Below are 104,321 nucleotides of genomic sequence, written 5' to 3'. Positions count from 1 at the left end.
CCCCTTCTACCCCCCCCCCCCCCCCCCCCCTCCCCCCCCCCCCCCCCCCCCCCGGCGCGCGCCCCCCCCCCCCCCCCCCCCCCCCCCGCCCCGCTGGTCACACCCGACTGGTCAGAAGGTGAGTTTCCAGCTGTTGATGGTGCCCGTGTCCTGCGCGGCCGTGTCCTGGACGCGGAGCTTCCAGGTGCCGTTGGCCGTCTCGGAGGACGCGTTCACCGTGTAGGTGGTGTTGACGTTGTCCGCGGAGTCCGAGGAGCTCGCGGCCTTCAGGCGGTAGGCGGTGCCGTCGGGTGCGATGAGGTCGATGACCAGGTCACCGCGGTAGGTGTGGGTGATGTCGACACCGACCTGGAGGGCCGAGGGGGCGCTGCCGCTGCGGCCGCTGACCGCGATGGAGGACTCGACCGCCGAGCCGTTGTCCGGGATGGCGACGGCGGTGCTGCTGGAGTAGGTCGTCCCCGTGGTCGTACCGCCGCTGACGGCCGCCACGGTCTTGGCCGCGTCCGCCAGACCGGCGCCGCAGCCGCCCGAGCAGGCGCCCGGCAGGGCACGGGCGTTGTTCTTGATGGCCGTCTCGATCTGCGCCGGGGTCAGCGCCGAGTTGGCCGACTTCACCAGCGCGATCAGACCCGCGATGTGCGGGGTGGCCATGCTGGTGCCCTGGTAGTAGGCGTACGACTCCGTGGACGCCGTCTTGGTGCCGGAGTTGAGCGTGGACAGGATGCCGTTGGCGGTGCCGGTGCTGGTCTGACCGCCGGGCGCCGAGATGTCCACGAGGGAGCCGTAGTTGGAGTAGGAGGCCTTGGCGCCGGTGCGGTTGGTCGCCGCGACCGAGATCACGTTGTTGCAGTTGCCCGGCGAGTGGGCCGACACGTTCTCGTTGTCGTTGCCCGCGGCGACGGCGATGGTCGTACCGCGGTTCACGGCGGCGGTGATGGCGCTCTGGGTCGCGCTGGTGCACGCCCCGTCGCCGCCCAGGCTCATGTTGATGACCTTGGCCACGTTGGTGTTGGCGGGCACGCCGGAGACGGTGCCGCCGGACGCCCAGGTGATGGCGTCGATGATGTCGGAGTCGTAGCCACCGCACTTGCCGAGCACGCGCACCGGGGAGATCTTCGCGCCGTACGCGATGCCCGCGACGCCCTTGCTGTTGTTCGTGACCGCGGCGATGGTGCCGGCGACGTGCGTGCCGTGCCAGGAGGAGTTGCTGGCCGGGATGCCGGAGCCGCACTCGTTGGCCGCGTAATAGTCGCCCGGGTCGGCCGGGTTGCTGTCGCGGCCGTCGCCGTCCACGGAGACGGCCGTGTCGGCGATGAAGTCGTAGCCGGCGACGATGTTCGCGGCGAGGTCGGTGTGGGCGACGTAGCCGGTGTCGATGACGGCGACGGTGACGCCGGTGCCGGTCGAGGTGCTCCAGGCGCCCGGCACGTTCATGCCGGCCGTGGCCTCGAACAGGTCCCACTGCTTGGCGTACTCGGTGTCGTTCGGGTCGGCCTTCGCGGTGTTCAGGCGGTCCGGTACGACGTAGGCGACCTGCGGGTCGGCCCTGAACTCGGCGACGACGTCGGCGACATCGGCCTTGGTGAGGTCGGCGCCCAGGTCGACCAGGGCGGCACCGGTGCCGAGGCGGCGCTGGAAGTCGAGGTCCTCGCCGGCCTCCTTGCCCTTGGCCACGGCGTCGGCCTCGGCTGCCTTGTTCGACTTGGCCTCGGCGGCGCCGGACGTGTAGCCGACGATGAGGCGCTCGGCCGGGGTGCCGGGGGCGGCCTCGGTCAGCGCGGCCGGGACGGCGGACTCCTGGGAGGTGGGCTCCTGGGCGACGGCGACCGTGGTGGTGGCGGCCGTCAGCAGGGCGGCGGAGACCGCGGCCGCGGATATCAGCTTCCGTCTGGAAGATCTCGGGGAGCTTGAGGGGCTGGAGGACAGGGAGGTGCGCAAGGGCTTGCCTTTCGTGGCCGCACTCGGGGCAGCGCGGAGTGGCGGTCGAATCGCTTCGTCGCTGAAGCGGCGGGGGGTGAAGCCGAGTGAGGATGATGCGAAGGGCACAGAGGCGCGCGGGGGCCGGCCAAGCGCGGGGCCGGCCCGTTCGGGGTTGCCTGTGGGGCGGCTGTGGTCGAACGATAGGGACAGGGGAGGTCCTGGGGATACAGGGGAAACCCTCGATCCGGCCGGAAACTCACCCTCGACACCGGTCCGTTGACCGGAAACGGTCTGCTTTACGCCGGTTGGCGGCCCCGTGAACGCCCCGGGCCGTTTTCCCGTACTGGACGGGAGCACACCGTCGCACCGCACACGAGCAGTTCGTTCCCGTTCCGGCCGAGGAGACGTTCCGGATGCCCCGGACCACCGCACACCGCACCGCCGCCCTGGCGGCCTCCGTCACGAGCTCACTGCTGCTGGGCGTGTGGGCGGCGGCGCCCGCTCAGGCGCACGGCGCACCGACGGATCCGGTCAGCCGGGTCTTCGCCTGCTCCCCCGACGGGGGCAGCCCGTCCCGGTCGGCGGCCTGCCGGGCGGCCGTCACCGCCAACGGGGCCTCCTTCACGGCCTGGGACAACCTGCGCGTCGCGAACGTGAACGGCCGCGACCGGCAGAAGATCCCCGACGGAGAGCTGTGCAGCGGCGGCCTGCCCGCCTACAAGGGCCTCGACCTGGCCCGCTCCGACTGGCCCTCGACCCAGCTGACCCCCGGCGCGACGCTGACCATGCGGTACGTCTCGACGATCCCGCACACCGGGACCTTCCGGCTCTATCTGACGAAGCCCGGCTACGACCCGACGAAGCCGCTGACCTGGGACGACCTGCCGGAGCAGCCGTTCGCGGAGGTGACGGACCCGGCGCTGACCGACGGCGCGTACCGGATCAGGGCGAAGCTGCCGGCCGACCGGACGGGACGGCAGGTGCTGTACACGGTCTGGCAGAACAGCAGCACACCGGACACGTACTACTCGTGCTCGGACGTCGTCTTCCCGGCGGCGAAGAGCGCGGGGGCGGCCGGGGCGGGCTCGGCGTCGGCCACGGCGGACAGCGGCCGGGAGCCTACGAGCTCTGGTCCCTCCCCCACCCCGAGCCCCGTCGAGAAGCGCACCGCACCGGCCGGTCCGTCCACCGCGGCGAGCCGTTCGGCCGGTACCGACGCCGAGGCCGGCGCCGCGCCCGACAGCACCCCGGTGGCCGCCACCGGGGGCTCCGACTCCAGCCCCTCCGCGCCGATGCTGGCGGGCGGCGCCGCCGCGGTGCTGGTGCTCACCGGGGGCGCCGCCCTGGCGCTGCGTCTGCGTCGACGCTGAACTCCTTTACGGCGCGGGTCAGTTGACGAAGACCGGCGCGTCCCCGTCCGTCACCGGGGCGTACTTCGCGGTGAAGTAGCCGTTGGCGAAGCAGAGCGAGGAGCCGGACGTCCTCGTGAACTGCTGGTTGGTGAAGTTGATGCTGTTGTCGGCGTTGTCGGCGGTGCCGACCAGGCTGGGTGCCTGGTAGACGCAGTTGATGCTGCCCAGCAGCGTGCGCAGCACGACCGTGGTCTGGATGGTGGAGCCGCTCGCCGGGGTGACCGTGACGCTGCCGTCGGAGTTCACGGAGGTGGTGTACGGCAGGTTGTTGACCGTGATGCTGGTGACGCCGAGCACGCCGACGACATTGGCGGTGCAGCCGGCGAAGGTGTGGGCGTCGAGCGACTCGGTGGCGGTGCCGGGCGCGGCCGGGTTGTCGGTGACGGTGGCGGTGAACTGCGAGGACGTGCAGGAGATGCCGCTGGTGCCGGTCGCGCTGGAGTAGAGGGTCGCGGTGGTGCCGGTGGCAAGCGGCGCGGTGAGGACGTCGCCGACCGCGACGGCGGTGCCTCCGAGGCCGCCGGTGGTGAGGACGGTGCCGTCGGCCGCCGAGGCGGGCGAGACCGCGGGGAGGACGAGGGCGGCGACTGCGGCGGTGAGGGTGAGGAGGGATCGCGTACGCATGCGGGTGCCTCTTTCTGAGGGGGGTGGGGGGCGGATTGCTCCGCGACCGGCACGGCCACTGGGGGGAAGAGGCCGTGCCGGTGTCTTGGAGGGGCGCACTCGGGCCGTACTCGGTTTGCACTCGGGGTGCGAGCGGGTCGTACTCGAGTCCGCACTCGGGCAGCGAAGTGCCCGTACTGGACAGAACGTCCGGGAAGCGGCTGGATCCGGCGCCACGGATCTGGGGGAGCCAGGGAGAGTTGTAGACCTGAGGGTCAGTCAACGTCAAGGTTTTGTGCGGGAGTTGGCCTTGCGCGCCACAGGTGGCACACAATCAACACTCTTTTCCCGCAACGTTCTTGACCCTGGAATGTAACCGCCGGTAACTTCCTCGACGGCTACTGACGCGTAACGAGAAAGCCCTTGCAGTCACCGGGAGTTGCGAGGAGACGTGCGCCCAGTTCCGCTGTCCGCGCCAGGGCAACGTGCGCCACTGAACCCCCATCGCATTGACTATGCCCACGGGAGCAGAACATGGCCTCGTCCTCACCAGCAGTACCCGAAGTCTCCGAAGCCCCCGCGAGACGCGGGCTGGTTCGGGCCCGGCGGGCCGCGATCATGGCGGTGCCGGCCGCGGCGGTCGTCGCGGGCCTCGCGATCCTCACGGCCGAGGGGGCGCTGGGTGTGCAGTTCGCCATCTCCGGCATGCCCTTCACGGTCACCGCGACCGAGCTCGACGGCACCGGCTTCGAACAGTTCGGCGGCCTCGACCAGATGGCGCCGGGCAGCCCCAACGAGGGCGACACCGGCGGCCAGGTGCTGGTCATCACGTCCGCGATCAAGAACGCGACGCTCACGAAGCTGTGCCAGAGCGTCGACCTGGGCGGCACCAACCTGCTGATCACCGCGGGCGGCGGGAAGGACAAGGTCGAGGCGACCGACCTGACCACCGACTCGACCGAGCTGTCCGGCGACGCCGCCTTCGACGACATCGAGATCGGCAACGACGCCGGCACGCTCACCCGGGCCGGCGTGAAGGGCCCGAGCGGAGTGTTCAGCCAGCAGGCCAGGACCGTGCACATCGGGAACCTGCGGCAGACCAACTACGCCACCACCGCAGGGGTGTTCAAGCTGCCGGGCCTGAAGCTCGGTTTCAGCAGCAAGGGCTGCTGATGTCCGAGGGGCCACAGCAGGGAGTGCGGCCCGCCTTCCGGCGCTGGCGGGCCGCCCGTCCGTTCTGGGGCGGGCTGCTGCTCACCCTGGGCGGTGCGGAGATCCTGCTCACCGAGAAGGCGTCGCTGAAGGTCATCCTGCACTCCGGCGCGCAGGCTCTGGCGGGCTACCTCCTGCCGACCCTGATGCTGGTGCTGGGACTGCTGATCCTCTTCAACCCCGTACAGCGGCTCTTCTACTCGATCACCGGTGTCCTGCTGTCCCTGGGCACCTGGGTCACCTCCAACCTGGGCGGCTTCTTCATCGGCATCCTGCTGGGGGTCGTCGGCAGCTGCCTGGCCTTCGGCTGGCTTCCCGACCAGGAGCCGCGCCGGAGCCGACGGCAGCGGCGCAGGGAGACCCGCGAGGCGAAGGCGCTTCGGCAGGCCGCGTAGGAACCGGGCCGGACCGGGTGGCCGGGTCACCGTCCGGCCACCTGCCCTGCCCTGCCTCGCCCTGCCTCGCCCTGCCGCACATGCAGCACATGCAGCACATGCAGCACATGCAGCACATGCGGCACATGCAGACCCGGCCGACCGGGCGACGGGCGACGGGATGTTCCGGTCGCGATGTACGGACTGCCGGCGCAAGCCGTAATGGCATAGTCCCATGACACCGGACCATCACGATGTGGCACCGACAGCTCACTGCGAGCGGTCGATCACTTGACTACCGGCGGTCACACACGGTTGGCTCCGAGCCAGTGAAGGTTCAACAGGTCGACGCACATTCCGCGATCCGGCCTCTCCTTCGCGTTCCACTTGCTCGGCCGCACAGCGAGGTGCCACCTCCATGAACACTCCTCCCCCACCTCAGGTTTCCTCCGGATCCGTTCGTGGGGCCGCCGCGGTCGCCGCGGTCTGTCTGCTCCTCGTCGGCTGTTCCGGTTCCGGCGGTGCGCGGCTGGACTCGGGCGCGGACGCGGCGGGCAGTTCCGGTTCCGGCGGGCTCAAGGTCGCCCTGATCACCCACGGCGGCAAGGGGGACGACTTCTGGCAGCTGGTGCAGAAGGGCGCCCGGGCCGCGGCCGCCAAGGACGGCATCGAGCTGACGTACGCGAACGACTCCGATCCGGCCGGGCAGGCGGAGCTGGTGCGGGACGCGATCCGCGACAAGGTCGACGGCATCGCGGTGACCCTGGCCAAGCCGCAGGCGATGAAGAGCCCGGTCGCCGAGGCGCGGGCGGCAGGCATACCCGTGGTCGGTCTCAACTCCGGTATCGACTCCTGGCGGTCGGCCGGTCTCCTGCAGTACTTCGGCCAGGACGAGAGCGTCGCGGGCCGGGCCGTCGGGGAGAAGCTGGACGGCCTCAAGGCCGGACACGCCTTGTGTGTCATCCACGAGCGGGGCAATGTCGCCCTGGAGGCACGCTGCGCCGGCGTGAAGAAGGCGTTCGGCGGCGAGACCGAGATGCTCTACGTCGAGGGCACCGACATGGACGCGGTGAACGCCGCCATCACGGCCAGGCTGCGGCAGGACTCCACCATCGACGAAGTCGTCACGCTGGGCGCGCAGTGCGCGCTCGCCGCCGTCAAGTCGGTGAAGGCGGCGGGCAGCGGCGCCGGGGTCGCCACCTTCGACCTCGACAAGGACCTGGTCAAGGCCGTGCGGAACGGGAACGTGCAGTTCGCGGTGGACCAACAGCCGTACCTGCAGGGCTACCTCGCCGTGGACTCCCTCTGGCTGTACAAGACGAACGGCAACGTGAGCGGGGGCGGCGTGGCGCCCGTGCTGACCGGTCCGGCGTTCGTCACCAAGTCGAACGTCGCCTCGGTCGCGCAGTTCGCGGCGGCCGGCACCCGCTGACCGGCCGCCCGCAGGCCCTGTGCCCCCTCCCCCGTTCCCGCCGATCGCCCAAGGACGGCCATGTCTCGACGGACAGGTGCCCGGCGCCACCGCCTCGGTTCCATACGTCTCTCCCTCATCCTCCTGGCGCTGGTCCCGAGCGTCACCCTCGCCGCCGTGTGGGGGCTGACGACGACGCAGATGTTCTCGGAGGGCCTGCGGCTGCGCTCGCAGACGGAGCTGAGCCGGTCGACCGGCGCCATGGGCACCGACGCGACCCTCGCGCTGCAACAGGAGCGCGGGCTGTCGGCGGCCTGGCTCGCCTCGGAGCCCGGTTCCCGGGCCGCGCTGGACCGGGCGCGCAAGGAGACGGACGCGGCGGTCGCGAAGCTCGTCGGCCGTTCGGACCAGGTCCAGCGGGCCCCCGCCCGGATCGCGGACCGGCTGTACTCGGTCGTCGGATCGGTGGGCAGCCTGGAGTACTACCGGAGCCAGATCGACGATCCCCGTGACATCACCGCCGAGCAGGCGCTGGACCAGTACACCTCGATCATCGACGACCAGATCCACGCCTTCCAGGAACTCTCCCAGGTCGACGACGGCGATCTCACCTCGCAGGCCGGTCCGCTGGTCGCGTTGGAGCACGGGGCCGAGCTGGTGTCCCAGGAGGACGCGCTGCTCACGCTGGCCTGGCCGGCCGGGTACGTCGACGAGAAGACGTGGACCCGGTTCGGCGAGATGGTGGGCACCCGGCGCTGGATCGTCCAGGACCAGATCGTCCCCGCGCTGCGCGGCAGCGCGAAGACACAGACCGAGCGGATCCTGCGGAGCGCGGAGTGGCACACCCTGCAGGCCATCGAGGACAAGGTCCTCGCGGCCCGGCCGACCGGCGACTCCCGCAGGGTCGACCTGCCCGACGATGTGCGCAAGCAGTGGACCATCGCGCTGCAGAAGGTCTCCGACCAGTACGGCGTCCTGATCGGGCAGCAGACGTCCGGGCTGCTCGCCCGCAGCGCCGACAAGGCCGACGACCTGCTCCTGACGGCGGCCTCCCTCAGCGCGGGCGGACTGGTCGCCCTGCTGCTGTGCGCCGGCATGTCCTGGCGGATCACCCGCTCGCTGTCCCGGCGGCTGCGCGGCCTCAGGCAGGCCACGCTCGGTCTGGCCGAGGAACGGCTGCCCGACGTGGTGCGGCGGCTGGACAAGGGCGAGACGGTCGACGTGGACCTGGCGGCGCCCCCGCTGGACTACGGCGCGGACGAACTCGGTCAGGTGGCCCAGGCGTTCAACACCGCGCAGCGCACGGCGGTGGTGACCGCGGTCGAGCTCGCCGACACCCGGCGCGGCTTCCAGAAGGTGATCCTGGGCATCGCCCGGCAGAGCCAGAACCTGGTCAACCTCCAGCTCAGCCAGCTCGACGCGCTGGAACGCGAGCACCAGGACCCCGACGTCCTCAAGGGCCTGTACGAACTGGACTCCATCGCGAGCCAGTTGCGCCGCTACGAGGAGAACCTCGTCATCATCAGCGGCGAGCAGCCGCGGCGCAGCTGGACCGAACCGGTGGCGCTGATGGACATCCTGCGCAGCGCGGTCGGCGAGGTCGCCGAGTACCGGCGGGTGGAGGTGCACACCGACGAGGACGTGTGCCTCGCCCCGCCCGCGGTGGCGGACGTGATCCATCTGCTCGCCGAGCTCATCGACAACGCCACCGTGTACTCGCCCGCGCCCAGCCCCGTCGGGGTGCGGGCCGCGATGGTGGCGAAGGGGCTGGCCGTCGAGGTCGAGGACCGGGGCCTGGGCATGTCCGAGGACGACTACGACTCCCTCAACGCCCAGTTGGCGGGGCCGTCGAAGTTCGACGTGGTGGCGCTGGCGGACGACCTGAGGCTCGGCATGTTCGTGATCTCCCGGCTCGCCCACCGGCACGGCATCGCCGTCACGCTGCGCCCCTCGCCGTACGGCGGGACGACGGCGATCGTGCTGGTCCCGCACGACGTCGTGGTGCGGGCCGCCGACGCGGGGACGGACGGAGCGGCGGACGCGAAGGACGTACGGGAGGTGCCGGATCCGCAGGGCGCCGAGGCGGTGAAGGCCGGGCCGGCCGCCCGCACGGTCCGGCCCCTGCCCGCCGCACGGACCTCCCCCGCACCCGCCGCGGCCCGCGCCGCCGGGCCCGACGGACTCGCCCCGCTGCCCCGCCGGGTGCCGCAGACCAACCTCGTCGAAGAACTCCGCGAGGACTCCCCGCCCGCCGTCGAGGACGACCTCGACGACTTCACCGCCGAGCGAGCCGCCTCCTCGCTCGCCGGATTCCAGCGCGGCACCTTCCGGGCGCGGGACGAGCCCGAATCCCCCGAAGACGACGAAAAACCCGAAGGCGAAGACACGCATACGGCCTACGAGGAGCAGGCACCATACGACGAGCAGGCGCCCCACGGCGAAGACGCCCCGGCCGTGCCGAAGGCCCCCTCCCCGGACCCGGCCGGCATCCCGACTTCCCACACCGACCGCTCATGAAGGACACCGCCATGACACGCCCCACCCCCGCCACGGACACCCAGCTGGACCAGTTGCTCACCGGACTCGTGGACCGGGTCGCCGACGTGAACCACGCCGTGGTGCTCTCCGAGGACGGACTGGTCGTCAGCAGGTCCACCGGGTTCGTGCGCGACGACGCCGAACGGCTGGCGGCGACCGCGTCCGGGCTGATGAGCCTCAGCAAGGGCGTCAGCATGGACTTCCGGGGCGGCCCGGTGCGCCAGGCGCTCATCGAGATGGCCAACAGCTACCTGATACTGAGCTCGGCCGGACCCGGCGCCCACCTCGTCGTGCTGACCGGCCCGAAGGCGGACGTCGGTGTGGTGGCGTACCAGATGAACATGCTGGTGAAGAAGATCGGCGAGCACCTCAGCGCGGCGCCGCGGGCTCATGTGGGTCCAACGACCGCCACCGGCGAGTGAGGTGAGCGGAAGTGACGCGGCGGGGCGGCTGGTGCGGCCCTTCGCCCTGACCGGCGGACGAACCCGGCCCAGCCGCGCCGACTTCACCCTCATCACGACGGTGACCGCGGTGGACCCGCCGCCGGAGCGGGCCCCTCGGCCGCAGCCCGAGCAGGCGCGGATCCTGCGCCGGTGCGCGCGGCCGCTCGCGGTGGCGGAGCTGGCGGCGCTGCTGGACCTTCCGGTGAGCGTGGTCGTCATCATGCTCTGCGATCTGCTGGAGGCCGGCCTGATCACGGCCCGTCCGCCGCATCCCGTCACGCGCAACCCGGAACTGGACCTGGACCTGCTGCAGAAAGTGAGGGACGGCCTTGGCCGGCTCTGATCCCGCCACCCGGGCGGCACCCGAGGCGCTCGTCGCACCCGTCGCCCCCGCCGCGCCCGACACCGTCAAGATACTGATCGCCGGCGGGTTCGGCGTCGGCAAGACCACGATGGTCGGTTCGGTCAGCGAGATCGTCCCGCTGCGCACCGAGGAACCGCTGACCGTGGCGGGCCTGGGCGTCGACGACCTCGTCGGCATCGAGAAGAAGGCGGCCACGACCGTGGCCCTGGACTTCGGCCGGATCACCATCAACGACCGGCTGGTGCTGTATCTCTTCGGCACCCCGGGGCAGCAGCGGTTCTGGTTCATGTGGAACGACCTGGCCGTCGGCGCGCTGGGGGCCGTGGTCCTGATCGACGTGCGCAGGCCGGAGGCGAGCTTCGCGGCCGTCGACTTCTTCGAGCGGCGGGGCATCCCGTTCGTCGTCGGCGTCAACGGCTTCCACGGGCGGCATCCGTATCCGGCCGAGGAGATCCGCGAGTCCCTGGCGCTGCCGGAGCACGTCCCGGTGCTGCTGTGCGACGCGCGGGAGCGCGAGTCGAGCCGGGACGTGCTGATCGCCCTGCTGGACCGACTGATCGCCGAGGCGGGCGGGGGCGGCGGCGATCGGCTCACTCGTCCGGGCCGTTGAGCGCCTTGTTCGAGGGTGCGATCAGGCGGGCCGTGAGGTCCGGGTCGGGCATCTGAGGGTCGAAGGGGAACAGGGGCCGGCGGATGCGGCGGTGACCGAGACGGGTCAGCTCCTGGTCGACGCCGCCCGGCGTGAGCGCCATCTTCCAGTCGGCGGCCATCGCGAACAGCTCGGGCTCCAGGTAGCCGATCTTCACGATCACGATGTCGGCCGCCCTCGGGTCCAGCTCCAGGTCGGTGAAGTCGTGTTCGTGGTGGTACGGCTTGCGCAGCCGGGTAAGGATCACGTGCACGCTCCCCACCCGCAGCACGACCTCGGCCTCCGCGTCCCGGTCGCCGTGCCGGACCGCGTGCACCACGCCGGTGAGGGTGAGCGGGCCGGCGTGGCGGTCGTCGACCTCGGCGCCCGCTTTGACCGTGACCGTCGCGCCGACGCCGGCCGCCACCGCCGTGTCGACGGCGCCCGGCCCCGGCAGCGAGGCGTAGATGACCGTGGGGCCGGACGGGTCCTTGAACTCCGGGCGTTCCAGGACCCGTTGGAGGCCCCAGGTGACGTCCCCGGCGCCGCCCGCCGTCGGGTTGTCGCCGGTGTCGCTGACGAAGTAGGGGCGGGCGGTGGAGGCGAGGGCGGCGTCGAGGCACTCGTCCAGCGTGGCCGTCGGCGCGACGAAGTCGAAGTCGTGGCGGGCCTTCCAGAAGCCGGCGGCGAGCTGCTCCGCACCGGCGGTGACGGCGTCCGGCGAGGATCCCGTGACGACCACCGCGGCCCGGTTGCGCGGCTCGTCCGCCCAGGCGTAGCCGACCCAGATCGCCGCGTCCGTCACGCCGTTCGTCGCCGCCACCTCGTCCACGGCCGCGTACACGCTCTTCGCGGGTTCGATGCGGGTCGAGGTCTGCTCTCCCGCCAGCAGCACCGGCACCGGGATCCAGGCCTTGACCGGGCGGGGCGCGCCGCTCGCCAGCAGGTCCACGAGGTTCTGGGCAGCGCGCTCCCTGGTGTCCATGGCGTCCTCGTGCGGGGCCATCCGATAGCAGGTGATCAGGTCGCTCTGGTGGACGAGTTCGCGCGAGACGTTGCCGTGCAGGTCCATGGAGGTGGACACGAGGACGTGCGGGCCGACCACTTCCCGGATGCGGTACAGGAGTTCGGCCTCGGCGTCGTCCAGTCCCTCGACCGTCATCGCGCCGTGGATGTCGTACCAGAGGCCGTCGATCGGGCCCAGCTCGCTGAGGTTGTTGAGGAGTTCGGCGGCCAGCTCGGCGTACGCGGCTCCCGTCACCGCACCACCGGGCAGAGCCTTGCCGACCAGGGCGCCGCGCCAGTCGGCGGCGGTGCGCAGGGGCTGCCCGGGGGCGAGGAAGGGGTAGCGCGTCAGGACGTCCGCGCCGCGCCGCGGGTGGAAGGCGGGGGCTCCGGTGCGTGCGGGCGAGAAGGTCGAGGACTCGATGCCGAGTCCGGCGACGGCGATGACGGGACGGGATTCCGGCACGGGTGCTCCAGACGTCGGTGGAAGGTCAAGGGTGTCTGTCCCGGGCTCGGCTGTGGTTGCCGGGAGATGAGGAGTGGTTGCCACCAGGTGAAAGGTGGCCGCAGCCCCTGGCCCAGGAATGGTTGCCGCCACGGAAAGGTGGGCGGCAATCCCCGGCTCAGCTGTGGTTGCCGCCAGGTGAAAGGTGGCCGGCGCCGACCGGTGAGAGGTGCGCGCCCGTGACCGCCTCCAGCGCGTGCGCCAGCGCCAGCTGCAGCGCGAACTGCCCCGCGCCGACCAGGCCGGCGTCGGCGCCGAGGCCGGCCCGCTCGATGACCAGGTGCTCGGTGACGAGGGGATGGCAGCCCTCGTAGAGCTGGCTGCGGACGGCGGCGACGAAGGGCTCCAGGGTGGAAAGGATGCCGCCGAGGTACACGGCGTCCGGGTTGAAGAAGTTGACGTTCGCGGCGAGCACCTGGCCGAGGTAGCGGCCGGCCTGGCGGACCGCGCGGGTCGCCTCGGGGTCGGCGTCGCGGGCGAGCCGTACGACGTCCTCGGTGGACGTCACGTCGAGGCCGCGCTCGCGCAGGATGCGCACGAGCGCGGCGCCGGAGGCGACGGTCTCCAGGCAGCCGGTGTTGCCGCAGGAGCAGGGCGTGTCGTGGGCGGCCTCGACGCGGACATGGGTGATCTCGCCGGCGGCGCCGGTGCCGCCCCGGTAGAGGCGGCCGTCGGCGATGACGCCGGCGCCGATGCCCGAGCCCGCCTTGACCATGATCGACTGGCGTTGCCCGGCGGGCCGGACGCTGTGCTCGCCGACGGCCATGCAGTTGGCGTCGTTCTCGATGGCCACCGGCACCCCGAACCGCTCCTCCAGCCGGTCCCGGACGGGGAACCTGTTCCAGCCGGGCATCCGCGCGGGCAGCGTCACCAGGCCCTGCTCCACGTCGACCGGGCCCGGCAGGCACAGGCCGACGCCCCTGAGCAGCTGCCGCCCGTGCCGGTCGGCGAGGCCCTCGAGGGTGTCGGTCAGTCCGGGCAGCGCCGCCTCGGGGCCGTCGGCCGTCGGGAACGGCACGGTGGAGACGTCCGTGAGGCCGCCGCCGGGGTGGACGACGCCCACGTGGGCGTGTCTGCCGCCGAGTTCGGCCGCCACGGCGTATCCGTCGCTGCCGCCGAGCCGCAGCACCTTGCGCGGACGTCCGCCGGTCGAGGACAGCGTGCCCTCCTCGGCGACCAGCCCGTGGGACATCAACTGCCCCACCGCGAACGACACCGTGGAGGGCGCGGCGCCGAGGAGCGCGGCGAGTTCCGTGCGCGTGGTCGCCTGTCCGGAGGCGAGGAGTTCAAGGACGCGCTCGGTCAGCGAGGAGACGCCCACGACACCTCTCCGCCGCGGCGCACTTTTTTCAGTCATGGACGAAGTTACTCCCGTCATCGGCGGCCGCGGCCCCGAGCCTAGGCCAGTGAATACCCTCCCGTGTTTTTCCAGAACAGCAGAAACAGGCTTTTTACAGCGGTGCGTCTGTTTCTTCCAACACAGGGGTCGTTCACTGGCTGCACCCCGCTTCTGTGGCCGCACCCCCGCTTCTGTTCCCTGAGGAGAGTCATGTCCCCTGCTCGCACGAGGCTCGTCGCCGGTGCCTCCGCCTTCCTGGCGGGCACCTTGCTACTCGCGGGCTGTTCCGGGGCGAGCGGCTCGTCGTCGACGTCGCACGACTCGATCGACTACGCGCTGCCCGCGAACTTCACGCCGAACTGGATCCTGCCGATCGGCACGGCGGCCCACCTGAACACCAACAACATCTCCATCGCGAACACGCTGTGGGAACCGCTCGTCGCGTACGACGGCTCGACCGGCAAGATCGCCTGGAACAAGGCGGGCTCGGTCGCCACGGCCGCCGACTTCGCCGCCGACGGCAGAAGCGTCCGCATCACCCTCGGCGACCGGCACTGGAGCGACGGGAAGCCGATCACCTCCCGGGACGTCCAGTTCTGGTTCGACCTCATCAAGGCGAACAAGGCGCAGTGGGCGGGCTACAACCCGGGCAAGGCCCCGGACAACTGGACGTCCTTCAAGACCGAGGACGACCGTCACTTCACGATCACTTTCGACAAGTCGTACAACCCCCAGTGGATGCTGGCGAACGAGCTGAGCCAGATCACGCCGCTGCCGCAGCATGTCTGGGACAAGGGCGGCGACGCCGAGCAGGTGTGGGCGTTTCTCAACAACGCGGCGAAGAACATCGCCGGTTACCAGAAGAACGCCCTGTGGAAGACCATCAGCGGCCCCTACGGGGTCAAGTCCTTCTCGACCGCCGGCAAGGTGGTGCTCACCGCCAACTCGAAGTACGACGGTGGCGAGAAGCCGGCCATCCCGACGGTGAACCTGCTGCCGTTCACCACGGCGGACGCCGAGAAGAACGCCCTGCGCTCGGGCAGCGTCGACTACGGCTACATCGAGGCGACCGATCTCGACCAGAAGGACAGCTTCACCGCGCAGGGCTACACCGTGAAGCCGTGGTCGGGCTGGGCGATCACCTACATGCCGTACAACTTCGACAACCCGGCGATGGGCGCGGTGTTCAGGCAGCTCTACGCCCGGCAGGCGGTGCAGCGGTCGATCGACCAGACCACGTTGGCGAAGGTCGTCTTCAACGGGACGGCGGTGCCCGGCTACGGGCCGATACCGCAGGGGCAGGCGTCGGACTTCGTGTCGTCCGTGCAGAAGGGCAATCCGTATCCGTTCTCGACATCGGCGGCGCGGAAGCTGCTGACCGACCACGGCTGGAGAGAGCAGGGCGGCGTGATGACGTGCACGAGCCCCGGCAGTGGCGCGTCCCAGTGCGGTGACGGCGTCGCCAAGGGCACCAAGTTCGCGATGCAGGTGCTGTCGCAGTCCGGGTCGACCGTCACGGACAACATGATGAGCGCGATCCAGTCCTCGCTCGCGAAGACCGGCGTCACGTTCTCCATCAAGACCGCGCCCGTGAACTCGGTGCTGTCGCAGACCCCGCCGTGCACCTCCGATCAGTCGATCTGCAAGTGGCAGCTGTCCTTCTTCGGTACGGCGGGCAGTTGGTACTTCAACGCCTTCCCGACCGGTGACTCGTTGTTCCAGTCCAAGGGCGGCTCGAACTTCGGCAGCTACTCGAACCCCGAGGTCGACAAGCTCATCTCCGCGTCCACGACGTCGAGTTCGAACGAGGCGATCCAGGGCTACAGTGCGGCCCTCGCGAAGGACCTGCCGGTGATCTGGCTGCCGGAGCCCGTCTACCAGATCTCGGTCGTCAAGAACGCCCTCGGCGGCTTCTCCCAGGACTCGCTCGCCAACTTCCACCCGGCGCAGTGGAAGTGGACGAGCTGAGGCCCTCGTATGGACACTCTCCTCTACCTCACCCGGCGGATCCTCCAGGCCCTGGCCGTGATCCTGATCGTCACGATCGTCGTCTTCTGTCTGCTGCACGCGCTGCCCGGGGGTCCCGCACGCGGGATCCTCGGCCCGCAGGCGACAGCCGAGCAGATCGCCGCGTTCAACCACGAACAGGGCCTGGACCGCCCGCTGCCCATCCAGTACGTCTACTACCTCAACACCCTCCTGCACGGCGACCTCGGCACGTCGTACACGCTCAACGAGGCGGTCTTGCGGCTCATCGAGCAACGTCTGCCGAAAACCCTGGTGCTGACCGTGCTGTCCGCGCTCGCAGGGCTGCTGCTGGCGGTCCCGCTCGGCATGTGGCAGGCGGTGCGCCGCAACAAGCCGGCCGACTACGTCATCACCACGCTGAGCTTCGTGGCGTACTCGACGCCCGTGTACTTCCTGGGTTTGGTCCTGGTGCTGCTCTTCACCCAGACGCTGCGCTGGTTCCCCTCCCAGGCACCCCAGGGGGACACCCTGGCGCAGGTGTTCGCGGATCCGGCGGCCCTGGTGCTGCCGGTCGTCACGGGGGCCGCGTCCATGATCGCCGTGTTCAGCCGGTACATGCGGGCCGCGATCCTGGAGAACCTCTCCGAGGACTACGTCCGCACCGCGCGGGCCGGCGGCTCACGGCGGGGCGCGATCCTCTTCCGGCACGTCTTGCGCAACTCCCTCACTCCGGTCGTGGCGATGCTCGGCTACTACGTGCCTGTGCTGTTCGGCGGCGCGCTCGTGGTCGAGCAGCTCTTCAACTACCCCGGCATGGGGCTGCTGTTCTGGTCCGCCGCGCAGTCCTCCGACTATCCGGTGCTGCTCGGCTGTGTTCTGGTCATCTCCGTCGCGACGGTCGTGGGCACGTTGCTTGCGGATGTCGTGCAGCGGGTTGTCGATCCGCGTGTGAAGGAGGGCCGGGTGTGAGTGCTGCGCCAGAAGGCCGTGTGAAAACCGCGGGCCGGTGGGGGCTGGTCGCGCCCCGCGGCGGAGCCGCAAATCGACACCGCCCCGCGCCCCCAGCAGCGCGCTTCGCGCGCAACAGGTTGGCGGTGGCCGGAGCCCTGGTCGTCGTGCTGTTCCTGCTGTTCTGCTTCCTGGGCCCGCTCCTGTACTCCACCGACCAGACCCACACCGACCTCACCCAGGTGAACCTCCCGCCCGGCGCGGCCCATTGGCTGGGCACCGACGCCGTGGGCCACGACGAGCTCGGGCGGCTCATGTACGGCGGGAAGATCTCGCTCCTCGTGGGGCTGGCCGCCGGGCTGCTCGCGACGGTCATCGGCACGCTGTGGGGCGCGGTCGCGGGATACGCGGGCGGCTGGGTGGACGCCGTGATGATGCGGGTGGTGGACGCCGGGATCGCGATCCCCGCACTGTTCATCCTGCTGGTGGTCTCCGCGATCAGCTCGCCGGGCCCGCTCGGGCTGGTCGTCATCCTCGGCCTGGTGTCGTGGCTGGTGCCGTCCCGGCTGGTGCGGGCGGAGACGCTCACGCTCAAGAACCGGGACTACGTGCTGACCCTGCGCGCGACCGGCGGCACCCACGGGCGGGCGATCGTCCGGCACATCCTGCCGAACTCGGTGTCGACGATCGTGGTCGCGGCCACCTTCCAGGTCGCCGACGCGATCCTGCTCGTCGCGTACGTGTCGTATCTCGGCCTGGGCGTCCAGCCGCCGTCGACGGACTGGGGCGGCATGCTGTCGGCCGGTCTGACGGCCGCGTACTCCGGGCGCTGGTGGCTGATCGTTCCGCCGGGCCTCGCGATCATCCTCGTCGTGTGCGCGTTCAACGCGATCGGCGACGGGCTGCGGGACGCCTTCGACGTGAGGGGACGCGGATGAACATCCTGGAGATGGAGAACCTCGGGGTCACGTTCACGACGGACACGGGTGACGTGCCCGCCGTACGGGAAGTGTCCCTGCACGTCCGGCCCGGCGAGACGCTCGCCCTGGTCGGCGAGTCCGGGTCCGGAAAGTCCACCGTCGCGCTCGCCGCGATGGGGCTGCTGCCGGGCAACGCGCGAGCGTCGGGGCTGGTGACGGTCGACGGCGCGGACGTGGTGGCGGCCGGCGAGGCGGAGCTGGCCCGGTTGCGCGGCCGGACCGCGTCGATGGTGTTCCAGGAACCGGCCACCGCGCTGGATCCGCTGACCCGGATCGGCAGACAGATAGCGGAAGTCGTACGCAATCACCGTCCCGTCTCCCGCGCGGAAGCCGCCCGTGAGGCGGTCGAGCTGCTGCGCCGGGTCGGCATTCCCGAGCCGGAGCGACGGGCGTCCGCGTTCCCGTTCCAGCTGTCGGGCGGGCAGCGGCAGCGGGTCGTCATCGCCATGGCGATCGCCAACTCGCCGAGCCTGCTGATCGCGGACGAGCCGACGACCGCGCTGGACGTCACCGTGCAGGCCGAGATCCTGGACCTGCTGCGGGAGTTGGCGGTCGGCTCGGGAACCGGCGTGCTGCTGGTCACGCACAACATGGGTGTGGTCGCCGACTTCGCCGACCGGGTGGCCGTGATGCTGCGGGGCGAGGTCGTTGAGACGGGGCCGGTGGAGGAGGTGCTGCTGCGGCCGACGCACGAGTACACCCGGCGGCTGCTGGCAGCCGTACCGCGGCTGAGGCTCAGCGGTGAGGGCCCGCTCCCTCCAGGGCCCTCCGAGGAAGCCGCCGTGGTCCGACTCCGTGATGTCTCCGTGCGGTTCGGGCGGGGTCGCCGAGCCGTACGGGCCCTTGAGGGTGTGTCGCTCGACGTCCACCCCGGTGAGACCGTCGGGCTGGTGGGCGAGTCCGGGTCCGGGAAGTCGACGGCGGCGCGGGTGGCGCTGGGACTGGTCGCGCCGGACGGCGGCTCGGTGTCGCTGTTCGGCACCGACCTGACCGGGGCCCGGGGCCGGACGCGCCGGGCCCTGCTGGCCGGGTGCGGTGTGGTGCTCCAGGATCCGGTGGCCTCGCTGGACGCGCGGATGAGCGTGGCGGAGTGTGTCGCCGAACCGCTGCGGATGCACCGGCGGGGCGTGTCGGCGGCCGAGCGGCGGGATCGGATCGCGGAGATGATCGAACTCGTGCGGCTGCCACGGGAGTTGGCCAGGCGCGGGCCCCGTGAGCTGTCCGGCGGTCAGCGGCAGCGGGTGAGTCTCGCGCGGGCGCTGGTGCTGCGGCCGCGACTGCTGGTGGCGGACGAACCGACGAGCGCGCTCGACGTGAGTGTGCAGCGGACGGTCCTGGAGGTGATCGCCGAGTTGCAGCGGGAGCTGGGGTTCGCCTGCCTGTTCGTGTCGCACGACCTGGCCGTGGTGCAGGAGTTCGCCCAACGGGTCGTCGTCATGCGGGCCGGGCGGATCGAGGAGCAGGGGCCCACCATGACCACACTGCTGCGTCCGGAGACGGAGTACACGCGCCGGCTCATCGCCGCCGTGCCGGTGCCGGATCCGGTGGCGCAACGGCGTCGCCGTGCGGCGGACCGGACGGGGGCCACCGCGTGACATGCATGGTCGCGGGTGTCGACATCGGCGGCACGACGACCCAGGTCGCCCTGTGCGACGAGGACTTGAACGCCGTCGACCGCCTGGAGCTGCCCACCCCGGCGGCCGAGGGCGGAGCCGCGATGGTCGGGACCGCGCTGGACGGCGTACGAGTGCTGCTCGGCCGTACGCCCGGACGGCTGCTCGGCGTCGGGGTCGGCGCAGCGGGGCTCGTGGACGCGCGGGCCGGGCGGATCCTCGTGGCGAGCGACTCCTTCCGGGGCTGGGCGGGGTTCGCAGTGACAGCGGCCGTCGAGGAGGCGCTGGGCGTGCCCGCGTTCCTGGACAACGACGTCAACGCGTTCCTGCGCGGCGAGGCGGCGGCCGGTGCGGCCGCGGGCCAGCCGCACGTCCTCGGGATGATGCTCGGCACCGGGGTGGGCGGGGCGCTGTGGCTGGACGGGGCGCTGTACGACGGCCCGCACGGGGCGGCGGGCGAGATCGGGCACGTCCCGGGCTTCGGCGACCTGCCCTGCACGTGCGGCGGCCGAGGACACCTGGAGACCCTGGCGTCCGGCCGCTCGATCGCCGCGCGCTACGGCGAGCGCACCGGGCGGACCGTCACCGCCCGCGCGGTCGCCGAGGCCGCGGTCCGGGGCGATGCGCACGCGCTCTTTGTGTACGAGAGCGCGGGTGCCGCCGTGGCGCGGGCGATCCTCGTCACCGCGGGCCTGCTGGACGTCACGACCTTCGTGATCGGCGGGGGCGTCACCGGCGCGTGGCCGCTCGTCGAGCCGGCCATCGAGCGGACGCTCACCGCCGAACCCCCGGTCAGCGGGCACCCGGTGCGGGTGCTGCCCGCCCTGCTCGGCGGGGACGCGGTGGCGATCGGGGCGGCGGCGCGGGTGCTGGCGGAGATCCGGTGAACACGACCGCGTGATTGACGGCGCGGGTGCCCTCCGACAAGGAGGGCACCCGCGCCGCTTCGTCAGCTGTCGTGTCCGAGGTGCCGGACGACGGCGGGTGGCCTCAGTTGAGGCCGACCGACTTGAGCCAGGCCTGGGCGACGTCGAGCGGGTCCTTCTTCTCCAGCTGGACCTGGGAGTCCATGTCGAGGAGCGCCTTGGTGTCCAGCTTGGCCGAGACCTCGTTGAGGGCGGCCACGCCGTCCTGGGAGAGGCCGGACTTGTAGACCAGCGGGGTCACGTTCGCGAAGCCGAAGAGGTTCTTCGGGTCCTGGAGGACGACGAACTTCTCCTTGGTGATGGTCGGGTCCGTGGTGAAGATGTCCGCGGCCTGCACGGTGTTCTTCGTCAGCGCCGCCTGGGTCAGCGGGCCGCCCGCGTCGAGCGCCTTGAACGACTTGAACTCCAGGCCGTACTCGGACTTCAGGCCGAGCAGGCCCTGCTGCCGGGTCTGGAACTCGGGCGAGCCACCGATGACCAGCTCGGGAGCGATGTCCTTGAGGTCCGCGAGGGTGGACTGGGCGGTCAGGCTGTGCTTCTTCGCGGTGGCCGCGTTGATGCTGACGGAGTCCTTGTCCTCGGCGGGCGCCGAGTCCAGCAGCGTCAGCTTCGAGTCGAGCTTGGCCTTCGCGGCCGCGTTCACCGCCTCGGCCGTCTTCTGCTCCGCCTTCGGGTCCAGGTAGGCCAGCAGCGAGCCGTTGTACTCCGGCAGGACGGTGATGGAGCCGTTCTTCAGCAGACCGTAAGTGGTCTCGCGGCTGCCGATGTTGGGCTTGTAGGTGACCTTGACGCCCTTGGCCTTCAGGGCCTCGCCGTAGATGTCGGCGAGCAGGATGCTCTCGGCGAAGTTGTTGGAGCCGACGACGACGGTGCCCCCGTCCGCCTTGTCCCCGGAGAGCGGGTCGGACGTGTCGTCGGAGGAGGAGCATCCCGCGAGCAGGGCCGCGGCGGCGGCGAGCGCGACGGCGGCCACGCCGGGATGCGTCCTGAAGGACCTGCTGTGTGCGGTTGTAGAAGTCACGATTCCCGTTCCGGACTCAGGGTGGTTGCTCGGAGATGGTTACTCGGAAGCCTTTCCACTGATCCAATCCAGCGAGTTCTTGATCAGTCAAGAGAAGCCCGATCACCAATTGGCGTCAATGAGTTGCCGATTGTGAAGGAGGGATGAACGGGCCGACACGGAACCCACCGAAGCGGAGCGGGTTGTAATGGATTCTTGAATCAGGGTGGCGCGAACCGGTGTCCGAAGAGGCTGTAGTCTCGCGGAAGTTGGCGCCGGCCACAGTGGCGTGCGGGGGCCGCACAGGTGTTGTCCCGCCTCGATAACCGGGGGCGTCACACCAGTTTGGTGCCCTTGGCGCACCGGTCCGCAAGCGATCACAATCGGTCACGAAGGAGGCCTGGTGTCCACGAACGAGCCCCGGGGTGGCGTTCGGGGATTCGCCGACCGCTGGCCGTTCCGCCGCAAACTCAACGTCCTGGTCGGCGTGCCGCTGGCCGTGCTCGCCGCGCTGCTCGCCTACCTCATCGCCGACCAGGTGGACCAGGCACGGAACGCGAACTCCGCGGCCCGGCTGGTCCGGGACAGCGCGCACGTCGCCGAGTTGGTGGACCGGGTGGAGACCGAGCACCAGCAGGCCATCCTGCTGTCCGTGCGGCACGAGGCCGCGCCCGCGGGGGCCCGCCCCTCCGACGCCGACTACCGCAAGGCGCAGGCCGCGGTCGACGCCCAGGTGGAGAAGGTGCGCGACACCTTCGGCGACCGGCTGCCGGACACCGAGGCCCAGGCGCTGCGCGAGATCAACGGCCTGAGCAGTCTGCGCGACACCGTCGAGCAGGGATATCTGCCCGCCGACAACATCGACCCGGCCTACACCAACGCCTCCACGGGCCTGATCGACGGCCTCGGCCTGGACCACAACAGGGGCCTCGCCGGCACCTTCACCGGCAACCTGCTGGACTCCCTACTGCGCGCCGACGCCGCCCACAGCGCCTTCGAGACGGCCGTCTTCTCCGCGCGCACCGGCGACAGCAACGCCCTGATCGAGTTCATCGGCGCGGTCGGCTTCGAGAACGAGTACACCCACCAGGCCGACCGCTTCGCCCGGTTCGCGACCGAGGCCCAGGCGGACGAGCTGGGCGGGATCGAGCACAACTCCTCGCAGGCGACGATCGGCCGGCACTACGCCGAGCTGCAGATCGACCCCGGCAACCTCCAGGCCGGTACGCCCACACAGATCCGCGAGGCCTTCACCGACGCGCTCGGCTCCTACCGCGACTACCGGCTGCAGTCCGAGACCCGGCTGAAGATCACCGCGTCCCTCATCGACCAGATCGCCGACCGCGCCGACAGCGCATCCAGCGAGGCCGCCTGGCGCGCGGTCCTGCTGCTCGGCCTCGCGCTGTTCCTCTTCGCCGTGTGGATCGCCTTCGCGGTGCTGGTGCGTCGCTCGGTGGTACGGCCCGTGCAGGCACTCACCGGTGCCGCCCGCGAGGTCGCCGACGTCGCCGGCCGCGAACTCGCCCGCGTCGCCGACGAGGACACCGAGGACGACGGGCCGATCCGGCTGCGCGAGATCCCGGTCACCGCGCAGGACGAGATCGGCGACCTCGCCGACGCCTTCAACCACGTGCAGACCACCGCGTCCGCGCTGCTGGAACGCCAGGTGCTCAGCCGCCGCAACGTCGCCGAGATGTTCGGCAACGTCGGCCGCCGCGTCAGCAACCTGACCGCGCGGCAGCTGGCGCTGATCGACGCGGTCGAGCGGGGCGAGACCGACCCCGCGCTCCTCGAGCGGCTCTACAGCATCGACCACATCGCCGTCCGCCTGCGCCGCAACGCCGACAGCCTGATGCTCCTCGCCGGCATCCGCGAGACCGTCCTCGACTCCGGCCCGCTCGCCCTCACCAACGTCGTACGGGCCGCACTCGGTCAGATCGAGGGCTTCCAGCGGGTGCAGCTGCGCGCCGGAACCGAGGTCATGGTCCAGCCCGACATCATCGGCGACCTCACGCTGATGGTGGCCGAACTCGTCGAGAACGCCGTGTCGTTCTCCCCCGCCGGCAGCCCCGTCGAGGTGACCGTCCGCGACGGCGCCCAGGGCGCGCTGGTCCTCGTCGCCGACCACGGCCTCGGCATGAGCGCCGAGCGGCTCGAAGAGGAGAACGCCCGCCTCGTCCGCCGCGAACGCCTCGACCTCGTCCCGACCAAGGTGCTCGGCCTGTTCGTGGTGGGCACACTGGCGCGCCGCTGGGAGGTGGACGTGACCCTGTCCCGTACACCGGGCGGCGGCGTGACCGCCGAGGTGTCCATTCCGTCGTCCCTGCTGCTGACGATGAGCCCGGTGGCGATCGCCGCGGGGGCCTCCGGCGGTTCGGCGGGCGGTGCGGTTGCCTCCGGCGGTTCGGCGGGCGGTGCGGGGAGGGCGTTGGCCTCGGGGTCCCCTTCTGGGGTGGAGGCCGAGTCGGGTTCGGGCTCCGGTTCCGCTTCGGGCCCGGCCTCGGGTCCCGGTCGGATGCCGGCAGCAGGGTCGGCCTCCGAGGCCGGTCGCGCGGGCTCCGCCGACGCGGGGGCGGGCGCCGACTCCACGGCGAACGAGCCCGTACGCACCACCCGCGCAAGCTCCCCGACCAGCACCGCCTCGGCCGACGCCGATCCCGCTCCGCTCCCCCGCAGGGTGCCCCGGCGTGACACCGCCCCGACGGACAAGTCAGCGACGTCGGATCCGAACGGCACATCCGCCGCCCCCGGCCCGGACGGCACCTCGACCGCCCCCGGCCCGGACGGCACCTCGACCATCCTCGCCCCGGACGGCGAGTCGGCCTCCCCCGACAGCGAGTCCGCCGCCCCCGGCCCGAACGGCGAGGCCTCCGCCGGCTCCCGGTCCGGCGAAGCCCCCTTCATCCCCAGGGCCCGCACCGGCGAGGCCGCGCCGTCCGCTCAGGCCCGCACCAGCGCGACCGTACCGGCCGCGCCTGCACCGAGCGGGGCCCCCACGCCCGCCACCGACGACGGCCCCGGCGCCCGCCCCCTGCGTCGTCGTGTCCGGGGCGCCACCCTCCGTACGACCTTCGGGACCGACCCCGACCAGCAGGCCGCCCGCCGTGCAGCGCCCCGTACCGTCGACGCGGAGGCCGTCCGTGACGCGCTCGACGAGTTCGAGGCGGCCGTGGAGCGTGCCCACCGCGACAGCGGAAACGACACCGCAGCCACCACCCCCGATCCCCTGACCGCATCCAATCCCTCGCACCACCAGAACGACTCCCCGGAAGGAGCGGAGCAGTGAGCACGTCGACAGGTGACACTCCGACGGGAGGCACCACGCCGGCCGAACTGCAGGCCGCGGCAGCCGACTTCACGTGGCTGTTGAATCGTTTCGCGACGGAGACGGCGGGCGTCGTCGACGCCATCGCCGTCTCCTCCGACGGTCTGCTCATCGCCGTGTCCGAGTTGCGTGAGCCCGCCGACTCCGAGCGCCTCGCGGCGATCGTCTCCGGCATCACCAGCCTGGCCGCCGGCGCCTCCGGCAACTACGGCCTGGGCGGCCTCAACAAGGTCATCATCGACCTGGAGGGCGGCCACGTCCTGGTCTCCGCGGTCGGCAGCGGCGCCGTCCTCGGTGTCGTCACCGACAAGGAGGCCAAGCTCGGCAACATCGCCTACGAGATGACGCTGTTCGCCAACCGGGCGGGCAGCGCGCTCAGTCCCCAGCTGGTGCTCGAACTGAAGAACAGCGTCGGCGCCTCGTCGAAGCGCTGACCGGGCGCCCGCCCGGCCGAGGAGGAAGAACCACCCATGGCGGACGGCCGCACTCCCCGCAGTGCCGGCGAGGACGGCGGCACGCCCCCGGGCCACGACCCGGTCGGCCCCGTCCCCGCCGTACGGCCGTTCCTGGTCACCGCCGGCCGGGTGGCACCCAGCGCCAACGGCCGGACGATGCCCGTCGAGACCCAGGTGGTGGCCACCGCCGAGGGGCTCGCCGGGCTCGACCGGCTCTCCTTCGAACAGCACGACATCGTCGCCGCCTGCCGTCGGCCGCAGTCCATCGCGGAGATCGCGGCCAGGCTGCGGCTGCACCTGAACGTGGTCCGGATCCTCTCCGAGGACCTGCGCGCGGCGGGGCAGTTGACGGTGCATGTGCCCGACTCCGGCGTCACCCACGACGCGTCCGTCCTGCGAAGGGTTATCGATGGCCTGCGGGCCATCCCCGACTCCCGAGGGGTACTCCGTGACACCGACTGAACCGGCCACCAGCGGCCCGGCCGCCCCCGCGGCCGCCGTACGACCGCCGCTGCCGGTCAAGATGGTGATCGCGGGCGGCTTCGGGGTGGGCAAGACCACCGCCGTCGGCTCGATCTCCGAGATCGCGCCGCTGACCACCGAGGCCGCGATCACCGAGGTCGCGGCGGGCGTCGACGACCTCAGCCACACCCCGCGCAAGACCACCACCACGGTCGCGATGGACTTCGGCTGCATCACCATCGACCCGACCCTGAAGCTCTACCTGTTCGGCACGCCCGGGCAGGAGCGGTTCGGGTTCATGTGGGACGACCTCGTCGAGGGCGCGATCGGCGGGCTCGTCATCGTGGACACCCGCCGCCTCGACGACTGCTACGCGGCCGTCGACTACTTCGAGCACAAGCAGATCCCGTTCGCGGTGGCCGTCAACGCCTTCGACGGGCGCGTCGAGCACACGATGGACGAGGTCCGCTGGGCGCTCGACGTCAACGAGCGCGTCCCGGTCGTGGTGTTCGACGCCCGCGAGCGCGGCTCGGTGCGCGACGCGCTGCTCGTCGTACTGGAGCAGGCGCTGGCGCGCACCGAGGGCTGACACGTGACAGGCCCGGGGCGGATCTGCCGGCCGCCCCGGGCCCTCGGTCAGCCGCTTCTCCGTACCCCGCGTGACACGGCTGTCCGGTGCACCGCCCAGAACACCGCGAGCGTCACCAGCGCCAGCCCGGCGACCAGTGTGGCGCCGCCCACGACCTTCTCGTAGTTGCGTTGGTAGAGGCCGTCGACGATGTACCGGCCGAGGCCGCCGAGCGAGACGTACGCGGCGATGGTGGCCGTGGAGACGATCTGGATGGCCGCGGAGCGCAGGCCGCTGAGGATCAGCGGGAGCGCCGCCGGCAGTTCGACCTGGAACAGCACCTGGGCCTCGCTCATGCCCATGCCCCGCGCGGCGTCCACCGGAGACGGGTCGACGGAGCGCATCGCCTCGTAGGTGGTGACCAGGATCGGCGGGACGGCGAGGACGACCAACGGGATCATCACGTTCACCAGGCCGAAGCCCAGCAGCAGGGTCATCAGCACCAGCAGGCCGAAGGTGGGCAGGGCGCGCCCGGCGGTGGCGATCAGGGAGAGGGCGTTGCCGCCGCGCCCGGTGTGACCGGTGATCAGGCCGACCGGCAGCCCGATCGCGGCGGCGAGGGCGAGCGCCTCCAGGGTGTACTGGATGTGTTCGCCGACGCGCGCGGGGATGCCGTCGTAGCCGGTCCAGTGGGCGCTGTCGCTGAAGAAGGCGTTGATGAAGTTGATCAGGTTCACCGGGCTGCGTCCTCCAGGGCGAGGGCGGCCGGGTCGGGCCGGTCGGCCTTCGGTTTCGTGTGCGCCCGGCGCGGCATCCACGGCGTCAGCAGGAGGCGCAGGACCACCAGGAGGCCGTCGGCGAGGATCGCCAGGACGGCCATGGTGAGCACGGCGTTCACGGCGAGTTCGGGCCGGTTGTAGATGTTGGCGTCGTTGAGCAGGTTGCCGAGGGCGCCCTGGTTCCCGATGAGGGTGCCGACGCTGACGAGGCTGATGCTCGACACGGTCGCCACGCGCAGCCCCGCGATGATGGCGGGCACCGCGATCGGCAACTGGACCTGGACATAACGGCGTACGGGTCCGAAGCCCATGGCGGTCGCGGCGGCGAGGGTCTCCTGCGGGACCGAGCGGACGCCGTCGACGATCGAGGGGACCAGGACCACGAGGCTGTAGACGGTGAGCGGGATCATCACCGTGAGCTCGGTCTGGCCGGTGTAGTCGATGAGGAGCACGAAGAAGGCCAGCGACGGGATGGCGTACAGCACGGTCGTGATCCACAGCACCGGCGGGTACAGCCAGCGGAAGCGCACGCAGAGCTGGGCGAGCGGCAGCGAGATCACCAGTCCGGCCAGCACCGGCAGCAGGGCCTCGCGCAGGTGCAGGCCGATGAGGCCGAGCCAGCTGTGCTGGAGGTCGCTGGGGATGTCGAAGAAGCCACTCATTCGGCGACCCGTGCGACCGGTGCGGCCTTGGTGACCGTGGCGGCCTTGCCGTCCGTACGGCCTTCCGCGTGGGCGCCGCGGATCGCCTCGCCGATGGTCTGCTGGGAGACCACTCCGGCCGCGCGGCCCTCGCCGTCCACGGCGACGGCCCAGCCGGTGGGCGAGAGCACCGCGCAGTCGAGCGCGGCCCGCAGCGAGTCGGTGCCGGCGACGAACGGCCGCCCGTACGGCAGGAGTTCCTCCGGCTTGATGTCACCGGCGGTCAGGTCGCCGGGTTCGCTCCAGCCGAGGGGCCTGCCGTCCAGGTCGGTGACGAGGAGATAGGGAGCCTCGGCGGTGTCGCGGGCGGCGATCTGTTCCGCGGTGGCGTCGATCGCGACGATCGGTGCGGTCACCAGGCCCAGTCCCGCGGAGGGGAAGAAGGACAGCCGGCGGATGCCGCGGTCGGCGCCGAGGAAGTCCTCGACGAAGGCGTCGGCGGGGCTGGACAGCAGCTCGGCGGGCGGGGCGAACTGGGCGAGTTTGCCGCCGGTGCGCATCACGGCGACCATCGTGCCGATCTTGACGGCCTCGTCGATGTCATGGGTGACGAAGACGATGGTCTTGCCCAACTCCTCCTGGATCCACAGGAGTTCGTCCTGCAGACCCTTGCGGACGACGGGGTCGACGGCGGAGAACGGCTCGTCCATGAGCAGCACCGGCGGGTCCGCGGCGAGCGCCCGGGCCACGCCGACGCGCTGCTGCTGTCCGCCGGACAGCTGGTAGGGGTACCGCTTGGCGAGGGCGGCGTCGAGGCCGACCCGCTCCATCAACTCACGTGCCCGGGTACGGGCCTTGTCCTTGCCCCAGCCGAGCATGCGGGGCACGGTGGCGATGTTGTCGATGATCGTGCGGTGCTGGAAGAGCCCGGCGTTCTGGATGACGTAACCCATGGACCGGCGCAGTGTGTTGACGGGCTGCTGCAGGATGTCCTTGCCGTCGAGGAGGATAGTGCCCTCGCTGGGCTCGACCATCCGGTTGATCATGCGCAGGGTCGTGGTCTTGCCGCAGCCCGAGGGTCCGACGAGGACGGTGATCGAGCGGTCCGGTATCTCCAGGGAGAGCCGGTCGACCGCCACCGTGCCGTCCGGGTACCGCTTGGTGACTGACTCTATCCGTATCAAAGCGCCGAATACCCCTCGGACTTGGCAGAATCTGCCCGTTTTCGGTCACGGTCGTACAGGCCGTTGCGGGAAGAGTCTAGACCTCGCGTGTTGCGCGCCCTCGTCGGGCAAGTGGCCGGTTTCCCGGGGCCCGGGCCTTGGCGTCGGGCCTCACCGCACTGTGCGCGAGCTGTGAGTCCGCTGATTCTCACCGTTCCTAAACACTGAGCGGGAATGAGTCCTGTTGCCAGGACTGCTGCTCGGTGGCGCTGCCCCGAACGGTGCTGGGCAGGCTGGTCCCCCGCTTTCGCTCCACCACCGGTGACACGCATCTGGTGCGCGGTCCGGGCGGGTGGGGGCGGGTTTCCTCACGCCGCCGGGTGTCCGGTCGGGCCTGGACGGTCCGATGCCCACCACGATCACTCTGGTCGTCGTGGGGCGGTGTCGTCCGTCGCCGGATCGGATGCCCGAGGGCGCGTCGCCCGACCGCGATGCTCGCCGCATCGTGCCGGGAAATCTTGCGAGTCGGTGTGGTCAGTGGTTTCTGCCAGTGCTGGGCACCCCAGCGGCTGGTGTAGGCCGGGTCGACCGCGACGACCGCCACTCCCTGTTCGGCGGCCATCGACACCAGCCGGGCCCTGAGCTTCGCGGTCGGGAAACGGGACAGCAGCCGCCTGAAGCGTTTGTTGCGGCCGTGCTCCTCGCGGCTGGTGCCGTCGGTGAAGTCGAGGTCCTCGATCGCGATCGCGGCGGCCCCGCACCGGCGGGTGTGGTGCAGCAGCCGGGTCAGCGCGTGCCGGATCTGCGCGTCCCGGTGCTCGGTACTGCCGGTCAGGTCGTAGAAGAAGCGGCGCGGCTCGCCGACCGGGTTGCCGTGCACGTCCAGGTGCCAGGCGGCCAGGTGGTCGTCGTTCATGTCCACCCCCACCACACCCCGGGCCAACGCAGCCTGAAGCGGCAGCACCGGGGCGGCGGCGCGCTGCCAGGACGCGGTCACATACCAGCGGCCCCGGAGCACGTCGTGGTGGATGCGGTAGGCCACCGCCCGGTTGGCGGTGACCCGGTCACGCCACTCCTGACCGCGATGCCGAAACCCGACGGTCGCATCCAGCAGATACCGGCCGTGCGGCGCGTTGGCCAGGTGGGCCAGCGGGGCAGGAAGTTTGACCGAGACCTGTCCGGTGTCGGTGACGCGGATCGTCTCGTTGCCGAACCGCTTGCCCGACTCCCCGTCCGCGGCCAGAAACATCCGCTCCGCCTGCCATCGCTCCCGCCACACCTGCTCGTCCAGCCCGGCCGCCGCCAGGTGGTGGCGGGCGTGGGCGAGGTGCTTGCCGCCGCGCACCACGCGCACCCGGCCCGCCACCCAGTCGGCCTCCACCGCCACAAGACGGTCCTTCAAGGTGTGCAGGCGGCGGGATTTGGCATGCCACTCGCCGCGCGAGGCATACCCGCGCGCCAGGCCTTCGCGCTTGTCGGCCTTGGCGCCCAGCGGCCGGGCCAGCCGCGCCTCGACCGACGCGATCTGTCCCCGCAACCAGGTCAGATGCGCCACCTGCCCGCGCCGGGCCAGCGCCCACTGGTCATGGGTGGCCTTGGTGATACTGCCCGCCCAGCGCGCCGACGACCTCCCCGTCAGCTCCCGCTTGCGCACCGCCCACCCGGCAGCATCATGCGCCAGCCCCTGCCGGGACCGTACGGCGAGATCCGCCGCGGCCAGCGAACCCAGGAACACCCCGACCTCGGCCAGCACCACCGCATCAGCCTCAGACACCCGCAGCCGGTCCCGCACTGCCACCCCGGCCGGACCGGGCACCACGAACGACGCCGCCAACTCCCGCAGCCCACCCACCCCTTCACCCCCACCCGGCCGAAGACCCCCATCACCGCAGTCAACGAGCCGCCCCCGCAAAGGTCACCCATTCGACCCACGAACTCCCGTTCCCTTCGGAACCAGTCCCACCCCGAGGTGTTCGGGGTGGGGCAGGGGCCGTTGACGGGGCCCCGCGTCGCCACAACTCCCACGCACGGGCCCGGATGTTGCGGCAGCCGTTGCGGTCTGCGTGATCAACGAATCCAGTTCCGGCATGCGAACCAGGCCTGGGAGACCCGGTTCGCCTTGTCGATATGGCCGCATTCGGCGCAGGTGCGGGAGGTGTACGCCGGATCGACGTACACCACAGTTCGAAGTGGATCACCTGCGGGCAAGCTGCACTACATCGTCGTCAGTGACAGCGGTCAGGGCAGCGGCACCAGCTCCGCGATCTCCGCGTGGGTCAAGGCGAACGGCACGGCTGTGAGCGACTACAGCGGCGTGTACCGCCTGGACACCTCCGACGTCGGCTGACGCCGGCCCCGCGACGCCCCGCCCATCCTCCCGATGTGGCGGGGCGTCGCGTCGGTACGGCAGCCCGGCAGCCCGTCCGGCAGCTCCGCCGTCCGCGGCGGGACATCGAGGCCCATGCCCACCTGCGCCGCCGCGGCCGCCGCCGCTGAACGAACTGCGGTGCGGCCCCCATGAGGCGGTCACCGGCCCGCAGCCGTCCCTCAGAACGCCCCGGCCGTCACGCGGCGGCCGAACCCTCCCCCGCGACGGGGAGCCCCGGCGTCCGCAGAACCCGCCGCTCGGCGTCCACGGCGAACACCTCGCAACCCGGCTGCCCGGCGGCCCATTCGACACCCTCGGCGCCCATCGCGAAGGCGGCCGTGGCGACCGAGTCCGCCTCGGTGAGGGTCGGGGCGACGACGGTCAGGCTGAGCAGTCCGGTCGCCGGACGCCCGGTGCGCCCGTCGATGATGTGGTCGCCGCGCTCGTAGCGGGCGGAGGTCGCGACCGCCCCGTCTGTGAGCTCCAGCACCGTGCACAGCTTGTCGGCGTGCTCCGGGTGCCGTACGCCCACGCGCCAGGGGCCGCCGGCGGCGACCACGTCACCGCCGGCGTTGAGGCAGAAGCGCCTGGCCCCGGCCGCCGTCAGCACCTCGGCCGCCCGCTGCACCGACCAGCCCTTGACCACCGCGCACGGGTCGAGACCGCGCCCCGGCAGCCGTACGTCGAAGGCGCCGCCGGTGGCGATCCGGTAGTGCTCGCACAGGTCGAGGACCTCCCGCAGGTCGGTGCTCAGGTCACCCGGCGCCAGCTCGCCCCGGTCGAGACGGGACACCTCGCTGTCGGCCTTGAACGGGCTGAACCGCTCGTCGACCTCGCGCAGCCAGGCGAAGACCGCGTCCGCGGCCGACTCGGGATTGCCCACGTCGTCGATGCGCAGCGAGACCGGGAAACCCATGACGTGTTCGACGCGGTGCATGGTGGTCAGCCCTTCGCGTCGATCGCGGCCTGGAGGGACTCCTTGTATCCCTCGGTGGTGATCGTCGCACCGGACACCGTGTCGATGTCCGAGCTCTGCGCCTCCAACGTCTCCGCGATCAGCTTTGGCACGGCAGCCGTCGTCTGCGGATGGTTCGGCTGCTGGAGCATCTTCACGGCCGTGATCTCGTCGCCGTCGAAGGTCACCTCGACCTGCACGGGGCCCTTCTCCGTCTTGACGGTCGTACCAGAGACGACCTTGGCGGAGGATCCCGCGGACCCGGACGAGGAGGACGCGGAAGGCGCGGGCGCGGCGACCTGGACGGTGGACGTGTCGGCCGACGGTTCGTAGAGCCACACGGGGACCAGGCCCGCGATGCTCAGGACGACAACAGGTATGGCTCGCTTCACGGTGACTTCCTCATCCCGCCAGGCTGAATCGCTCGAAGTGGATCTGCGGCTTGGGCACGTTCAGCTCCCGCAGACTGCCCAGCACCGCGTTCATCATGGGCGGCGGCCCGCACAGGAAGACGTCCCGGTCGGCGATGTCCGGGACCAGCCGGGCCAGCTCGCCCGGCGCCAGCTTGTCCGGGACGGGCGGGCCGGTCACCAGGTGCAGCTCGCAGCCTTTGGCGTCGGCGAGTTCGCGCAGTTCGTCGTAGAGGACCGCGTCCCGGTCGGTGGCGACCCGGTAGATGACGACGGCGTGGCCGTGCAGCTCCTCGAGCAGGGCGCGGATGGGGGTGACACCAACGCCGCCGGCGATGAGGACGGCCTCGGGGCGGGTGCGGTGCATCGCGGTGAAGGCGCCGTAGGGGCCCTCGGCGAAGACGCGGGTGCCGATCTTCACATGGCGCAGGGAGGCGCTGCCGGCGCCCGCCGCCTTGGCGGTCAGGCGCAGGGTGCGGCCGTCGGGCGCGGCCGACAGGGAGAAGGGGTTGGCCTGCCACCAGCGGTCCGGGGTCAGGAAGCGCCACAGGAAGAACTGGCCGGCCCGGGCGGGCATCCGGTCGAGGTCGCGGCCGGTCATGTAGACCGACACGACGTTGTCGGACTCGGGGACGACGGCCGTGACGCGCAGCTGGTGGCGCCGGTTCCGCCACAGCGGGAGCACCAGGCGGCCGACGAACACCGAGGTGAGCGCGACGCCCCACACGCCGTACCAGTACGTCGTGGCGGCGGACGACGAGGTGAAGGTCGTACCGACCGCGACCTGGTGGGTGAAGGCCAGCAGCACGGCGACGTAGGTGTACAGGTGGATGAAGTGCCAGGTCTCGTACGCGAGGCGGCGCCGGGCGTAACGGCCGGAGACGGCCCCCACCACGATGATGATCGACAGGGCGACGACCGCGCGGAGCACGCCCTCGACGGTCTCGGCCAGGTCGACCAGCTGGCTGACCGGGTCCATGTCGGACGACTCGGCGTAGCCGAAGCTGATGAAGACGGCGTGGCCGAGCAACGTGAAGAGGATGCCGAAGCCGGTCCAGCGGTGCCAGGAGGTCAGCCGGTCCATGCCGATGCGGCGGTCGAGCCAGGGCAGCCGGGCCACCAGGATCAGCTGGAAGGCCATCAGGAGCGCGCCGTACAGACCGGCCAGCCGGCCCAGCACGATGAGGGCGTTCGACGCGAATCCCGCCTGGGTGAAGAAGAAGGTCACCACGGCCACGTTCGCGGCGAGCACGGCGTACAGGCCCGTGCGGGCCACCACCCTGGGGCGTATCGCCGTGGGGGGCGCAGGGGGTGATTGGACGGTCGTCACGGACAGAGCTCCTTGATCCGGGTCCTGGGTAACCGAGCTTCCCCGGCGTCAGCTGTCGATTTACTGTCGTAGGACTTTCAAGTGGTTATCGATGTGGCGCCGGGGGCGGCCCACCTCTGACCCGGGCGGTGGCGTGACGCACTATGTGCGGGTGGACAAAGTACGACTCCTCGTTGTGGACGACGACCCGCCGATCGCCGATCTCGTGGCGACGGTCGCCCGCTACGAGGGCTGGGACGCGGTCACCGCGAACTCCGGTGAGGAGGCGCTGAGCCGCGCCGCGGAGTTCCGTCCGGACATCGTGGTGCTCGATCTGATGCTGCCCGACATCGACGGTTTCGGCGTGCTGGACCGGCTGCGGCGCTCGGGGACGATGGTGCCCGTGGTGTTCCTCACGGCCCGGGACGCGGTGGCCGACCGCGTGGCGGGGCTGACCCGGGGCGGTGACGACTACCTGGTCAAGCCGTTCGCGGTGGAGGAGCTGATGGCCCGGCTGCGGACGGTGCTGCGGCGCAGCGCCGGCCCCGGCTTCCAGCGGTCCGTCCTCCAGGTGGCGGACCTGACGATGGACGAGGACACCCGCGAGGTGCGGCGCGGCGAGCGGCTGCTGACGCTCACGCCGACCGAGTACGAGGTGCTGCGCTACCTGATGCGCAAGTCGCCGACCGTGATGACCAAGGCGCAGATCCTGGACCACGTGTGGGAGTACGGCTTCGGGGGCCGCTCGAACGTCGTGGAGCTGGTGGTCAGCCGGCTGCGCCGCAAGCTCGACGGCCCCGACGAGGCCGCAGCCGGCAGGCAGCCCCTGCTCCACACCGTCCGGGGCTTCGGCTACGTGGTCCGGCAGGCCACGGAGTGAGCGGCCTCCTGCGCGGTCTGCGCCGGACCTACCGCAGGCTGCGCCTGGGCACCCGGCTGGCGCTGGGCCTCGGTGCGCTGTCCCTGGTGGTGTTCGCCGTCGTGGGCTACGCCCTGACGATGTACATGCGCGACTACCTGGACAGCCAGCTGGGCTACCAGCTCAAAGTCGTCCAGACCGTGCAGTCCAAGGACGCGGCGGCCAACGGCACGGTGACGCAGAAGCCGTACTGGGGCTGGTTCGCCGCGGTGTACGACGTGTCGGGCAACTCGGCCGTCCTGCGCCGGCCCGCCGACATCCCGGACGACACCCGCCCGCTCACCGCACTCGCCGAACGCATGGCGCACTCCGACACCGAACTGCTGCACACTGCGAAGATCGACGGGAAGGGGGTCTACCGGTTGCGGGCCTGCGAGGTCGAGCCCGGGGTGGTGCTGATCAGCGCCGCGCCCATGGCGGACATCGAGGACACCGTGGACCGGCTGATCACCGTGCAGGTGATCGCGTTCGCCCTCGCGGTGGGGGCGCTGGTGGTGCTGGGCAGGAAGCTGCTGCGGCGCGGCCTGCAGCCCCTGAGCGACATGGCCTCCACCGCGCACGGCATCACCTCGCACGACCTGACCGAGTCGGCGGCCCGGCTGCCGCTGCGCGCCGACGGCCGGGACGGTGGTCCCGAGGTGGACGAGCTGCGCACGGCGTTCAACACGATGCTGGAGCACATCGACGACTCCCTCGCGGTCCGCGCGGAGGCCGAACAGCGGCTGCGCCGCTTCGTCGCGGACGCCTCGCACGAGCTGCGCACCCCGCTGATGTCCGTACGGGGCTACGCGGACCTCTTCCAGTACGCCGCCGCCAACGCCCCCGAGGAACGCGACAAGCACCTGGCCCGGCTGCGCGCCGAGGCCGCCCGGATGGGCTTCCTCCTCGACGACCTGCTGCTGCTCGCCCGCCTGGACGCGGCCGAGGTGGAGACCCCGCTGCGGATCACGGAGGCAAACCTGGTGGAGCTGGTCGACCAGGCGGCCGACGCGTTCCGCGCGAGCCACCCGGACCATCCGCTGACGGTGGCGGCCGGCCCCGGGACGCTGACGCTGCGCCTGGATCCGCAGCGCATCCGGCAGGTCCTGGACAACCTGCTCACCAACGCGGCCGCGCACACCCCGGCGGGCACCGACGTGACCGTCACGGTCTCCGTCGAGCCCGGCCGGACGCTGGTGCGGGTCGCGGACGCGGGCCCCGGCATCCCGCCCGCCGACCGCGCCCGCGTCTTCGACCGCTTCTACCGCGTCGACAAGGCCCGCAGCCGTGACCGCGGCGGCAGCGGCCTGGGCCTCGCGGTGGCCCGCTCCCTGGTCGCGGCGCACGGCGGCACGGTCGAGCTGAGCAGCGAGCCCGGGGCGACGGTGTTCACCCTCGCGCTTCCACTGAGCCCGGCGAGTCTTACGAAGCCGTGACGTGCCGGGCGCGGCCGGGTCGTGCGGGCCGCCGACGGCCCTAGCGTGACCGCATGCGTGTACTGGTCACCGGCGGTGCCGGATTCATCGGGTCCCATGTCGTCGAGGCCCTGCGGGCCCACGGGCACGAGCCCCTCGTGTACGACGTCCGGGCCGACCCGGCATCGGACGTGCGCAACCCTTCGGCGGTCCGCCAAGCCCTCACCGGCGTCGACGCCGTGTGCCATCAGGCGGCGATGGTCGGCCTGGGCGTCGACTTCTCCGACGCGGCGGAGTACGTCTCCCGCAACGACCTCGGCACGGCCGTGCTGCTCACCGCGATGGCCGACGCGGGCGTACGGCGGCTGGTCCTCGCCGGGTCGATGGTCGTGTACGGCGAGGGCCGCTACACCTGCGCCCGGCACGGGGTGGTGCGGCCCGGCCCGCGCTCCGTCCCCGACCTGGACGCGGGACGCTTCGAGCCCCGCTGCCCTCAGTGCGGGGCCGAACTGTCGCCCGGCCTGGTCGGCGAGGACGCCCCGGTCGACCCGCGCAACGTCTACGCGACGACCAAGCTCGCCCAGGAGCACCTGTCGGCGGCGTGGGCGCGGTCCACCGGCGGCTTGGCGGTGTCGCTGCGCTACCACAACGTGTACGGGCCCGGCATGCCCCGCGACACCCCCTACGCGGGCGTCGCCTCCTTCTTCCGCTCGTCACTCGCCCGCGGCGAGGCCCCGCGGGTCTACGAGGACGGCCGCCAGCGGCGGGACTTCGTGCACGTACGGGACGTGGCGGCGGCCAACGTGGCCGCGCTGGAGGCTCCGGCGCGCAAGGGCGCGCTGACCGCGTACAACACCGGCAGCGGCGAGCCGCACACGGTGGGCGAGATGGCCAGGACGCTGGCTTCCGCGTACGGCGGCCCGGAACCGGTGGTCACCGGGGAGTACCGGCTGGGGGACGTACGGCACATCACGGCGGACTCGGCGCGGCTGCGCGCGGAGTCGGGGTGGAAGGCGGAGGTGGGGTTCGCGGAAGGGATGCGGGAGTTCGCGCGGGCGGGGATGCGCCAGGACGTGTCCGGCTGATCACGTCTCGGCGCTGAATCGACCCTTCACAAAAACTGACAATTCATACTTTTCGGGTGCCTGGACGGGATCTACGCTCGTATACAGATGGCGGGCGGATGGCCGGCCAGTCGACCACCGCCGCCTGTACCGAGCGGAGGCGGAGATGAGAGCGTCGATACGGCGGTCCGTGATCTTCACGAGCGCGGCCGCTCTTGTGATGGCTGTCTGTGGAACGACGGGCACTGCTCGATCCGCGGTCCCGGCCGAGCCGGGCGATGGTGAGCTCCAGTTCGGCTATGTCCTGCCGGAGACGGGACAGCTGGCCTTCCTCGGCCCCCCGCAGATCGAGTCGTTGAAGTTCGCGATAAAGACGATGAACGACGCGGGCGGGGTACTGGGCAAGCCGGTGCCGAAGGTGGTCTCCGGTGACGAGTCGGGCTCGGAGGCCGTGGCCGCGCAGTCGGCCGACCGGGTCCTGGCGGCGGGGGTGGACGCGATCATCGGAGCCGCGGCCTCGGCCATGTCGCTGTCGTTCATCGACCGGGTGACCGGAGCGGGCGTCGTGCAGTGTTCGGGATCGAACACCGCTCCTACCTTCACCGACTACGAGGACGACGGTTTCTACTTCCGTACCGCCCCGAGCGACGCGTTGCAGGGGCCTGTCCTGGCGGATGTCGTCCGCGGGGACGGCCACAAGCGGGTGGCCCTCGTCGGACGGGCGGACGACTACGGGCGCGGCCTGCTGGAGGCCACCAAGAAGTCACTCGAGGACCGCGGTGCGACGGTGACGGTCGCCGAGACGTACGACCCGAAGGCGGCCAACTTCGACCAGGTCGTACAGAAGGTGAAGAACTCCGGGCCGGACGCCGCCGTCGTGATCGCGTTCGAGGAAGGCACCCAGATCCTGCAGGCCATGATCGAGGCCGGGCTCGGGCCCGACCGGATCGGCGTCTACGGCGCCGACGGACTGCGCAGCGAGGAACTGCCCTCGCTGGTCGCACCGGGCCGGCCTCAGACGCTCGCCGGGATGAAGGGGACCGCGCCGGCATCGGCGTCGAACGAGGAGTACGTGAAGGATCTGAGGAAGTTCGCACCGAAGCTGAAGGAGCTGCAATACGCACCGCAGGTGTTCGACTGCGCGACGACCATCGCGCTCGCCGCCGAGAAGGCGGAGTCCGACGACCCGGCCGACTTCGTGGAGGAGATGAACGGGATCACCAAGGACGGCGACAAGTGCACCACGTTCGCGGCCTGCAAGGAGCTGCTCGCCGACGGCAAGGACATCGACTACGACGGTGTGAGCGGTCCGCTCGAGTTCACCGACGACGGCGAACCCGGGCAGGCGACGATCGAGGTGTTCGCCTACGACGAAAAGGGACAGTTGCAGACCCTGCGTACGGTGGTCAGCAAGCCCCAGGAGTGACCAGGAGTGACCGGAAGGAGCGACGGGGACGGGAGTCAACGGACGCGGGCGAGCGAGCCGAGGTAGAGCTCGATCACCTTCTCGTCGTGCAGCAGGGCCGCACCCGTGCCGGTGTACGCGTTGCGGCCCTGGTCGAGGACGTAGCCGCGGTCGCAGATCTGCAGGCACCTGCGGGCGTTCTGCTCGACCATGAGGATGGCGACGCCCGCGCTGTTGATCAGTCTGCACCGGTCGAAGACGTGGTCCTGGTGGAGCGGTGACAGGCCGGCCGACGGCTCGTCGAGCAGCATCAGCTGCGGCTCCATCATCAGCGCGCGCGCCATCGCGAGCATCTGGCGTTCGCCGCCGGACATCGCGCCGGCCTTCTGCCTGCGGCGGTCGGCCAGCAGGGGGAAGAGTTCCTCCACCGCCGTGGCCCGCCGCGCGTAGGCCTTGGGCCGCAGATAGACGCCCATCCGCAGATTCTCCTCGACGGTCAGCTCGGGGAACACGTTCTGCAACTGCGGTACGTAGCCCACGCCCCGCCGGACCAGCTCGTGCGCCGGCCGGTTGGTGACCTCCTCGCCGCGCAGCCGCACGGTCCCGCCGCGCACCCGCAGAAGCCCGAAGACGGCCTTGACGAGCGTCGACTTGCCGGCGCCGTTGGGGCCGATCACGCCGACCACCTCGCCCGGGCGCACCTCGATGCTGCATCCGCGCAGTACGTCGACACCGGGGACGTATCCGGCGACGATGCCGTCGGCCGCCAGCACCGGTTCCTGCTCCGCTGCGGACATCACTGTTCCCCCTTCTCGGTCGCCTCGGGTTCGTCGTGCCGTTTGCCCAGGTAGGCGTCCACGACAGCGGCGTTCCGGCCGATCGTGTGCGGTGGGCCCTCGGCCACCAGGCGGCCGTCGGCCATGACGGCCACCCAGTCGCTGATGCCCATCACCACGTCCATGTCGTGCTCGACGAAGCACAGCGTCAGTCCCTCGTCCCGCAGTTGGGTGATGTGCCCGAGCAGCGACTGGGTCAGCGCGGGGTTCACCCCGGCCATCGGCTCGTCGAGCATGACCATGACCGGCCGGGCCATCAGCACGCGGGCCAGTTCCAGCAGTTTGCGCTGACCGCCGGAGAGCGTGCCGGCATGATCGTCGCGCAGGGGCCCGAGCCGGAACCGGTCCAACAGTTCGTCGGCCCGGCGCTCGGACTCCAGCTCCTGCCCGCGCCACAGCGGTCGCAGCAGGGCGGGCAGCGCCCGCTCGCCTCGTTGCCCCGGCGCGGCGAGCAGCATGTTCTCCATCACGGTGAGCCGGGCGAGCGTCCTGGTGAGCTGGAACGTACGGACCAGTCCCCGCCGCGCCACCCGGTGCGCCGGGGAGCCGGTGAGGGGTTGTCCGTCGAACGACCAACGGCCGCCGTCGGCCCGGTCGAACCCGCTCACCACATTGAACAACGTGGTCTTGCCGGCTCCGTTGGGCCCGATGAGCGCCGTGATGGCCCCGCGCTGCATCTCCAGATGCTCGACCCGCACGGCGACGAGGCCGCCGAAGGTACGGGTCACCTGGTCCAGGACCAGCAGAGGGTCGGGCTTGCGTACCCCCGGCTCGGGGACGACCCCGGAGAGCCGGCCGGTGACCGCGGCAGCCGCGGCGGTGTCACGGGGCGCACGGCCGGTCTCACGCCCCGTCCTGTCGACAGAGTCAGCGGCCACTGAGCAGCATCTCCTTCCGGCTGCCGAGAATGCCCTGCGGCCTGAACGCGACCAGCAGGATCAGGGCGACCCCGACCAGGGCGAAGCGCACCGCGCCGACCTCCGAGGTACTGATGAGGTCCGGCGAGATGTACTCGGCGTCGATGGCCTGCCGGAGCGCGCTGTCGAGGAAGCTGAGCACGAACCAGAACAGGATCGAGCCGACGACCGGCCCGAGGATCCGCCCGGCACCTCCGAGTACGAGCAGCGTGTACAGGAAGAACGTGACGCCCGGATCGAAGTTGTCCGGGTTCACGGACTGCACCTGGATCGCCTGCATCATGCCCGCGACCGCTCCGATGACGCCGCCCAGCACGAGGCTCTGCATCTTGTACGCGTAGACGTTCTTGCCGAGGCTGCGCGCCGCGACCTCGTCCTCACGGATCGACCGGATGACGCGGCCCCACGGGCTGTGGATCAGCAGGGCGAGCAGCACCGCGACCACGAGCACCAGCGCCCATCCGACGATCATCACCCACAGGTCGCGGGCGCCGAACTCCACCAGCCACACGCCGTAGGTACCGCGCTCGACGGGGTTGAGCGAGTAGAAGTCCTTCGCGAACCTCTGCAGCCCGAACACCCCACCGGTGACCGGCTCCGCCCAGCTGGACCGGTAGAACAGCCGGAGCGTCTCCCCCGCCGCGATCGTGGTGATCGCGAGATAGTCGGCCCGCAGCCGCAGGGTGGGCAGACCGAGCAGCAGGGCCAGCACGATCGCGCAGGCGATCGCGGCCAGGACACCGAGCCACATCGGGCCGTCGTACGTCGACACCGTGATGGCCAGCCCGTAGCCCCCGACCAGCATGAACCCGACCTGGCCGAAGTTCAGCAGGCCCGTGTAGCCGAAGTGCAGGTTCAGCCCCATCGCGGCGAGTGCGTAGACGGCCGCGATGGGGCCGATGCCGGAGCGCAGGGCGTCGGAGAGGATGACCGAGAAGTCCATGGCGCACCCCTCACCCGACGCGCTCCGCCCGGCCGAGGATGCCCTGCGGCCGGACGAGCAGGACGACGATGAGGACGAGCAGCGCCCAGGCGTACTGCAGGTCGACCGGGAACCACAGGGTGGACATCTGGGCGACGATGCCGATGACGAGGCTGCCGACCATCGCGCCGTAGGCGGAGCCGAGGCCACCCAGGATGATCCCCGCGAACATGAGCAGCAGCAGCTTGAAGCCCATGTCCCAGGTGACGATCTCCACGAGGCCGAAGAAGACCCCGCCGAGTGCTGCCAGTGCGCCGCCGAGCATCCACACGAACAGCACCACCCGCTGTACATCGATGCCCGTCGCCTCCGCGAGATCGCGGTTGGCGGAGATGGCTCGGACAGCCGTGCCGATGCGTGTCTTCTGCAGGAGCGCGGCGATACCGAGCAGCACCAGCACGGCGAGCAGGGTGACCGTGAGGTCCCGGGGGGTGATGCTGGCCGGCCCCAGGCTGATCGCTTTCTGGATGTCGTACTGCGCGAAGGAGGCGGGCCGGGTTCCGTACAGCACGAGGACCACGTGCCGCAGCAGCAGCGAGAGCCCGATGGTGACGATGAACATGTTGATCAGCCCGGTGCCGCGAGCCCGCAGGGGGCGCCAGATGCCCCGCTCGACGGCCCCGCCCAGCAGGGCACCGAAGACCACCGCGGCGATGGCGGCGGGGATCAGGTGCCAGCCCGGACCGGCCGCGGAGGCGTTGAGGAAGAACGCGAAGGTGGCGCCGATCGTGACGAACTCGCCGTGCGCGAAGTTGATCAAGTGGATGGTGCCGAAGATCAGCGAGAGTCCGACCGATGTGATCGCGATGATGACGCCGAACTGGATACCGTCGATCAGCGCCTGCAGGGCGCGCGCGCCGAATGTGGGGCCGCGCGCGACGTCCTCACCCTGTGCCCGCGCGAAGACCGCGGGCGCCGACACGAGGACCAGGGCGAGAGCCAGAACGAACATCCGCTGGTAGCGCACGGTGGTTCCGATATGTCACGAACGTCCTTTGTGGCTCAGTGTAAGGCGAGCCGGGCCGATGACACGAGGGTCAGGCCTCGGCCGTCGGCAGCGTCACCTCGAACCGGCAGCCGCCCGCCACATTGCGTACGCTGGCCCGCCCCTGGTGGGCCTCCACGATCCCGCGCACGATGGCGAGGCCGAGACCCGCACCGGCGGGCGGGGTCCGCGCATGCGTCCCGCGCCACCCGGTGTCGAAGACGCGGGGCAGGTCCTCCTCGGGGATGCCGCCGCACCCGTCGGTGACGGACAGGACGACGCCGTCGGCGCCGCGTTCGGCGGCGATCGCGACCGTGCCGTCGGCGGGCGTGCGGCGGATGGCGTTCACGAGCAGGTTGCCCAGCACCCGGCTCATCTCCTTGCCGTCCACCTCGACCGGCACGGGCTCGACCCGGTCGCCGACCAGCCGTACGCCGTACTCGCGCGCCAGCGGGTCGACACCCGCGAGCGCGTCACCGACGAGGTCGTACAGGGAGATCCGGCTCGGGCTCAGCGCCAGCGTGCCCGCGTGGATGCGGGAGAGTTCGAAGAGGTCGCCGACCATGTCGTTGAGGCGCTCGACCTCGGTGCGGATCTGCCGCAGGTAGCGCTGGGGGTCGGCGGCGACGCCGTCCTCCAGGGCCTCGGACATCGCGCGCAGGCCGGCGAGGGGGGTGCGCAGGTCGTGCGAGATCCAGGCGACGAGTTCACGCCGGGAGGTCTCCAGGGCGCGCTCCCTTGCCCGGGACTCGGCGAGTTTGGCGCTGGTGATCTCCAACTCGCGGCTCAGCTCCATGAGTTCGGCGGTGGAAGGACCGTCGGGGGAGGTGAAGTCGCCGCCGTCACCGAAGGAACGGGCGGCGAGCGCGAGGGCGCGGCTGCGGGCGACGGCCCAGCGGCCCAGCAGCAGGGCGGTGGCGAGGGAGACCACGGCGGCCATCGCGACGACCATGGTGACGACCTTCAGGTCGTGCGCGGACAGGAACATCGCCTGCGCGACGGCGAGGGTGCCCGCGAGCATCGCGGTGACGGCGACGCCGACCACCACGGCGAGGTGCGTGACGACCGAGCGCCGCCGGATGAGGAGCACCACGCCCGCGCCGAGCACGCCGACGGCCGCGGCGCCGAGGAAGGCGAAGAGAGCGATGAGGAGGGCGTCGCGCATGGTCACACCTCACCCTCGAAGCGATACCCCACGCCCCACACGGTCTGGATCAGACGGGGCCTGGCCGGATCGTCCTCGACCTTCCCGCGCAGCCGCCGGACATGGACGGTCACGGTCGACAGGTCACCGAAGTCCCAGCCCCACACCTCCCGCATCAGGTCCTCACGGCCGAAGACCCGGCCGGGGTGGCTCAGGAAGAAGGCGAGGAGGTCGAACTCCCGGACGGTGAGGGCTAGTTCGCTGCCGTCCTTGGTGGCGCGGCGGGCCGCCGGGTCCAGGGCGAGTCCGGCCGCGCGGAGGGTGCCGGACGGGTGGGCCGGGCGGGCGCGGCGCAGTACGGACTCGACGCGCAGGACGAGTTCGCGGGGGCTGAAGGGCTTGGTGACGTAGTCGTCGGCGCCGACCTCCAGGCCGAGGATGCGGTCGTCCTCGTCGCCGCGCGCGGTGAGCATGATGACCGGGACGGGCCCGCGCCCGCGCATCCGGCGGCACACTTCGAGGCCGTCCATGCCCGGCAGCATCAGGTCGAGGACGACGAGGTCCGGCCAGTGCGCGGCGGCCCGGGCGAGCGCGTCGGGCCCGTCCCCGGCGCGGTCCACGACGTATCCGGCCCGGTCCAGGTACCCGGAGACGACCTCGGCGACGGTCGGGTCGTCGTCCACGACGAGGACCCGGGCGCCGGCCCGTTCGTACTGCTGCTGCTCCATGCCGCCAGCGTCGCACCCCGAGCGTTCCCGCGCGGCGCTCGGCTCCTGACGTCCGCGTTTCGTAAGAAGCCGAAGTCCGGTATGCCCTTTTCGCGCTCGTAGGGTGAGAGCCGTGACGACCTCTCCCGATCCCGTCCCGGCCTCCGTGCCCGTATCCGTGGACGTAGTACTCCCCTGTCTCGACGAGGCCGAGGCGCTGCCCTGGGTACTGGAACGCATCCCGCCCGGCTGGCGGGCGCTGGTCGTGGACAACGGCTCCACGGACGGTTCCGCCCGCATCGCTCACGCCCTCGGCGCGAAAGTCGTGCACGAGGAGCGGCGCGGTTTCGGCGCCGCCTGCCATGCGGGCCTCATGGCCGCCACGGCCGACATCGTCTGCTTCTGCGACTGCGACGCCTCCCTCGACCCGGCCGACCTGGTGCCGTTCGTGCGCGAGGTGCACGCCGGTGCGGCGGACCTGGTCCTCGGCCGGCGCCGCCCGCAGAGCCTCGGTGCCTGGCCGCTGCACGCCCGGGCGGGCAACCTCGCCCTGACCCGCCTCCTCCGCCGCCGCACCGGACTGCGCCTGCAGGACCTCGGCCCGCTGCGCGCCGCCCGGCGCGAGCCGCTGCTCGCCCTCGGCCTCACGGACCGGCGCAGCGGCTATCCGCTGGAGATGGTGGTGCGCGCGGCCGACGCGGGCTGGCGGATCGCCGAGCACGACGTCCCGTACCGCCCGCGCGCCGGCGCCTCCAAGGTGACCGGCACCTGGCGCGGCACCTGGCAGGCGGTGCGGGACATGAGCCGCGTACTGACCGAAGCCGGGACCGGGACGGCCACCGAGAAGGGAGTCCACGCGTGACCACGCTGCTCGTCATCGCCAAGGAGCCTCGCCCGGGGCGGGTGAAGACCCGGCTGACCCCGCCGTTCACGCCCCGGGAGGCGGCCGCGCTCGCGGAGGCGTCCCTGGCGGACACCCTGGACGCGGTGGCGCGGACGCCCGCACGGCGCCGGGTCCTGGTTCTTGAGGGCGAGCCCGGCCCTTGGCTGCCGCCCGGTTTCGACGTCGTACGGCAGTGCTCCGGCGGCCTCGACGAACGGCTGGCCGCCGCCTTCGCGGGCTGCGACGGGCCGGCCCTGCTCGTCGGCATGGACACCCCGCAGGTGACGCCGGAGCTGCTCACCGTGGACTTCACGGACTGCGACGCGTACTTCGGGCCCGCCGAGGACGGCGGGTTCTGGGCGCTGGGACTGGCCGCGCCGGACCCGGCACTGCTGCGGGGCGTGCCGATGTCGACGCCTTTCACGGGGGCCGAACAGCGGGCGCGGCTCGCAGGGTTGCGGGTGCGGGACCTGCCGCACCTCAGGGACGTGGACACGGCGTACGACGCGGCGTCCGTCGCCCGGGACGCGCCCGGCGGGCGGTTCGCCGCGAAGTTGGCCCGGCTCAGTGCGGCCGGGGCCCGATGAGCACCGTACGGATCGCCCGGCAACGGGCGCCGCTCGCCGATCCCTGGTCCGCCGACCCCTACGCGGACGCCCTGCGCACCGGCCGCGGACCGCTCTTCCTGCGCCGCGCCGACGGCTGGCTGCTCCCGCTGGAGGTGGAGCGCTGGTGCGCCGAAGCCGACGCGGCGGACCTGGAGGTGCTGCGGCGCTGCGAGGGCGCGGTGCTCGACGTCGGCTGCGGGCCGGGGCGCCTGGTGGCGGCCCTGGGTGCGCGGGGGCGGCGGGTGCTCGGCATCGACGTCAGCGAGGCGGCCGTCTCCCGGACGGGGGCGCTCGGCGGACCGGCGCTGCGGCGCTCGGTCTTCGAGCCGCTGCCCGGCGAGGGCCGCTGGGGCACCGCGCTGTTGATCGACGGCAACGTGGGGATCGGCGGCGATCCGGCGACGCTCCTCGCCCGGATGTCGCAACTCCTCTCCCCCGGCGGCCTGTTGATCGCCGAGACGGTGCCGGAGCTGGACCTCGACGAACGCGTACTGGTGCATGTGACCGACGCCCGGGGCGCGGTCGGCAGCCCGTTCCCCTGGGCGCGGCTCGGCACACCGGCCCTGCTGCGGCACGCCGAGCGCGCGGGCTGGCGTGCCGACGGTCAGTGGGCGGCCGGCGGGCGGTCCTTCGTCGCCCTGCGCAGCCGCAGCACGAACAGCAGCGCCGAGCCGGCGAACAGCGCGGCCGTCAGCAGCAGCCAGCGGGCCAGGAAGCCGTCCGGGGACAGGCCGGTGGCGGAGGCGTAACGCCCCGCCACCCGCCCGCTGATCAGCGGGAACCACACCAGCAGGAGCAGCCCCGAGAGGGCGGTCGGCACGCGGACGTACGCCACCTGTGCCCGCCTGCGGCCCGCCGCCTTCACGAGGGCGCGGTCGAGCACGGCGTACAGCGGCAGCAGCACCAGGTCGTGCAGGAGGGCCGCGCCCACGATCCACAGCGCGACCGAGAACCAGTCCCCCGCGAGCAGCCGTACACCTGCGTAGGCGACGAGGGCGAACGAGCAGCCGAGCAGCAGGAGTTGGAGGGGGCTGCCGAAAGCGAGCCTGGGACGCGTCACGGGTCTGCTCACCGTCCTTCTCACAGGTCACCGAATGTCATCCGGGCCACCCACTTGGTGTTGAGGACCCCGGGCGCGGCGGGCACGATGATCCGCGCCGGGTGGCCGTGGTCGGGGGTCAGATCCTCGCCGTTGACGAACAGGGCGAGCAGGGAGCGCGGGTCGGCGACCTGGTTGGCGCGCAGGGCGGCCCGCCGGAAGGCGCCGCGGCGTTGCAGTGACTCCACGAGGACGTCGGGCGGATCGTCGTACCCGACGAGGGCGGCGAGATCCCGCAGCCGCACACCACGCCACCACTGGTCGGAGGTCGACCAGCCCTCCACGCAGGCGATGGGCAACGCCGCACTGTGCAGGGGGAGTCGGAGCAGATCGGCCCGGCCGAGCCGAACGGTTCCGGCACGCCCGACGACCACCAGCCGCCACGCCTCCTCGCTCGTCTCCGCCGCGTCGATCCCCGCGTACGCGGCCGTCTTGTTGATCTGGAAGCCGCCCGGCCCGGAACCCGCTTCGGCGCCGCCGTGCGGGGCGAGGAGGGCGGTCCTGCGCAGGGGTCCGTCGACGTTCTGCCCGGCCGTGGTGGCGAACAGCAGCAGCGAGCCGCCGCCGACCAGCCCGAGAGCGCCGCGCCGCGACACGCTGGGCTCGACCGGGTCCGGGGACACCAACTCGCTCTCCTCCTCCCGCAGTCGGCGCAGATTGCGCAGAGCCGTCGGCGTCTTCAGTACGGCGTGCACGACGAACGCGGCGAAGAACACCCAGGCGCCGTAGAAGTGCAGAGGATAGAAGGAGCCGGGGAAGACGTAGTCGAGCTGGACGTTGAGCACACCGGTCACGAACTCGAAGAGCCCGCCGCCGACCAGGAGCACCAGCGAGAGCCGCTCCAGCGCGTGCGCGAGCGACCGGGCGGGCGGCAGCGTGAACAGCTTCGGCACGACCGACCACAGCTTGGCCAGCAGCACGGGGATCAGGGTGATCCCGAGCGTGACGTGGACGCCCTGGTTGAGGCGGTACAGCCAGTGCGGGTCGGTCGGCCATGCGAAGAGGTAGAAGCCGAGGAGCCCCTTGTCCGGCGTCTTGTCGTTCACCCGTGCCAGGTCGGGGTTGTAGGCGGCGTACGACAGCAGCCCGGTCACGAAGAGCACGGTGATCCCGCCGAGCAGCACGACACCGAGCACCGAGGTGAACCAGGGGCCGCGCAGCGGGCTGCGCCAGAACGCGGGCGAGAAGGGGGTGCGTACCGATGAGCGGGGCTGTGGCGAAGAGGGGGTGCGTGCCATGCCCCGACCGTAGGCCCGCGTCACCCCGGGAACGGGCCCGCGAACCATGACGAATCTCTGACGTCCGCGCCTGTCAGCCGTCCGGGCGAGCCCTCGCGACCTAGCGTTTGCGCGTGAACCGCCATCTGAGACGTGACCTGTACGCGGCCCTGGCCGCCGCGCTGCTCGTGGCGACCGCCGTCCTGGTCGGCACCGCCGTCGAGCACCGGGACGGCACGCTCCGCGTCGGTTGGCCGCCGCTGCTGGCGACCTGGGATCCGCACGTGGGCCCCGGCACTCCGGCCGCGGTGGCCGTCGGGGTCGCGGTCGTGGCGTACGGTCCCGCCCTGGCCGCCCGGCTGCCGTGGCGCGCGCTGCTCCCGACCGTCTGGGCCGTCGGCATGGCCTGGACGTGGTCCCTCGCGCTCGTCGACGGCTGGCACCGGGGCATCGCCGAACAGCTGACGACCAGGAACGAGTACCTCCGGGTCATCGACCGCTTCCACGACATCCCGGCCGCCCTCACGGACTTCACCCACCACATCCTGATCGACGCGCCCGACAACTGGCCCGCCCACGTCGCAGGCCACCCCCCGGCGGCCACCCTCACCTTCGTCCTCCTGGACCGGATCGGGCTGCGCGGCGGAGGCTGGGCGGGCGCCTGGTGCATCACCGTCGGCACGACCGCGGCGGTCGCGGTCCTGATCACCGTACGAACCCTCGCGGACGAGTCACTCGCCCGCCGAGCCGCGCCCTTCCTCGTCCTGGCCCCGGCCGCCGTGTGGGTGGGCACGTCCGCCGACGGCTACTTCGCGGCGGTCGTGGCCTGGGCGGTCGCCTTCCTCGCGCTGGCGGTGACGGGACACCGGCCGGGGTGGACCGGATGCGCCTCGGGCCTGCTGTTCGGCCTGACCGTCTACCTGTCGTACGGCCTGACGCTGTTCGCCCTGATCGCCGGCGCCGCCCTCCTCCTGGGCACGCACCGCATCCGTCCGCTCCCCTTCCTGCTGGCCGGGTTCCTGGTCGTCCCCGTGGCGTTCACCGTCGCCGGGTTCGACTGGTGGGAGGGCTACCGCCTGCTGGTCCGCCGCTACTACCAAGGTTCGGGCGGGATCAGGCCGTACGACTACTGGGTGTGGGCGAACCTGGCGTGCACGGTGCTGATCGTGGGCCCGGCGACGGTGGCGGGGCTGCGGCGCACCGGCGGCAGGCTCACCCGCGGGCGCCCCCGACCGGACACCCGCCTGAGCGTGCTCGTACTGGCCGCGCTCATCGCCCTCCTCGCCGCCGACCTGTCCGGCATGAGCAAGGCGGAGACGGAACGCATCTGGCTGCCGTTCGCGATGTGGCTGCTGCCGGCGTGTGCGTGGCTGACGGGGGTGCGGGGGTGGCTGGCGGCGCAGGCGGTGCTGGCGCTGCTGCTCAACCACCTGCTGCTGACCGGCTGGTGACTCAGCCCAGGCTCTCGAGGAACTCGGCCGAGGGGCAGAAGAAGAGGGTTCCGGTGACGGCCCGGGAGTAGTCGAGGAGCGGGTCGGGGCCGCCGGCCGTGGTGCCGAGGAACATCCTGCGCAGCAGGGTCTCGGGAATCTCGGGCGTGCGGGCGTACGCGATGAAGTAAGTGCCGAACTCGCCGTGTCCGGGCCGCCCGAAGGGCATCGCGCCGCGCAGGATGCGCTGTTCGGTGCCGTCCGGACCGGTGACGGTGTTGACGTCGACGTGCGAGCCGGGCACGTCCAGCTCGATGTTGGTCAGCTTGGTGCGGCCGATCACCTTCTCCTGGGCCTCGACGGCCAGCGCCTCCCAGGCGTCCACGTCGTGCAGGTACTACTGCACGATCGCGTACGCCCCGCCACGAAAGCCGGGATCTTCCTCGCCGACCAGTGCCGCATCCGCCGCCGCCTGGCCGACCGGGTTCTCGGTGCCGTCGACGAATCCCAGGAGGTTGCGCGCGTCGAAGTAGGAGAAGGCCTGGACCTCGTCCTGGAGGGTCACCGCGCCGCGCAGCCGGCGCATGGCCTCGGTCGCGAGGGCGAAGCACAGGTCCGGGCGGGCGGCGCGGATGTGCAGCAGCAGGTCGCCGGGGGTGGACACCGCGTGGTGCCGGGGGCCCGTCAGCTCGCGGAAGGGATGCAGCCACGCGGGCCGCGGCAGGCCGTCGAAGAGGCGGTCCCACGCCGTCGACCCCACCCCGGCGACACAGCCCAGACCGCCGTCGGGGCTGGAGAAGCCGACGGCCCGCACCAGGCCCGCCAGCCCGGACAGCAGGTCGCGTACGGCGCCTTCGCGTCCAAGCAGGAGTTGTTCGACCAGATCCATCGGCCGAGGTTCAACGAACTGGGGCCGGTTGAGGTCGCCTCGGGAGAACCGAGAGCCTAGCCACTCACCTGATCCAGCGATAGCGCCACACCTGTTGCGATGGATCAACTCAAGCACACCGGTGCTGAGCTACATCAACCTGAGCGTTTCGCCACCGCAACATGCCAAACCCCTGGAGAACGCGCGCTGTCCAGGTCGTGGGTGACGAGGACGAGGGACAGGCCGCCGCGGTCGCCCACCAGACCGGCGAGGAGATCGAGGAGAGCGCGCCGGGTGATCGTGTCCAGGCCGGAGGTGATCTCGTCGCGGACCAGAAACCTGGGCCGGGCCAGCAGGGCGCGGGCGAGGGCGGCGCGCTGGAGTTCGCCGCCGGAGAGCTCGCCGGGCAGGCGGTGGGCGAGGGCGTCGGGGAGACCGAGACGGCCCAGGGTGGCCGACGCCCTCATTCCCTTCCACCGGCCCATTGAATGTTCAATTCAGCATCTCTAGCATCAATTGGTGGCTACATTCACCCACGGCTTCCGAGGAGAACTCGTGCCCCCACCCGCCCGAGTCAGACGCACGGCCGCCGCCCTGCTGATGGCCGTCGGACTCGCCGCCCCCACCGGTCAGGCATCGGCAGCGCCCCGCCCAGCCGTACCGCAGGTCTGGCCGACTCCCCAGAGCATGCATACGGGCCCTCACCGACTCACCGTCCCCGACCGGGTCGTGGAAGTCGTCGGCCCCGGCACCGACCCATCGGCCCGCCGGGTCGTAGAGGCCGTCCTGCGCGCCGCCGGAGCCGACAGGATCACCACCGTCAACGCCGGCGACAGCCCTCCCGCGGCCGGGCTCACCGTCTACCTCGGCGGCCCGGCCGAGAACAGCGCCACCGGAACAGCACTGAAGCAACTGGGTGCCGCATCCCCCGACGGCCTCGCCTCCGGCGGTTACGTCCTCGCATCCGGCCGCCGCCACGGCCAGTCCCTCGTCGCCCTTTCCGGCGTCGACACCGCCGGCACCTTCTACGCGGCCCAGACCCTGCGCCAACTGGTCACCCGAAGCCGTGTGTTGCCGGAAGTCACCATCCGCGACTGGCCGACCGCCGCCCTCCGCGGAGTCATCGAGGGCTTCTACGGCGCTCCCTGGACGCACGCCGAGCGGCTCGCCCAACTCGACTTCTACGGGCGTACGAAGCAGAACGTCTACGTCTACTCCCCCAAGGACGACGCCTACTTGCGGGCCCGCTGGCGCGACGCCTACCCCGCCGCAGAACTGGACCGGCTCGAAGAGCTGGCCGACCGGGCCGCCGCCGATCACGTCCGCTTCACCTACGCCCTCTCGCCGGGACTGTCGGTCTGCTACTCCTCCGACGCCGACGTGAAAGCCCTCACCACCAAGTTTGACTCGCTGTACGCAATTGGGGTCCGCTCCTTCGCGATCCCGCTGGACGACATCAGCTACACCAAGTGGAACTGCGCCGAGGACGAGAAGGAGTTCGGCACCGGGGGCGGTGCGGCCGGTGCCGCGCAGGCCCATCTGCTCAACGCGGTCTGGAAGAAATTCACCGAGGCCCACCCCTTTGACCTGCAGCCCCTGGAGATGGTCCCCACCGAGTACTCCGACCTCGCCGACTCCCCGTACAAGAAGGCGTTGCGCGAGCGGTTGGACCCGTCCGTGGTCGTGGAGTGGACCGGCGTCGGTGTGATCGCGCCGACCATCACCGCCGAGCAGGTCGCCCAGGCGCGTGAGGTGTACGGCCATCCGATCCTGGTCTGGGACAACTACCCAGTGAACGACTACGTCACCAGCCGTCTGCTGCTCGGCCCCTACACGGGCCGCGAACCCGGTGTCGCGAGCGCCGCGACCGGTGTCACCGCCAACCCGATGGTCCAGGGGGAGGCGAGCCGCATCGCGCTCTTCACCTCGGCCGCCTATCTGTGGAACCCGCACACCTACGACCCACGGGCAGCCTTCCTCGCCTCCGTCAACGACCTGGCGGGAGCCGGAACGGGCACCGACACCGGCGCCTCCAAGTGGCTGCGCATCTTCGCCGAGAACAACTACTCCTCCCAGCTCGACCCGATCGAATCCCCCACCCTCACCCGGCTCATCGCCGACTTCCGGACCGCCTACGAGCAGGACAGCGGCCTCGACCGAGCGGCCGCCGCACTCCATGCCTACTTCGCCGACATGGCCGCCACGCCCCCCGAACTGCGCTCCCGCCTCGACAACCCCGGGTTCCTCGACGAGACCTCTGCCTGGCTCGACAAGCTCGGCCGCTACGGCACCGCGGGGCAGACGGCCGTAGACCTCCTCCTCGCCAACAAGCGCGGCGACACGGACGCCGTCGCCACGTACTGGAACCGGCTCAGGAGCGAGCGCAAGGATCTGGACGCCATTCCCCAGCAGGTCTCACCGGGTGTGATGGACCAGTTCCTCTATACGACGATGCTGGAGAACGCGCCCGACCCCGGTGTGGACGCTTCCTTCACGCCCGCCTCCGTGAGCCTGAAGCCCGGCGCCTCCACCACAGTCACCGTCGCCCTGTCCGACGAGCGGTCCACGGCCGCGAAGACCGTCACCTGGAAGCTCGACGCCCCCGACGGCGTCACCGCCTCGCCCGCCGAGGGCACCGTGACCGTCCCGGCCGGGGGCAGCGCCTCGGCCACCGTCACACTGACCGCGGAGGAGCCCGGCGTCCACTCCCTCGTCGTGTCGGGCGACGGCATCCTCGACCGTGCGATACCGGTCCAAGTCACGGACAGCACAGGCCCACTCAAAGCCCTGACCGCCAACTTCAGCGGCGCGTCGGTCAGTTCGATCGACCTCTCGACCGGCAGGAGCACCGCCGTCGCCGTCGGCAACAACCCCGGCGAGGTGGTCGTCAGCGCCGACGGGCGCACCGCCTACGCCGCCAACCAGGGCTCGAACACGGTCAGCGTGATCGACGTGGCCGGCGACAGCGTCACCGCCACGGTCGCCGTCGGACGCGTCCCCGCCGGTCTCGCGCTCACGCCTGACGGCGGCACGCTCTGGGTCGCCAACTACACGGACGGCACCGTCCAGCCCGTCGACACGACCACGCTGACGGCGGGTACCCCCGTCCCGGTCGGCTCCGGACCGGAGAACATGGCGGTCACACCCGACGGCCGGACCCTCTACGTGGCGAACATCCACGACAACACCGTCACCCCCATCGACCTCACCACCGGAAAGGCCGAAACCGCCGTCCCCGTCGGCCCGAGCCCCTTCAACGTCGTGGCCGCGCCCGACGGAAAGACGGTCTACGTCTCCGACTCCGGCGGCTCCACCGTCACCCCGATCGACACCGCCACCCAGGACACCGAGCCGACCTTCCTGGTCTCCGGCCAGGCCTACGGTCTCGCCCTGTCCCCGGACGGCCGGACCCTGTGGGTCAGCCCCAGCAACGGCGACAGCGTCACCCCCGTCGACACGGTCACGGGAGCCCCCGGCACCCCGGTGACGGTCGGAAGGTCGGCCTTCGACGTCGCCCTGGACTGGAACGGCGGCACGGCGTACGTGACCACGGCCGACGGAAACAACCTGGTGCCGGTCGACACGGCGTCGGGTTCCACCGGTGCGGCCCTGACGACCGGCGCATATCCGCTGGCCGTCGCGCTGACGCCCGTACCCGTGGAGTAGTTCAGCTGGCGGTACGCCGGATCCGTCCGGCGTACCGCTTCTCCAGCTCGAGGTTGCCCTCGAAGCCGCCGGGGACGTTGGCCGAGACGTACACCGGCGGCCGCTGACCGGCGGCGAGCAGCTGGGCGGAGGCTTCCGCGACCGCCATCTGCACCAGCATCACGCCGGTGAGGGTGGACAGGGCGCACACGGCGCCGCCGCCGGGGAGTTCGAGGAGGGCGTCGCCGCGCGGGGCCGCGTTGTCGAGGACGACGTCGGCGAGGTCGGCGAGCTTCTTGCCGCTGGGATGGGCGGCGGGCACGGCCCGGGTGTGGGTGAGGGAGGTGATGGCCAGGACCCGGTGACCGTGCTCCTTGGCGTGCAGGGCCATCTCGACGATGACGCTGTTGACGCCGGAGTTGGAGATGATGACGAAGAGGTCCTCGCGGTGCGGGGCGGCAAGGTCGTAGAGGCGCGCGGCCACGCCTGCCCGGCGTTCCAGGAGCGGGTCGTCGAGGACGCTCGGGTCGTCGCCGCCATGGAGGACGAGGTCGGCGATGCTGAGCCGGTTGGTGGGCACCAACCCGCCTGCGCGGCCGGCGAGTTCGAGGACGATCGCCTGGGAGTGGCCGGTGCCGAAGGCCTGGATGACGCCGTCGGAGCGGACGCATCGCGCGATGAGTTCGGCGGCGCGGGCCACGTCCTGGCGGGCGGACTCGGTGATGCGCTGGAGGACGGCCAGGCTCTCGCGCGCGAACCCCTCGGCGCTGACGTTCTCGACGGACACGCGACACTCCCCACTAGCTGATGGATTGAACCACCTTATACATCTCCAGAGATGAATCAATAAACCATAGGGCGGTCCTGGTATTCAATCCGCCCACTGAACGGTGGCTGATACATTCTTCCCATGCCCTCCACGGACGTCACCACACTGATCCGCACCGAGCTCCCCCGGCTGGCGGGATCCCTGCGGAAGGTCGGCGAGCTGATCCTGGAGGATCCGGCCGCCGTCACCCACTGCTCGGCCGCCGAGCTGGGCCGCCGCACCGGGACCTCCCAGGCGACGGTGACCCGGTTCTGCCGCGCCATCGGCCTTGAGTCCTACCAGCACCTGCTGATAGAGCTGGCCCAGGAGCGCGGCCGGGGCGAGGCCTCCGACTGGGGCACGGCCGAGATCGGCCCCGACATCTCCCCGGACGACGATCTGGAACGGGTCGTCCAGGTCGTCGGCACCGCGGATCTGCGCGCGGTCCAGCAGACCATCGACCGGATCGATCTCGACGCGATCGAGCGCGCGGCGCAGGCCACGGCCAAGGCCCGTCGCATCGACGTGTACGGCGTCGGCGGCAGCGGCGCGGTGGCACAGGAGACCGAGACCCGGCTGTTCCGCATCGGCTGCTCGGTGCGCGGCTGGACCGAGGTGCACGCCGCGACCACCTCCGCCGCCCTGCTGACCCCGGCGGACGTCGCCATCGGCATCTCGCATTCCGGGTCCACCCGGGAGACCATCGAGCCGTTCGAGCTGGCCAAGGAGCGCGGTGCCACCACCGTGGCAATCACCACCGACCCGCGCTCGCCGCTCGCCCGGGCCGCCGACATCCGGCTCATCCCCTCCTCCTCGGAGACCAGCTTCCGCACCGGCAGCATCGGCGCTCGCCACTCCACGCTGGTCCTCATCGACTGCCTGTACGTCCGGGTCGCCCAGCTCTCCTACCAGCGCGCGAGCGCGTCCCTGGCGCTGACCGACCACATCGCCGGGCAGCACGCGGTGAAGAACCGACGGGCCCGCTGACTTCTCCTGAAGACCTTGCATGATTGAGCCACCATGAAAACCTGAAGATGGTTGTTTGAATCACTCCCACGGTGCCACGATGGGGCTCCCCCGAGCATCCTCGTAGGAGCCCCATGCGCGTGTCCCGTGTCGAGTCGACCGAGCTCTTCGTCGGAACCACCGAGCAGCCGCGCCAGGTGGTGGCCGTCGAGCTGAGCCACACCCCCGGACGGACCGTCCGCCTCAGCGTCGAGGGCCCCGGGATCACCGGAGTGGCCGTCGTGGAGACGGCCGAGGACGGCACCGTGCGCGCCGAGATACCCGTGCGCACCGATCTGGCCGTCGGTGAGCGCCGCGAGATCACCGTCACCGCCGCCGACGGCGACCGACTCACCCAGCACACCGGTGAGTTCACGGCGGCCGAGCCCGGCTGGACCATGTTCATGGTCAGCCACTTCCACTACGACCCCGTCTGGTGGAACACCCAGGCCGCCTACACCGAGACCTGGGACGTCGCCGACGACCCGGCCACCACCGGTCTGCCCGCCCGTACCTTCGACTCCCGCGGCCAGTCCGGGATGAGCCTGGTGCGGGCGCACTGCGATCTGGCGCGGCGCGATCCGGCGTACACCTTCGTGCTCGCGGAGGTCGACTACCTCAAGCCGTACTGGGACGCCTTCCCGGAGGAGCGGGCCTTCCTGCGCGAGCTGATCCGCACCGGCCGCGTCGAGATCATGGGCGGCACCTACAACGAGCCCAACACCAACCTGACCGGCGCCGAGGCGACCGTACGCAACGCCCTGTACGGCGACGGGTTCCAGCGCGGGATCATCGGGGCGTCCCCGGAGACCGCCTGGCAGCTGGACGCGTTCGGGCACGATCCGCAGTTCCCCGGGCTGATGGCGGACGCGGGCGTCACGTCGAGTTCGTGGGCGCGCGGACCGTTCCACCAGTGGGGGCCGACGCTGTCGGTGTTCGGGGAGGAGCCCCGGGACCCGCGGCGGATGCAGTTCCCGGCCGAGTTCAGCTGGATCGCGCCCTCGGGACGCGGACTGCTGACGGCGTACATGGTCAATCACTACGGCGCCGGCTGGGCGATCGACAACGCGCCGACCCTGCCCGAGGCGGAGGCGGCCGCGCTCAAGCTGTTCAGGGGGCTCAAGAAGGTCGCGCTCACCCGCAACGTGCTGCTCCCGGTCGGCGGGGACTACGCGCCGCCGTGCCGCTGGGTGATGGGCATCCACCGGGACTGGAACGCCCGGTACGTGTGGCCGCGGTTCGTCAGCGCCATCCCGCGGGACTTCTTCGCCGCCGTGCGCGCGGAACTGGAGGCGGAAGGGCGCAGGGCGTCGCCGCAGACCCGGGACATGAACCCGGTCTACACCGGCAAGGACGTCTCCTACATCGACACCAAGCAGGCCCAGCGGTACGGCGAGGCGCTCCTCGCCGACGCCGAGGCCTGGGCGACGCTGGCCTCGTTGGTCGGCGGGCACGCCTATCCGGACGCGGCGCTCGACAAGGCCTGGCGGCAGTTGGTCTACGGCGCCCATCACGACGCCATCACCGGCTCCGAGTCCGACCAGGTGTACATCGACCTGCTCACCGGCTGGCGGGAGCTGTACGACCTCGCCGAGACCGTGCACGCCGACGCGACCCAGGCCCTGGCCGACCAGGTCGCCCCGGGCACCGGCCCCGACCTGGTGGTCTTCAACTCCGCGACCTGGGAACGGCGGGACGTGCTGACCGTCGACGATCCGGGCCTGGTGCCCCTGGGCGAGGACTTCCGGCCCCTGCCCGCCGTACGCGAGGAGGACGGCCGTCTCCGGGTCGTCGTACCCAAGGTGCCCGGCATGGGCCTCAAGGCGCTCCCCCTCTCGGCGGGCTCCACACCCGGGTGGACCCGCGGCGAGGGCCTGACCATCCGCAACGAGTTCTACGAGGTGACGGTCGACCCCGCCCGCGGCGGCGGCGTCAGCAGCCTGCGCGCGCTCGCCGGGGACGGGGACGGCGGCCGGGAGCTGCTGCGCCCCGGCGACATCGGCAACGAGCTCGTCGTACAGGAGGAGTACCCGAGGCACCCGCGCTTCGGCGAGGGGCCCTGGCACCTCACGCCGACCGGTACCACCGCCGCCCGCGGCCGGGACGTCACCGCCGACATCGATGTCGAGCACTCCCCCGCCGGGTCGCGCATCACCGTCCGCGCCGACCTCGGACTGTTCCGGTACACCCAGCGGCTGACCCTGTGGGCGGCCGTCGACCGGCTCGACGTCGCCACGACCGTCGACGGCTACGACGGCGCCGACCGGCTGATCCGGGTGCGCTGGCCGTCCGACGTGCGGGGCGGGCTGCCGGTGCACGAGGTGGCGGACGCCGTCATCGGGCGCGGGTTCGGGTTCGTGGAGGTGGACAGCGAGCGGTTCCCGTGGACGCTGGACAACCCGGCCAACACCTGGTTCGGGCTGGGGTCCACCGCGCGGGTCGCGGTGCGGGACGACTCCGGTGAACTCGTCGGCCACCGTGCGATCGGGGTCGCCGAGCTGGTGTACGCCGACTGGGACACCGCCGGTGAACTCGGCGCGCCGCTCGCGGCGGCCCTGGTCCGCGCGGGCGTGACCGCCACCTCGACCATCGCCGGCGGTCCCCGCTACGGCGACCTGGAGGTCGACTCCAACCTGCCCGACATCCGCATCGCCGTCGGCGGCCCCGACCGCAACTCCGTGGTCGCCGAGGCGCTGGGCTGGGACCCGGCCGCCGGGCGGGAACTCGCCCGGCAACTGGCCGAGCGGGGCAGGGCGGCCGTGTGGGTCGCGCCGCGCGCCGGGCTGCGCGAGGAGTGGGTGCCCGGTGCCGACCTGCGCGACCTGGAGCGGCTGCCGCTGCTCGTGGTGGCGGGGGCCAGGCCCGAGGACGACGCCAAGGCGGTCGACGCGCTGATCGCCGACCTGGACGACTTCAGCGTCACGGCCACCGCGGCCGGCGGCGGCGAGGCGCTGCCGCCGGGCGACGCCTGGGACGGGCGCGGCTTCGCCGTCCTCAACCGGGGCACGCCCGGCTGCGTGGTCACCGCCTCCGGCGACCTCTACATGTCCCTGATGCGCTCCTGCACCGGCTGGCCCTCCGGCATCTGGGTCGACCCGCCGCGCCGCACGGCGCCCGACGGGTCCGCCTTCCAGCTCCAGCGCTGGTCGCACACCTTCGAGTACGCCGTCGTGGCGGGCGAGGGTGACTGGCGGGAGCTGCGACTGCCCGCGCGCGGGCACGAGTTCAACCGTCCGCTCACCGCGCGGCTGCGCGCCGAGGGCGGGTCCGGGACCCTGCCCAGGAGCGGCTCCCTGCTCACGCTGGAGCCCGCCCGCGAGGTCATTCTCGACGCCCTCAAGCCCCTCGGCTCCCCGCTGGCCCGGGGCAGCGTGGCGCCCGCCGACCCGGGGCGCGGGATCGTCGTACGGATGCACGAGGTGAACGGGCGGCCGGTGCGGGCGCGCGTGCACGGGCCCTCGCAGTGGGCGCAGGGCACCCGTTCGGACGTACTGGAGAGGCCCGGGGAACGGCTGGCGCCGGACCGGGAAGGGGGCCTCGACGTCGGTCTGACGGGCTTCGAGGTGGCCACCGTCCTCGCCACGCCGACAGCGGCCGGCCGGCCGGAGCCCGGTCCCGGTGTCGCCGCCCACGAGCCCGCCCAGCCGGTCCACACCCGCTACTGGCTGCACAACTCCGGTCCCGCCCCGCGTGGCAACCTGCCGGTGGCGGTGTACGTATCGCCCACCGCGCTCACCGCCTCCGGTCCCGTGACCGCCACCGTGCGGGTCGCCTCGGAGCTGACCGACGCGCCCGCGAAGGGCACGGTGGCCTTCGAGGTGCCGGCCGGCTGGTCGGCCGAGCCCGCCGAACTGCCGTACGCGCTGAGCCCCGGCGGGTTCACCCTCGCCGAGGTCACGGTGACACCTCCGGCCGACGCCGGGCCCGGGAGGCACTGGCTGGCGGCCCGGCTGTCGTACGGGGGGCAGACGTACGAGGACGTCGTCGCGCTGGACGTGCCGGGCGGGCAGTCCGGGCCGAGTCTGGTGTCCGGGCTGGCAGTCGACCGGATCACCGTGCGCCGGGACGAGCGGGTCCGGGTTCCGGTGACCCTGCGCAACACCACCCTCGGGCCGGTGAGCGGCCAGCTGTGGGCCGTGTCGTCCTGGGGTACCTGGCCGGGGGTCGGGCCGGGCCTCCAGGGGTTCACCGTGGGCGGCGGGGAGCAGCGGGAGTGTGTGATCGAGGTGGACGGCTCGGCGGTGCCGCCGGGGTCGTACTGGCTGATGGCGAAGGTCGCCTGGCACGGGTGCGTCGCCTATACGGAGGCGGTCGAGCTGGAGGTGACCCCATGACCGGGCATGCGGCCGTGGTGGACGGCGAGGGGGTCGCGAAGGAGCGGGTGGAGGCCCTGCTGCGGGCCGTTCCGCCACGCGACCGAGAGACCAGGCCCGAGTCCCTCGCCCGGGCCGAACGGCAGCGCAGGCGCTGGGCGACCCAGGTGGTCGTGACCGACGAACTCGCCCACCGGGCCTGCGCGGACCGGGGGCTGAAACCACCGGCGGAGCTGTCCCCGGCGCAGGTGCTCGCGGTGGCCGGGAGCGACGTGGCCGACCTCGGCAGCATCGTCGCGGCGGCGCTCGCCCACTCCCCGGCGGCGCGGGTCCTGCTCGACCGCCTCGAGCACGAGCAGGACGTCCCCGAGGCGGCCGTACGGGACTACTACGAGCGCAACCGGGACCGCTTCCTCACCCCGGAGGCGCTAAGACGCGGGGCCGACCCCTTCGGCGGGGCGGCCCGCGAGGACTTCCTGCCGTACGAGGACGTCCGCGCGGGCATCGGGCGGGAGCTGCGGCGGGCGGCGGGCCGGCGGGCGTTCTTCGACTGGCTGGACCAGGCTCGGGCGGGCGTGGTGTACGCGCACGGGTACGAGCATCCGGGCGATCCGTCGCATCCGGATCACGAACACCGGCACTGAGGCGGCTTCGCGCCGTCCTGATCAGCGACTCGATCGCAGACGGAACCTAAAAGCAACATGGAAAACCATTGACCTCCGATGAATTCTGGTCCACCTTTTCATCAATCGGAGTCAAAGTTGGTTGATTGAACCAGCCAGCACATCCTGACTCGCCCGGTCGCAGGAGGGCCCATCGCATGCGCGCAAGAAGACTGACCCGCACCCTGACCTGTATCGCCGTTCTGTCGCTGACCGCCGCCGGCTGCGGCCTGTCCGGCGGCTCCGACAGCGGGGACGCCAGCGCGGGCGGCTGCAAGGTCGACAAGGGAAACGTCGGGTCCGGAAAGCTCTCCGGCGACATCAAGGGAAAGATCACCTTCCAGACGACGAACCTGAAGAAAGACTTCGGGGGCTTCTTCAACGGAGTGATCGCCGACTTCGAGAAGGCCCACCCCGGCGCCAAGGTCAAGTGGATCGACGACCCCGGCGACAACACCTTCACCAGCCGCACGGTCGCCGACGCCCAGGCCTGCACACTGGCGGACGTCATCAACATCAACGCGCCCACGGCGACGGCCCTCACCAAGGCCGGCTACCTGCTCGACGTCGGCACCAAGGATCCGGACGCGTCCAAGCCCTTCGTCCCGGCGTTCTGGAAGTCCAGCACCTTCAAGGACGCCACCGGCAAGTCCATCCACACGACGCTGCCCTGGTACACCGGCGGTGTCCTCCTGACGTACAACACCGACCTGCTGAAGAAGGCCGGCATCGACCCGGCGAAGCCGCCGACGACGATATTCGGGCTGTTCGCCGACTACGAGAAGATCGCCAAGGCGTCCGACGGCAAGTTCTACGCCACGATGGCCAACCCGATCTGGCGCATCCCGGCCGACTTCGACCAGATGGGCATCAAGATCCTCTCCACCGACGGCAAGTCCGCCGTCTTCGCCGACGACCCGCGCACCACCCAGTGGGTCGAGTGGATGGCGAAGCTCTACAAGGAGGGCGCGATGCCGAAGGACTCGCTGTCCTCCAGCAACGACCCGTCCACGCCTTACAGCCAGGGCAAGGTGGCCTACGGTTCGACGAACCCGAGCTTCGTGCGGTTCGTGAAGCAGAACAGCCCGTCGGTCTACGACAGGACAGCTGTCGGCCAGCAGCCCTACGACGCGCTCGGCCGCGCCTCCGCCGGTGCCCCGCAGTTCATCTCGGTCGCCGCGACCAGCAAGAACGCGCCCGCGGCGCTGTCGTTCGCGGAGTTCCTCACCAACGCCGAGAACCAGACGGCCTGGTGCAAGGACCCGAACGTGGTGATCTTCCCGACCACCACCCAGTCGCTGAACGACCCGTTCTTCCAGAACGTCACCGGCGACGATCCGTTCTCCCAGGCCCGCAAGCTCGTCGCCGACCAGCTCAAGACGGCCGACACCAACCAGACCAACCTCTCCCCGGCCGTGCAGAACGCCATGGTGTCCCAGGTGCAGCTGGCCATGCAGGGCAAGAAGAGCGCGGCGGACGCCGTGAAGGACGCCCAGGAGAAGGCCAACGAGCTGCTGAAGCAGGCAGGCTGACGGTGACGGTACAGATCACGAAGCCGGTGTCCGTGCCCGGTGCGGAGCGCACAGCCTCCGCGCCGGGCGCGGCCCCGTCCCGCCTCCGCCGGCTCTCCCGGGCCGTGCTGCCCGGCCCCGCCGCGGGCGCCAACGGGGCGGCGATGTACCGACGTTGGTGGCTGCCCTGGCTGTGGACCGCGCCCGCGATCGTCTGTGCGGTGGTTTTCGGGGTGTTTCCGTTCCTCAACACCCTGCTGCTGTCGTTCACCAACGCCAAGCCGCTGGGCGGCGCCGCGAGTTACGTCGGGCTCGACAACTACACGCGGATGCTGGACGACTCCGACTTCTGGCTGGCGACCCGCAACAGCATCCTGTACGCGCTGATCGTCGTACCGCTGATGGTGCTGCTGCCCCTGATGCTGGCCGTTCTGGTGGAGAAGAACCTGCCGGGCATCGGCTTCTTCCGCTCCGCCTTCTACACCCCCGTCCTCGCCTCCAGCGTGGTCGTGGGTCTGAGCTGGCAGTGGCTGCTGGCCGACGACGGGCTGGTCAACACCTGGCTGGAGAAGTCCCATGTGATCAGGGACGCCATCCCGTTCCTGTCCGACCCGTGGCTGATCCTGCTGTCCGCGATGGGCCTGACGCTGTGGAAGGGCCTCGGCTGGTACATGGTCTTCTACCTGGCCGCGCTCGGGAACGTACCGAAGGAACTGCACGAGGCGGCGGCCATGGACGGCGCCGGCGCGATCCGCCGCTTCTGGCACATCACCATTCCGGGCGTACGGCAGGCCATGATGCTCGTCGGCACGCTGACCGGCATCGGCTCGCTGCGGGTGTTCACGGAGATCTTCATGCTCGGCAGCTCCACCGGCGGCCCCGGCGGCGCCGACCGGACCCTGCCCTTCTACATCCGGGACGTCGGCCTGGACCCGATCACCGGCAACGCCGGTTACGGCTCGGCCGTCAGTGTGGCCCTGTTCCTGCTGACGCTGGGGCTGACCCTGCTGGCGCAGCGCCTGACGAAGGAGGACGAGGCATGACGACGACCGCTGTTTCGGCCAAGCGCCGGCGCCTCATGCCGCGCTGGCGGGACTACGGCCGCCCCCGGGAGCTGGTAGTCCGCTACCTGCTGCTGTTCCTGGTGCTCGGCCTCACCGTCGGGCCGTTGCTCTGGCAGTTGCTGGCCTCGCTGAAGAGCACCGGCGAGGACGTCTTCGGCGCGAACGCCTCCCTGCTGCCGGAGCACCCGACCCTGCGGGCCTACCGGACGGTCTTCGAGCAGGTGCCGGTGGCCACGTACATCAGGAACAGCCTGATCGTGGTCGCCCTGTCGGTCAGCAGCCAGCTGGTGTTCTCCACCACGGCCGGCTACATGCTCTCCAAGCCCGCCTGGAAGGGCCGCAGGGGGGTCTGGGTCGTGCTGGTCGCCTCCATGATGTTCCCCTTCGAGTCGATCATGGTGTCGCTGTTCCTGAGCATCCGCGACCTGGGCCTGGTCGACAACCTGGCGGGCGTGTGGCTGCCCGGGTTCGTCGGCGCCATCAACGTCCTGCTGATGCGCGGCGCGTTCCTCGCGGTGCCGCGCGAGATCGAGGACTCGGCCATGCTCGACGGCGCGAACGAGTGGCAGCGCTTCCGGTACCTGTATCTGCCGTCCGCGTGGGGCGCGATCCTGGTGGTCGTCATCAACACCTTCATCAGCGCCTGGGACGACTTCCTCTGGCCGCTGATCGTGCTGCGCTCGGAGAGCAACATGACCCTGACGCTGGGTCTGTCGCGGCTGCAGAGCTCGTCGTTCGGCTACGACCAGCGGATGGTCATGGCCGGGTCGGTGATCTCCGTGATCCCGGTGCTGGTGCTGTTCGTCATCACGCAGCGGTGGTTCTACAAGGGCGTGTCGTCGGGGGCCGTGAAGCTCTGACGCCGATCAGTGCCTGATGTCCACGACGACGGGTACTGCGGTCAGCGCGGCCCGGGACGACTCGGCGATCCGGATCTCCAGCGTTCCGGGCCGCACCGCGGTCTCCAGGTCCGCGCCCACCTGCTCCAGTTGGCGGGTGCCGATGTGGAAGCCGACCGTACGGGACTCGCCCGGCTTCAGGCCGACGTGCTGGAAGCCCCGCAGTTCGAGGGTGCGCGGCCAGACGGAGGTGCGCAGGCGGCGGATGTAGAGCTGGGCGACCGTACGGCCGTACCGCGCACCGGTGTTGGTGACGTCGACCGTGACGATGTTCCGGGACAGGCGCGGCGGGCCGTACGTGAAGCTCGTGTACGACAGCCCGTGCCCGAAGGAGTAGCGCGGCTCGGCGCTCTCGTCCACGTACGAGCCGTACTCGGTGTCCTTGTGGTTGTAGTACACGGGGAGTTGGGCCGCCGAGCGCGGGACGGAGACGGGCAGGCGACCAGTCGGTTCCCGGTGCCCCAGGAGGACCTCGGCGATGGCCTCGCCGCCCCACGGGCCCGGATACCAGGCGGTGAGCAGGGCGGCCGCACGGTCTGCGGACTCGGGTACGACATGCGGGCGGCCCTGGATCAGCACGACCGCCGTCGGCGTGCCCGTCGCGGCGACGGCGTCCAGCAAGGCGTACTGCGCCTCCCCCAGCCGCACCCCCGCCAGGTCGGCACCTTCACCGCAGGTCATCTCCGAAACGGCGTTGAGCGCCGCCCCGTTGGCGTCGAACTCGGTACCGGACGTACGGGCACTGCTGCCGCCCAGCACCAGCACGGCCAGGTCGCAGGCGGCGGCCGCGGCGACCGCCTCGGGGATGCCGGAGAGGTCGTCCCCGGTGAGCGCGCAGCCCGGGGCGTGCCGGATGTCGACGCCGGGCGGGGCGAGGTGCCGTAGTCCGTCGAGGACACTCGTGCCCGCCCGCTGGGGGGCCGTGTAGTCGCCCGACTGGTGGGCGGGGGTGGCCGATTGGGGGCCGATGACGGCGATCCTGGACACGGTCGCGGGGACCGGGAGGACACTCCCCTCGTTGCGGAGAAGGGTGATGGCGGCGCGGGCGAGGGTGGTGCTCACCTCCCTGCCGTGGGCCGGGAAGTCGGCCGTCGTCGGGCCGTGCTGTTCGAACAAGCCCAGCTGGAACTTGAGCCGCAGGACGCGGGCGACGGCCGCGTCGAGGACCTCCTCGTCCACCAGTCCCCGCTCGACGGCCTCCCCGAGGTGCACGAAGCCCTCGTCCCAAAGGCTCAGATCGACACCGGCGTCGAGGGCGAGCGCGCCCGCCGTCACCTTGTCGCCGGTGATGCGGGCCAGGCGGTCCACGGCCAGGCCGTCCGCCATGACGAGCCCGTCGAAGCCCCAGCGTTCTCTGAGGAGTTCGGTGAGCAGGGCCCGGTTGCCGGAGCAGGGCATGCCGTCGACCTCGTTGTACGCGGCCATGACGGCGGCGGCTCCGGCGCGGATGCCGGCACGGGCGGCGGGAAGGTGGATCTCGTGGAGTTCGCGGGGGCCGAGTTCGGACTCGGCGGAGTTGCGTCCGCCGACGGTGGCGCCCTGACCGGCGAAGTGCTTGAGGACCACGGGGGCGTGGTCGTCGGCGAAGTGCCCTTCTTCGGAGCGCTCACCCTGCATCCCGCGCACCAGCGCGTCGGTGAGGCAGGCCGCCAGGTAGGGGTCCTCGCCGAAGCACTCCTCGGTACGGCCCCAGCGCGGGTCACGGGCGATGTCGAGAGCCGAGACGAGGGCGACATGTCCGCCACGGGCGCGCAGTTCGGCGGCAGTGCAAGCGGCGATGTGCTCGTACAACTGGGGGTCCCACGCGGCGCCGACAGCCAGGTTGACCGGCAGGACCGTCCCGTCGAGCGCCATGTGGCCGTGCGGCACCTCCTCGACGAACAGCGCGGGTATGCCGAGCCGGCTCCGCTCGACGACATGCCGCTGCACCAGGTCGGCGAGGGCGGCGCCGTCCTCGGCACCGGGCCCGTTGGTGTGGTCGACGCCGGACCAGGCGTCGGCGCGCTGGAGCCCGTAGAGGGCGCCGAGTCCGGCGAAGCGGTCGGTCTCGGCGCGCAGGGCGTCGGTGAGTTCGAAGCCGCCGTCGGGGGTGCGACGGTAGGCGTCCCAGCCGTACATCCGCTGGTTGAGCTGGCCGACCTTCTCACGCAGGGTCATCCGGGGGAGCAGGTCGCGGACGCGGGCGTCGACGGGGGCGGTCGGGTCGCGGTAGACCATGTCGTTCATCGGCTGCCGCCGCCGTGCGCGAGCCGGGCGAGGGCCACGGCGCCCCGGCAGCCGTCGGCCACCCAGTCGAGGGTGAGACCGAGGGCGGCGAGGCGAGGCGCCAGGAGGGGCGTCAGCGGGCCGTCGGGGCCGAGCAGACCGCCGGTGGCGACGAGCGGCTCGCCGGGGCGGGGCTCCAAGGCCCTGACGGTCCCGGTCAGTTGGTCGGCCGCCTCGTCCAGGATCGCCCCGGCCACCGTGTCCTTGTCCCGCGCCGCCTCGGCCACCAGCGGGGCCAGCCGGGCGAGCCGGATCGGGGGGTCGGCCATGACGGCCGGGAGCAGGTGCATGCGGTAGGCCTCGCGGCGGGGGCGACTCCAGGCGTCCTGGCGCTCAACACGGCCCTCGCGCTCGCTCTCGCTCCGGCGCTCGCTCTCGCCGCCGCGCTCACTCTCGCCGCCCCGGTCGCGCTCGCTCTCGCCCTCGTGCGGCAGAACGCCGCCCGGCAGTCGCAGCGCCCGCCCCACGGACAAGGCCAGAGCCGTCGCAGGTCCCCGCCCGTCCGCCATGCGCAGCGCGGCCCGTACCGCCGAGCGCCCGATCCAGAAGCCGCTGCCGTCGTCGCCGAGCAGCCAGCCGTCGCCGTCCACGGTGACCGTGCCCCGGCGGCCGGTGATGCGCATCGCGACCGCGCCGGTGCCGGCCACCAGGGCGAGGCCGTCGGCCGGGGTGTCGGGCGCGGCGGCGAAGGCGGCCTCGATGTCGCTGCAGATGCCGACCGGGCCGGGCGGGATGCCGAGCCGCCGCAGGGCCGCGCTGAGGGCGGCCCGGGCGTTGACGTGCCCTGGGTCGTCCGGGGAGGCCGCGGTGGCGCCCGCGAAGCCACCGGTCACGGACACGACCCGGCCGCGCGCCTCCCGCGGCACCGCCGCGGCGACGGCCTCGGCGAGGTGGTCGGTGAACTGCGGCAGCGGGACGGTCATGGCGTTGCCCGGCCCGGCGGCGCCCTCGCCCAGCGGGCGGCCGTCCGCCGCGGCGGCGAGCACCGCACGGGTACGGGTGCCGCCCGCGTCGAGGCCGACGACGAGCTCGCCGCCGAAGTTTTGGTTCAAATCGTTGCCCATCACTGACTATGGTGGTTGATACATTCGCGCAGGACAAGCCCCGGCCCCGAGGAGGATCCCATCCGTACGCTCCGATTCGGCGTGAACTACACGCCCCGCCGCGGCTGGTTCCACTCCTGGCACGACTTCGACGCCGTGCACGCGCGGGAAGACCTGGACCAGATAGCCGGGCTCGGCCTCGACCACGTCCGCGTCTTCCATCTCTGGCCGCTCCTGCAGCCCAACCGCACGCTCATCCGCTCCGCCGCTGTCGACCAGTTGGTCCGGCTCGTCGACCTGGCGGCTCAGGCGGGCCTCGACGTCCTGGTGGACGGCGTGCAGGGCCATCTGTCCAGCTTCGACTTCTACCCGGAGTGGACGCGCAGTTGGCACCACCGCAACGTGTTCACCGACCCGGAGGCCATCGAGGCGCAGGCCGAGCTCCTGCGCACGCTGGGCCGGGCCCTCGCCGACCGCCCCAACCTGATCGGTCTCCAGCTCGGCAACGAGCTCAACAACCTGGTCGAGCACAACCCGGTGACGGTGCAGGAGGTCGACCACTACCTCGACACCCTGCTGGCCGCCGCCCGCGCGGGCGTACGCCCCGGCCACCTGGTCACGCACTCCGCGTACGACGCCGCCTGGTACGGCGACGGGCACCCCTTCACCCCGGAGGCCTCGGCCCGTAAGGGCGATCTGACCACCGTGCACCCCTGGGTGTTCTCGGGCGACTGCGCCCGCCGCTACGGAGCCCGCTCCCCGCAGGTGCACCACCTCGCCGAGTACGGCACGGAACTCGCCACGGCCTACGCCGAGGACCCGTCCCGTCCTGTCTGGGTCCAGGAGACGGGCGCGCCCGAGCCGCACATCCCGGCCGCCGACGCGCCTGAGTTCGCACGGGCGACCGTACGGAACGCGGCCGAGTGCGCGACCCTGTGGGGCGTGACGTGGTGGTGCTCCCACGACGTGGACCGCTCCCTGGCCGACTATCCGGAGCTCGAGTACACCCTGGGCCTGTTCGACTCGACGGGCCGCCCCAAGCCCATCGCGGACGCCCTCGCCGCCACGGTCGCCGACCTGCGCGCCCAGCCGCCGTCACCCCCGCCGCGTGCGACCGCCCTGGTCCTGGACTGCACGCCGGCCACGCGTTCCGTGTCCGGTCCGGGGGGCGCGTTCTTCGAGGCGTGGATGCGGCTGCGCACGGAAGGCGCCCGTCCGGCGGTGGTACTGGCCGCACGGTCGGACGACGAGGGTTACCTGACGACCCGGGGGATCAAGAAGCTCGTACGACTGCCGTAAGGCGTCGTCCCCCCGCACGTCACACCCCCGCCAGCGCCTCCGCCACCGCCCGCAGGTTCACCTTCCCGCGTCCGTACGAGCACAGGGCGCCGTCGTCCGGCAGCCCGGTGGCCACGCGTACCGCGTCCGGCCGCCGGGCCAGCAGGGCGTCCCGCAGGCCCGCCTGCCAGGGGTGCAGCCCGGCGTCGCAGGTGGCGACGACCAGGGGCGTGCCCTGGGCCAGGCGCACGATGCCGTCGACGAGGGCGGCCGGGTCCGCGGGCTCTCCGGTGACGCAGGTGCCCGTCGCGGTGGGGTCGACGGCGCGCAGCTCGGTCAGCAGGTCCTCGCCGCCCCAGTTGAGCGCCGGATGCGGCGGCGGGAACAGGTCGACGACATGGGCGCCGCGCACGGGCGCGGGCCCGCCGCCGCTCCGTACGGCCCGGCGGGCCACCTCCAGCCCCGCTCCCGCGTCCCAGGCGGCGACCTCGGCCGCGGGGGTGGCATACCGCTCCGCGAGCCCGCGCACCCGCCCCGCGGCCTCCCCGACGCGTTCCTCCGCCAGGATCCCGGTCCGCAGCGCGTCCAGTACGGCGTCCCGGCAGCCGAGAGTGACCTCCAGGTCCGGTACGGCGACGATGACCTGGTCCGCGCCCGCCGCGAGGGCGATCCGCGCCCCGGCCGCCTCGCCGTAGCGGTCGGCTATCGCCTTCATCTCCAGCGCGTCGCTGACCAGGACGCCGTCGAAGGCGAGCTCGTGGCGGAGCAGGTCGCCCAGGATGCGGCGGCTGAGGGTGGCGGGGCGGTTGGCGTCCAGCTCCGGGAAGACGACATGCGCGCTCATCAGCATCGGCACACCGGTGGCGATGGCGGCCCGGAAGGGCGCGAGGTCGAGTTCGTCGTACGGCCGCGGGTCCACGGCCATCTCGTGGTGGCTGTCGGTGACGGTGCCGCCGTGCCCGGGGAAGTGCTTGGCGCAGGAGGCGATGCCGCGTGCCTCGGTGGCGGCGATCCAGGCCGCCGTGTGGCGGGACACCAGCTCCGGGTCGGAGCCGAAGGCGCGGGTCCGCACGATCGGGTTGTCCGGGAGGTGCTGGACGTCGGCGACGGGCGCGTAGGACGCGGTGATGCCGAGGGTCGCCAGGTGCCCGGCGAGCGCGTCGGCGCACCGGGCGGTCAGCCCGAGGTCGTCGGCGACGCCGAGGGCGAAGGAGCCGGGTACCTCGGGGGCACCGGCGTTCACCAGGTGCCCGATGCCGCCGCCCTCGTTGTCGATGCCCACGAGCAGGTCGGGGCGCAGGGCCCGCAGGGTGTCGGTGAGCCGGCGCACCTGCTCCGCGTCCCGCACGTTGCGGGTGAACAGGATGACCGCGCCGAGACCGCGGTCGACCAGGCGTTTCAGGGTGTCGGGGACGACCGTGGTGCCGTCGAATCCGGCGACCAGACAGCGATGGGCCGCCTCGTCCAGGTCGACGGGGAGCGCGGTGCCGGCGGTGCTGAGGGTCACGCCTTCGGGGTGGCTCACCCCTGAAATCCTCTGGCTCATCAAGCCAAAAGTCAACAGTCAGGTGGATCAGCGATTCAACACCCGGGTGCGCACGGGGACTGAGACCCCGGCCCGCTGGGCAAACTCACTTCCGACGGCCGCACGCCCATGCCCCGTCGGCTCCCGGTCACCACGGCGTCACATCGAACGGGAAAGTCTCAGCGGTCCCCACTGCTCGCCTGCTCGCCTGCTCGCCTGCTGTCCCGCTCCTGCATCGCCTCGGATCCGTGGGGCCCCCCCCCGCCCCCCCCCGGGGGCCGCGCCGGCGGGCGAAGGGGGGCCGGGGCCGGCGCCCGCCGCGCGGGCGCCCCGGCGCGGGCGCGCCCCCCGCCCCCCCCCCCCCCCCCCCCCCCCCCCCCCCCCCCCCCCCCCCCCGCGGCCCCCGCCCCCCCCCCCCCCCCCCCCCCCCCCCCCCCCCCCCACGCGGAAGGACGACGTGCGCCGTGTCCCTGCTCCCGCTCGACGGACCCCACGGAACGCTCCCCGCCCCGACCCGCTCACAGGCGGCCGCGCGCCTCCTCCCCAGGGCGCTGAGCCTGCTCCCGCTCCTGCTGATCGGGGCATGGGCCGCGTTCGACTGGCACACCGTGTACGACGGTGTCGCCCGGCTGGCCGCCGCCGACCCCTGGTGGCTGCTGGCGGCGGTGTTCTTCACCTGCCTCGGCTGGGTGGCCGCCGCCTGCGTACGGCAGGGCGCCCTGCCCGACCGGCTGCCGCCGGGACTGCTGCTCGCGTCGCAGTTCGCCGCCGGCGCCGCGAACCACGTGCTCCCGGCGAGCGTGGGCGCCCACGCGGTCACCCTGCGCTTCCTGCTGGGCCGGGGCATCCCGCTCCCCCGGGCCGCCGCTTCCCTCGCCCTCTACGTCCTGGTCAGACCGATCGCGAAGACGCTGCTGCTCCTCGTCTTCCTCGCGACCTCCCCCGATCTGATGCGGCTGGGCCAACTGGCCCCGGACGAAGGAACGTTGCTGCTGGCCGCCGGGGCCATGACGCTCGGCCTCGTGGCACCGGTCCTGCTCATGGCGGCCGTACCCCCGCTGCGCCGCCCCGCCCTCACCTTCGTACGCACCGCCCTGACCGACGCCCGGCTGCTGCACACCCGGCCCGCCCGCGCCCTCGCCCTCTGGGGCGGGGCCGCCGCCACCCCGCTCCTCCAGGCGAGCGTGATCGCCTCGGTCGGCGCCGCACTCGGCCTGCCGCTGACCTGGGCACAGGTCACCCTCGCGTTCCTCGCCGCCGGCGCGCTGGCCGGGGCCGTCCCCGCGCCGGGCGGCATCGGCCCCGTGGACGCCGCCCTGGTCTTCGCCCTGGCCGCGCTCGGAGCGCCCGTGAGCCTGGCCACGGCGACCGTCATCGGCTACCGCGTGGTGACGATCTGGCTGCCGCTGCTGCCGGGCGCCCTCGTCCTGTCGGCGCTCGTCCACCGCAAGGTGCTTTGAATCCTCCCCTCCCTTGAAGGGCGGGGATTCTTGGCTCAGTGCGCGCAGTCCATCGTGGTGTGCGCGGGGTGCACGAGGCGGATGTCCCGCCCGCGCTTGCGGCCCATCTCGATCAGAGCGGCAGGGCGCGGGCGGTCATCTTCACGACCGGGATTCTGCCGCACGCGGCGGTGACCCCCGCGTCAGGATCACGGGGGTCACCGAGAGCCGGGCGGGCCGGGTCAGGGCTGCTTGACGGGCGTGCCGCGCCCCCAGGCCCAGGCGAGCCGGTCGGCACCGGACTGGTTGGTGGTGGCCAACCAGGGGCGGGCCGTGGTGCCGGTCAGGGTCTGCAGCGAGTAGGTGTCGTCGGTGCGCAGGCCCGGCCAGTAGACGGAGCCCATCTTCAGCTCGCGGAAGGTGTCGGTGACGGCTTGAAGGTAATTGACGAAGTTGTTGTCCGGTGTCGGAACGTTGTAGTTCAGGCCGGTGGTCATCGGGGATCCGAACTCGTCCGCGACGGTCCGGTTCGCGCAGTCGCCGATGCGGACCTTGAGGTCGGCCACCCACTGGTCGTAGGTGGCGTAGTCCTTCCAGAACCCGTAGTGGTGCAGCGACAGGTAGGTGCCCTTCAGGCGCGGGTCGGCGCAGACCGAGGTGACGTGGTCGTTGTAGCCGGCGCCGCTGACGAAGACCCGGCCCCGCGGGACCGACGGGTAGGTCGCGAGCCACTTCGCCGCTATGTCGGCCCACTCGGTGTCGGTGTAGCCGTGCGGCTCGTTCATCGGCTCGAAGAAGACGCGGCTGTTGTTCTTGTAGGTCTTGACGACGGTGTTCCACATCGGCCAGTAGGTGGCCTCGTCGTCGATGAAGCCGTCCTTCTGGGCGCCCGTCCCCTCCCAGTAGGACACGATGACCTTGAAGCCCCGGTCCGACGCGGCGTCGATGACCCCGCGGTACGACTTCCAGTAACTGCCGTTGACCGTGTACGGGTTGATGGGCAGCCGCACGGTGTTGGCGCCCAGGTTCGCGCGGAACGCCGAGATGATCCGGCTCGCCTTGGTGTAGGTCTGGGCGTAGCTGTCGGAGGTCGACAGACCGGACAGCTGGAGGAGGTCGTCGGCGAAGTTGTCGCGCGGGTCGGCCCAGTTCACGCCCTTGAACTGGGTCGTGTCAGTGCTCGGCGCGGCGGCCGAGGCGGGGCTGCCGGCGAGGGTCGTGCCGCTGATCGCGGCGATCGCGACCGCGACGAAGGCGGTACGCAGCCGGGGCGTGAAGCGGGTTCTGGTGGGGGTCTTGCGCATCGACGTGCCCTTTCAGGATCATGTTTACGTAAACATGCTCGGCGGCAACGTGGGGCTGCGTCTCGGGCCCGGGGTCCCCGGGCGGGGTCGGAGGTTCCGGTCAGGCACGGAGTCCGGTCGGGCTCGGGGTCCCGGGCGATGTTTACGTAAACGTGGCGGCGCCGGAATCGTGACACCCGACCCAGCGGCCGTCAAGGTTTCCCACACGTAACATCCGGTGCGTTACGCAACAGGGTCTGGACCCGCGTCGAAGGAGGCACCAGTGGTGGAACGGGGCGGCTCGGGGGTGCCCGGCGGGCGCCGCAAGCAGCGCGTCTCCATGGCCGATGTCGCGAGGCTCGCGGGCGTCTCGTCCCAGACGGTCTCGCGGGTCTCCAACGGCCATCCCGGAGTGATCCCTTCGACCCGGGAGCAGGTGCTCGCCGCGATGCGCGAGCTGGGCTACCGGCCCAACAGCGCCGCACGCGCCCTGCGCTACGGCCAGTTCAACACCATCGGCGTGATCCTCTTCAGCCTGTCCTCGACGGGCAACAGCCGCACCGTGGAGGCGATCGCCACGCACGCCGCGGCCGAGGGGTACGCGATCACCCTGATCCCCGTAGACGTCCCGACCCAGGACAACGTGCTGGGGGCCTTCACACGCATGGGCGAGCTGGCCGTGGACGCCGTCATCGTCATCATGGAGATCCATCTGCTCGACGCCGCCACCGTCCAACTGCCGCCCGGAGTCCATGTCGTCGTCGTGGACTCGGATGCCGGGGACCGCCACAGCGTGGTCGACACCGACCAGGCCGACGGCACGAGGAGGGCCGTACGGCACCTGCTCGACCTGGGCCATCGGACCGTGTGGCACGTGACGGGCCCCGAGACCTCGTTCGCGGGCCAGCGCCGCACCCAGGCCTGGCGTGCGGTCCTTGAGGAGGCCGGGTGCCCGGTGCCGCCGCCCCTGCACGGCGACTGGACGGCCGAGTCCGGCTACGCGGCCGGCCTGGCGCTGGCCGACGAACCCGACTGCACGGCCGTGTTCACCGCCAACGACCAGATGGCCCTGGGCCTGCTGCGCGCCTTCCACGAACGCGGCCTGTCCGTCCCCGAAGACGTCAGCGTCGTCGGCTTCGACGACATCCCCGACGCGGCGTTCTTCGTCCCGCCCCTCACGACCGTCCACCAGGACTTCGCCGAGGTGGGCCGCCGCTGCGTCCAGGGTGTTCTCCACCAGATCCGCACCCACGGCGAACCTCGGCCCGGGACCGACCTCGTTCCGACCCGCCTGATCGTCAGGAACAGCACCGCGGCGCCGCGCTGACCGTCAGGTCACTCCGCGGCGGGGGTCAGCCGCAGCGAGATGGAGTTGATGCAGTACCGCTGGTCCGTGGGGGTCGGGTAGCCCTCCCCCTCGAAGACGTGCCCGAGGTGCGACCCGCACCGGGCGCACCGCACCTCGGTCCGCACCATCCCGTGCGACCGGTCCTGGATGAGCTCCACCGCGTCCGAGTCACGCGGGTCGTAGAAGCTCGGCCAGCCGCAGTGGGACTCGAACTTCGTGGTGGAGGTGAAGAGTTCGGCGCCGCAGGCACGGCAGGAGTAGACGCCCTCGGTCTTGGTGTCCGTGTACTCACCGACGAAGGCGGGTTCCGTACCGGCCTGCCGCAGCACGGCGTACTCGGACGGGGTCAGCTCCGCGCGCCACTGCTCGTCCGGCTTCTCGACGTCGTACGACATGAAGGCCAACCCCTTACTTCTGTGCGAGACGGTCCAGAATCTGCGGGCCGAGGTCCGTCACGTCCCCCGCGCCCATGGTGAGAACGAGATCACCGGCCTTCGCCATTCCCGCGACGACCTCCGCCACCGTGCCCTTGTCGTGCACCGGCGTCACGTCCGCGCCCGCGACCCGCGCCGCCTCGATGATCAGCTCGCTCGTCACGCCCGGGATCGGGTCCTCGCGAGCCGGATAGATGTCCAGGACGACCGACGCGTCGGCCAGCGACAGGGACTGGCCCATCTCCTTGCCGAGTTCCTGCGTCCGGGAGAAGAGGTGCGGCTGGAAGACGACCAGAATCCGGGCGTCACCGGCCGCCGCGCGCATCGCCTCCAGGTCCGCCGTCATCTCCGTCGGGTGGTGTGCGTAGGAGTCGATGACCTGGACGCCCGCCGCCTCGCCCTTCAGCTGGAGGCGCCGCTTCACACCGGTGTACGCGGCCAGCGCCGGGGCCAGCTCGGCGGCCGGGACGCCGAGTGCCACGCCCGCCGCCAGCGCGGCCACCGCGTTGTGCGCGTAGTGACGGCCGGGGACGGAGACGGCGAAGGTGAGCTCCTCGCCGTCCAGCAGGACGCTGACCTCGCTTTTCAGGCCCTGCGCCGTGACGGACAGGACGCGCACGTCGGCGTCCGGCGACTCGCCGTACGTCACCGTCCGCACCGACCCGGCCAGCCGCCGCGTCAGCTCCCGCGCGCCCTCCTGGTCCGCCGTGATCACCAGCGCGCCACCGGGCACGATCTTGCCCGCGAACGTCTCGAAGGACTCGTAGATCTCGTCCATGGAGGCGTAGTTGGCGTGGTGGTCGAGCTCGACGTTCAGGACGATGGCGACCTCGGGCGCGTACTTGTGGAAGCTGCGGTCCGATTCGTCCGCCTCGGCGACGAAGATCTCGCCCTCGCCGTGCAGTGCGTTGGAGCCGGGCGCGTCCAGATCGCCGCCGATCGCGTACGAAGGCTTCAGGCCCAGCTCGCTCAGCGACACGGCCAGCATCGACGTGGTCGTGGTCTTGCCATGCGTGCCCGCCACCGCGATCGGACGCAGACCGTCCATCAGCCGGGCCAGCGCGTCCGACCGGTGGACCACCGGAATGTCCAGCTCCGCCGCCCGGGCCAGCTCCGGGTTGTCGGCCCGGATCGCCGACGAGACGACGACGCAGGTGGCGTCGTCCGCCAGGTGCTCCGCCGCGTGCCCGATGTGCACGGTCGCGCCGAGCGCACGCAGCGCCTCCGCAGTCGGGGACTCCTTCGCGTCACTCCCCGCCACCTTCGCGCCGCGCTGCGCGAGGATCTTCGCGATCCCCGACATCCCGGCCCCGCCGATGCCGATGAAGTGCGGTCGGTCCATGGCGGTAGGAAGGCCGGGTGCCATGAGTGTGTCTCCCAAGATGCGGTACGAAGATGAATGAACGCGTCCCCGGGAAGAGAACGCGCCTCCAGCCTATTTCAGCAGTGCCGGTGACTGTGCCGGCCTCAGGGGCGCGGGCGCTGGGCCGATCTGCGGCTCCGCCGCGTGGGCGCACCAGCCCCCCACGCACCAGCCCCCGAAGAACTATGCCTTGCTGTGCGAGAACAGCTTCAACACCGGCACCCCCACCTTGTGCCGCGCCCGCGAAGCCCAGTCCCGATGGAAGAACTCCTCCACGTAGTGGGGATCCGTCAGCACGATCACCTCGTCCGCGTCGATCTCGCCGACCAGGGACTTCAGCGCGTCGAGCGGATGCGCCTCGATCAGCCGCCCCTCCGCCTCACTGCCGGCCGCCCGCAGGGCCCGCAGCGACACGTCGAGCGCCTGCTCTCCCGGCCCTCTCGCCTCGTCGCCCTCCGGCACCTCCCGCTCCCGGGCGGCCTCGTCGATCTCGCCGAGCGCGACGTCGTCGATGGCCCGCAGCAGCCGGTCCGCCTGGTCCCCGCGCGGCTGCAGCAGCACATGGAAGGCGACCGGCTCGTCCCCGTGCAAGGTGGTGACGAACTCCACGTCGGCGGACGTAAGGGCCTTCTCGATCATCAAAACGCTTGTGAACACCAGCGCCCCTTCTCCTTGGAAAGCCGTCCGGCCCTCTCTCCTCCGTGGGCCGTGCGAGCCCTGCGGAAACCATCCTGCCCCGCGATCGCACGGGTACTGCCGGTTTCAGTGTGCCCGTCGAAACCTAAACGGAACGACAGATTCCGCCGAGTCGGTACCGAAGGGGGCGATCGAACCCTTTTCGGGACCAGTCGGGCTCGTCGGTCGGACTCGGCGGTCCGGCCCGGTGGTCGGACTCGGCGGTCGGACTCACGGCCGTCGGTAGCGGCTGAAGAGGAAACCCTCGTCCTCCAGCAGGGACGCCAGTGCGAACCGCTGCGGAACCGCGACCGAGGGTCCGCCCGCGATGCGCTGCGCATTGCCCGCGCTGAGCATCGGGGCCACGGTCAGGCAGAGCTCGTCGAGCACACCGGCGGCCACCAGCTGGCCGAGCAGCCGTGGGCCGCCCTCCGTGAGCAGCCGGGTGTGTCCGAGTTCGGCGAGGGCCCGTACGGCACGGGCGGGCTCGACTCCGACGCCGTCACCGGCTACGACCACCCGGGCGCCCGCCTTCTCGGCCGCCGCGATCCGGTCCGGGGCCGCCGCGGCTCCCGTCAGGATCAGGGTGGGCACCTGGGGCGAGGTGAAGAGCGGGAGCGAGAAGTCCAGGTTCAGGCTCGCGCTGACCACCGCGATCGCCGGTACGGGCCCCTGCCCGGCCGCCTCCCGCATCTCCGCGAACTCGGCACGCGCGCGTGCGGGCCGGTACCCCTCCTGGCGCACCGTCTCCGCGCCGGCGATCACCACGTCCGCGAGGGCCCGCAGCATGCCGAAGATCCGCATGTCGGCGGCGCTGGAGATGGGCTGGGAACGGCCGTCGTGCTGGGCGGCGCCGTCGAGCGTGGAGACCATGTTGGCGCGCAGCCAGACCTCCGGCCCACCGGCACCGGCCGCTCCCTGCGGTCCCAGCTCGGGGTACGCATAGGCGGCGGCCAGCTCGACGAGACTCCACTCCCGGTCGACCAGGTGAGCCCGGCCGACCCCACCGGCACCATCACCCCCCGCCCCCTCCTCAATAGGAGCCTCAGCCGGGGTCCGGGCCACTGTTTCGTCAGTCACAGGGAACAGGCGTCGCATGTTCTGCAGTGTGGCACGATCCCCTGGACCTCCCCGGCGGGTCCCGCCGGGGCCGCGGGGCCGCGGGGCCCGGCACGCGCGTCTGCCGCGCTGTCGTCGGTCGCCGACTCCCCCACTCCCGACTCCCTCCGCCGCCTCGCGGCCGCCCGCCCCAGGCCCCGCCCGGCCCTGTCGGCCCGGCACCGCGTGCCCCTGTCCGGCCGGACCCGCCGGGCAGGCCCTAGCATGGGTAACCGTGCCTACCTCCCCCGCCGCGTCCGGATTCGGCCCCATGGCCGACACCGCCCCGCTGTCCCTGTGCGCCCGTGAGCCGTATGTCCCCGCGGACCGGCTGGTCGCCGAGATGGTGCCGCCGCCGCGGTTCGACTCGGTGCGCTTCAAGACGTACATCCCGGACCCCGACCAGCCGAGCCAGACCGAGGCCGTGCGCGTCCTCGAGGGCTTCGCGGCCGGGCTCGGCGGGGCGCACGCCTCGGGCGCCGGCAAGGTCAGGCGCGGCTTCCTTGGCCTGGGGAAGGGCAAGGCGCCGAAGACCCCGGCCGGCCCCCGTGGCGTCTACCTCGACGGCGGTTACGGCGTCGGCAAGACCCATCTGCTCGCCTCCCTCTGGCACGCCACCCCGGCAGAGCCCGCGCTGAAGGCGTTCGGCACCTTCGTGGAGCTGACGAACCTGGTCGGCGCCCTCGGCTTCCAGAAGACGGTCCAGACCCTCTCCGGCCACCGTCTCCTGTGCATCGACGAGTTCGAGCTGGACGACCCCGGCGACACCGTCCTGGTATCGACCCTGCTCGGCAAGCTCGTCGACGCGGGTGTCGCGCTCGCCGCCACCTCCAACACCCTGCCGGGCAAGCTCGGCGAGGGCCGGTTCGCGTCGGCCGACTTCTTCCGCGAGATCCAGGGCCTGTCCGCGCACTTCCGCTCCCTGCGCATCGACGGCGAGGACTACCGCCACCGCGGCCTGCCCGAGGCTCCGGCGCCGTTCACCGACGAGCAGGTCACCAAGGCCGCGCACCGCACGCCGGGCGCCTCCCTCGACGGCTTCCCGCAGCTCCTGGACCACCTCGCCCGCGTCCACCCCAGCCGCTACGGCGCCCTGACCGACGACCTGAAGGCGGTCTGCCTCACCGACGTGCGGCCGGTCCCCGACCAGTCGACGGCCCTCAGGCTCGTGGTGCTCGCGGACCGGCTCTACGACCGCGAGGTCCCTGTCCTGGCCTCGGGCCTGCCCTTCGACCAACTCTTCAGCGAGGACATGCTGAACGGCGGCTACCGCAAGAAGTACTTCCGGGCGATCTCCCGCCTCACCGCCCTGGCCCGCGACGCCAAGAGCCTGGTCGAGCCCTCCGAGGACCGGTCCTAGCTCACGAACTCCACAAGATCAAGAGACGGTTCGCGCCAACCACCCCGCACGCTTCAGCCTCTCTTCAGGTCGAAACGTTAAGTTAACCCTGCAAACAACTTTGCAGGGTTAATGTGTTTCTTGACCAGCCATTGACCAATCGTTGGCCTGAGCTAGAGAAGGGCCTGGGGCGCGAACTACCCGGAGGAGGGCGGATGTTCCGAGGTACGACGGTACGGACCGTGGTAGCGACCCTCGCCGCCGTCCTGCTCGCCCTCCAGTTCTTCGCACCCACCGCGTCCTTCGCATCCGCGCACACAGCCCGTCATGCAGAGGCCAAAGCCCAGCCCGGAACCAAGCTCTCCGGCAAGGCGCTGCGCGACGAGTCCGTCACGCACCGCCAGTGCGACCCCGCCGAGGACCCGACCGGTCCCCTGCGCACCCGCGACCGGCACCGCGCCGTCGACTTCGCCCCTGAGGGGCCCGAGCGCCCCCGGCCGGCTCAGGATCAGGCGGCCGCACCCAAACCTGTCGCGCCCGGCGCCTTCCGGCTGTCCAGACCCTCGACGGCCCATTCCCCGGCCGCACTTCAGGTCTTCCGCTGCTGACAGCAGAGCAGTCCCATCCCCCCCCACCTCTGTCGTGTAAGCCCGACGCGCCGTTGTGGCGCGCCAGGAGGAGTCACCACACATGCAGCCCCTCATCGACAACGCCCGCACGTTCGGACAGCGCCCTGAGGAGTTCGCCAGACTGGCCGAAGGCCAGTCTCCGCAGGTCCTGTTCATCACCTGCTCCGATTCCCGGGTCGTCCCGGCACTGATCACGGGCGCCCGCCCCGGCGAGCTCTTCGAGCTGCGTACCGCGGGCAACATCGTCCCGCCGTACGCCTCCGATCACCCCACCAGCGAGGCGGCCACCATCGAGTACGCGGTGGAGGTGCTGGGCGTCAACGACATCGTGGTCTGCGGGCATTCGCACTGCGGCGCCGTCGGCGCCCTGGTCCGCGGCGACGACCTGACCTCCGTACCGGCCGTGCGCGACTGGCTCACGCACGCCACTCCCCGCCCCGCGGGCGCGGCCGAGGACCCGGCCGTGGCCGACGGTGTGCAGAGCCACGTCCTCGCGCAGATCCTGCGACTGCGCTCGTACCCCTTCATCGACAAGAAGCTGACGGACGGGCAACTCAACCTCCACGCCTGGTACTACGAGGTACACACGGGGTCAGTGCTGACCCACGACGTGTCCTCCGACTCCTTCCGCGCACTGTGAGGGCCGCCATGGACCAGCGAACCAAGTTCCCGTATCTGCGGCAGGACTTCGCCGCCTCCCTCGTCGTCTTCCTCGTCGCCCTCCCGCTGTGCGTCGGCGTGGCCGTCGCCTCCGGCGTCCCGGCCGAGCTGGGCCTGGTCACCGGCATCGTCGGCGGCATCGTCACCGGTCTCATGCGCGGCAGCAGCCTGCAGGTCTCCGGACCGGCCGCGGGCCTGACCGTGCTCGTCTTCGAGGCCGTGCGGGAGTACGGCCTTCCCGTGCTCGGCGTGATCGTCCTCGCGACCGGTCTGCTGCAGATCCTCATGGGCACCCTGAAGCTCGGGCGCTACTTCCGCGCCATCTCGGTCTCCGTCGTCGAGGGCATGCTGGCCGGCATCGGGCTCGTCCTGATCGCCGGACAGCTCTACTCGGTCGCGGACGCCGAGGCCCCGGCCTCGGGCCTGGGCAAAATGGCCGGGCTGCCCGGGGCGCTCGCCGACGCCGTCCAGGACACCGGGTCGCTGGCCTCGCTCGGCCTCGGCGCGGGCACCATCGCGGTGCTCGTGCTGTGGAAGCGGATGCCGAAGCAGCTGCGCACGGTCCCCGGACCGCTCGCCGCCGTCGGCCTCGCCACCCTCGCCGCCCTGGTCTTCTCGCTGCCGGTCGCCACCGTCGAGGTGAAGGGGCTGCTGGGCTCCATCCAGCCGCCGTCCATGGGCGCCTTCGGCGAACTCGCGGGCATCGGCGTGCTCGGCACGATCGTCGCCTTCACGCTGATCGCGTCCGCCGAGTCGCTGTTCAGCGCGGCGGCCGTCGACCGGCTGCACGACGGACCGCGCACCGAGTACGACAAGGAACTGGTGGCACAGGGCACGGGCAACGCGATCTGCGGGATGCTCGGCGCGCTGCCGATGACCGCGGTGATCGTGCGCAGCGCGGCGAACGTCCAGGCGGGCGCGAAGACGAAGGCGTCCCGCGTGATGCACGGCGTCTGGCTGCTGCTGTTCGCGGCCCTGCTGCCGTCGGTCCTGGCCTACATACCGATCCCGGCCCTGGCGGGCATCCTGGTGCACGCCGGCGCCAAGCTCATCCCCGTCCGGGAGATCGTGTCGCTGTGGCGCGAGCACCGCGGCGAGGCGCTGATCCTGGTCGTCACGGCCGTGTCGATCGTCGCGGTCAGCATGTTCGAGGGTGTGCTCATCGGTCTCGCGCTGGCGGTCGTCAAGACCGCCTGGGAGGCCTCGCACATCAAGCTGGAGGTCATCGACAAGGGCGCCGGGCCCGTCCAGGCGTACCTGTCGGGCAACGCGACCTTCCTCAGGCTGCCGAAGATCCTCGACAGCCTGGAGGCGCTGCCCCAGGACCGCCCGGTCGAGCTGGACCTGTCCGGGCTGCACCACCTCGACCACGCCTGCCGTACGGCCCTGGAGAACTGGGCCGAGCGGCACAGCGCGGTCGGCACGGAACCCGTGCGGGTGACCGCCGCGGTGAATGCGGTGACCGCCGCGTAAGTGCCGGTGACCGCCGCCCAAGCACACGTGCCCGGTCCGGGGCCCATCGTGGCCCCGGACCGGGCACCGGGCATATCGTTGCAGGAGCAGACACAGCGGACCTCTCGACGAGGAGGCCGGGATGCTCGAGGAACTGTTGGCGGCGGGCATCGCCGCCGGTTGTGCCGGGGTCGTCTACATCGCCTCGGCGGCGCGGGTCGTCAAGCAGTACGAGCGCGGGGTGGTCTTCCGGCTCGGGCGGCTCGCCGGTGAGGTGCGACCGCCGGGATTCACCTTGATCATCCCGTTCGTGGACCGGCTGCACAAGGTGAACATGCAGGTCGTCACGATGCCGGTGCCGGCCCAGGAGGGCATCACCCGGGACAACGTGACGGTGCGCGTGGACGCGGTCGTGTACTTCAAGGTGGTCGACGCGGCGTACGCGCTCGTCCGCGTCGAGGACTACAAGTTCGCGGTCTCCCAGATGGCGCAGACCTCCCTGCGCTCGATCATCGGCAAGAGTGATCTGGACGACCTGCTGTCGAACCGCGAAAAGCTCAACCAGGGGCTGGAGTTGATGATCGACAGCCCGGCCGTGGAGTGGGGGGTCACCATCGACCGGGTCGAGATCAAGGACGTGTCGCTGCCCGAGACCATGAAGCGGTCCATGGCCCGACAGGCGGAGGCGGACCGTGAGCGGCGGGCCCGGATCATCAACGCCGACGCGGAACTCCAGGCGTCGAAGAAGCTCTCCGAGGCCGCCGGGGTGATGTCGGAGCAGCCCGCCGCCCTCCAACTGCGGCTGCTGCAGACGGTGGTGGCGGTCGCCGCCGAGAAGAACTCGACGCTGGTGCTGCCGTTCCCGGTGGAGCTGCTGCGGTTCCTGGAGCGGGCCCAGCAACCGGGCGCCGGCGCGCCTGCCGAGCAGTCGACCGAGCCGTCGTCCGAGAAGCAACTCGGAAGGTGACACGTCTACGCGCGTGGTTCCCGAGGCCGTCGGTAGGTGGTAGACACAGCGGGGTCACAGGCTCCTGTCCGCCAGCAGGAAGGTTGCTGCCCCATGTCCGAGACCACCTCCGCCCCGACCGCTGACTCGTCGAAACCGACACGCCGTCAGATGCTCGCACGCACAGGCCTGTTGGGCGTCTCGATCGCCTTCGCCGGAGACCTCTCCGAACTCTTCGCGGGCACCGCCGCCGCACAGTCCCTGGGCCATACCGGCTACGGCCCGCTGATCCCCGACCCGAAGGGTCTGCTCGACCTGCCGAAAGGTTTCCGCTACCGCGTCCTTTCCCGCGAGGGCGACCCGCTGCGCTCCGGCGAGGGCAAGGTGCCCTCCAACCACGACGGAATGTCGGCCTTCGCGGGCAGACACGGACAGGTCCACCTGGTCCGCAACCACGAGAACCGCGCCACCGCCACGCTCGCCGTCCCGACGGTCAAGGGCCTGACGTACGACCCGGCCGGCAAGGGCGGCTGTACGGCGCTGACGCTGGACCCCCGCAACAGGGTGCTGTCCGAGCGGGTGGCGATCGCCGGTACGGCCGTCAACTGCGCGGGCGGGCCGACCCCGTGGGGCACCTGGCTGACCTGCGAGGAGACCGAGGACAAGGCCGGCACCAACGGCTACACCAAGGACCACGGCTTCATCTTCGAGGTCGACCCGGTCGACCCGTACCGCTCCGGCGCCGTACCGCTGACCGCCATGGGCCGCTTCCAGCACGAGGCGATCGCCGTCGACCCGAAGCGGGGCATCGTCTACGAGACCGAGGACGCCTTCCTCAAGCCCTTCGGCCTCTTCTACCGCTTCCTGCCCGAGAAGCCGCTGGGCGGCCCCGGTTCGCTGCGCAAGGGCGGCCGGCTCCAGGCGATGCGCGTGCCCGGCGTACCCGACCTGTCCTCGATCCAGGAGACCGGCGCCCGCTTCGACGGCGTCGAGTGGGTCGACGTACCGGACCCGCTCGCCACCGAAACCCCCGTCCGCCTCCAGGACTTCGGCCCGAAGGGCATCACGCACGCGCAGAAGCTGGAGGGCTGCTACTGGGGCGGGCGGTCGGTGTACTTCGTGTCGTCGTTCGCGCACAGCGCCGAGGGCTCGGCGGCCGACCACTTCGGGCAGATCTGGCGCTACGACCCGGCGGAGCGCCGTCTGACCCTGGTGATCGTCTTCGGCCCGGACACGGACGTCCAGCTGCCCGGCGAGTCCCCGGACAACATCTGTCTCGCCCCCAGCGGCGGCCTGATGGTCTGCGAGGACGGCAACGGCGCCCAGCACGTCTTCGGCGTCACCCGTCGCGGCGAGGTCTACGCGATGGCCCGCGGCCGCCAGAACATCGGTACGCCCGAGGCGCCGGAGTGGGGCGAGTTCGCCGGAGTGACCTTCTCCCCGGACGGCGAGACGATGTACGTCAACTGCTACACGCCCGGGACGACGTTCGCGGTGACGGGGCCGTGGCGTAGGTAGCCGACCGGAAGGGGTGCCCCGTGGCCGAGAAGGACTCCCGGCGGAAGTCCCGTGAGAAAAGGAAGGCCGGTCTCCGTGAGCTGCTGCGCGTGCCGGGCGGCGAGCGGGTCGATCTGTCCTCCTACGACACCGACTCCGTCCCTCTCGGCCCCGGGGACAAGTCCGCGGGCAAGGCGGCCACCAGCCGCATGGGCGAGCACCTCGCCGACCTGCAGGAACGCCTGTTCGCGGCAAGCACGGCGGGCGACCGGCGCCGGGTCCTGCTCGTCCTGCAGGGCATGGACACCAGCGGCAAGGGCGGCACGATCAAGCACGTGATCGGCTTCTGCAACCCGTCCGGCTGCCGTGTCCGGGCGTTCCAGGCGCCCACCGAACAGGAGCGGGCTCACCACTTCCTGTGGCGCGTCGAGCAGTCCCTCCCCCGCCCCGGTGAGCTGGGCATCTTCGACCGCTCGCACTACGAGGACGTCCTGGTGGCCCGCGTCCGCGAGCTCGCCCCGCGCGAGGAGATCGAGCGCCGCTATGACGAGATCAACCGCTTCGAGAAGACCCTCGCCGACGACGGCACCACCGTGATCAAGTGCTTCCTGCACATCTCCTACGAGGAGCAGCGGCGCCGTCTGCTCAAACGCCTCGACCGGCCGGACAAGCACTGGAAGTTCAGCCCGTCCGACATCGACGACCGCGCGCTGTGGCCCGCGTTCCAGGAGGCGTACTCGATCGCGTTGGAGCGCTGCTCGACGTCGTACGCCCCCTGGTACGTGATCCCGTCGGACCACAAGTGGTACCGGAACTGGGCGGTGGGCCGGCTGCTCCTGGAGCACCTGCGGGAGCTGGACCCGCAGTACCCGAAGCCCGACTTCGACGTTGCCGGGTGCCGCGGGCGGCTGCTCGCGCAGTGAACCGGGCCGGACGGGGTACCCGGCCCACATGACCGAGAACCCGCACGTCAGCGGCTCGTACTGGCTTCAGACCGCGCCGGGCCCGGACCGCCCCGCACTGGCGGACGGCCTCGACGTCGACGTGGCCGTGATCGGCGCCGGAGTCGCCGGCCTCAGCACGGCGTGGGAGCTGGCGCGGGCCGGGCGGCGCGTGGCGCTGCTGGAGGCCGACCGGGTGGCGGCCGGCGTCACCGGCCACACCACCGCCAAGCTCACCGCCCTGCACACCCTGATCTACGACAAGCTGCGGCACACCCGCGGCCCGGAGGGGGCCCGGCTGTACGCCCGTTCACAGTCCGAGGCGATCGAGCGCGCCGCGGAGACCGCTCAGCAGCTGGGCGTCGACTGCGACTGGGAACGCCGGAGCGCGTACACCTACGCCTGCGACCCTGGCCGGACCGACGAACTGCGTGCCGAGGCGGCCGCCGCTCGGGAGGCGGGACTGCCCGCCTCCTTCGTCACGGAGACCGGGCTGCCGTTCCCCGTGGCGGGCGCGGTGAAGGTCACCGGGCAGGCGCAGTTCCATCCGCGCAAGTACCTGCTGGCCCTGGCCGACGACCTGGTCGCCCAGGGCGGGCAGGTGTACGAGCACACGACGGTGGTGGGCCTGGAGGAGGGTGAACCCTGCCGGCTGACCACCGACTCGGGGGCGAGGGTGAGGGCCCGGGACGTCGTGGTCGCCACGCACTACCCGGTCTTCGACCGCGCCCTGCTGTTCACCCGGCTGTCCCCGCGCCGCGAGCTGGTCGTCGCCGGGACCATCCGCGCCGACCAGGACCCGGACGGCATGTACATCACGCCGGACGAGGGCACACGGTCGGTGCGTACGGCGCCGCACGGCGAGGACCGGCTGCTCATCGTCACCGGGGAGCACTTCACGCCCGGCACCGGCGACACCCGCTCCCGCTTCCAGCACCTGTCCGACTGGGCCGCCGAGCACTTCCCCGACGTCACCCTCACCTACGCCTGGGCCACGCAGGACAACGATCCCACCGACACCGTGCCGCTCGTCGGTCCGATGCACCCGGGCGCGCACCACACCTACGTCGCCACCGGCTTCGGCGGCTGGGGCCTGAGCGGCGGGATGATGGCCGGCCGCCTCCTCACGGCACTGATCACCGGCGAGGAGTGCGCGTGGAGCGAGCTGTACGACCCGCGCCGCCTGCGCTCGACCGTCCGCGAGGCCCCGTCGTTCCTCAAGCACCAAGCGCAGGTCGCCCGCCACTTCGTCGGCGACCGGCTGCGGCCTCCGCCACCGGTCGAGGCGCTGCCGCTCGGCGAGGGTGCCGTCGTCCGCGCCGACGGCGACCGGCTCGCGGTGTACCGGGACGAGGCCGGCCACCTGCACGCCCTCTCCCCGCGCTGCACCCACATGGGCTGCCTGGTCGCGTTCAATGCCGCCGAACACGCGTGGGAGTGCCCCTGCCACGGCTCCCGCTTCGACACGGACGGCAAGGTGGTCCAGGGACCGGCGACGCGGCCGTTGGAGCAGCGGGACGTCTGAGCGGGTGACCTCTCAGCGCCGCTGAGGCACACTGCACTGCACGCGCAGTGGTGCGCCGACGACCGAACGGGCCGTGCGCGCGATCGTGCCGGAGCCGCGGAGGCGGGGGTACCGGTTCCTGAAGATGTCGGAGCTGGTCGGGGACGCGGCGTTCAGCCCGAGCAGGCCGTCCGCTGCGCCTCCTGCCACTCGCACACCGGGCACAGGGTGATCCCCTTGTAGGACTCCGGGTACTCCGTGGGCTTGCGGCACAGCACGCACTCCGCGTACGGCGGCCCGTCCGCCTTCGGCGGCGTCGTCGCCTCGCGGATCGTGCAGTAGTCCTCGCTCATGAGCCCAGGGTAGGTTCCCGTCGCCGGGTTGGCAGACTGTGCGGGTGAGCAATGAGTCGACGCCCGTCAACGAAAACCCCTTCCGGTCCGAGCCCAGCGCACGCGACAGCGCGCCGCAGTTCGTGCTGCCGCTCGTCGTCCGTATCGAGCGCGGCACCCCTCCGGCCCGGACCGACGCTCTGGAGACCGCCGCCCGCGCCGTGCTCGTCATACTCAGCGACGAACGGTCTCTCGGGGACGGCGAATGGGCCCAAGCCGTGCACGCATGGCAGGACGCCCGGATCCGCAAGGTCGTGCGTCGGGCCCGGGGCGCCGAGTGGCGGCGGGCCGAGACACTGCCCGGCGTCACCGTCACGGGCAAGTCGGCTCAGGTGCGGGTCTTCCCGCCGGTGCCGTTGGACGGCTGGCCCAAGGAGCTGGCCAAGCTCCAGGTCTCCGGCACGGATCTCGACGACCCGGAACCGCCGGTGGAGGCGGAGGCGGGGGCGCCCGTGCTGTGGATGAACCCGGAGCTGGACATGTCGGCGGGCAAAGCGATGGCGCAGGCCGGTCACGCTGCCCAACTCGCCTGGTGGGAGCTGTCGGAGCAGGAGCGGGCGGGGTGGCGTGACGCCGGTTTCCCGCTGGCCGTGCGCACCGCGGACCCAGGCCGCTGGAACGAACTCACCACGAGCGGACTGCCCTTGGTGCGGGACGCGGGCTTCACCGAGATCGCCCCCGGATCCTGCACGGTGGTCGCGGACCACCCGGCGCTGCGCCTCGGATTTCGCGAGTAAGGCACCCCGACCACAGCCCCCTTCGTGGAGGTCACCCGGTCCGGTTGATGTAGGCGGTGGTCATGCCGAGCGGTTTTGAACACGCCGGGCGGTTCGTGCGTACTTTCTGGCACGGGCCGAGCACCATCTGCCCAACGACCAGTCGGTCCGTGGCTCCGGGAGGCCCTTTGCCTGGTATCCACGCTACGGCCCTCGTCATCACGCGTTGGGTCGGTCGGTGACGTGGCCCACCGGGTCCGAACCTCAAATGTTGCTCTGAAGGAGCGTACGGAGGGGTTCGGGTTCGCCCGGCGGGGCCATACCCCCGTCACGCCCGAAGGGGCGGCACCGCGGATCCGGAGAAGCCGAGGAGGGGACCATGAAGCGACTGGGAACGGGCATCGGTTGGCGGCCCGAGATCGCGGACGCCGTGGAGCGCATGCCCGGCATCGACTGGGTCGAGGTCGTGGCCGAGAACCTGTGCCCCGGACACCTCCCCGACTCGCTGCTGCGGCTGCGCGAGCGCGGGGTCACGGTCGTCCCGCACGGCGTCTCGCTCGGCCTCGGCGGCGCCGACCGCCCCGACGAGGCGCGCCTGACGGCCCTCGCCGAGCGCGCCCAGGCACTGGGCTCGCCCCTGATCACCGAGCACATCGCGTTCGTCCGGGCGGGCGGGCCGCTGACGGCGTCCCCGCGCCTGGAGGCGGGCCATCTGCTGCCCGTGCCGCGCACCAGGGACGCCCTCGACGTGCTGTGCGAGAACGTCCGTATCGCGCAGGACGCGCTGCCCGTACCGCTCGCCGTCGAGAACATCGCCGCGCTCATCTCGTGGCCCGGCGAGGAGATGACCGAAGGGCAGTTCCTGTACGAGCTGGCCGACCGGACCGGCGTACGCCTGCTGATCGACGTGGCGAACCTGCACACCAACCACGTCAACCGCGGCGAGGACCCGGCCGAGGCGCTCGCCGAACTGCCTCTGGAGGCCATCGCGTACGTCCATGTCGCGGGCGGCTTCGAGCGCGACGGCGTCTGGCACGACAGCCACGCCCACCCCGTCCCGCGCCCGGTCCTCGACATCCTCACCGACCTCGCGTCCCGGGTGTGCCCGCCGGGCGTCCTGCTGGAGCGGGACGAGAACTTCCCCGAACCGGCTGAGCTGGAAGGGGAGTTGGGGGCGATACGGGAGGCGCTGGACAAGGGCGGCGCGAAGCCCGCGCCCGCCGACGAGCCGACCGCCCACTCCCCCTCGGCCCCGGCTCCCGCCGCCGACGACGACCTCACCCGCCAGCGCCTCGGCCTCGCCCAGACGGCACTGCTGTCCGCGCTGGTCGCCGGGACACCCGTACCGGAGGGCTTCGACCGGGTACGGCTGGGCGTGCAGGCACGGGCCCTCGCCGGAAAGCGGGCGGACGTCGTCGCCAAGATCGCCCCGGAACTCCCGGTGATCCTCGGCACCGCCTACCGCCCCGCCTTCCTCGCCTACGCGCCCGGTCACCCCATGACCGCCGGCTACCGCCACGACGCCCTCGCCTTCGCCGAACACGTACTCCTCGCCGGGCACCTGGAGGACGCGGCGGCGCGGCGGGCGCTACGCGAGTGGTGGCTGGACCGATCGGGTCCGACACCGCGCGCACAACGCCCAACGGTGAGACTGGCCCGAGCGACACGCCGGGTTCTCCTGCGCCGCTGAGCAAAGTCCTCACCAGCCGGCCGGCGGGCACCGGGCCCGCCGATCGGGGCCGACACGACAACCCCACCCGTCGATCCACAGGCACGCCGGCCCCTCAACGCGCGGACACCCCGAGCCCACCAACCCGCGGGCAGCCAAGCCCGTCATCCGCCGGCAATCGTGCCGCCCTGGGCGGCACGGGTGGGCGCGGGCGGCGCCCCGTTCACGCCGGGCTGTGCGTCTCACCACCCCCAGCCGCAGCACCGGCAAACCGTCGCCCCCCTACGGCACGACCCGCCCCCGACTAGGCGCACCCCCCACCCTCGACTGTGCCGGGATTAACACCACTCAACAACAGCGCACACCCAGCCCGCACTTCGCCCCCATTCACCCCCTTATGCACCCCACTCCCTCTCCCCCGTCAGCCCCGTATCGCCCCCGATACAACCATTCCCCCCTGTACGGCAGTTGGCGTAGACCCCGAAGTAACATGTCAACCCCGCACCTGAAACCCACTAGCGTGCGGTGCCGCACCAGGAGGCACCATGCGACCGCGACCCCCCATCAACGGCAGAGGCATATTCACCGGCACCGGTCTCATCATCACCGGCCTGACCGCGACCCTCGTGGCGCTGATCTTCCCGATCTGGTCGTACTCCGACCGGTCCGGGACGGGGCTGGACGTGCTGAACGCCCAGACCGTGTCGACGAAGTACGGCCCGCTGTCCGGGCTCGACCGCGAGTTCATCACGAAGGTCCGGCTGGCCGGCCTGTGGGAGCTGCCGGCGGGCCGGCAGGCGCAGCAGAAGGGCACCACCCAGGCCATGAAGACGGCCGGGCAGCACCTGATCGAAGGACACGCGTTCCTGGACGAACGCGTGCGCGACGTCGCGTCCGAACTCGGTCTCGAACTGCCCAACGAGCCCAACGAGCAGCAGAAGCAGTGGCTGGCGACGCTGACCACCGCACAGGGCCTGGAGTACGACCGGGACTTCGCCAACATCCTGCGGCTGGCGCACGGCAAGGTGTTCTCGGTCGTCGCCCAGGTGCGCGCCAGCACCCGCAACTCCCTGGTCCGCGCCCTCGCCGACGACGCGAACACGACCGTGCTGGACCACATCAAGGTCCTGGAGGCCACGGGCTACGTCGACTTCGACGCCCTCGCCCAGGACATGGCCGCCGGTTCCACTCCCCCGATCACCAACTCCCCGGCCCCGCCCGGCCCGACCGCCGACCCGAGCCCGGCGATCCCGGTGGCCCCACCGGCATCCCCGAGCTACTCGCTCCCCCCGCCCGCCACCAGCCCGCCGCCTTCGCCGGATCAGTGACCACACAGCCCTCCGGAACGTCACATACCGGCAACGCTCGGTCCGGATGGTGAACAAGGCATGGCGCACCCGGACCCGGTCGCATAGAAAATCCACATGTTCTGGGTCCTTCTCCTGCTGCTGGCCTGGGCCGCCGCCGGTACGGCGTGTACGCGGCTCTGCCTGGCCGCCGTACGCGCGGCGGCCGTCGACGCGGACGCGGGCCGGGTACACCATCTGACGCTGTACGAGGCCGCGTTCCTGTCCGGCGGCCCCGGACGGGTGGCCGACCTGACGCTCGTCTCCATGGCACGCCAGCGCCGACTGCTCCTCGCCCACACCGGCTGGGCGACCGTGGTCGACCCACGCGGTCGGGACGACATGGAGCGGTCGGTCATAGGGGCCATCGGGCCGGAGGGGCAGTCGCGGATCGCGCCGGTACGGGCCACCGCCGCCGCCACGGACGCGGTGCGCGGCATCGCCGACCGGCTGGTCCGCGCGGGGCTCGCCGTGCCCGACGGCGCCCGGGCGGGCGTCGCGGCCGGGGTCCGGCAGGTGCAGCTCGCCGTGGTGGCCGTCGTCGTGCTGGGCGCGACCGCGCTGCTGACGCCGGCCCAGTCGGACATGCCGCGGCATCTGGTCGCCCTCTGGTTCGGGCTCCCGCTCGCGCTCACCCTCAGCTGCCTCGCCATCGCGCGGATCGAGGTCCACCCGTACTCGCGCTGGGCCTCCCCGGCCGGCCAGCGACTCCTCGGCGCCCTCACCCGGCGCTCCGGCGGGGGCGAGCGTACGGATCTCACCTTCGTCGCCGTCCACGGCGTCCGCGCGATCGGCGAACCCGACCTGCGCGCGGCCTTCGCCCACGACGAGCGTCAACTCCGGCGCGAATAGCGCAGGGGGCGCACGGAGGCATTGGGGCCGACACCGGCCGGGCGGTGCTTGCCTTCGCCGGCAGCCGAACGAAACATCCCTTTTGTTGCTGCCGTGCACCGAAGGGATACGCGATGAGAGCCCCCGCCCTCTGCTGGGCCGCCGGGTCCTTGCTCCTGACCACGCTCGCCGCCGCCCCGGCCGACAGCGCCCCGGCCGTCCCGGGCGCGGCCGAGGTGCGCGGGACCGCGGTGGCCGCCGCGCGCGCCCGGGTCGCGGGCATCGACTTCGGCGCCTGCCCCGAGGGCGAGGACCTGCCCGGCAGCATGCGGTGCGGCACGGTGTCCGTCCCGCTCGACTACGCCCGTCCCGACGGCAAGCAGATCAGACTGACCGTCAGCCGGGCCCGGGCCACCCACGAGGACCCGCACAACAGCAAGCGCCGGGTGCCCCGGCAGGGCGCCCTGGTCTACAACCCTGGCGGGCCGGGCGCCTCCGGCATGTACTTCCCGCTGATCGGCGTGCTCCCCGAGTGGAAGCGGCTGGCGGCGGCGTACGACCTCGTGGGCTACGCCCCGCGCGGGGTGGGCCGTTCCGCGCCCCTGTCCTGCATGGACCCCAAGCAGTTCTTCAAGGCGCCCTCGCCGGCATCGACGTATCCCTCGGAGTCGTACAAGAGGGAGCGCATCGCGCAGGCGAAGGCGTACGCGCGCGGCTGCGCGAAGCGGGCCGGCAGCGCGCTGAGGCACTACACCTCCCTCAACAACGCCCGCGACCTGGACGTACTGCGCGCCGCGCTGGGTGAGGACAAGCTGACGTTCATGAGCACGTCGTACGGCACCTACTTCGGGGCGCTGTACGCCACGCTGTTCCCCTCGCACGTACGGCGGATGGTGTTCGACTCGGCGGTGAACCCGGACCCCGACCGGATCTGGTACCGCAACAACCTCGGCCAGTCGGCCGCGTTCGAGGGGCGCTGGGCGGACCTCAGGGAGTGGATCGCCAAGCACGACGACGTGTACGGACTGGGCGACACGGCCCGGAAGGTGCTGCGCAGCTACGAGCGGGCGGCGGCCCGGCTGGCCGCGGAGCCGGCCGGCGGGAAGGTCGGGCCCGGGCAGTTGCAGGGCGCGTTCTTGTCGGCCGGGTACTACGACGACCTCTGGCCGCACCGCGCGAAGGCGCTGTCGGCGTATCTGAAGGGCGACCCGAAGCCGCTGATCCAGCAGGCCGGGCCGCACCCGGAGGCGGCGGCCGAGGCGGAGAACGCGAGCGCGGTCCACACGGCCGTCGAGTGCAACGACGCGCCCTGGCCGACCGAGTGGCGGGTGTGGGACCGGGACAACACGCGCCTCGCGCGCGTGGCACCGTTCGAGACGTGGGACAACGTGTGGACGAATCTGCCGTGCGCCTACTGGCCGGCGCCCCGGCAGCAGCCCCTCGACGTGCGGACCGGGCCGGGTGAGCTGCCGCCGACGCTGATCCTGGCCGGCGAACGGGACGCGGCGACGCCGTACGACGGCGCGCTGGAGATGCACCGGCGGCTGTCGGACTCGGTCCTGGTGACCGAGCGGGATACCGGCACGCACGGCATCGCGGGCGGGCCGAACCCCTGCGTCAACGGCCACGTCGACGCGTATCTGCTGGAGGGCCGGCTCCCGGTGCGGCGCGCGGCCTGCGCACCGCGCCCGGAGCCCGAGCCCCGGCCGGCGGCCGACTCCCGGAAGACGCCGGCCGCCAAGGCCGCCGCACGCTGAGTGCCGGGCCCTCGCGCTGATCAGGCGAGGCCGGCGACCAGCTCGCCGATGTCCTTGCGGCGGCCCGTGTAGAACGGGACCTCCTCGCGGACGTGCATCCGGGCCTCGGAGGCGCGCAGGTGGCGCATGAGGTCGACGATGCGGTACAGCTCGTCGGCCTCGAAGGCGAGGAGCCACTCGTAGTCGCCGAGGGAGAACGAGGCGACCGTGTTGGCGCGCACGTCCGGGAAGCCGCGGGCCATCTTGCCGTGGTCGGCGAGCATGCGGCGGCGGTCCTCGTCGGGCAGCAGGTACCAGTCGTAGGAGCGCACGAAGGGGTAGACGCTGATGTAGTTGCGCGGCGTCTCGTCGGCGAGGAACGCCGGGATGTGCGAGCGGTTGAACTCGGCGGGGCGGTGCAGCGCCATGTTCGACCACACCGGCTCCAGCGCACGGCCCAGCCTGGTGCGGCGGAAGAGGTTGTACGCCTCCTGGAGCTGGTCGGCGGTCTCCGCGTGCCACCAGATCATGAGGTCGGCGTCGGCGCGCAGGCCCGAGACGTCGTAGGTGCCGCGGACCGTCACGTCCTTGGCGGCGAGCTGGTCGAACAGCTCCTGGACCTCGTCGGCGTAGCCCGCGCGGTCCTCGGGGAGCACGTCCTTCAGCTTGAAGACCGACCAGAGGGTGTAGCGGATGACCTCGTTCAGGTCCTTGGCCAGCTTGCCCTTGTTCGGGATCCTGGCGGACTCGGTGGTGGGGGCGTCGTCACTCATGGTCCTTATTCTCCCGCTCCGCCGTGCAGACTCTGCACCGGGTTGGCGGTGAGCTCCTGCACACCTCGCAGGTCGCCCTGGATCTGGTCGACGGCGGCGTAGGCGCTCGCGATGCACGCCGGGATGCCGACACCGTCGTACACCGCGCCGCACACCGCGAGGCCCGGCAGCTTGCCGACGTGCTCGCGGATGCGGGCAACGCGCGCGTGGTGGCCGACGGGGTACTGCGGCAGGCCGTCGTTCCATCGGGTGACGCGGGTCTCGACGGGAGTGGCGTCCAGCGCGGTGGCCTCGCGCAGGTCGTGCCGGGAGACGTCCACCAGCTCGGCGTCCTCGCGCTGCAGGATCTCCGTCTCGCCGTAGCGCCCCACGGACGTGCGCAGAACGAGCAGATCCGGGTTCTCGTCGGCGATCCAACCCCACTTCTGGGAGGCGAAGGTCGATGCCTTGATGGTGCGTCCGTCGACGGGCGGCACGAGGAAGCCGCTGCCTGCGGGGAGGGTGACGTCGGCGCGGCGGTAGGCGAGGGTGACCAGGGCCATGGAGGCGTACTCGACGGCGGTGAGCTCGGCGGCGGCCGCGGGGGACTCGGTGCGCAGGAGCGTGCCGGCGGCCGGGGCGGGCACGGCGATGACGACGGCGTCCGCGTACAGCGCACGATCACCGGCGAGGACCCGCCAGGTCGCGATCGGCTGCGCCGCCGCGGGGAGCTGGGAGGGCGGGCCGTCGGAGGGGCGCAGTCCGGCGCCGTGTTCCACCGACTCGTCTCCCGCGCGCGTGGCACCGAACCCGCCGACCGCCGATCCTCCGGGGGCGAAGGCGCGTGGCTCGCCCGCGCTGTCCGATCCCGGCGGCCCCACCCTGCGCAGCTCCTTCACCGGCATCCCGGTCAGGATCTCGCCCCCGCGCTCCCGCACCGACTCCGCGACAGCGAGCGGCAGGCTTCCCACGCCGCCCGCGATGCCCATGAACACCGGGCCGGTCTGCTGGTTGGCGGCGGCCTTGGCCTGGATCTCGCGGACGGCCCGGGTCAGGGAGTCGTGCGTCCGCGCGGCCTGGAAAAGCTGTGGGACCGCCGAGCGCATCGAGATACGGTACGCGTCGCCCGCGTAGACCCCGCCGAGCAGCGGCTCCACGAGGCGGTCGACGACCTCGCGGCCCAGCCGCGCCGCCACGTACTCCCCGACCGCCACGTCCTCGCCGACCTCCGTGCGGGGCAGGTCGGCGTCGCGCTCGATGCGTGCGAGGCCCTCGTCGGAGAGCACGCCGGTGAGGGCGGCGGCGGTGCCGGGGACGCCCATGACGTGTCCCTTGGGCATGGGGCGCAGGGCGCCGCGGGTCCACAGGGAGGCGGTCGCGGTGGCGGGCGGCTGGAGGCGGTCGGTGAGGCCGATCTCGCGGGCGAGGGCGACGGCCTCGGGGCGGCGGGCGAGCATCGACTCGGCGCCGAAGTCGACGCGGGCGCCCGCGATCTCGCCGGGCAGCAGCTTGCCGCCGACGCGGTCCGACGCCTCCAGCACGGTCACCCGCGCACCGCGCTGCAACAGCCGGTGGGCGGCGGCCAGCCCCGCGATCCCGGCTCCGATGACGACGACATGCCCGCTGCCCGTACCCGTTGCGCTCATGTGCCCACTTTCTCAGACCGTTCCTAGTCAGTGAGCAGGAGTGAGTCTTGGACCCATTCCTGGTCACTGCGGACACCCCGAACGGTTGTGGATGTCCTGGTCGCCCGCGTGCTCGCCGCGTCCGGCGGCACGGATCGTGTCCGTGGTCCGGGGATGCGGGGGCGGGGTCCCTCACGCCCAGGGATACGCCGGTCGGCCTGGACGGTCCGATGCCCGTGCACATCGCTCTGGTGTGCACGGGGTGGTGTCGTCCGTCGCCGGATCGGGTGTCCCTCGGCGCGTCGTCCGATCGCGATGCTCGCCGCATCGTGCCGGGTGGTCTTACGGGTGGGGCCGGCCATCGGCTGTTGCCACCCCGACTCGCCGTCCGCCTTCAAAAACCAGCGCCCGGCTTCCCACCGCTCACGCCACTTGGCCTCGGTGAGCTGCGCCGTGTCGAGGTTGTGGCGGGTGCCCAGCAGACGTTTGCCGCCACGCACGACATGCACCCGGCCCGCTTCCCGGTCGGCCCGAACCTGTTCGAGCCGGTCCTCCAGCACATGCAGCCGCCGCGACTTATGGAACCACTCGTGCGCGCAGCGGTAGCCGCCCGGAGCCCGCTTGGTGCCCTTGTGGCCGACCGGCAGCGACAGCCGGTGCCGGATCGTCGTGACACCGGCTTCGAGGCACTGCACGTGTGCGGCCTGGCCGCGCCGGGCGAGCGCCCACTGGTCATGCGTGGCCTTCGTGATCGACCCGGCCCACCTGGACGACGACTGGGCTGTCAGGTCCCGCTTCCGGGCCGCCCATGACTCGGTGGAGTGCTCCAGGCCATCCGCGCAACGCGCTTGAGGTCCTTCGAGGCGAGCGAGCCCAGGTGCGCACCCACCAAGCGCAAAACCTTCTCATCCCCGGGCGTGAGGTCCCTTACCCGGGTACGCACCGCCACACCGGACGGGCCGAGAACGACGAACGGCGCGGCGATCGGGCGCAGGTCAGCCATGTTCGGCGGCCTCCAGCGCCTTACGGGCACGGTTCTTCGCCGACCTGCGCCCGTACAGGCGAGCACACAACGAGGTCAGCACCTCCACCATGTCCCGCACCAGGTCGTCCTCGACCTCACCGTCGTCCAGCACCAGCAGCCGACGGCCCGTCGCGGACAAGGCGGCCTCGACAAGCTCGACGTTCATCCCGCCCAGCCGGTCCTTGTGCTCCACCACCACACAGGTCACGGCCGGGTCGGCCAGCAGACGCCGGGCCCTGGCGCGGCAGCCGTTCATCCCCGAAGCGATCTCCGCCTCCACACGAACGACTCGGTGACCTGCTTTCGCTGCCCACGCCGACAGCCGAGCGACCTGGCGTTCCAGATCGCTCTTCTGATCGTGCGAGGACACGCGGGCATACAGGCCCAGACCGCCGATGGCCCCGGGCGTGGTGTTCGCGTCGATGTTCACCAGGATCGTGCGTGGCCCGACCCGCTGAGCCGGCACCGGCAACGTCCCCTCACGGAACCAGCGATACGCGGTCTGCGGATGCACGCCCTGCGTCTTCGCCCACTCCGTCAGATTCACGCTCCGACAATGACACTCACTCCTCCATGGTTACGCTCACTCACCCGACATCGAGGACCAGCAGGTGGAGACCCCACTGACACTTCCGCGGGGCCCCGGTGTCCTTCACGAGTCCCGACCGTGACCGCATCGGGACCGTTTCCCGCCAACGTCCGGGCCGGGTCCGGCGTCGAAGGAACGTCACTCGTCACAAACCTCGGGGGTACGCCCACATGCGCACACGACGTTCCGTACGACCCGTCCAGGCCCTGGCCGGGATCCTGCTGGCCGCGGGCCTGGTGCTGACCGGCTGCAGCGGCGGTGCCGACAGCAGTGATTCCGGTGCCGGCACGGCCGACGACAAGGCCGCCGCGCAGAGCGAGGCCAAGGAGGCCGCCCCCGGCGCCGCCGACAGCGGCGGCGGCGCCGGGGCGACCGCCCCGCCCAAGATCTCCACGAACCGCATCATCCGCACCGCCTCCCTGACCGTGCAGGTCAAGGACGTGCCGAAGTCCCTCGACGCGGCCCGCACCACCACCGAGAACGCCGGCGGTTACGTCGGCAACGAGACCACCTCCCGGGACGAGGAGGGCAACGAGCAGACGCACGTGGTGCTGCGCGTGCCCGTCGACAAGTACGAGGAGGTCCTCGCCGACCTGGAGGGCTCGGGCAAGCTCCTGGAGCGCACGGCGAAGGCGCAGGACGTCACCGACCAGGTCGTCGACGTGGAGAGCCGCATCACCTCGCAGCGCGCGAGCGTGGCACGGATCCGCGAGCTGATGGACCGGGCCACCAGGCTGAGCGACGTGGTGACGCTGGAGGGCGAGCTGAGCACCCGCGAGGCCGACCTGGAGTCGCTGCTCGCCCGGCAGGCGTCCCTCAAGGACCGCACCGACCTGGCCACCATCACCCTGAACCTGTCCGAGACGCCGGTGGACAAGGCCGCGAAGGAGGACGAGGATCCCGGGGTCGTCGACGCGCTGACGGGCGGCTGGAACGCGTTCGTGACGATGCTGCGCTGGATCGTGGTGGCGATCGCCGCGGTGCTTCCGTTCGTGGTGATCACCGTGCTGCTCGTCATCGTGTGGCTGCGTCTCGTACGGCCCCGTCTGCCGCGTCGGCCGGCCACCGTGCCCGCGATGCCCTCGATGGGCCCGCTGCCGACGGCCAGGACCGCACCGGAGCCCACCCACCCGCGGGAGGGCGGCGAGGAGGACTGAGTCGGTCCGCAGAGAACCGAGCAGGACCGAAATGCCCCGCCCCCGTAGCGTGTTCGCATGAGCATGAGCACAGCGAGCCGAGGGACGAGCCGTGGGGCCGAGCGTCTGGTGGTGATCGGCGGCGACGCCGCGGGGATGTCCGCGGCGTCGCAGGCACGCCGTATGAAGGGCCCCGACGAATTGCAGATCGTGGCGTTCGAGCGCGGCCACTTCACGTCCTACTCGGCGTGCGGCATCCCGTACTGGGTGGGGGGCGACGTCACCGAGCGGGACCGGCTGATCGCGCGGACGCCTCAGGAGCACCGGGCCCGCGACATCGACCTGCGGATGCGCACCGAGGTCACGGAGATCGACGTCGAGCGGGGGCGGGTACGGGCGCGTGACGTCGATTCCGGGGCCGAGTCCTGGACGTCGTACGACAAACTCGTGATCGCGACCGGCGCCCGCCCGATCCGCCCGGACCTGCCGGGTGCGGACGCGCCCGGTGTGCACGGCGTGCAGACCCTCGACGACGGGCAGGAGCTCCTGGACACGCTGGCACGCACGCGTGGCCGGCGCGCGGTGGTCGTCGGCGCGGGCTACATCGGCGTCGAGATGGCGGAGGCGCTCATCAACCGCGGGTACGAGGTGACGGTCGTCAACCGCGGCAGGGAGCCGATGTCCACGCTCGACCCGGACATGGGCCGCCTGGTGCACGAGGCCATGGAGGGCCTGGGCATCACCATGGTGAACGACGCCGAGGTGACCAAGCTGCTGACAGGTGACGACGGCCGGGTGCGGGCGGTGGTCACGGACGACGGGGAGTACCCGGCGGACGTGGTCGTGCTCGGCATCGGCGTACGCCCCGAGACGGGACTCGCGAAGGCCGCGGGACTGCCGCTCGGCCACCACGGCGGACTGCTGACCGATCTCGCGATGCGGGTGCGCGGGCAGGAGAACGTCTGGGCCGGCGGCGACTGCGTCGAGGTCCTGGACCTGGTCTCCGGCCAGGAGCGGCACATCGCCCTCGGCACCCACGCCAACAAGCACGGCCAGGTCATCGGAACGAACGCCGGGGGCGGCTACGCCACCTTCCCGGGCGTCGTCGGCACGGCGGTCAGCAAGGTGTGCGACCTGGAGATCGCCCGCACCGGCCTGCGCGAGAAGGACGCGCGCAGGGTGGGCCTGCAGTTCGAGTCGGTCACCATCGAGTCGACCAGCCGCGCCGGGTATTACCCGGGCGCCTCCCTCATGACGGTGAAAATGCTCGCCGAGTGCCGCACGGGGCGGCTGCTCGGCGTGCAGATCGTCGGCAGGGAGGGCGCCGGCAAACGCGTCGACATCGCCGCGGTGGCCCTGACGGCCGGCATGACGGTGGAACAGATGACGGCCCTGGACCTGGGCTACGCTCCGCCGTTCTCACCGGTGTGGGACCCCGTGCTGGTGGCCGCCCGCAAGGCCGCGGTGAAGGTGCGGGCCTCCTGAAGACCCCGGCTCACGGGACGACTACGCCGAGCCGTTGATCCGCTCGATCGCCTGCCGCGCCTGATCCGCCGGAGGCCGCGGCGGCAACGACGAGACGGACGCACTCGTGCTGGTCACGGCCGCCGGCTGCTCCCCCGCCGGCTTCGCGTGGGCCGCCGGTCGTGTGGACCGCAGCCGGTTGCTCACCGCCTCGTCCAGGGTCACCGGTCGCTGCATCTGGGAAGCCAGCCGTCCGGCCTCCTGGCCGAGCCGCGCCACGTCCTCCCACGGCAGGCGCAGCACCAGTGAGATCTCGGCCTCGCCGTCCGGCAGGGCGTGCATCGGAGGAGTAACTCGGTCGTTCATCGCCTGTTCCTCACGTCGTCCCCGCGAGCGCCTTCCCCGTGCCGCGGGCGGTTGAGGAGACATACGCACGCGCAGCGAAGGGCGTTCACCGATTCGCCGCCCGCATCGGGGGCACTACTTCCTTGTGGTCATCCCCGTCCATGACGTGAACCCGGTCCGCAGCACCCCGTTGGTGACGTACGCGCTGATCGCCGCGAACGTCCTCGTGTTCCTGTCCATGCCCGGCCTCGCCGGTTCCGTGGCCGGGGAGAGCAGTCTGGCCCAGTTGTGCCACCTACAGGCGTTCCTGGACCACTACGCGGCGGTGCCGCAGGAGTTGATCCACCATCAGATGCCGCGGGTGGTGCCGACGGGCGACGTCGGCGTGGGCGCGCAGGGCGCGGGCTGCGTGGTGGGCCCGCCGGACTACGACAAGTCCCCCGCGCTGTCCGTCCTCACCGCCATGTTCCTGCACGGCGGCTGGCTGCACCTGTTGGGCAACATGCTCTTCCTGCTGATCTTCGGCAACAACATCGAGGACCGCATGGGGCACGTGCGGTTCGCGCTCTTCTACGTCGTCTGCGGCTACGCGGCGTCGTACGGCTTCGCGCTTGTCAACGCCGACTCGGGCGACCCGCTGATCGGCGCTTCGGGAGCGATCGCCGGGGTCCTGGGCGCCTATCTCGTGCTGTACCCGAAGGCCAGGATCTGGGTTCTCGTCCCGTTCCTGGTCTTTTTGCCGCTCAGGTTGCCGGCGTGGCTGGTGCTGGGGTTCTGGTTCGCGCTGCAGGCGGTGTACTCGTCCGGCGAGGGTGTGTCGGATGCCGGGACGGTGGCGTACGCGGCGCACATCGTCGGATTCGCCGCGGGCATGCTGCTCGCCTGGCCGCTCAAGCCGGGCACGCCCCCGCCACCGGAACCGCGCGGCCTGCTCTTCGGCAGGAAGGCACGGCCCCGGCACACCTGGTGAGAGAGGCTCAGCGCGCGGTCTGCGTGTGGACGTACTCCACGAGGCGGGTGAGCGCGTCCGGGTCGGTGGACGGCATGACGCCGTGGCCGAGGTTGAAGACATGGCCCTCGAGGCCGGCCGCCGCGTCCAGGACCTCGCGGGTCTTGGTCTCGACGGCCTCCCTGCCGGCGAACAGGACGGTGGGGTCGAGGTTGCCCTGGAGTGCCTTGCCGGGGCCGACCCGGCGGGCGGCCTCGTCGAGCGGGACGCGCCAGTCGACTCCGACGACGTCCGCGCCGGCCTCGCCCATGAGCCCCAGCAACTCGCCGGTGCCGACCCCGAAGTGGATGCGCGGGACGCCGTACCCCTCGACCGCGCGGAACACCTTCGCTGAGGCGGGCAGCACCGAGTGGCGGTAGTCGGCGGGGGCCAGCGCGCCGGCCCAGGAGTCGAACAGCTGGACGGCGCTCGCGCCCGCCTCGATCTGCACCTTGAGGAAGGCGGCCGTGATGTCCGCGAGGCGGTCGAGCAGGTCGGCCCAGAGTGCGGGGTCGCCGTACATCATCGCCTTGGCGTTCTCGTACGTACGCGAGGGGCCGCCCTCGACGAGGTAGCTCGCGAGGGTGAACGGCGCTCCGGCGAACCCGATGAGGGGGGTGGAGCCGAGCTCGCGGGTCAGCAGCACGATCGCCTCGGTGACGTAGGACACGTCCTCGGGGGTGAGGTCGCGCAGCTGGGCGAGATCGTCGCGGGTGCGGATCGGGCGTTCGACGACCGGGCCGACGCCGGGCTTGATGTCGAGGTCGACGCCGATGGCCCTGAGCGGGACGACGATGTCGCTGAAGTAGATCGCCGCGTCCACGTTGTGCCGCCGCACCGGCTGGAGGGTGATCTCGGTGACCAGCTCGGGCCGCATGCAGGACTCGAGCATCGGGATGCCCTGGCGCACCTTGCGGTACTCCGGCAGCGAGCGTCCGGCCTGCCGCATGAACCACACGGGCGTGTGCGGCACGGGCTCACGCCGGCACGCCTTCATGAAGGCGGACTCGTACGTGGTGGCTGTCGGCTGCGGCGTCGCGGGGCTCTCGTTGGCACTCACGGGGCAAGTCTCGCACGGGGCCGGACCCCGCCCGGACGGCAACCCCGACACCGGGCAAGAGGGTGTCCTCCCTGCGCGAAGCCCCCGTTCCCTTTAATCTTCCCCGCATGGCTGCGGCTCAGGGACGACTGTCGGACGGCGCTGACGGAATGGACGACGCGAAGGAGGAGGACCTGCATACGAGCGGGACGGATCCGCTGCCCTTCCGGGCGGCTGTCGACGCGCTCAGGGCCGCGCGGCTGCGGCCGCAGGTCGAGATCGAGCCGACGCGCGCGCCCCAGCGGCTCGCGCCCTATGCGTACGCGCTGGAGGCCGCGGTCGTCGACGGCGACGAGGATCTCGCCGACGGCCGGCTGGTGCTGCTGCACGACCCGGCCGGGCACGACGCCTGGCGGGGCACCTTCCGGCTGGTGACGCTGGTACGCGCGGAGCTGGAGCCGGAGATGGCGTCCGATCCGCTGCTGCCCGACGTGTGCTGGTCGTGGCTCACCGGCGCGCTCACCGCCCGCGGACTGGCATTCGGCGAGCCGAGCGGCACCGTCACCCGCGCGAGCTCGCACTACTTCGGCGGCCTGTCCGAACGGCCGCCCACCTCCCAGATCGAGATCCGCGCCTCATGGACGCCCCGCGAGGGTCTGGGGGGCGTTCCGGACACGGCGGCGCACCTCGCGTCCTGGTGCGATCTGCTCGCCCAGATCGCGGGCCTGCCGCCGGCCGGGCCGGGCGACGAGTCGGTGGTCTCGCTGCCGCAGCGGCGCGGTCCGCAGTCGCGCTGAGCAACCCGTGCCCCTGGGACAACCCGTCATCTCTTTGTCGATACGGCCACTTTCGGCCGCTTATTGACGCGAACCGAAACCGTTCGATCTTCGAATGATCGATCGCGCGTCCGAATTGCACGGATTGTTACTCACCAGATCGTGATCTTTCTCTAAAGGCGGACGGGTTTAGTGCCGAAGACGTCTGTGACCTTGAAAGTACGGTTCGTCCCGGCTTCTTCCCCGCAAGCCGGCCCCGTCCCCCACCCAGGAGGCCTGGTGTCCGTTCTCCTCGAGCAGCCCGCAAGCCTGGTCGCCTACCGCCCGAACAAGCCGACCGCCATGGTGGTCGTGGCCGACCCGCGCGTCCGCTCCACCGTCACCCGCCACCTGTGGGCGCTCGGTGTGCGCGACGTCATCGAGGCCTCGTCCGTCGCGGAGGCTCGTCCCCGCATCGGCAACCCCCGCGACATCTGTGTCGCCGAAGTCCACCTGCCCGACGGCTCCGGCCTGACCCTCCTGTCGGAGACCCGCGCCGCGGGCTGGCCCAACGGCCTCGCCCTCTCCGCCGCCGACGACATCGGCGCCGTACGCAACGCCCTGGCCGGCGGTGTGAAGGGCTACGTCGTCACCGGCACCCGTACCAACCTCGGGCTCCCCACCCGGCCGGGTGCCGCCCCCATCGGAGCCGCCGCCCGTATGCACCGCCGCCCCCCGGGTGCCCCGAGTCACCCGGGTGGCTACCGCGAACTGTCCGGCCGTGAGGTCGAGGTGCTGCGACTGGTCGCGGAGGGCCAGTCCAACAAGGCGATCGGCGTCTCGATGGGCCTCTCCGCCCTGACCGTCAAGAGCCACCTCGCCCGCATCGCCCGCAAGCTCGGCACCGGAGACCGCGCCGGCATGGTCGCCGTCGCCCTGCGGACCGGCATCATCCACTGACCCCACCCTTCACAGACGTGAAGCGGATCGGCTGCTGATCCTCATCCACGTAACCCTCCGTCGTAAACCGGATCTTTCACCGAGCTGACTGGTTTACGACCCCCAGGCGGGGGGGGGGGGGGGGGGGGGGGGGGGGGGGGGGGGGGGGCGGCCGCCGCCGGGGGGGGGGGGGGGGCCCGGAGAGAGGGTGGGGGGGGGGGCGCGCGGCGAGCACACCGCACCGCCGGGGGCGGGGGGGGAGGGGGT

Annotated in this window: 87 protein-coding genes and 6 pseudogenes; 55 read left to right on the top strand and 38 right to left on the bottom strand. The window is 71.7% G+C overall.

Going from position 1 to position 104,321, the window contains the following annotated elements; genetic code table 11:
• Positions 1-111: 111 nt before the first annotated feature.
• Entirely contained in the window at positions 112-1,938 is a 1,827-nt protein-coding gene (locus ACFYO2_RS12860; protein WP_388347798.1) for a S8 family serine peptidase, read from the bottom strand.
• Between the two features lie 395 nt (positions 1,939-2,333).
• Here ACFYO2_RS12860 and ACFYO2_RS12855 point away from each other — a divergent pair, with 395 nt between their 5' ends.
• Entirely contained in the window at positions 2,334-3,290 is a 957-nt protein-coding gene (locus ACFYO2_RS12855) for a lytic polysaccharide monooxygenase (RefSeq protein WP_388347796.1), read from the top strand.
• 18 nt (positions 3,291-3,308) lie between these two features.
• Here ACFYO2_RS12855 and ACFYO2_RS12850 read toward each other — a convergent pair whose 3' ends face one another.
• The gene (locus ACFYO2_RS12850; protein ID WP_388347794.1) at positions 3,309-3,956 is read right to left on the bottom strand and encodes a Tat pathway signal sequence domain protein; all 648 of its coding nucleotides are present in this window, start codon (positions 3,954-3,956) and stop codon (positions 3,309-3,311) included.
• 513 nt (positions 3,957-4,469) lie between these two features.
• On the opposite strand from ACFYO2_RS12850, the gene ACFYO2_RS12845 reads away from it, so the two are divergent.
• From ACFYO2_RS12845 to ACFYO2_RS12815, 7 genes are all read left to right on the top strand, one after another.
• Positions 4,470-5,108: a DUF6230 family protein gene (locus ACFYO2_RS12845; protein WP_388347792.1), complete on the top strand. Its 639-nt coding sequence runs from the start codon at positions 4,470-4,472 to the stop codon at positions 5,106-5,108.
• Positions 5,108-5,542 (top strand): DUF6114 domain-containing protein, encoded by a 435-nt coding sequence (locus ACFYO2_RS12840; RefSeq protein ID WP_388347789.1) that lies wholly within the window; start codon positions 5,108-5,110, stop codon positions 5,540-5,542. Before ACFYO2_RS12845 ends, ACFYO2_RS12840 begins: the two co-directional genes overlap by 1 nt.
• Positions 5,543-5,939: 397 nt before the next feature.
• Positions 5,940-6,953 (top strand): substrate-binding domain-containing protein, encoded by a 1,014-nt coding sequence (locus ACFYO2_RS12835; RefSeq protein WP_388347788.1) that lies wholly within the window; start codon positions 5,940-5,942, stop codon positions 6,951-6,953.
• A gap of 60 nt (positions 6,954-7,013) precedes the next feature.
• Positions 7,014-9,449 (top strand): nitrate- and nitrite sensing domain-containing protein, encoded by a 2,436-nt coding sequence (locus tag ACFYO2_RS12830; protein ID WP_388347786.1) that lies wholly within the window; start codon positions 7,014-7,016, stop codon positions 9,447-9,449.
• Positions 9,450-9,460: 11 nt separating this feature from the next.
• Positions 9,461-9,892 carry a roadblock/LC7 domain-containing protein gene (locus ACFYO2_RS12825; RefSeq protein ID WP_388347784.1) on the top strand — a complete coding sequence of 144 codons (432 nt, stop codon included), beginning with the start codon at positions 9,461-9,463 and terminating at the stop codon, positions 9,890-9,892.
• Between the two features lies 1 nt (position 9,893).
• The gene (locus ACFYO2_RS12820; RefSeq protein WP_388347782.1) at positions 9,894-10,256 is read left to right on the top strand and encodes a DUF742 domain-containing protein; all 363 of its coding nucleotides are present in this window, start codon (positions 9,894-9,896) and stop codon (positions 10,254-10,256) included.
• Entirely contained in the window at positions 10,243-10,887 is a 645-nt protein-coding gene (locus ACFYO2_RS12815) for an ATP/GTP-binding protein (RefSeq protein WP_388347780.1), read from the top strand. Before ACFYO2_RS12820 ends, ACFYO2_RS12815 begins: the two co-directional genes overlap by 14 nt.
• Here ACFYO2_RS12815 and ACFYO2_RS12810 read toward each other — a convergent pair.
• On the bottom strand, positions 10,868-12,376 hold the full coding sequence (locus ACFYO2_RS12810; protein WP_388347779.1) for a M81 family metallopeptidase: 1,509 nt from the start codon (positions 12,374-12,376) through the stop codon (positions 10,868-10,870). The two genes, ACFYO2_RS12815 and ACFYO2_RS12810, sit on opposite strands and share 20 nt — an antisense overlap.
• 157 nt (positions 12,377-12,533) lie before the next feature.
• Complete coding sequence (locus tag ACFYO2_RS12805; protein ID WP_388347777.1) at positions 12,534-13,772, bottom strand: ROK family protein; 1,239 nt, start codon at positions 13,770-13,772, stop codon at positions 12,534-12,536.
• Positions 13,773-13,964: 192 nt separating this feature from the next.
• On the opposite strand from ACFYO2_RS12805, the gene ACFYO2_RS12800 reads away from it, so the two are divergent.
• Genes ACFYO2_RS12800 through ACFYO2_RS12780 form a run of 5 tightly spaced genes read left to right on the top strand, consistent with a single transcriptional unit; the run spans position 13,965 to position 20,150 of the window.
• Positions 13,965-15,722 (top strand): peptide ABC transporter substrate-binding protein, encoded by a 1,758-nt coding sequence (locus ACFYO2_RS12800; RefSeq protein ID WP_388347775.1) that lies wholly within the window; start codon positions 13,965-13,967, stop codon positions 15,720-15,722.
• A 9-nt stretch (positions 15,723-15,731) separates the two neighbouring features.
• Positions 15,732-16,691: an ABC transporter permease gene (locus tag ACFYO2_RS12795; RefSeq protein WP_388347773.1), complete on the top strand. Its 960-nt coding sequence runs from the start codon at positions 15,732-15,734 to the stop codon at positions 16,689-16,691.
• 44 nt (positions 16,692-16,735) lie between these two features.
• A complete protein-coding gene (locus tag ACFYO2_RS12790; protein WP_388348589.1) occupies positions 16,736-17,608 on the top strand; it encodes an ABC transporter permease in 873 nt (290 codons plus the stop codon).
• The gene (locus ACFYO2_RS12785; RefSeq protein WP_388347771.1) at positions 17,605-19,245 is read left to right on the top strand and encodes a dipeptide ABC transporter ATP-binding protein; all 1,641 of its coding nucleotides are present in this window, start codon (positions 17,605-17,607) and stop codon (positions 19,243-19,245) included. The genes ACFYO2_RS12790 and ACFYO2_RS12785 overlap by 4 nt, the downstream gene beginning before the upstream one ends.
• A 5-nt stretch (positions 19,246-19,250) precedes the next feature.
• Positions 19,251-20,150, top strand: a complete 900-nt coding sequence (locus ACFYO2_RS12780) for an ROK family protein (RefSeq protein WP_388348587.1) — start codon at positions 19,251-19,253, stop codon at positions 20,148-20,150.
• A gap of 103 nt (positions 20,151-20,253) precedes the next feature.
• Here ACFYO2_RS12780 and ACFYO2_RS12775 read toward each other — a convergent pair whose 3' ends face one another.
• Positions 20,254-21,210: an ABC transporter substrate-binding protein gene (locus ACFYO2_RS12775; protein ID WP_388347769.1), complete on the bottom strand. Its 957-nt coding sequence runs from the start codon at positions 21,208-21,210 to the stop codon at positions 20,254-20,256.
• A 382-nt stretch (positions 21,211-21,592) separates the two neighbouring features.
• Between ACFYO2_RS12775 and ACFYO2_RS12770 the strand changes: the two genes are divergently transcribed.
• Genes ACFYO2_RS12770 through ACFYO2_RS12755 form a run of 4 tightly spaced genes read left to right on the top strand, consistent with a single transcriptional unit; the run spans position 21,593 to position 26,020 of the window.
• A complete protein-coding gene (locus ACFYO2_RS12770; protein WP_388347767.1) occupies positions 21,593-24,475 on the top strand; it encodes an ATP-binding protein in 2,883 nt (960 codons plus the stop codon).
• Positions 24,472-24,948 (top strand): roadblock/LC7 domain-containing protein, encoded by a 477-nt coding sequence (locus ACFYO2_RS12765; RefSeq protein ID WP_388347765.1) that lies wholly within the window; start codon positions 24,472-24,474, stop codon positions 24,946-24,948. The genes ACFYO2_RS12770 and ACFYO2_RS12765 overlap by 4 nt, the downstream gene beginning before the upstream one ends.
• Positions 24,949-24,984: 36 nt before the next feature.
• Complete coding sequence (locus tag ACFYO2_RS12760; RefSeq protein WP_388347763.1) at positions 24,985-25,431, top strand: DUF742 domain-containing protein; 447 nt, start codon at positions 24,985-24,987, stop codon at positions 25,429-25,431.
• Positions 25,418-26,020: an ATP/GTP-binding protein gene (locus ACFYO2_RS12755; RefSeq protein ID WP_388347761.1), complete on the top strand. Its 603-nt coding sequence runs from the start codon at positions 25,418-25,420 to the stop codon at positions 26,018-26,020. Before ACFYO2_RS12760 ends, ACFYO2_RS12755 begins: the two co-directional genes overlap by 14 nt.
• Positions 26,021-26,067: 47 nt before the next feature.
• Here ACFYO2_RS12755 and ACFYO2_RS12750 read toward each other — a convergent pair whose 3' ends face one another.
• The 5 genes and pseudogenes from ACFYO2_RS12750 to ACFYO2_RS12730 all read right to left on the bottom strand — a co-directional run.
• Positions 26,068-26,736 (bottom strand): ABC transporter permease, encoded by a 669-nt coding sequence (locus ACFYO2_RS12750; RefSeq protein WP_388347759.1) that lies wholly within the window; start codon positions 26,734-26,736, stop codon positions 26,068-26,070.
• Complete coding sequence (locus ACFYO2_RS12745) at positions 26,733-27,440, bottom strand: ABC transporter permease (RefSeq protein ID WP_388347757.1); 708 nt, start codon at positions 27,438-27,440, stop codon at positions 26,733-26,735. The genes ACFYO2_RS12750 and ACFYO2_RS12745 overlap by 4 nt, the downstream gene beginning before the upstream one ends.
• Positions 27,437-28,603 (bottom strand): ABC transporter ATP-binding protein, encoded by a 1,167-nt coding sequence (locus ACFYO2_RS12740; protein WP_388347755.1) that lies wholly within the window; start codon positions 28,601-28,603, stop codon positions 27,437-27,439. Before ACFYO2_RS12740 ends, ACFYO2_RS12745 begins: the two co-directional genes overlap by 4 nt.
• Before the next feature lie 196 nt (positions 28,604-28,799).
• Complete coding sequence (locus ACFYO2_RS12735; protein ID WP_388347753.1) at positions 28,800-30,434, bottom strand: IS200/IS605 family accessory protein TnpB-related protein; 1,635 nt, start codon at positions 30,432-30,434, stop codon at positions 28,800-28,802.
• A gap of 40 nt (positions 30,435-30,474) precedes the next feature.
• A pseudogene (locus ACFYO2_RS12730) lies at positions 30,475-30,763 on the bottom strand (zinc ribbon domain-containing protein); the annotation flags it as partial.
• On the opposite strand from ACFYO2_RS12730, the gene ACFYO2_RS12725 reads away from it, so the two are divergent.
• On the top strand, positions 30,702-30,929 hold the full coding sequence (locus ACFYO2_RS12725; RefSeq protein WP_388348638.1) for a hypothetical protein: 228 nt from the start codon (positions 30,702-30,704) through the stop codon (positions 30,927-30,929). The pseudogene ACFYO2_RS12730 and the gene ACFYO2_RS12725 overlap by 62 nt on opposite strands.
• A 217-nt stretch (positions 30,930-31,146) precedes the next feature.
• Here ACFYO2_RS12725 and ACFYO2_RS12720 read toward each other — a convergent pair whose 3' ends face one another.
• Genes ACFYO2_RS12720 through ACFYO2_RS12710 form a run of 3 tightly spaced genes read right to left on the bottom strand, consistent with a single transcriptional unit; the run spans position 31,147 to position 33,645 of the window.
• Positions 31,147-31,887 carry an FAD:protein FMN transferase gene (locus ACFYO2_RS12720; protein WP_388347751.1) on the bottom strand — a complete coding sequence of 247 codons (741 nt, stop codon included), beginning with the start codon at positions 31,885-31,887 and terminating at the stop codon, positions 31,147-31,149.
• Positions 31,888-31,892: 5 nt separating this feature from the next.
• Positions 31,893-32,297: an FMN-binding protein gene (locus tag ACFYO2_RS12715; protein WP_388347749.1), complete on the bottom strand. Its 405-nt coding sequence runs from the start codon at positions 32,295-32,297 to the stop codon at positions 31,893-31,895.
• Positions 32,298-32,307: 10 nt separating this feature from the next.
• The gene (locus tag ACFYO2_RS12710; protein ID WP_388347747.1) at positions 32,308-33,645 is read right to left on the bottom strand and encodes a ferric reductase-like transmembrane domain-containing protein; all 1,338 of its coding nucleotides are present in this window, start codon (positions 33,643-33,645) and stop codon (positions 32,308-32,310) included.
• A gap of 175 nt (positions 33,646-33,820) precedes the next feature.
• Between ACFYO2_RS12710 and ACFYO2_RS12705 the strand changes: the two genes are divergently transcribed.
• The 4 genes from ACFYO2_RS12705 to ACFYO2_RS12690 all read left to right on the top strand — a co-directional run bounded on the left by ACFYO2_RS12705 (position 33,821) and on the right by ACFYO2_RS12690 (position 38,427).
• Complete coding sequence (locus ACFYO2_RS12705; RefSeq protein WP_388348585.1) at positions 33,821-34,504, top strand: response regulator transcription factor; 684 nt, start codon at positions 33,821-33,823, stop codon at positions 34,502-34,504.
• On the top strand, positions 34,501-35,958 hold the full coding sequence (locus ACFYO2_RS12700; protein ID WP_388347745.1) for a sensor histidine kinase: 1,458 nt from the start codon (positions 34,501-34,503) through the stop codon (positions 35,956-35,958). Before ACFYO2_RS12705 ends, ACFYO2_RS12700 begins: the two co-directional genes overlap by 4 nt.
• 53 nt (positions 35,959-36,011) lie before the next feature.
• Positions 36,012-37,022, top strand: a complete 1,011-nt coding sequence (locus ACFYO2_RS12695; RefSeq protein WP_388347743.1) for an NAD-dependent epimerase/dehydratase family protein — start codon at positions 36,012-36,014, stop codon at positions 37,020-37,022.
• A gap of 145 nt (positions 37,023-37,167) precedes the next feature.
• Positions 37,168-38,427: an ABC transporter substrate-binding protein gene (locus ACFYO2_RS12690; RefSeq protein WP_388347741.1), complete on the top strand. Its 1,260-nt coding sequence runs from the start codon at positions 37,168-37,170 to the stop codon at positions 38,425-38,427.
• A gap of 35 nt (positions 38,428-38,462) precedes the next feature.
• Here the strand turns inward: ACFYO2_RS12690 and ACFYO2_RS12685 are convergent, their stop codons facing one another.
• From ACFYO2_RS12685 to ACFYO2_RS12660, 6 genes are all read right to left on the bottom strand, one after another.
• The gene (locus ACFYO2_RS12685; RefSeq protein WP_388347738.1) at positions 38,463-39,203 is read right to left on the bottom strand and encodes an ABC transporter ATP-binding protein; all 741 of its coding nucleotides are present in this window, start codon (positions 39,201-39,203) and stop codon (positions 38,463-38,465) included.
• Complete coding sequence (locus ACFYO2_RS12680; protein WP_388347736.1) at positions 39,203-40,120, bottom strand: ABC transporter ATP-binding protein; 918 nt, start codon at positions 40,118-40,120, stop codon at positions 39,203-39,205. The genes ACFYO2_RS12685 and ACFYO2_RS12680 overlap by 1 nt, the downstream gene beginning before the upstream one ends.
• Positions 40,110-41,102 (bottom strand): branched-chain amino acid ABC transporter permease, encoded by a 993-nt coding sequence (locus ACFYO2_RS12675; protein WP_388347734.1) that lies wholly within the window; start codon positions 41,100-41,102, stop codon positions 40,110-40,112. The genes ACFYO2_RS12680 and ACFYO2_RS12675 overlap by 11 nt, the downstream gene beginning before the upstream one ends.
• A gap of 10 nt (positions 41,103-41,112) precedes the next feature.
• Positions 41,113-42,093 carry a branched-chain amino acid ABC transporter permease gene (locus ACFYO2_RS12670; protein ID WP_388347732.1) on the bottom strand — a complete coding sequence of 327 codons (981 nt, stop codon included), beginning with the start codon at positions 42,091-42,093 and terminating at the stop codon, positions 41,113-41,115.
• 85 nt (positions 42,094-42,178) lie between these two features.
• Positions 42,179-43,291 (bottom strand): sensor histidine kinase, encoded by a 1,113-nt coding sequence (locus ACFYO2_RS12665; protein WP_388347730.1) that lies wholly within the window; start codon positions 43,289-43,291, stop codon positions 42,179-42,181.
• Positions 43,292-43,293: 2 nt separating this feature from the next.
• Complete coding sequence (locus tag ACFYO2_RS12660; RefSeq protein WP_388347728.1) at positions 43,294-43,998, bottom strand: response regulator transcription factor; 705 nt, start codon at positions 43,996-43,998, stop codon at positions 43,294-43,296.
• A gap of 103 nt (positions 43,999-44,101) precedes the next feature.
• On the opposite strand from ACFYO2_RS12660, the gene ACFYO2_RS12655 reads away from it, so the two are divergent.
• Genes ACFYO2_RS12655 through ACFYO2_RS12645 form a run of 3 tightly spaced genes read left to right on the top strand, consistent with a single transcriptional unit; the run spans position 44,102 to position 46,217 of the window.
• Positions 44,102-44,839, top strand: coding sequence for a glycosyltransferase family 2 protein (locus ACFYO2_RS12655; protein ID WP_388347726.1), 738 nt, complete (start codon positions 44,102-44,104; stop codon positions 44,837-44,839).
• On the top strand, positions 44,836-45,447 hold the full coding sequence (locus ACFYO2_RS12650; protein ID WP_388347724.1) for a DUF2064 domain-containing protein: 612 nt from the start codon (positions 44,836-44,838) through the stop codon (positions 45,445-45,447). Before ACFYO2_RS12655 ends, ACFYO2_RS12650 begins: the two co-directional genes overlap by 4 nt.
• Positions 45,444-46,217, top strand: a complete 774-nt coding sequence (locus ACFYO2_RS12645; protein ID WP_388347722.1) for a methyltransferase domain-containing protein — start codon at positions 45,444-45,446, stop codon at positions 46,215-46,217. Before ACFYO2_RS12650 ends, ACFYO2_RS12645 begins: the two co-directional genes overlap by 4 nt.
• Positions 46,218-46,548: 331 nt before the next feature.
• On the opposite strand, the gene ACFYO2_RS12640 is transcribed toward ACFYO2_RS12645, so the two are convergent.
• On the bottom strand, positions 46,549-47,805 hold the full coding sequence (locus tag ACFYO2_RS12640) for a molybdopterin-dependent oxidoreductase (RefSeq protein WP_388347720.1): 1,257 nt from the start codon (positions 47,803-47,805) through the stop codon (positions 46,549-46,551).
• Between the two features lie 113 nt (positions 47,806-47,918).
• Here ACFYO2_RS12640 and ACFYO2_RS12635 point away from each other — a divergent pair, with 113 nt between their 5' ends.
• Positions 47,919-49,235, top strand: a complete 1,317-nt coding sequence (locus tag ACFYO2_RS12635) for a hypothetical protein (RefSeq protein WP_388347718.1) — start codon at positions 47,919-47,921, stop codon at positions 49,233-49,235.
• 1 nt (position 49,236) lies between these two features.
• Here ACFYO2_RS12635 and ACFYO2_RS12630 read toward each other — a convergent pair.
• Positions 49,237-50,103, bottom strand: a pseudogene (locus ACFYO2_RS12630) (Dyp-type peroxidase).
• Positions 50,104-50,237: 134 nt separating this feature from the next.
• Positions 50,238-50,543, bottom strand: a pseudogene (locus tag ACFYO2_RS12625) (ATP-binding cassette domain-containing protein); the annotation flags it as partial.
• Between the two features lie 139 nt (positions 50,544-50,682).
• Here ACFYO2_RS12625 and ACFYO2_RS12620 point away from each other — a divergent pair.
• Complete coding sequence (locus tag ACFYO2_RS12620; protein ID WP_388348583.1) at positions 50,683-53,748, top strand: beta-N-acetylglucosaminidase domain-containing protein; 3,066 nt, start codon at positions 50,683-50,685, stop codon at positions 53,746-53,748.
• Between the two features lies 1 nt (position 53,749).
• Here ACFYO2_RS12620 and ACFYO2_RS12615 read toward each other — a convergent pair whose 3' ends face one another.
• On the bottom strand, positions 53,750-54,514 hold the full coding sequence (locus tag ACFYO2_RS12615; protein WP_388347716.1) for a sugar isomerase domain-containing protein: 765 nt from the start codon (positions 54,512-54,514) through the stop codon (positions 53,750-53,752).
• 123 nt (positions 54,515-54,637) lie between these two features.
• On the opposite strand from ACFYO2_RS12615, the gene ACFYO2_RS12610 reads away from it, so the two are divergent.
• From ACFYO2_RS12610 to ACFYO2_RS12585, 6 genes are all read left to right on the top strand, one after another.
• Complete coding sequence (locus ACFYO2_RS12610; RefSeq protein ID WP_388347714.1) at positions 54,638-55,522, top strand: MurR/RpiR family transcriptional regulator; 885 nt, start codon at positions 54,638-54,640, stop codon at positions 55,520-55,522.
• Between the two features lie 113 nt (positions 55,523-55,635).
• Entirely contained in the window at positions 55,636-59,874 is a 4,239-nt protein-coding gene (locus ACFYO2_RS12605) for an NEW3 domain-containing protein (RefSeq protein WP_388347712.1), read from the top strand.
• A complete protein-coding gene (locus ACFYO2_RS12600; RefSeq protein WP_388347710.1) occupies positions 59,871-60,497 on the top strand; it encodes a peptidyl-prolyl cis-trans isomerase in 627 nt (208 codons plus the stop codon). The genes ACFYO2_RS12605 and ACFYO2_RS12600 overlap by 4 nt, the downstream gene beginning before the upstream one ends.
• A 176-nt stretch (positions 60,498-60,673) precedes the next feature.
• Positions 60,674-62,047: an extracellular solute-binding protein gene (locus tag ACFYO2_RS12595; RefSeq protein ID WP_388347708.1), complete on the top strand. Its 1,374-nt coding sequence runs from the start codon at positions 60,674-60,676 to the stop codon at positions 62,045-62,047.
• Positions 62,048-62,049: 2 nt separating this feature from the next.
• A complete protein-coding gene (locus ACFYO2_RS12590) occupies positions 62,050-63,069 on the top strand; it encodes a carbohydrate ABC transporter permease (protein ID WP_388347706.1) in 1,020 nt (339 codons plus the stop codon).
• The gene (locus tag ACFYO2_RS12585; protein ID WP_388347704.1) at positions 63,066-63,950 is read left to right on the top strand and encodes a carbohydrate ABC transporter permease; all 885 of its coding nucleotides are present in this window, start codon (positions 63,066-63,068) and stop codon (positions 63,948-63,950) included. The genes ACFYO2_RS12590 and ACFYO2_RS12585 overlap by 4 nt, the downstream gene beginning before the upstream one ends.
• A gap of 6 nt (positions 63,951-63,956) precedes the next feature.
• On the opposite strand, the gene ACFYO2_RS12580 is transcribed toward ACFYO2_RS12585, so the two are convergent.
• Positions 63,957-66,215, bottom strand: coding sequence for a glycoside hydrolase family 3 N-terminal domain-containing protein (locus ACFYO2_RS12580; RefSeq protein ID WP_388347702.1), 2,259 nt, complete (start codon positions 66,213-66,215; stop codon positions 63,957-63,959).
• Positions 66,212-67,318, bottom strand: coding sequence for an N-acetylglucosamine kinase (locus ACFYO2_RS12575; RefSeq protein ID WP_388347700.1), 1,107 nt, complete (start codon positions 67,316-67,318; stop codon positions 66,212-66,214). Before ACFYO2_RS12575 ends, ACFYO2_RS12580 begins: the two co-directional genes overlap by 4 nt.
• An 8-nt stretch (positions 67,319-67,326) precedes the next feature.
• Here ACFYO2_RS12575 and ACFYO2_RS12570 point away from each other — a divergent pair.
• Positions 67,327-68,596 (top strand): annotated as a pseudogene (locus ACFYO2_RS12570) (glycosyl hydrolase).
• 19 nt (positions 68,597-68,615) lie between these two features.
• On the opposite strand, the gene ACFYO2_RS12565 reads toward ACFYO2_RS12570, so the two are convergent.
• Entirely contained in the window at positions 68,616-70,121 is a 1,506-nt protein-coding gene (locus tag ACFYO2_RS12565; RefSeq protein WP_388347698.1) for a glycoside hydrolase family 3 N-terminal domain-containing protein, read from the bottom strand.
• A 443-nt stretch (positions 70,122-70,564) separates the two neighbouring features.
• On the opposite strand from ACFYO2_RS12565, the gene ACFYO2_RS12560 reads away from it, so the two are divergent.
• The gene (locus tag ACFYO2_RS12560) at positions 70,565-71,560 is read left to right on the top strand and encodes a YbhN family protein (protein WP_388347696.1); all 996 of its coding nucleotides are present in this window, start codon (positions 70,565-70,567) and stop codon (positions 71,558-71,560) included.
• A gap of 221 nt (positions 71,561-71,781) precedes the next feature.
• On the opposite strand, the gene ACFYO2_RS12555 is transcribed toward ACFYO2_RS12560, so the two are convergent.
• Entirely contained in the window at positions 71,782-72,843 is a 1,062-nt protein-coding gene (locus ACFYO2_RS12555; RefSeq protein WP_388347694.1) for a glycoside hydrolase family 5 protein, read from the bottom strand.
• Positions 72,844-73,105: 262 nt separating this feature from the next.
• On the opposite strand from ACFYO2_RS12555, the gene ACFYO2_RS12550 reads away from it, so the two are divergent.
• Complete coding sequence (locus ACFYO2_RS12550; RefSeq protein ID WP_388347692.1) at positions 73,106-74,149, top strand: LacI family DNA-binding transcriptional regulator; 1,044 nt, start codon at positions 73,106-73,108, stop codon at positions 74,147-74,149.
• 8 nt (positions 74,150-74,157) lie between these two features.
• Here the strand turns inward: ACFYO2_RS12550 and msrB are convergent, their stop codons facing one another.
• The 4 genes from msrB to ACFYO2_RS12530 all read right to left on the bottom strand — a co-directional run bounded on the left by msrB (position 74,158) and on the right by ACFYO2_RS12530 (position 77,740).
• Positions 74,158-74,565, bottom strand: coding sequence for a peptide-methionine (R)-S-oxide reductase MsrB (msrB, locus tag ACFYO2_RS12545; RefSeq protein WP_388347690.1), 408 nt, complete (start codon positions 74,563-74,565; stop codon positions 74,158-74,160).
• Positions 74,566-74,578: 13 nt separating this feature from the next.
• Positions 74,579-75,970: a UDP-N-acetylmuramate--L-alanine ligase gene (murC, locus tag ACFYO2_RS12540; protein WP_388347688.1), complete on the bottom strand. Its 1,392-nt coding sequence runs from the start codon at positions 75,968-75,970 to the stop codon at positions 74,579-74,581.
• A 180-nt stretch (positions 75,971-76,150) separates the two neighbouring features.
• The gene (locus ACFYO2_RS12535; RefSeq protein WP_388347686.1) at positions 76,151-76,624 is read right to left on the bottom strand and encodes an indole-3-glycerol phosphate synthase; all 474 of its coding nucleotides are present in this window, start codon (positions 76,622-76,624) and stop codon (positions 76,151-76,153) included.
• Positions 76,625-76,873: 249 nt separating this feature from the next.
• A complete protein-coding gene (locus ACFYO2_RS12530; RefSeq protein WP_388347684.1) occupies positions 76,874-77,740 on the bottom strand; it encodes a pyrimidine reductase family protein in 867 nt (288 codons plus the stop codon).
• Positions 77,741-78,011: 271 nt separating this feature from the next.
• Here ACFYO2_RS12530 and zapE point away from each other — a divergent pair, with 271 nt between their 5' ends.
• The 9 genes and pseudogenes from zapE to ACFYO2_RS12485 all read left to right on the top strand — a co-directional run.
• The gene (gene zapE, locus ACFYO2_RS12525; RefSeq protein WP_388348581.1) at positions 78,012-79,100 is read left to right on the top strand and encodes a cell division protein ZapE; all 1,089 of its coding nucleotides are present in this window, start codon (positions 78,012-78,014) and stop codon (positions 79,098-79,100) included.
• Between the two features lie 194 nt (positions 79,101-79,294).
• Complete coding sequence (locus tag ACFYO2_RS12520) at positions 79,295-79,687, top strand: hypothetical protein (RefSeq protein ID WP_388347682.1); 393 nt, start codon at positions 79,295-79,297, stop codon at positions 79,685-79,687.
• Between the two features lie 82 nt (positions 79,688-79,769).
• The gene (locus ACFYO2_RS12515; RefSeq protein ID WP_388347680.1) at positions 79,770-80,348 is read left to right on the top strand and encodes a carbonic anhydrase; all 579 of its coding nucleotides are present in this window, start codon (positions 79,770-79,772) and stop codon (positions 80,346-80,348) included.
• Positions 80,349-80,356: 8 nt separating this feature from the next.
• Positions 80,357-81,841, top strand: coding sequence for a SulP family inorganic anion transporter (locus tag ACFYO2_RS12510; RefSeq protein ID WP_388347678.1), 1,485 nt, complete (start codon positions 80,357-80,359; stop codon positions 81,839-81,841).
• A gap of 121 nt (positions 81,842-81,962) precedes the next feature.
• Positions 81,963-82,787 (top strand): slipin family protein, encoded by an 825-nt coding sequence (locus ACFYO2_RS12505; RefSeq protein WP_388347677.1) that lies wholly within the window; start codon positions 81,963-81,965, stop codon positions 82,785-82,787.
• 93 nt (positions 82,788-82,880) lie between these two features.
• The gene (locus ACFYO2_RS12500; RefSeq protein WP_388347675.1) at positions 82,881-84,284 is read left to right on the top strand and encodes a PhoX family protein; all 1,404 of its coding nucleotides are present in this window, start codon (positions 82,881-82,883) and stop codon (positions 84,282-84,284) included.
• A 20-nt stretch (positions 84,285-84,304) separates the two neighbouring features.
• A complete protein-coding gene (locus ACFYO2_RS12495; RefSeq protein ID WP_388347673.1) occupies positions 84,305-85,186 on the top strand; it encodes a PPK2 family polyphosphate kinase in 882 nt (293 codons plus the stop codon).
• Between the two features lie 28 nt (positions 85,187-85,214).
• Complete coding sequence (locus ACFYO2_RS12490; RefSeq protein ID WP_388347671.1) at positions 85,215-86,729, top strand: FAD-dependent oxidoreductase; 1,515 nt, start codon at positions 85,215-85,217, stop codon at positions 86,727-86,729.
• 31 nt (positions 86,730-86,760) lie between these two features.
• A pseudogene (locus ACFYO2_RS12485) lies at positions 86,761-86,940 on the top strand (hypothetical protein); the annotation flags it as partial.
• On the opposite strand, the gene ACFYO2_RS12480 reads toward ACFYO2_RS12485, so the two are convergent.
• Positions 86,882-87,061 (bottom strand): hypothetical protein, encoded by a 180-nt coding sequence (locus tag ACFYO2_RS12480; protein ID WP_388347669.1) that lies wholly within the window; start codon positions 87,059-87,061, stop codon positions 86,882-86,884. The pseudogene ACFYO2_RS12485 and the gene ACFYO2_RS12480 sit on opposite strands and share 59 nt — an antisense overlap.
• A 44-nt stretch (positions 87,062-87,105) precedes the next feature.
• Here ACFYO2_RS12480 and ACFYO2_RS12475 point away from each other — a divergent pair, with 44 nt between their 5' ends.
• From ACFYO2_RS12475 to ACFYO2_RS12455, 5 genes are all read left to right on the top strand, one after another.
• Positions 87,106-87,837 carry a peptidyl-tRNA hydrolase gene (locus ACFYO2_RS12475; RefSeq protein WP_388347667.1) on the top strand — a complete coding sequence of 244 codons (732 nt, stop codon included), beginning with the start codon at positions 87,106-87,108 and terminating at the stop codon, positions 87,835-87,837.
• Positions 87,838-88,195: 358 nt separating this feature from the next.
• Positions 88,196-89,506 carry a DUF692 domain-containing protein gene (locus tag ACFYO2_RS12470; RefSeq protein WP_388347666.1) on the top strand — a complete coding sequence of 437 codons (1,311 nt, stop codon included), beginning with the start codon at positions 88,196-88,198 and terminating at the stop codon, positions 89,504-89,506.
• A gap of 524 nt (positions 89,507-90,030) precedes the next feature.
• Positions 90,031-90,813 carry a DUF4142 domain-containing protein gene (locus ACFYO2_RS12465; RefSeq protein WP_388347664.1) on the top strand — a complete coding sequence of 261 codons (783 nt, stop codon included), beginning with the start codon at positions 90,031-90,033 and terminating at the stop codon, positions 90,811-90,813.
• 96 nt (positions 90,814-90,909) lie between these two features.
• Positions 90,910-91,683 (top strand): TIGR04222 domain-containing membrane protein, encoded by a 774-nt coding sequence (locus ACFYO2_RS12460; protein ID WP_388347662.1) that lies wholly within the window; start codon positions 90,910-90,912, stop codon positions 91,681-91,683.
• Positions 91,684-91,796: 113 nt separating this feature from the next.
• Positions 91,797-93,419: an alpha/beta hydrolase gene (locus ACFYO2_RS12455; RefSeq protein WP_388347660.1), complete on the top strand. Its 1,623-nt coding sequence runs from the start codon at positions 91,797-91,799 to the stop codon at positions 93,417-93,419.
• Positions 93,420-93,439: 20 nt separating this feature from the next.
• On the opposite strand, the gene hemQ is transcribed toward ACFYO2_RS12455, so the two are convergent.
• The 4 genes and pseudogenes from hemQ to ACFYO2_RS12435 all read right to left on the bottom strand — a co-directional run bounded on the left by hemQ (position 93,440) and on the right by ACFYO2_RS12435 (position 97,346).
• Positions 93,440-94,171, bottom strand: coding sequence for a hydrogen peroxide-dependent heme synthase (hemQ, locus tag ACFYO2_RS12450; protein ID WP_388347658.1), 732 nt, complete (start codon positions 94,169-94,171; stop codon positions 93,440-93,442).
• A 5-nt stretch (positions 94,172-94,176) separates the two neighbouring features.
• A complete protein-coding gene (gene hemG, locus ACFYO2_RS12445; protein WP_388347656.1) occupies positions 94,177-95,796 on the bottom strand; it encodes a protoporphyrinogen oxidase in 1,620 nt (539 codons plus the stop codon).
• A 23-nt stretch (positions 95,797-95,819) separates the two neighbouring features.
• A pseudogene (locus ACFYO2_RS12440) lies at positions 95,820-96,778 on the bottom strand (hypothetical protein).
• Positions 96,771-97,346, bottom strand: coding sequence for an IS607 family transposase (locus ACFYO2_RS12435; protein WP_388347654.1), 576 nt, complete (start codon positions 97,344-97,346; stop codon positions 96,771-96,773). Before ACFYO2_RS12435 ends, ACFYO2_RS12440 begins: the two are co-directional and overlap by 8 nt.
• 212 nt (positions 97,347-97,558) lie before the next feature.
• On the opposite strand from ACFYO2_RS12435, the gene ACFYO2_RS12430 reads away from it, so the two are divergent.
• Positions 97,559-98,545 (top strand): DUF4349 domain-containing protein, encoded by a 987-nt coding sequence (locus ACFYO2_RS12430; RefSeq protein ID WP_388347652.1) that lies wholly within the window; start codon positions 97,559-97,561, stop codon positions 98,543-98,545.
• A gap of 57 nt (positions 98,546-98,602) precedes the next feature.
• Positions 98,603-100,009, top strand: a complete 1,407-nt coding sequence (locus ACFYO2_RS12425; RefSeq protein ID WP_388347650.1) for an FAD-dependent oxidoreductase — start codon at positions 98,603-98,605, stop codon at positions 100,007-100,009.
• Positions 100,010-100,030: 21 nt separating this feature from the next.
• Here ACFYO2_RS12425 and ACFYO2_RS12420 read toward each other — a convergent pair whose 3' ends face one another.
• The gene (locus tag ACFYO2_RS12420) at positions 100,031-100,354 is read right to left on the bottom strand and encodes a hypothetical protein (protein WP_388347648.1); all 324 of its coding nucleotides are present in this window, start codon (positions 100,352-100,354) and stop codon (positions 100,031-100,033) included.
• A 124-nt stretch (positions 100,355-100,478) separates the two neighbouring features.
• On the opposite strand from ACFYO2_RS12420, the gene ACFYO2_RS12415 reads away from it, so the two are divergent.
• Positions 100,479-101,303, top strand: coding sequence for a rhomboid family intramembrane serine protease (locus tag ACFYO2_RS12415; protein WP_388347646.1), 825 nt, complete (start codon positions 100,479-100,481; stop codon positions 101,301-101,303).
• Between the two features lie 7 nt (positions 101,304-101,310).
• Here ACFYO2_RS12415 and hemE read toward each other — a convergent pair whose 3' ends face one another.
• Entirely contained in the window at positions 101,311-102,381 is a 1,071-nt protein-coding gene (gene hemE / locus ACFYO2_RS12410) for a uroporphyrinogen decarboxylase (RefSeq protein ID WP_388347644.1), read from the bottom strand.
• 107 nt (positions 102,382-102,488) lie between these two features.
• On the opposite strand from hemE, the gene ACFYO2_RS12405 reads away from it, so the two are divergent.
• Positions 102,489-103,157 (top strand): DUF3000 domain-containing protein, encoded by a 669-nt coding sequence (locus ACFYO2_RS12405; protein WP_388347642.1) that lies wholly within the window; start codon positions 102,489-102,491, stop codon positions 103,155-103,157.
• A gap of 258 nt (positions 103,158-103,415) precedes the next feature.
• The gene (locus tag ACFYO2_RS12400; protein WP_388347640.1) at positions 103,416-104,075 is read left to right on the top strand and encodes a LuxR C-terminal-related transcriptional regulator; all 660 of its coding nucleotides are present in this window, start codon (positions 103,416-103,418) and stop codon (positions 104,073-104,075) included.
• The last annotated feature ends 246 nt before the right edge of the window (positions 104,076-104,321 follow it).

It is taken from the genome of Streptomyces sp. NPDC006602, from assembly GCF_042870385.1.
In the GTDB taxonomy this organism is placed as follows: Bacteria; Actinomycetota; Actinomycetes; order Streptomycetales; family Streptomycetaceae; genus Streptomyces.
This window is presented reverse-complemented; position numbering and strand designations above follow the sequence as displayed.

Bases quoted from the DNA above. Each gene is read 5' to 3' on its own strand.
- ACFYO2_RS12855 (WP_388347796.1), top strand. From the start codon at position 2,334: ATGCCCCGGACCACCGCACACCGCACCGCCGCCCTGGCGGCCTCCGTC.
- ACFYO2_RS12850 (WP_388347794.1), bottom strand. From the start codon at position 3,956: ATGCGTACGCGATCCCTCCTCACCCTCACCGCCGCAGTCGCCGCCCTC.
- ACFYO2_RS12845 (WP_388347792.1), top strand. From the start codon at position 4,470: ATGGCCTCGTCCTCACCAGCAGTACCCGAAGTCTCCGAAGCCCCCGCG.
- ACFYO2_RS12840 (WP_388347789.1), top strand. From the start codon at position 5,108: ATGTCCGAGGGGCCACAGCAGGGAGTGCGGCCCGCCTTCCGGCGCTGG.
- ACFYO2_RS12835 (WP_388347788.1), top strand. From the start codon at position 5,940: ATGAACACTCCTCCCCCACCTCAGGTTTCCTCCGGATCCGTTCGTGGG.
- ACFYO2_RS12830 (WP_388347786.1), top strand. From the start codon at position 7,014: ATGTCTCGACGGACAGGTGCCCGGCGCCACCGCCTCGGTTCCATACGT.
- ACFYO2_RS12825 (WP_388347784.1), top strand. From the start codon at position 9,461: ATGACACGCCCCACCCCCGCCACGGACACCCAGCTGGACCAGTTGCTC.
- ACFYO2_RS12805 (WP_388347777.1), bottom strand. From the start codon at position 13,772: ATGACTGAAAAAAGTGCGCCGCGGCGGAGAGGTGTCGTGGGCGTCTCC.
- ACFYO2_RS12800 (WP_388347775.1), top strand. From the start codon at position 13,965: ATGTCCCCTGCTCGCACGAGGCTCGTCGCCGGTGCCTCCGCCTTCCTG.
- ACFYO2_RS12795 (WP_388347773.1), top strand. From the start codon at position 15,732: ATGGACACTCTCCTCTACCTCACCCGGCGGATCCTCCAGGCCCTGGCC.
- ACFYO2_RS12785 (WP_388347771.1), top strand. From the start codon at position 17,605: ATGAACATCCTGGAGATGGAGAACCTCGGGGTCACGTTCACGACGGAC.
- ACFYO2_RS12780 (WP_388348587.1), top strand. From the start codon at position 19,251: ATGGTCGCGGGTGTCGACATCGGCGGCACGACGACCCAGGTCGCCCTG.
- ACFYO2_RS12760 (WP_388347763.1), top strand. From the start codon at position 24,985: ATGGCGGACGGCCGCACTCCCCGCAGTGCCGGCGAGGACGGCGGCACG.
- ACFYO2_RS12745 (WP_388347757.1), bottom strand. From the start codon at position 27,440: ATGAGTGGCTTCTTCGACATCCCCAGCGACCTCCAGCACAGCTGGCTC.
- ACFYO2_RS12720 (WP_388347751.1), bottom strand. From the start codon at position 31,887: ATGCACCGCGTCGAACACGTCATGGGTTTCCCGGTCTCGCTGCGCATC.
- ACFYO2_RS12695 (WP_388347743.1), top strand. From the start codon at position 36,012: ATGCGTGTACTGGTCACCGGCGGTGCCGGATTCATCGGGTCCCATGTC.
- ACFYO2_RS12690 (WP_388347741.1), top strand. From the start codon at position 37,168: ATGAGAGCGTCGATACGGCGGTCCGTGATCTTCACGAGCGCGGCCGCT.
- ACFYO2_RS12685 (WP_388347738.1), bottom strand. From the start codon at position 39,203: ATGTCCGCAGCGGAGCAGGAACCGGTGCTGGCGGCCGACGGCATCGTC.
- ACFYO2_RS12675 (WP_388347734.1), bottom strand. From the start codon at position 41,102: ATGGACTTCTCGGTCATCCTCTCCGACGCCCTGCGCTCCGGCATCGGC.
- ACFYO2_RS12670 (WP_388347732.1), bottom strand. From the start codon at position 42,093: ATGTTCGTTCTGGCTCTCGCCCTGGTCCTCGTGTCGGCGCCCGCGGTC.
- ACFYO2_RS12665 (WP_388347730.1), bottom strand. From the start codon at position 43,291: ATGCGCGACGCCCTCCTCATCGCTCTCTTCGCCTTCCTCGGCGCCGCG.
- ACFYO2_RS12660 (WP_388347728.1), bottom strand. From the start codon at position 43,998: ATGGAGCAGCAGCAGTACGAACGGGCCGGCGCCCGGGTCCTCGTCGTG.
- ACFYO2_RS12645 (WP_388347722.1), top strand. From the start codon at position 45,444: ATGAGCACCGTACGGATCGCCCGGCAACGGGCGCCGCTCGCCGATCCC.
- ACFYO2_RS12640 (WP_388347720.1), bottom strand. From the start codon at position 47,805: ATGGCACGCACCCCCTCTTCGCCACAGCCCCGCTCATCGGTACGCACC.
- ACFYO2_RS12620 (WP_388348583.1), top strand. From the start codon at position 50,683: ATGGCCGTCGGACTCGCCGCCCCCACCGGTCAGGCATCGGCAGCGCCC.
- ACFYO2_RS12610 (WP_388347714.1), top strand. From the start codon at position 54,638: ATGCCCTCCACGGACGTCACCACACTGATCCGCACCGAGCTCCCCCGG.
- ACFYO2_RS12605 (WP_388347712.1), top strand. From the start codon at position 55,636: ATGCGCGTGTCCCGTGTCGAGTCGACCGAGCTCTTCGTCGGAACCACC.
- ACFYO2_RS12600 (WP_388347710.1), top strand. From the start codon at position 59,871: ATGACCGGGCATGCGGCCGTGGTGGACGGCGAGGGGGTCGCGAAGGAG.
- ACFYO2_RS12595 (WP_388347708.1), top strand. From the start codon at position 60,674: ATGCGCGCAAGAAGACTGACCCGCACCCTGACCTGTATCGCCGTTCTG.
- ACFYO2_RS12585 (WP_388347704.1), top strand. From the start codon at position 63,066: ATGACGACGACCGCTGTTTCGGCCAAGCGCCGGCGCCTCATGCCGCGC.
- ACFYO2_RS12580 (WP_388347702.1), bottom strand. From the start codon at position 66,215: ATGAACGACATGGTCTACCGCGACCCGACCGCCCCCGTCGACGCCCGC.
- ACFYO2_RS12575 (WP_388347700.1), bottom strand. From the start codon at position 67,318: ATGGGCAACGATTTGAACCAAAACTTCGGCGGCGAGCTCGTCGTCGGC.
- ACFYO2_RS12565 (WP_388347698.1), bottom strand. From the start codon at position 70,121: ATGAGCCAGAGGATTTCAGGGGTGAGCCACCCCGAAGGCGTGACCCTC.
- ACFYO2_RS12555 (WP_388347694.1), bottom strand. From the start codon at position 72,843: ATGCGCAAGACCCCCACCAGAACCCGCTTCACGCCCCGGCTGCGTACC.
- msrB (WP_388347690.1), bottom strand. From the start codon at position 74,565: ATGTCGTACGACGTCGAGAAGCCGGACGAGCAGTGGCGCGCGGAGCTG.
- murC (WP_388347688.1), bottom strand. From the start codon at position 75,970: ATGGCACCCGGCCTTCCTACCGCCATGGACCGACCGCACTTCATCGGC.
- ACFYO2_RS12530 (WP_388347684.1), bottom strand. From the start codon at position 77,740: ATGCGACGCCTGTTCCCTGTGACTGACGAAACAGTGGCCCGGACCCCG.
- zapE (WP_388348581.1), top strand. From the start codon at position 78,012: ATGGCCGACACCGCCCCGCTGTCCCTGTGCGCCCGTGAGCCGTATGTC.
- ACFYO2_RS12520 (WP_388347682.1), top strand. From the start codon at position 79,295: ATGTTCCGAGGTACGACGGTACGGACCGTGGTAGCGACCCTCGCCGCC.
- ACFYO2_RS12515 (WP_388347680.1), top strand. From the start codon at position 79,770: ATGCAGCCCCTCATCGACAACGCCCGCACGTTCGGACAGCGCCCTGAG.
- ACFYO2_RS12510 (WP_388347678.1), top strand. From the start codon at position 80,357: ATGGACCAGCGAACCAAGTTCCCGTATCTGCGGCAGGACTTCGCCGCC.
- ACFYO2_RS12505 (WP_388347677.1), top strand. From the start codon at position 81,963: ATGCTCGAGGAACTGTTGGCGGCGGGCATCGCCGCCGGTTGTGCCGGG.
- ACFYO2_RS12500 (WP_388347675.1), top strand. From the start codon at position 82,881: ATGTCCGAGACCACCTCCGCCCCGACCGCTGACTCGTCGAAACCGACA.
- ACFYO2_RS12490 (WP_388347671.1), top strand. From the start codon at position 85,215: ATGACCGAGAACCCGCACGTCAGCGGCTCGTACTGGCTTCAGACCGCG.
- ACFYO2_RS12480 (WP_388347669.1), bottom strand. From the start codon at position 87,061: ATGAGCGAGGACTACTGCACGATCCGCGAGGCGACGACGCCGCCGAAG.
- ACFYO2_RS12470 (WP_388347666.1), top strand. From the start codon at position 88,196: ATGAAGCGACTGGGAACGGGCATCGGTTGGCGGCCCGAGATCGCGGAC.
- ACFYO2_RS12465 (WP_388347664.1), top strand. From the start codon at position 90,031: ATGCGACCGCGACCCCCCATCAACGGCAGAGGCATATTCACCGGCACC.
- ACFYO2_RS12460 (WP_388347662.1), top strand. From the start codon at position 90,910: ATGTTCTGGGTCCTTCTCCTGCTGCTGGCCTGGGCCGCCGCCGGTACG.
- ACFYO2_RS12455 (WP_388347660.1), top strand. From the start codon at position 91,797: ATGAGAGCCCCCGCCCTCTGCTGGGCCGCCGGGTCCTTGCTCCTGACC.
- hemQ (WP_388347658.1), bottom strand. From the start codon at position 94,171: ATGAGTGACGACGCCCCCACCACCGAGTCCGCCAGGATCCCGAACAAG.
- hemG (WP_388347656.1), bottom strand. From the start codon at position 95,796: ATGAGCGCAACGGGTACGGGCAGCGGGCATGTCGTCGTCATCGGAGCC.
- ACFYO2_RS12430 (WP_388347652.1), top strand. From the start codon at position 97,559: ATGCGCACACGACGTTCCGTACGACCCGTCCAGGCCCTGGCCGGGATC.
- ACFYO2_RS12425 (WP_388347650.1), top strand. From the start codon at position 98,603: ATGAGCATGAGCACAGCGAGCCGAGGGACGAGCCGTGGGGCCGAGCGT.
- ACFYO2_RS12420 (WP_388347648.1), bottom strand. From the start codon at position 100,354: ATGAACGACCGAGTTACTCCTCCGATGCACGCCCTGCCGGACGGCGAG.
- ACFYO2_RS12405 (WP_388347642.1), top strand. From the start codon at position 102,489: ATGGCTGCGGCTCAGGGACGACTGTCGGACGGCGCTGACGGAATGGAC.